Raw genomic sequence first — 115,343 nt, 5'->3', positions numbered from 1 at the left:
GCGCTGGCAGAACAAGATCCGCTATCTGCTGGTGGATGAATATCAGGATACCAACACCAGCCAGTACGAACTGGTAAAACTGCTGGTGGGCAAGCGCGCACGGTTTACGGTGGTAGGCGACGATGACCAGTCAATTTACTCCTGGCGCGGCGCGAGGCCGCAAAACCTGGTGTTACTGAGTCAGGATTTCCCGGCGTTGCAGGTCATTAAGCTGGAGCAGAACTACCGTTCTTCCGGGCGTATCCTGAAAGCGGCAAACATCCTGATCGCCAATAACCCACACGTGTTTGAAAAACGTCTGTTTTCGGAGCTCGGCTACGGTACGGAGCTGAAAGTCCTGAGCGCCAACCATGAGGAGCATGAAGCTGAGCGCGTGACCGGTGAGTTGATTGCCCATCACTTTGTGAATAAAACGCAGTATAAGGATTATGCCATCCTCTATCGCGGCAACCATCAGTCGCGGGTGTTTGAAAAATTCCTCATGCAGAACCGCATTCCGTACAAGATTTCTGGCGGCACCTCCTTTTTCTCGCGCCCGGAAATTAAAGATCTGTTGGCTTATCTGCGGGTGCTAACCAATACGGATGATGACAGCGCGTTTTTGCGCATTGTGAACACGCCGAAGCGTGAAATTGGTTCCGCCACGCTGCAAAAACTGGGGGAATGGGCAATGGTGCGCAATAAGAGCCTGTTTGCCGCCAGCTTTGACGTTGGGCTAAACCAGACGCTTACCGGGCGCGGTTATGAGTCTTTAACACGCTTTACCCGGTGGCTTGGCGATATACAGCGCCTGTCGGAGCGTGAGCCCATTGCTGCCGTGCGTGATCTCATTCACGGCATTGATTATGAATCCTGGTTATTCGAAACCTCGCCCAGCCCGAAGGCGGCGGAAATGCGTATGAAAAACGTCAATACGTTGTTTGGCTGGATGACCGAGATGCTCGAAGGTAATGAACTGGATGAGCCGATGACGCTGGATCAGGTAGTCACGCGTTTCACCCTGCGCGATATGATGGAGCGGGGTGAAAGCGACGATGAGTCCGACCAGGTACAACTGATGACACTGCATGCGTCTAAAGGCCTGGAGTTCCCTTATGTCTTTCTGGTCGGCATGGAAGAAGGCTTACTGCCGCATCAAAGCAGCATTGATGAAGATAACGTTGATGAGGAACGCCGTCTGGCTTACGTTGGCATAACGCGTGCGCAGAAAGAGCTGATTTTCACGTTGTGCAAAGAGCGTCGTCAGTACGGTGAACTGGTGCGCCCGGAGCCAAGCCGTTTTCTGCTGGAGTTACCGCAAGATGATCTGATCTGGGAGCAGGAGCGCAAGGTAGTCAGCCCGGAAGAGCGCATGCACAAAGGCCAGGCCAATGTGGCGAATATCCGGGCGATGCTGGCAAAAGCGAAAGGAAAATAAAAAAGCCCGGTACTACCGGGCCTTATCAACGCTTATTGGTTACCGGATTTCCAGCGCCCAGTGTACATAGCTCTGCCACTGGCTTTCCTGCTCGATCAACTCCGCACCCAGTGGATGGCCAGCCAGCCAGCCCTCAGGAAGTGTCAGTGTGAGTTTTTCACCCTGTGCGCTAACGGCAATGTCCGGCAACAGGTCGTCACGACGACGGTTGGCAAAGATAATCGCCAGACGCAGTAAACGGCACAGATGTTCCGCAACGCGTGGCGGTACGGCGTTTTGCTGATGCAATGACGAGAGATCAACCGCGTTGGTCTGGTTCAGCAGCAGTGTGGCAAGCAGTTTTTTCTGCGCTGGTGTAAAGCCAGGCAGGTCGAGATTTCGTACCAGCCAGGCGGCATGTAGCGGTGCCTGTTTGAACTCTATGCTGAGGCCGATTTCGTGAAGTTCGCAGGCAACTTTCAGGATATCGGTGCTGTAAGCATCAAGCTCCCATGCTTTTTCAACGCTCTGCGCAAAGCGTCCCGCCAGCGTGGAGACACGTCTTGACTGATCGGTGTCGATGATAAAACGGCGCTGAATATTGCGCAGCGTGCGGCTGCGAATATCCTGATCGACCGCCAGATGCAACATGCCGTAGACCAGACCTTCCCGCAATGCGCCACCGGCGAGCGTCATGCTTTCAATATTCATCTCAGTGAAAATGGCGATCAAGATCGCCAGGCCGCTTGGGAAAACCAGCGCACGCTCAAGCGTCAGGCCTTCAATCTCCAGTTCTTCAAGACGCCCGCACTGAATCGCGCGCTGCTTCAACTGCTGCAGTTTGGCGAGGGTGATGCGTTCATCCATCCCTTGCGCCATCATGATCTCTTGCAACGCCTGAACCGTGCCGGATGCGCCGACGCAGACTTTCCAGCCGTGGCGACGAAGCTCACCGGCGACCGGACGCAATACCTCGCGAGCCGCAAGCTCTGCCGCCTGGAAATTCTCCTGCCCGAGATTGCGATCGGTAAAAAAACGTTCTAGCCAGGTGACACAGCCCATCGAAAGGCTGAACAGCGATGTGGTTTGCGCGCCGGTGCCAGTCACCAGTTCGGTACTTGCGCCGCCAATATCCACGACAAGACGCTGATCGGCGCCGCCTGTTGTGTGGGCAACGCCTTGATATATCAGGCGCGCCTCTTCTTCACCGCTGATAACTTGCACCGGGCAGCCGAGGATCTCTTGCGCCTTATCGAGGAAAGTCCGGGCGTTAACCGCCAGACGCAGCGTGGCGGTTGCCACGACGCGGATTTGTTCTTGCGGGATATCCTGTAGTCGTTCAGAGAACAGCCGCAGACATTGCCAACCGCGCTCCATGGCTTCCTGAGAAAGATGATTTTCGCTGCTCAGGCCGGCGGCCAGGCGAACCTTGCGTTTAATGCGGGACAGCGTCTGGATACTGCCCGCCACCTCGCGTACAACCAGCATATGAAAACTGTTGGAACCGAGATCAATAGCTGCATAGAGCGAGGCGGAACCGAGCATATTTTTTTAACCTGAACGACGACGATTACGTGGTGCGCCACCACTGCGACGCGGGCCGTTGCCAGAGCGGGGGCGCGTCAGGCGTTTTGGCGGCGGCAGTTCGCTGAGCAGGGCATCCGGGTTGTATTTACTGACCGGAATGGAGTGGCCAATATAGGTTTCAATAGCGGGCAGGTTCAGCGCGTATTCTTCACAGGCCAGGCTGATGGAATTGCCGCTTGCGCCAGCGCGACCGGTACGACCGATACGGTGCACGTAATCTTCGCAATCGTCCGGCAGATCGTAGTTAAAAACATGTGTTACGGCAGGAATATGCAGACCACGAGCCGCCACATCTGTTGCTACCAGAATATCGAGATCGCCACGCGTGAATTCATCAAGAATGCGCAGGCGTTTTTTCTGCGCCACATCGCCCGTCAATAAACCAACACGGTGACCATCTGCGGCCAGGTGGCCCCAGATATCTTCACAACGGTGTTTAGTGTTGGCGAAGATGATTGCACGATCCGGCCACTCTTCTTCAATCAGCGTTTGCAGTAAACGCATTTTTTCATCATTGGACGGATAGAACAGCTCTTCTTTGATACGGTGGCCGGTTTTCTGTTCCGGTTCGACTTCCACGTATTCAGCGTTGTTCATTTGCTCGAACGCCAGTTCACGCACTCGGTAAGAGAGGGTCGCGGAGAACAGCATATTAAGACGCTGGTCGGTTGCCGGCATACGGCGGAACAACCAACGGATATCTTTTATAAAGCCCAGATCGTACATACGATCGGCTTCGTCCAGCACCACGACCTGGATCGCGCCCAGGTTAATATGGTTCTGTTTGGTGTAATCAATAAGGCGGCCAGTGGTGCCGATCAGAATATCGACGCCGCTTTCCAGTACTTTCAGCTGCTTGTCGTAGCCATCACCGCCGTAAGCCAGGCCCAGTTTCAGACCTGTCGCCTGCGCCAGGGGCTCCGCATCGGCGTGGATTTGCACCGCAAGTTCACGGGTCGGCGCCATAATAATTGCGCGCGGCTGGTTCACTTTGCGGTCTTCGATCGCCGGGTGAGAAAGGAGATAGTGGAACGTTGACGTTAAAAACGCCATCGTTTTGCCGGTACCGGTTTGCGCCTGACCTGCAACATCCCGGCCCGCCAGCGTCAGCGGAAGGGCCAGTGCCTGAATAGGCGTGCAATTATGAAACCCTTTATTTTCAAGGGCCTCAATCACTTTTGGGTGCAGGGCGAAGTCGGAAAACTTCTGTTCTGTTAAATGTGTTTTGCTCATAGTGTGGTAGAATATCAGCTTACTATTGCTTTACGAAAGCGTATCCGGTGAAATAAAGTCAACCTTTAGTTGGTTATTGTGGCATCAACACGTTGCTGTTTTATGCTACACCAACACGCCAGGCTTATTCCTGTGGAGTTATATATGAGCGATAAAATTATTCACCTGACTGACGATAGTTTTGACACGGATGTACTCAAAGCAAACGGGCTTGTTCTCGTCGATTTCTGGGCAGAGTGGTGTGGTCCGTGTAAAATGATCGCCCCGATTCTGGATGAAGTCGCTACTGAGTACGAAGGCAAACTGACCGTTGCCAAGCTGAACATTGACCAGAATCCAGGTACCGCACCGAAGTACGGTATTCGCGGGATTCCAACCCTTCTGCTGTTCAAAAACGGCGAAGTGGCGGCAACCAAAGTCGGTGCTTTGTCTAAAGGCCAACTGAAAGAGTTCCTGGACGCCAACCTGGCATAATCCGGGCTCAGCCGGCGCGCCAGCACTCCTATTTTATGTGGATCGCTGGACGCCCGGCTTCAGCCGTGCTAACTTTGTTTTGACTTCGTTTTGAACATACCTTAGTAGTTTGAATCTTGCATTACCCCGATACTTCCCGTAGAGCTGCATTGCCGCGAGAGAAGTAGACAGATTCCGGGCTTGTCACTCATTCCGTCTTATCGTTTCAGTTCTGCGTCCATTCCTGTGACCAGACGCCGATCGGACATGAGTTGATGGCCGTTAACAGGCATGGATGACCCTGCCATACCATTCACAACATTAAGTTCGAGATTTACCCCGAGTTTAAGAACCCACACCATTATGAATCTTACCGAATTAAAGAATACGCCGGTTTCTGAGCTGATCACTCTCGGCGAAAATATGGGGCTGGAAAACCTGGCCCGTATGCGCAAACAGGACATCATTTTTGCCATCCTGAAGCAGCACGCGAAGAGTGGCGAAGATATCTTTGGCGACGGTGTGCTGGAGATTCTGCAGGATGGATTTGGTTTCCTCCGCTCCGCAGACAGCTCCTACCTCGCCGGTCCTGACGACATCTACGTTTCTCCCAGCCAAATCCGCCGCTTCAACCTCCGCACCGGTGACACCATTTCAGGTAAGATTCGCCCACCTAAAGAAGGTGAACGTTACTTTGCACTGCTGAAAGTCAACGAGGTGAACTTCGATAAGCCGGAGAATGCGCGCAACAAGATTCTGTTCGAGAACCTGACGCCGCTGCATGCGAATTCGCGTCTGCGTATGGAACGCGGTAATGGCTCAACCGAAGACTTAACCGCCCGCGTTTTGGACCTGGCGTCACCCATCGGTCGCGGTCAGCGTGGTCTGATTGTTGCGCCGCCGAAAGCCGGTAAAACCATGCTGCTGCAGAATATCGCGCAGAGCATCGCGTACAACCATCCAGACTGTGTGTTGATGGTGTTACTGATTGACGAACGTCCGGAAGAAGTGACCGAGATGCAACGTCTGGTGAAAGGTGAAGTGGTTGCCTCCACCTTTGACGAACCAGCTTCCCGCCACGTGCAGGTTGCTGAGATGGTTATCGAAAAAGCCAAGCGCCTGGTTGAGCATAAGAAAGACGTGATCATTCTGCTGGACTCCATCACCCGTCTGGCGCGCGCTTACAACACCGTGGTGCCGGCATCCGGCAAAGTGTTAACCGGTGGTGTGGATGCAAACGCCCTGCATCGTCCGAAGCGTTTCTTCGGTGCAGCGCGTAACGTGGAAGAGGGTGGTAGCCTGACCATCATCGCAACGGCGCTGATCGATACCGGTTCGAAGATGGACGAAGTGATTTACGAAGAGTTTAAAGGCACCGGTAACATGGAGCTGCATCTCTCCCGTAAAATTGCTGAAAAACGCGTCTTCCCGGCCATTGATTACAACCGTTCCGGTACGCGTAAAGAAGAGCTGCTCACCACTCAGGAAGAGCTACAGAAAATGTGGATCCTGCGCAAAATCATTCACCCGATGGGTGAGATCGATGCGATGGAGTTCCTCATTAACAAGCTGGCGATGACGAAGACGAATGATGAGTTCTTCGACATGATGAAGCGCTCTTAGAACAAATAAACCCCAGATGCGCCACGTTTTTACGTGGCGTTTTTCATTTATGGGCTATACGCTATATGCACTGGGACAGGCATTGTCCGACACAGACCTCGTCAAAAGGATATATTCTTCGTATGAATTCCTCATTTGACTGAAAAACAAACAATAACGTCTGTGAATGACCTGCTTTCTCCTTTTATGGAGCGTGGCATCGTCGTTATACTGCCGGGATCAACATTCGCTGAGAGCATGCATTGTGAATTTACTCACTGCGTTTACTGAATTATTCAGTATCTTCTTGTTCACTACCGCCTTCTTGTTCTTCGCCAGGAAAATGGCGAAGTATGTGGGGTTGGTGGACAAACCTAACTACCGAAAACGGCATCAGGGACTGATTCCGCTGGTAGGGGGAATTTCAGTCTACGCTGGTATCTGCTTTACTTTTGCTATTACAAACGATTATATCCCTCACGCTGCGCTCTACCTGAGTTGTGCAGGGGTGCTGGTCTTTGTCGGCGCGCTGGACGATCGCTTTGATATTAGCGTTAAAATCCGTGCGGCTATCCAGGCCGGGATCGCAGTTGTAATGATGATGGTGGGCAAACTCTATCTGAGCAGCCTTGGTTTCATCTTCGGTTCCTGGGAGATGGTGCTAGGGCCATTTGGTTATCTGCTTACCTTGTTTGCAGTATGGGCCGCGATCAACGCCTTTAATATGGTGGACGGCATTGATGGCCTGCTGGGTGGGTTATCGTGTGTTTCCTTCGCCGCCATCGGCATCATTTTATGGTTTGATGGACAATTCAGCCTGGCGATTTGGTGCTTCGCAATGATTGCGGCGATTGTGCCTTATATTCTATTAAATCTCGGTGTCCTTGGCCGCCGCTACAAAGTTTTTATGGGTGATGCTGGCAGTACGTTGATCGGTTTTACTGTCATTTGGATTTTACTGGAAACCACCCAGGGTAAGACGCACCCCATCAGCCCGGTTACTGCGTTATGGATCATCGCCATTCCGCTGATGGATATGGTGGCGATTACCTATCGTCGGCTGCGTAAAGGCATGAGCCCTTTTTCACCGGACCGTCAACATATCCACCATTTGATCATGCGAGCAGGTTTCACTTCCCGTCAGGCGTTTGTGCTTATCACTCTTGCGGCTGCGCTGTTGGCGGCCATTGGCGTGGTGACGGAGTACCTTCATTTCATTCCAGAATGGGTAATGTTGGCATTATTTTTGCTGGCTTTCTTATTGTATGGCTACTGTATTAAGCGAGCCTGGAAAGTGGCGCGTTTTATCAAGCGGGTAAAACGCAGGATACGCCGTAACAAACACCAAAAATCAACACTAACCAAATAAAACCGGGAAAGCGATGATTCAACCAGCGTCGGAAGCAACTTCAACAGAAACGGAAAATGAACTGGATATCCGGGGCTTGTTTCGTACCCTTTGGGCGGGGAAATTGTGGATTGGAGGGGTAGCGCTGCTGTTTGCATTGTTCGCGTTAGCCTGGACATTTTTCGCGCCCCAGGAGTGGAGCGCCAATGCAATCACCGACAGGCCGACGGTCAATATGCTCGGCGGGTATTACTCTCAGCAGCAGTTTTTGCGCAATCTGGATGTCAAGGCCAACCTGGCATCAGCGGATCAACCGTCTGTCATGGATGAGGCGTATAAAGAGTTCATTATGCAACTTGCTTCCTGGGATACACGCCGCGATTTTTGGTCACAAACAGATTATTTCAGGCAGCGCCAGGTAGGGAATAGCAAAGAAGATGCAGCGATGCTGGATGAGCTGATAAACAATATCCAGTTCGCCCCTGGCGATGCGGCGCGTAACCTGAATGACAATGTGAAGCTTATTGCTGAAACTGCGCCGGATGCGAATAACTTGCTACGTCAGTATGTCGCTTTCGCCAGCCAGCGTGCTGCCAGCCATTTAAACGATGAGCTGAAAGGTGCGTGGGCGGCCCGGACTATCCAGATGAAAGCGCAGGTTAAACGCCAGGAAGAGGTGGCAAAAGCGATTTTTAACCGGCGCCTGCATAACGTTGAACAGGCGCTGAAAGTGGCTGAGCAGAATAATATCTCTCGCAATGAAACCGAGGTTCCGCCGGATGAGTTACCTGATTCGGAACTGTTTATGTTGGGCCGCCCAATGCTGAAGGCACGTCTGGAAAACCTGCAAGCAGTGGGGCCGCAATTCGATCTGGACTATGATCAAAACCGGGCCATGCTGAATACGCTGAATGTCGGCCCCACACTTGATCCTCGTTTTCAGACTTATCGTTATTTGCGCACGCCGGAAGAACCGGTAAAACGCGACAGCCCGCGTCGTGCCTTCATGATGATCATGTGGGGAATTGTTGGCGCGTTAACAGGAGCCGGGGTTGCATTAACGCGACGCCGTTCGGATTAAACGCCGTCTGCGATGAAGGCACCTTGCGCCTTCATCATCTACTCGAAGAGAATCGTTGTGAAAGTACTTACCGTATTTGGCACGCGACCAGAAGCCATCAAAATGGCTCCGCTGGTACATGCGCTGGCAAGGGATCCTGACTTTGAGGCGAGAGTTTGCGTCACTGCGCAGCATCGGGAGATGCTCGATCAGGTGTTGAACCTCTTCTCAATTGTCCCGGATTACGACCTGAATATTATGCGCCCTGGGCAGGGGCTAACCGAAATCACCTGCGGTATCCTCGAAGGACTGAAACCTATTCTTGAGTCTTTCCGTCCGGATGTGGTGCTGGTGCATGGCGACACCACGACCACTATCTCGGCGAGCCTTGCTGCATTTTACCAGCGTATCCCGGTTGGGCACGTGGAAGCCGGGCTGCGTACCGGTGATCTTTCATCCCCCTGGCCGGAAGAAGCCAATCGTACGTTGACTGGTCATCTGGCGATGTATCACTTTGCGCCGACGGAGAATTCTCGCCACAACCTGCTGCAAGAAAATATTGCCGATAACCGTATTTTCGTCACCGGTAATACGGTTATCGACGCGCTTTTCTGGGTGCGCGATAGCGTACTGAAAGACCTTTCGTTACATGGTGAGCTGGCGGCACGCTACCCGTTTCTCGACGAGAATAAAAAACTCATTTTGGTTACGGGTCATCGTCGCGAGAGTTTTGGTCGCGGATTTGAACAGATTTGCCACGCGCTGGCGGATATTGCAGCACAACATAACGATGTGCAGATCGTCTATCCGGTACACCTGAACCCGAATGTCAGCGAGCCGGTAAATCGTATCCTCAGCCAGGTTGAGAACGTCACGCTGATCGAACCGCAGGACTATCTACCGTTCTTGTGGTTGATGAATCATGCATGGCTGATCCTCACCGATTCGGGGGGGATTCAGGAAGAAGCGCCATCGCTGGGGAAACCGGTGCTGGTGATGAGGGATACCACGGAACGACCCGAAGCGGTCGAAGCCGGAACGGTGAAACTGGTCGGCACGGACCGCCAGCGCATTGTCGAAGAGGTTACGCGCCTGCTTCACGATAACGATGCCTGGCAGACCATGAGTCGTGCGCATAATCCGTATGGCGACGGGCAGGCTTGTCGTCGCATTTTGCACGCACTAAAAAACAATCGGGTAACACTATGAGCTTTACAACCATTTCCGTCATTGGCCTCGGATACATTGGCCTTCCTACCGCAGCGGCGTTTGCTTCCCGGAAAAAGCAGGTCATCGGGGTTGATATCAACGCACGCGCCGTGGAAACCATTAATCGCGGAGAGATCCATATTGTCGAGCCGGAACTGGATAACGTCGTAAAAGCCGCGGTAGAGGGCGGATATCTGCGCGCCAGCACCACGCCGGTCACAGCAGATGCCTACCTGATTGCCGTACCCACGCCCTTTAAAGGTGAACATGAGCCGGATATGGTTTATGTCGAAGCGGCGGCAAAATCCATTGCACCGGTGTTAAAAAAAGGCGCACTGGTGATTCTTGAGTCCACCTCGCCGGTCGGGGCGACTGAGCAAATGGCCGCCTGGCTTGCGGCCGCCCGCCCGGACCTTACCTTCCCACAGCAGGTCGGGGAAAAGGCCGACATCAATATCGCCTATTGCCCTGAGCGTGTGCTGCCGGGACAAGTTATGGTTGAACTGATTAAAAATGATCGAGTAATTGGCGGCATGACACCGGTGTGCTCGGCGCGCGCCAGCGAGCTGTACAACATTTTCCTTGAAGGTGAATGTGTGGTGACCAACTCCCGCACCGCAGAAATGTGCAAACTCACCGAAAACAGTTTTCGCGACGTCAACATCGCTTTTGCCAACGAGCTGTCGCTGATCTGTGCCGACCAGAACATTAACGTCTGGGAATTGATCCGTCTGGCAAATCGTCATCCGCGCGTGAATATTCTGCAACCAGGCCCTGGCGTGGGCGGTCACTGCATCGCTGTCGATCCGTGGTTTATTGTGGCGCAGAACCCGCAACAGGCGCGACTCATTCGTACCGCACGTGAGGTGAACGATCATAAGCCGCATTGGGTAGTGGATCAGGTAAAAGCCACCGTTGCCGACTGTCTGACCACAAGCGATAAGCGCGCGAGCGAACTGAAAATCGCCTGTTTTGGGCTGGCCTTTAAACCCAACATTGACGATCTGCGCGAAAGTCCGGCGATGGAAATTACACACAGTGTGGCGCAGTGGCACGGTGGCGAAACTCTGGTGGTTGAACCGAATATCCATCAGCTTCCTGCCTCGCTGACCGGTATCAGTAAACTGGTCAGCATGCAGGAGGCACTGGCACAGGCGGATGTGCTGATCATGCTGGTCGATCACAAAGAATTTAAAGCGCTGGATGGCCGCTGCATCACGCAGCGTCACATTGTGGACACCAAAGGCGTCTGGCGCTGATGCGCTAAGGAGACGAGATGGCTCTTCACGGCACTGTAGAAGAACTGGCATGGGAAAGCGCATTTTTTGGTATCCGCAGCGCTATCGTGCGTCTGCATCCTGAAGCGCCTGCGCTGAACGTCGCGGATTTCACTGGCTGGTCGCGTCTCCAGGTCAAATTGCCAGCGTCGCACACGCATACCCTCGATGCGCTGCAACAATTCGGTTTTCAACTGGTGGAAGGGGAAATCGACCTGTCATTAGCTGTGTCTGTTCAGGGATGCGATCCCCATGCAGAAGTGGCGAATGTGGACGATATCCCCGTGCTGCGGCAAATGGCATCGGAGACGTTTGTGCAGAGCCGTTTTCGCGCCCCGTGGTACCCGGCCGATGCCAGCGGGCGTTTCTACGCGCAGTGGATTGAAAACGCAGTAAAAGGTGTGTTTGACCATCAATGTCTGCTGTTTCGCCGCGAGGGCGGTGAAATCGCGGGCTTTGTCTCTTTGCGGCAGTTAAACGAGCATGAGGCGCGGATTGGCTTACTGGCTGGTCGTGGGATGGGCGAAAAATTAATGCAGGCTGCCAGCCACTGGGCACGGCAGCGGCAATTAACGCAGGTGCGAGTGGCAACCCAGCTTGGGAATACCGTCGCACTTAAACGCTATATTCAAAGCGGAGCGAATGTGGAAAGCACTGCTCTGTGGTTATACAGGTGACGTTATGATCCCCTTCAATGCACCCCCGGTCGTGGGGACGGAACTCGACTACATGCAGTCGGCGATGGGCAGCGGTAAATTATGCGGTGATGGCGGCTTTACCCGCCGCTGCCAGCAGTGGATGGAGCAGCGTTTTCACAGTGCCAAAGTGCTGCTGACGCCTTCCTGCACCGCCTCGCTGGAAATGGCGGCACTGTTGCTGAATATTCAGCCTGGCGATGAAGTGATCATGCCGAGTTATACCTTCGTCTCCACCGCCAACGCCTTTGTGCTGCGTGGGGCGAAAATTGTCTTTGTGGATATCCGCCCGGATACCCTGAATATTGATGAAACCTGTATTGAAGCGGCGATTACTGACAAAACCCGCGTGATTGTGCCGGTGCACTATGCCGGGGTGGCCTGCGAAATGGACACCATTATGGCGATTGCGAAACGCCATAATCTGTTTGTGGTGGAAGATGCTGCTCAAGGCGTGATGTCGACCTACAAAGGCCGGGCGCTGGGTACGATCGGGCATATTGGCTGTTTTAGTTTTCACGAAACGAAAAACTACACGGCAGGCGGTGAAGGTGGAGCAACGCTGATTAACGACCGCGCGCTGGTTGAACGTGCCGAGGTCATTCGCGAAAAAGGCACCAACCGCAGCCAGTTCTTCCGTGGGCAGGTGGATAAATACACCTGGCGGGATATTGGTTCGAGTTATCTGATGGCGGATCTACAAGCCGCGTACTTGTGGGCGCAACTTGAAGCGGCTGACCGCATCAATCAGCAGCGCCTGGCGCTGTGGCAGAACTATTACGATGCATTGGCGCCGCTGGCGCGAGCCGGACGTATTGCGTTGCCCTCGGTTCCGGCAGACTGTGGTCACAATGCGCATATGTTCTATATCAAACTGCGCGATGAGGCTGACCGCAGCAAGCTGATCGCTTTCCTGAAAGAAGCGGAGATCCTCGCCGTATTTCACTACATCCCGCTCCATGCTTCTCCGGCAGGAGAAAAGTTTGGCGAATTCCACGGCGAAGATCGCTATACCACGCAAGAAAGTGAGCGTTTGCTTCGCTTGCCGCTGTTCTACAATCTGTCGCCTGTTAACCAGCGCACGGTCATTAGCACACTTCTGAGCTATTTCAGCTGATATGTCACTGGCAAAAGCATCGGTATGGACGGCGGCCAGTACGCTGGTGAAAATTGGCGCGGGCTTGCTGGTGATCAAACTTCTTGCGGTGGCTTTTGGGCCATCCGGTGTTGGACAGGCAGGTAATTTTCGTCAACTCATCACGGTGCTCGGCGTTCTCGCGGGCGCCGGGATTTTTAATGGGGTGACGAAATGGGTGGCTCAGCACCATGATGACCCGGCGCGTCTGCGCGTGGTGGTCGGGACATCATCGGCGATGGTGCTCGGTTTCTCTACATTGTTGGCGCTGATCTTTTTGTTTGCCGCTGCGCCTGTCAGTCAGGGTTTGTTTGGTCATACTCATTACCAGGGATTGGTGCGTCTGGTGGCGCTAGTGCAATTGGGTATCGCATGGGCGAACCTGCTACTGGCGGTAATGAAAGGGTTCCGCGATGCGGTGAGTAATGCACTGTCATTAATTATCGGCAGCGTCATTGGTGTACTGGCATGGTATCTCTGCTTCAAATTGGGAGGGTACCAGGGCGCATTGCTGGGGCTGGCATTGGTGCCTGCGTTGGTGGTGATCCCGGCGTTAGCGTTGCTCATTCGGCGCGGTGCGGTTCCGCTGGGTTTTTTCAAACCTCAGTGGGATACGGCGCTGGCGGGACAGTTAAGCAAATTTACGCTGATGGCGTTGATCACGTCATTTACCATGCCGTTGGCTTACGTGATGATGCGAAACCAGCTGGCTGCGCATTATAGCTGGGACGAAGTGGGGATCTGGCAGGGGGTAAGCAGTATTTCCGATGCTTACCTGCAATTCATTACCGCGTCGTTTACGGTTTATTTGCTGCCGACATTATCGCGCCTGGCGACAAAGCAGGCGATCTCCCGCGAAATCGTAAAGTCGCTACGTTTCGTTTTACCTGCGGTGGCGGCTGTCAGCCTGGCCGTCTGGTTGCTACGCGATGTGGCTATCTGGTTGCTGTTTTCCAGTAAGTTTACCGCCATGCGCGACCTCTTTGCCTGGCAATTGATCGGCGATGTATTGAAAGTGGGCGCTTACGTCTTTGGTTATCTGGTGGTCGCCAAAGCCTCGTTACGTTTTTATATTCTGGCAGAAATAAGTCAGTTCACCCTGCTGACACTGTTTTCCCGCTGGTTAATTCCCGCGCACGGTGCCGCTGGTGCGGCGCAGGCCTATATGGCCACGTATGTTATTTATTTCGCCCTCTGTTGCGGCGTGTTTTTGATTTGGCGTAAGAAGTCATGACTACACTCATTCACGTACTGGGATCGGATATCCCACACCATAATCAGACTGTGCTGCGATTCTTTAATGATGTGCTCGCGGCGTCGGGTGCATATGCCCGTGAATTTATGATCGTCGGGCGTGACGAAGGTCAGGGTACGGAATATCCCGCCCTGACATTGCATTTTTATCCCGGAAAGAAGGCGCTGGCGCGGGCGGTGATCGCGAAAGCGAAAGCCCAACGTCAGCAGCGTTTCTTTTTTCATGGGCAGTTTAATTTCGACATATGGCTGGCTTTATTAACCGGCGCAATAAAGCGTGAGCAGTTCTACTGGCATGCCTGGGGTGCCGATCTTTACGAAGTTTCGCACAGCCTTAAGTTCCGCCTTTTTTATCCGCTGCGCCGGCTGGCGCAGCGCCGTGTTGGGACTATTTTTGCGACCCGTGGCGATCTGGCGTGGTTTGCTCAGCGTAATCCCGGCGTGCGCGGAGAGTTGCTCTATTTCCCGACGCGCATGGATCCGGCGCTCAATGCCATGGCGCATGAACTGCAGCATGAAGGTCCACTGACGATTCTGGTGGGCAATTCCGGTGATCCAAGCAATGAACATGTGGCAGTGCTGCATGCCATTCATCGCCAGTTTGGCGATACGGTGAAAATCATCGTGCCAATGGGGTATCCGGACAATAACGACGCTTATATTGAGACGGTGCGGCGTGCGGGGCTGGCCTTATTCAGCGCGGATAATCTGCGCGTCCTCAATGAGAAGATGGCCTTTGATGACTATCTGGCTCTGCTGGGGACGTGCGATCTCGGATACTTTATTTTTGCCCGTCAGCAAGGGATCGGTACGCTCTGCCTGCTGATTCAGGCGGGTGTACCCTGCGTGCTGAACAGGGAAAACCCGTTCTGGCGCGATATGGTGGCGGAAGATATTCCCGTGCTATTTACCACGGATAACCTGAATGAGGCGGTAGTCCGTGAAGCCCGGCGGCAATTGATGGCGGTGGATAAAAACGCCATTACCTTTTTCAGCCCGAATTTTATCGCGCCGTGGCATAAAGCACTGCGCATAGCTGCGGGGAGTGCCGGATGAGCCCACTTGAATTCTGCGGACTGTTTATCCTCTGGTTACTGGCATCGCTGTTTATCGCCACGTTAACCTGGTTTGAATTCCGTCGCGTGCGTTTTAACTTTAACGTCTTTTTTTCACTGCTCTTTTTGCTGACATTCTTCTTCGGCTTTCCGCTGACCAGCGTGCTGGTGTTCCGCTTTAACGTGGGGGTTGCGCCGCCTGGCGTGATGATGCAGTCGTTACTTGCAGCAACCTGTTTCTACGGAATTTACTATGTGACGTATAAAACGCGGCTGCGCAAACATACTGCGCCGGTATCGCGTCGACCGCTGTTCACCATTAACCGGGTTGAGGCGAATCTGACATGGGTGATGTTAATGGTCATCGCTCTGGTCAGCGTCAGCATCTTCTTTATGCATAACGGCTTTTTGCTGTTCCGCCTGCAATCCTATAGCCAGATCTTCTCCAGTGAAGTGTCCGGTGTGGCACTTAAGCGCTTCTTTTATTTCTTTATTCCCGCAATGCTGGTGGTCTACTTTTTGCGGCAGAGTGCGCAGGCATGGCTCTTCTTCCTCGTCAGCACGGTCGCTTTTGGTTTGCTGACCTATATGATTGTTGGCGGAACCCGCGCCAATATCATTATCGCGTTCGCGATCTTTTTGTTTATCGGCATTATTCGTGGGTGGATCTCGTTGTGGATGCTGGCCGCTGCAGGTGTGTTTGGCATCGTTGGTATGTTCTGGTTGGCGATCAAGCGTTACGGACTGAATGTCAGTGGCGATGAAGCGTTTTATACGTTCCTGTACCTGACCCGTGACACCTTTTCACCTTGGGAAAACTTGTCGCTGCTGCTGCAAAACTACGACAAAATTGCCTTTCAGGGGTTGGCGCCCATCGTGCGCGACTTCTATGTCTTTATTCCGTCCTGGCTGTGGCCAACGCGTCCGAATATTGTGTTGAATACGGCCAATTACTTTACCTGGGAAGTTCTGAACAACCACTCTGGCCTTGCTATCTCGCCAACGTTGATCGGCTCTCTGGTGGTGATGGGCGGTGTTGCCTTTATCCCGCTCGGTGCGGTGACGGTGGGGCTCATCATTAAATGGTTTGACTGGTTGTATACTCTGGGCAACCGGGAAACGAACCGCTATAAGGCCGCAATCCTGTACAGTTTCTGCTTTGGCGCGATTTTCAACATGATTGTGCTGGCTCGTGAAGGGCTGGATGCTTTCGTGTCTCGCGTGGTGTTTTTCCTCGTCATCTTCGGCTTCTGCTTGTTGCTGGCGAAGCTGCTGTACTGGCTGTTTGATAACGCGGGCCTGATACACAAACGCGGTGAACGCGCGGCAAAACCCCTTTCCCAGATGTAAAGGATAAACATGACGGACAAGACTGCAGCGCCGCTGTATGACCTGCGTGGTCTGAAATTGATTGGCTGGCGCGATATGCAACACGCGCTGGATTATCTGTATGCGAATGGCGAGATCAGGCAAGGTACGCTGGTCGCCATTAATGCGGAAAAGATGCTGACGCTGGAAGATGATGCTCAGGTGCGAGCGTTGATCGAAGCGGCTGAGTTTAAATACGCCGACGGCATCAGCGTCGTGCGCTCCTTGCGGAAGAAGTTCCCGCGCGCGCAAGTATCCCGTGTTGCCGGTGCCGATCTGTGGGAAAAACTGATGGCGCGGGCAGGCGAAAATGCGACGCCGGTATTTCTGGTGGGTGGCAAGCCCGATGTGCTGGCGCAGACGGAGCAGAAACTGCGTGCACAATGGCAGGTGAATATTGTGGGCAGCCAGGATGGGTATTTTAATCCGGAGCAGCAGCAAGCACTGTTTGAGCGCATCCGTGATAGCGGGGCGAAAATCATCACTGTGGCAATGGGATCGCCAAAGCAGGAGATCCTGATGCGCGACTGCCGCACTGTCTATCCTGATGCGTTATACATGGGGGTTGGCGGAACGTACGACGTCTTTACGGGCCATGTAAAGCGTGCGCCTAAACTCTGGCAGCATCTGGGGATGGAGTGGCTTTATCGGCTGCTGTCACAACCGAGCCGTTTAAAGCGTCAATTGCGTTTGCTGCGTTATCTGCGTTGGCACTACAGCGGAAAACTCTGAACAACGTTGGCGGCGCAGCGTGCTGCCTTTTTTTCTCCTTCTGCTGTTTTATTGTGCAATACACCGATTTTTTTTATACATCATTTGCCATTTCTTCTGTTTTAAGAAACCATTCGCTCACTCATTGCAGTGCCGTGGTGTTTTTGGCGACAACCTTTTCCGGGTTAGCGCCGAATGGCCTGTTATGAGATGAGGGAAACTCATAACAATAACCCGCAGATCGGGCAAAGAAAGAAGCAAACACAACAGAGGATTTATGGCTGAAAACAAACCAGAGCTTCAGCGTGGACTGGAGTCTCGACACATCGAATTAATCGCCCTGGGCGGTACCATTGGCGTGGGGCTCTTTATGGGCGCCGCCAGTACCCTGAAATGGGCCGGCCCGTCGGTACTGCTGGCATACATTATTGCGGGTCTCTTCGTCTTCTTTATTATGCGCTCAATGGGCGAGATGCTGTTCCTTGAGCCGGTAGCGGGGTCTTTTGCTGTTTACGCGCACCGCTATATGAGTCCTTTCTTCGGTTATCTCACCGCCTGGTCTTACTGGTTTATGTGGATGGCGGTGGGGATTTCTGAAATTACCGCGATTGGGGTGTACGTCCAGTTCTGGTTCCCCGATCTTGCCCAGTGGATACCCGCGCTTATTGCGGTGGGGCTGGTGGCGCTGGCGAACCTCGCGGCAGTGCGTCTGTACGGTGAAATCGAATTCTGGTTCGCGATGATCAAGGTGACCACCATCATTGTGATGATCGTGGTTGGCCTGGGCGTTATCTTCTTTGGTATCGGCAACGGCGGGCATTCGATTGGTTTTGGTAATCTGACCGAACATGGCGGTTTCTTTGCCGGCGGCTGGAAAGGCTTTCTGACTGCGCTCTGTATCGTTGTGGCGTCCTATCAGGGTGTTGAACTGATTGGTATTACCGCCGGTGAAGCGAAAAACCCACAGGTTACGCTGCGCAGTGCAGTAAGTAAGGTACTGTGGCGTATCCTGATTTTCTATGTGGGCGCGATTTTCGTTATTGTGACGATTTTCCCGTGGAACGAAATCGGTACGAACGGCAGCCCGTTTGTGCTGACCTTTGCGAAGATTGGCATTACGGCGGCAGCAGGAATTATTAACTTTGTGGTGCTGACGGCGGCGCTGTCCGGCTGTAACAGCGGCATGTATAGCTGTGGTCGTATGTTGTATGCGCTGGCGAAGAACCGCCAACTGCCTGCTGCGGTGGCGAAAGTGTCTAAAAGCGGCGTTCCGGCGGCGGGTGTGACAATTTCCATCATTATCCTGCTGATTGGTTCCTGTCTGAATTACATTATTCCGAACCCGCAACGCGTGTTTGTTTACGTCTATAGTGCCAGCGTATTGCCAGGCATGGTGCCGTGGTTTGTGATCCTGATTAGCCAGCTGCGTTTCCGTAAGGCGCATAAAGAAGCTATTGCCAGCCATCCCTTCCGCTCAATGTTGTTCCCGTGGGCGAACTGGCTAACGATGGCGTTTTTGATTTGCGTGCTGATTGGTATGGGATTCAACGACGATACGCGTATGTCGCTGTTTGTCGGTGTTATCTTCCTTGCTGCGGTAACAGTGGCGTATAAAGTATTTGGTCTTAACCGACACGCTGTTACGCAACGGGTGAGTGAATAAGAGGCAAAATGCGCAAAGCATAACCAAACGCGCATTTTCTTCAAAAAAGCACTAGACAGCCGCGCCCGAAGTCCGTACTATCCACCCCCGCAACGGCGCTACGCGCCCGTAGCTCAGCTGGATAGAGCGCTGCCCTCCGGAGGCAGAGGTCTCAGGTTCGAATCCTGTCGGGCGCGCCATTTAAACCCGGCGCTTGAGCTGCGGTGGTTCGTGAAGTATGACGATACCGCGTGAAAAGATTTACAGTGGTGGCTATAGCTCAGTTGGTAGAGCCCTGGATTGTGATTCCAGTTGTCGTGGGTTCGAGTCCCATTAGCCACCCCATTATTTAGCAGTAAAAGTTTCGTGGAATGCGAAGGTGGCGGAATTGGTAGACGCGCTAGCTTCAGGTGTTAGTGTCCTTACGGACGTGGGGGTTCAAGTCCCCCCCCTCGCACCACAACTTAGATTGAACAAAAAATTCAAAAAGCAGTATATCGGCGAGTAGCGCAGCTTGGTAGCGCAACTGGTTTGGGACCAGTGGGTCGGAGGTTCGAATCCTCTCTCGCCGACCAATTTTGAACCCCGCTTTAGCGGGGTTTTTTGTTTTCTGATCTCCTCTTTTTTCCATTTCTTTGTATTTTCTCTCTTTTTCACCGTTGTTGCTTACAGACGACAATCACGCCCTTTCTTGTCGCCCGATGGAGACATTTAACGCATTGATATTTATGGTGTAAGTTGATTGCTCAGGGAAGTGTCGTTATGCGGCGACAGTTATGCATGATAAGCGGCTAATTATCATAGGGGAAAAAGGGGAGAAGGCCTGAATTGACTGACTTCTTAAAAGGTTGCGCGGGTTAACATTAGTTAATGCAAACCTGGCACGCTATGTGCAATAATATCACTGTAGATGCTCATTCCATCTCTTATGTTCGCCTTCTGGCTTCATAAACTCAGGAATGATGCAGAGCCGTTTACGGTGCTTATCGTCCACTGACAGATGTCGCTTCGGCCTCATCAAACACCATGGACATAACGTTGAGTGAAGCACCCATTTAGTTGTCAACAGACCTGTTTTAACGCCTGCCTGAGTCTTCCGGCAGGCGTTTTTTTATGGGTGGAGGGATAGGGATGCAGGTGGCGTTATTACCTTCCTGCTCCCGAATGACGCTGAATCAATTACCTGACGGGTTGTTTTGCAGAGTCAGCAACAGGCCGTCACGACGCATGGTCGCGGCTTCTTCCGGCTGGTGCAGGCGATCGAGGCAATCAGCGAGCCATGCATAATCGAACGCTTCCGGGCGCTGCTTCAGCGCCGCGCGGAATGCCAACGTGGCCTCCTGCCATTCACCATGTTTCATCAACGACTGACCAAGCGTGCTCCATAACAGCGGACGATCGCCCTGGGTTTTGATCTGCTGGCGCAACACTTTCTCGATCTGTTGCGGATTATTGGTTTTCAGCCGTGGGATCACCAGCACCAGACGATCATCATACTGACGTTTAAGACCTTCAAGGATAATGTCCTGCGCAGTATCGTGATCGTCACATTCGATCAAATGCTCGGCCATTGCCACTTGCAATACCACCTGCTGACGGGTTTTGCGGCTCTGGTTTTTCCACCAACTCTTCAGGCCTTCGCTGCCCAGGTCGGCACGTGCCTGGTCCATGATGCCAATCCAGGCTTGTTGTTGCAGCGCGTCGCGGTGCTCATCGTCACCGACATTGGCTTTTGCCATCGACGGAATGATATCCAGCAGCGATGCCCATGCGCCGGTGCGAATATATGCCTGCTCTGCCAGACGCAACACTTCCGGATGACGCGGCGTGATTTCCAGCAATTTATCCACGCCATGGCGTGCAGCATGGTTCTCATTGCGCGCCAGTTGCAGGCGAACGCGCGTGATTTCTACCGGGATAGGATCTTTTTCAGACAGCTCCGCAGCGCGCTCCAGATGCTGGTTCGCACGGGTTTCATCACCGCGCTGCTGCGCTGCTTCCGCCGCCAGCAGGTAGTTGACCATCGGGTGTTCGGCATGGTCGGCGTTTTTCGACATCAGCTTCTCTACCTGCTGATAATCGCCTTCCGCCAGTTTTAGCAACGCTTGCTCAGTCTGTTTACGGGCGCGGCGGCGCTTACGTCCCACAAACCAGCCGCGCGTATGCGCGCTGGTACGGAAAAGACGACGCAACAGCCATTCAAGCGCAAACATCATCACCAGCGCCAGCACCAGAATAATCACTAACCCCGTGACACTCGTCTCGATGTTGTAATTATCCGTCTGGATGAGGACATAGCCCTGATGCCCGGCGAGCATAGGGCCAAGAACGATCCCGGCAATTAACAGTGCAAAGAGTAACAGTACTTTCAGCATGTTTATTCTCCTTGCACTGCGTTGGCAGCGGGCGCTTGCTCAGAGGCAACGGCAGGTTGTGCCAGCAGATTTCGCACCCGGGTTTGCATCAGTTTTTCCAGGATTGGCTGGCTTTGCAGCGATGCGGGTAGCGTCATTGCAATGGTCTGCTGGCTTAGTTTATCGACCTCTTCAAGGAAGGCTTTCGTGGCCGCATCGTCGGTATCGTAGTAAGCGCGCACCCAGGTGGAAACATTGTCCAGCGCCTGTTTGTAGGTTTCTTCCTGATGACGGGGAACGGCCTGAGCTGCAACCAGCAGACGCGAGCGGATATTTTCACGCAGATAGATATCCTGATTTGGTGCTAACAGCGGCACGGCGGTTTCATCACGACGACGAATAGTGATAAAGCTGTCCATAAAGTTTTGCCAGCTTTTCTGCAGGTTCACACGCCATTCACTGATCGAGCCCGACAACTCATTACTGTCGGTATCCATCGGTGAGTCATCATCGTTGTTATCTGCAAGGCGCAGGTTATCAATCTGGTTGGACAGCTGGTTCAGTTTGAGGATCGCACCGTCATAATCCACCTGCGTAATGGCGGCGAGGCTGGCGATATCGTCAGTAATTGCACGGCGAGCGGTGATCAGGCTCGGATCGTTCATATCCGCCAGACTGGCGTCCGCACTTTTCAGCAGCGCCGCTGCGGTGGTGACGTCCTGATCGCTCCAGAGTTTGCGTCCGGCCAGTTTAACGAGAAAATCCGCCTGCGCCAGTTGCCAGGTTTTGGCATCGGAACCGGAGATAGTCGCCACTTTCTGCTGCACTTCATCAAGCTGTTTGGTCAGCGCATCCTGATGACGTTTGGCCTCGTCAAGCTGCCCGGCCTGCTGTTTGATAATGCCTTCCAGCTCGGCGCGTTGTTTATCCTGCGCTTGCTGCAACGCAATAACCTGATTGGCGATTTCGCCGTTATTGGTGTTCAGGGTGGAAACCTGCTGTTTAACCCAGCCATAAAGCCCGACGCCCGAGGCCAGCGCAATAGCGATGGCGATCGCGCTTAGCGCAAGGCTGGTCCTGTTCGCGCGACGGGCCTTCTCTGTTTTGCCCGGCGGCGTTGCACCGTCAGCCGTTTTGGTTTCTTCAACCTCGGCGGGGGAGTGTTGTTGTTCCGTCATCATGGCTTCCCATTATGAGAGTTATTGTAATGCGCGAAGCAGCGCATCGTTGTCTGCAGTGTCAGCGACCTGAATATCCTGCCAGCCCAGTTCCCGGGCGAGGTGCGCCAGACGTTCGCTAACCACCAGTATGCGGCAGCGAAGTAACCAGTTTTCCCGATACCAGGGAGGAATAAGCGAAAACAACTGTTGTATCATTTCGCCGCTGGTGACAACCAGCGTCGTCACCCCACGCGTATGCCAGCGCATGGCCTCTTCGGCGCCATTGTAGAACTTCGCGCTACGTTGATAACATTCGCAAAATTCCACTTCCGCACCGCGCGCCGCCAGCGTTTCCGCCAGCACTTCACGCCCACCGTTACCACGTAAGATTAGCGCATGCTTACCCTGAACATTTTGTAATTCAGGTAATTGTAGCAACACTTCACTGGTTTCCCGATCCAACGGATAACGCACATCTATGCCGGTCACCGTATGTAATGCCAGCGCAGTGCTACGGCCAATCGCGAAATAATGCGGCTCTTCGGGAAAACGTAGGCCTGCCTGTTGTAAATGTGCATGGGCAAATGTTACCGCCTGCTGCGACAGGACAAAAACCAGGTCTTCGGCGGTTAATGCGGCGAGTCGCCCGGGTAACGAGGTGAGTTCACGACCCGGCGTAAACTCGATAAGTGGGAAGCTCCAGGCCACTAGCCCCAGTGTGCGCAAGCGGCTCACTAATTCTTCCCCGGCCGGGGAAGGGCGAGTGACCAGAATACTCATTCGGGGGCTTCTCCGTTGTAGACATCGGCCAGAATGGCGCGGGCGCCATTATTCAGTAACTCTTCGGCCAACGAGATACCTAACTGCTCGGCGTCCGCCGGGTTACCGCGGCGCTCACCGCGCACCATGGTGGAGCCGTCTGGCGCGCCCACTAACGCGCGCAGCCAGATTTCTCCGTCCACCCATTCAGCATAGCTGCCAATCGGTACCTGACACCCACCTTCAAGGCGCGTATTCATTGCGCGCTCGGCTTTGACGCGCACGGCAGTTTCTGCATGATTCAGCGGTTGCAATAGCGCGCGGGTATGCGCGTCGTCCAGGCGGCACTCAATGCCGACTGCGCCCTGGCCCACGGCTGGCAGCGAGGTTTCCGGCGATAGCGCAACGCGCACACGCTCACCAAGGCCAAGACGTTTAAGACCGGCGACGGCAAGAATGATGGCGTCATATTCGCCGTTATCCAGTTTGCTCAGGCGTGTACCGACGTTACCCCGTAAAGAGCGAATAACCAAGTCCGGACGTTGCGCTGCCAACTGGCATTGACGGCGTAAACTTGACGTACCAACGATGCTGCCGGCAGGTAATTCATCGAGCGAGTTATAGCGGTTTGACACAAACGCATCGCGGGGATCGTCACGCTCGCAAATGGTCACCAGGCCGAGCCCTTCAGGGAAATCGACCGGGACATCTTTCATTGAATGCACGGCGATATCGGCGCGGTTTTCAAGCAGTGCCAGCTCAAGTTCTTTTACAAACAGACCCTTACCACCGACTTTCGCCAGTGGCGTATCCAGGATCACGTCGCCGCGCGTGACCATAGGCACCAGTTCAACCGTGAGTCCGGGGTGGTTCGCCTCGAGGCGTTCCTTAACGTAGTGTGCCTGCCAAAGCGCAAGAGGGCTCTGCCGTGTGGCAATTCTTAAAACATTGTCTAACATGCTTGTTACCGTCATTATCGTCCGTCGACCATCCTAACATTGTTGCTTTAGGGTGTCAGTGTCCACAGAAGATCGCTGGAGGGAGAGAAAGGCGTCGCGCCGCAATACAGGCGCAGCCAGGACCGTAATTAGGAATTTACAGACAGCGTTTACTGCTACACTGGTATGTAGCGCATCTTTCTTTACGGTCAATGAGCAAGGTGTTAAATTGATCACGTTTTAGACCATTTTTTCGTCTGCCTCCCTGAAGGCAAGGTCGAAAAACCGGTAACGGCTATTTTGGATTTTCTGTAAACATCAGGCGATATGTCTTGTACCTCTATATTGAGACTCTGAAACAGAGACTGGATGCCATTAATCAACTGCGTGTGGATCGCGCGCTTGCTGCCATGGGCCCTGCTTTTCAGCAGGTTTACAGTCTGCTGCCGACATTGCTGCATTATCATCATCCGCTGATGCCGGGTTACCTCGATGGTAACGTTCCCCAGGGCATTTGCCTTTACACGCCTGATGAAAACCAACTTCATTACCTGAACGAACTTGAACTGCATCGTGGTCTCCCGCCGCAGGAGTCGCCGAAAGGCGAGCTGCCGATCACCGGGGTTTACTCCATGGGCAGTACTTCTTCGGTCGGGCAAAGCTGCTCCTCTGACCTGGATATCTGGGTCTGCCATCAATCCTGGCTCGATAACGAAGAGCGTCAATTGCTGCAGCGTAAATGCAGCCTGCTGGAAAGCTGGGCGGCGTCGTTGGGCGTGGAAGTGAGTTTCTTCCTGATTGATGAGAACCGCTTTCGTCATAACGAAAGCGGTAGCCTCGGCGGCGAGGACTGCGGCTCCACGCAGCATATTTTGTTGCTGGATGAGTTTTACCGTACTGCTGTGCGCCTTGCCGGTAAACGTATTCTGTGGAATATGGTGCCGGGCGATGAAGAAGAGCATTACGACGATTATGTGATGACGCTCTATGCTCAGGGCGTATTGACCCCGAACGAATGGCTGGATCTTGGCGGCTTAAGCACGCTTTCCGCAGAAGAGTATTTCGGTGCCAGCCTTTGGCAACTCTATAAAAGTATCGACTCTCCTTATAAAGCCGTATTGAAAACGCTGTTGCTGGAAGCCTATTCCTGGGAATATCCCAACACGCGTTTGCTGGCGAAAGATATTAAACAGCGCCTGCATGACGGTGAAATTGTATCGTTTGGCCTCGATCATTACTGCATGATGCTCGAGCGCGTAACGCAGTATCTGGTCGCTATTGACGACACCGCTCGCCTCGATCTGGCTCGTCGATGTTTTTACTTAAAAGTGTGCGAGAAACTGAGCCGCGAACGCGCCTGTGTTGGCTGGCGTCGCGAAGTGATCACGCAACTGGTAAAAGAGTGGGGCTGGGACGATGCACGCGTGGCGATGTTGGATAACCGCGCTAACTGGAAAATCGATCAGGTGCGCGAGGCGCATAACGAATTGCTTGATGCCATGATGCAGAGCTACCGTAACCTGATCCGCTTTGCCCGCCGTAATAATCTGAGCGTTTCCGCCAGCCCGCAGGATATCGGTGTATTAACCCGTAAACTGTACGCCGCGTTTGAAGCGTTGCCGGGCAAAGTAACGCTGGTAAACCCGCAAATTTCGCCGGATCTCTCTGAACCGAATTTAACCTTTATCCATGTGCCGCCGGGCCGGGCCAACCGTTCGGGGTGGTATCTGTACAACCGCGCGCCGAATATGGATTCCATCGTCAGCCATCAACCGCTGGAATATAACCGCTATCTGAATAAGCTGGTGGCATGGGCCTGGTTCAACGGTTTGCTGACGTCGCGTACGCATCTGTTTATTAAAGGCAACGGCATTGTCGATTTGGCAAAATTGCAGGAGATGGTGGCCGATGTGTCGCATCACTTCCCGCTGCGCCTGCCCGCGCCAACGCCGAAAGCGCTCTACAGTCCTTGCGAAATCCGTCATCTGGCGATCATTGTCAACCTGGAATATGACCCGACTGCGGCGTTTCGTAACCAGGTGGTGCATTTCGATTTCCGTAAGCTTGATGTGTTCAGTTTTGGCGAGCAGCAAAACTGCCTGGTCGGCAGTGTCGACCTGCTGTACCGCAACTCGTGGAATGAAGTGCGTACCCTGCATTTCAACGGCGAGCAGGCGATGATCGAAGCGCTGAAAACCATCCTTGGCAAAATGCATCAGGATGCCGCGCCGCCGGACAGCGTGGAAGTGTTCTGCTACAGCCAGCATTTGCGCGGCCTGATTCGGACGCGTGTGCAGCAACTGGTATCCGAATGCATTGAGTTGCGTCTTTCCAGCACCCGCCAGGAGACCGGGCGTTTCAAAGCGCTGCGCGTTGCCGGCCAGACCTGGGGACTGTTCTTTGAACGTCTCAATGTGTCGGTGCAGAAACTGGAAAACGCGATTGAGTTTTACGGGGCTATTTCTCACAACAAACTGCACGGGCTGTCAGTGCAGGTTGAAACCAATCACGTCCAGTTACCGGCCGTGGTGGATGGTTTCGCCAGTGAGGGCATTATTCAGTTCTTCTTTGAGGAGACGGGCGAAGAGGGCTTTAACATCTATATCCTGGATGAGAGCAATCGCGCGGAAGTCTACCACCACTGCGAAGGCAGCAAAGAGGAGCTGGTGCGCGATGTGAGCCGCTTCTATTCGTCATCTCACGATCGCTTTACCTACGGCTCCAGCTTTATCAACTTCAACCTGCCGCAGTTCTACCAGATTGTGAATGTTGAAGGGCGTGCGCAAGTGATACCGTTCCGCAACCAGGCGATCACCGCCGCCACGCCGGCAAATCAGGACAACGACGCACCGTTGTTGCAGCAGTATTTTTCTTAAAGGAAGCGCCCGGATAGCCCGGGCAACCTGGATTAGCGGAAACTGACCGTCTCACCCGCCTGCTGGCTTGCCGCCTGCTCAAGCAGATCCCAGAATGTTTCGCCACTGCGATCGCAGACCCATTCGTCGCCTTTCAGGTCGAAATGGTAGCCACCCTGTTTGGTGGCCAGCCAGACCTGATGCAGCGGCTCCTGACGGTTAATGATAATTTTGCTGCCGTTTTCAAAGCTGATGGTTAACACGCCGCCATTAATTTCACAGTCGATATCGCTATCGCCGTCCCAATCGTCAAGACGTTCTTCAATGGTCAGCCAGAGGCCGTCGGCGAGGCGATGAAATTCACTGTCGTTCATTCTGTTTTCCCGTTTTTTATGATGGCAGCAGTATAACGCGAAACATTTCCCGTTGCCCTAAACGCGCAAACTCTTGCTTTTGTGTCTTCTCCTGCGATGATAGAACGCAGAAAGAACGAACTTACAGGCAACCTATAATGAAAGATGTATTTCGCACGCTGGCCGTATTGCTGACACTGTTCAGCCTGACGGGCTGTGGTCTGAAGGGGCCACTCTATTTCCCGCCCGCAGATAAAACCGCGCCACCGCCGACAAAAAACCAGACCAGTACCATCCAGTCGACCACGCCGGATCGTAACGATCGCGGTGATAACGGCTCGCCGACTCAGGTGAATTACTGACGTCACCGTTCTGTATCCGCGTAAATGGAGTAGATGATGCAGTTCTCAAAAATGCATGGCCTTGGCAACGATTTTATGGTCGTCGACGCGGTGACGCAGAATGTCTTTTTCTCCCCTGAGCTGATCCGTCGCCTGGCGGATCGCCATCTGGGCGTGGGGTTTGATCAATTGCTGGTGGTTGAACCGCCCTACGATCCTGAGCTTGATTTCCACTACCGTATTTTTAACGCTGATGGCAGCGAAGTGTCGCAGTGCGGCAATGGCGCTCGCTGTTTCGCGCGTTTTGTTCGCCTGAAAGGCTTGACCAATAAACGTGACATCCGCGTCAGTACGGCAAACGGACGTATGTTATTGAGCGTAACGGACGACGACCTGGTGCGCGTCAATATGGGCGAACCCAACTTTGAACCATCCCTGGTGCCGTTTCGCGCTAACAAAGCGGAAAAGACCTATATTATGCGTGCGGCGGAACAAACCGTATTGTGCGGCGTCGTATCGATGGGCAACCCACACTGCGTGATTCAAGTGGATGACGTGGATACCGCACCGGTAGAGACGTTAGGGCCGGTGATGGAAAGCCATGAGCGCTTTCCGGAACGCGCCAATATCGGTTTTATGCAGGTGGTAAAACGCGATCACATCCGCTTGCGCGTCTATGAACGCGGTGCCGGTGAAACGCAGGCCTGTGGCAGCGGTGCGTGTGCAGCCGTGGCTGTTGGCATTGCACAGGATTTGCTGGCAGAAGAGGTGCGCGTGGAGTTACCAGGCGGTCGACTTGATATCGCATGGAAAGGTCCGGGCCAACCGTTGTTTATGACTGGCCCGGCGGCACATGTCTATGACGGGTTTATTCATCTATGAAGCAACCAGGGGAAGAATTACAGGAAACGCTGACGGAACTGGAAGATCAGGCCGTTGTTGATTATTTGCTGCGTCATCCTGATTTCTTTATCCGCAATGCACGACTGGTGGAACAGATGCGCGTGCCGCATGCCGTACGCGATACCGTTTCGCTGGTAGAATGGCACATGGCGCGCTCGCGCAATCACATCAATGTGCTGGAAGAGAACATGACGCTGTTGATGGAACAGGCCAGTGCGAATGAAGGTTTGTTCTATCGTCTCCTGCGTTTGCAGGGGCGGCTGGCCTCTGCTCACAGTCTGGAAGAGATGCTCAATCGCTTTCACCGTTGGGCGCGTGATTTAGGGTTGGCGGGGGCAACGATCCGCCTGTTTCCCGATCGCTGGCGGCTTGGTGCGCCTTCTGGCTTTACTCATCTTGCACTTTCTCGCCAGGCTTTCGAACCGTTACGCATCCAGCGTCTGGGTCATCAACACCATTATCTCGGCTCCTTAAACGGGCCGGAGTTACTGCTGCTGTTGCCGGAGGCGAAAGCGATTGGTTCAGTGGCGTTATCGCTGATGGGACCAGACGGCGATCTCGGCGTGGTGCTGTTTAGCAGCCGCGATGTTCATCATTACCAGCAAGGGCAAGGTACGCAGCTGTTACAGGAAATCGCGCAGATGCTGCCGGATCTCCTGGAGCGCTGGGTCGAGCGCATATGACAGATTCTCCGCTCTTTCCGGCCGTGGCGAAATTTTTGCGCTATCTTGGCGTTGAGCGCCAACTCAGTCCCATCACTCTGCTTAATTATCAGCGTCAGCTTGATGCCATTATCGCTTTGACCGGTGAGATCGGTCTGAAAAGCTGGCAACAATGTGATGCTGCCATGGTGCGCGCCATTGCGGTGCGCAGCCGGCGCAAAGGGCTGGGCGCAGCCAGCCTGGCGTTGCGTCTCTCTGCGTTGCGCAGTTTCTTTGACTGGATGGTGAGCCAGGGCCAGCTGGCGGCCAATCCGGCGAAAGGTATCTCTGCGCCGAAAGCGCCACGACATCTGCCGAAAAATATCGACGTGGATGATATGAACCGGCTGCTGGATATCGATCTTAACGATCCGCTGGCGGTGCGTGACCGGGCGATGCTGGAAGTGATGTATGGCGCGGGTCTGCGTCTTTCTGAACTGGTGAATCTGGATATTAAGCATCTGGATCTGGAAAGCGGCGAAGTGTGGGTGTTGGGTAAAGGTAGCAAAGAGCGCCGTTTACCCATTGGCCGCAATGCGGTTATCTGGATCGAACACTGGCTTGATTTACGCGGGTTGTTTGGTGCGGAAGACGAGGCGCTGTTCCTCTCAAAGCTCGGTAAACGTATCTCTGCGCGAAATGTGCAAAAACGGTTTGCTGAATGGGGGATTAAACAGGGCCTGAACAGCCATGTGCACCCCCATAAATTGCGTCACTCCTTCGCGACCCATATGCTGGAGTCGAGTGGTGACTTACGCGGTGTGCAGGAGTTGCTCGGTCACGCCAATTTATCCACCACACAAATCTATACCCATCTTGATTTTCAACACCTTGCATCGGTGTACGACGCTGCGCATCCGCGCGCCAAACGGGGGAAATAATGCGTTTTTACCGCCCATTAGGTCAGATCTCCGCGATCACCTTCGACCTGGATGACACCCTTTATGACAACCGCCTGGTGATCCAACGAACGGAGCAGGAAGCGCTGGCTTTTGTGCAGAATTACCATCCGGCGCTGAACAGCCTGGAAAATAAAGAGTTTCAGCGTTTACGCCAGTCGTTACGGGAAACCGAGCCGGACATTTACCACGATGTGACCGAGTGGCGGCGACGTGCCGTTGAACGTGCAATGTTGAACGCCGGTCTGACGCCAGAAGAAGCCGCTCTTGGCGCGGAGGCATCAATGGTGAACTTTGCGAAATGGCGCAGCCGCATTGATGTGCCACAGGAAACCCACGACACACTGGCAAAGCTGGCCGAAAAGTGGCCGCTGGTGGCCATTACCAACGGGAATGCGCAGCCTGAGCTGTTCGGGTTAAGCGAGTATTTTGAGTTTGTTTTGCGCGCCGGACCGGATGGGCGCTCCAAACCGTTCAGCGATATGTATCACCTGGCCGCCAGACGTCTCAATGTGGCGCCTGGCGACATTTTACATGTGGGTGATGACCTGATAACTGATGTGGCGGGTGCGATCCGTTGTGGTATGCAGGCATGCTGGATTAAACCGGAAGGTACCGATTTATTGCAGGCTCCTTATAGCCGTTTGTTACCCCACGTGGAAATTTCACGGTTGGCATCCCTCACTACGCTGATATAATCACCAACAGCTCTGTATAAATTTCCAGTAATTTTCGCGACGGTGCCCATGGACGTTTCTTATCTGCTCGACAGCCTCAATGACAAACAACGCGACGCCGTAGCCGCGACGCGCAGCAATATGCTGGTGCTGGCGGGCGCAGGGAGCGGTAAGACGCGTGTGCTGGTACACCGTATCGCCTGGTTGATGACCGTAGAAAATTGCTCGCCGTATTCGATTATGGCGGTCACGTTTACCAACAAAGCGGCAGCGGAAATGCGCCACCGTATCGGTCAACTGATGGGCACCTCTCAGGGTGGAATGTGGGTTGGCACATTCCACGGGCTGGCGCACCGCCTGTTGCGCGCGCACCATATGGACGCCAATCTGCCGCAGGACTTTCAGATCCTCGATAGCGAAGACCAGCTCAGGTTGCTTAAGCGTCTGATTAAGGCTATGAACCTTGATGAGAAGCAGTGGCCGCCGCGGCAGGCCATGTGGTACATCAACGGGCAGAAAGATGAAGGCATCCGCCCGCATCATATTCAAAGTTTCGGCAATCCGGTGGAGCAAACCTGGCAGAAAGTGTACCAGGCCTACCAGGAAGCCTGCGATCGCGCCGGGCTGGTGGATTTTGCCGAGCTGTTACTGCGTGCCCACGAGTTGTGGCTGAACAAGCCACACATTTTGCAGCACTATCGCGAGCGCTTTACCAACATCCTGGTGGACGAATTCCAGGATACCAACAACATTCAATATGCGTGGATCCGTCTGCTGGCGGGTGATACCGGTAAGGTGATGATCGTCGGTGATGATGACCAGTCCATTTACGGCTGGCGTGGCGCGCAGGTGGAAAACATCCAGCGTTTCCTGAAAGATTTCCCCGGTGCGGAAACCATCCGTCTGGAGCAAAACTACCGTTCCACCAGCAATATACTCAGTGCAGCTAACGCCCTGATTGAAAATAACAATGGGCGGCTGGGGAAAAAACTGTGGACCGATGGCGTTGACGGCGAGCCGATTTCCCTCTACTGCGCGTTCAACGAGCTGGATGAAGCCCGGTTTGTGGTTAACCGTATCAAAACCTGGCAGGACAACGGCGGGGCACTGGAAAAATGCGCCATTCTCTATCGCAGTAACGCCCAATCGCGTGTTCTGGAAGAGGCGCTGTTGCAGGCGAGTATGCCATATCGCATTTATGGCGGTATGCGCTTCTTCGAACGCCAGGAGATCAAAGATGCGCTCTCCTATCTGCGCCTGATCGCCAACCGTAATGACGATGCGGCTTTTGAGCGCGTAGTGAATACCCCAACACGCGGTATTGGCGACCGCACGCTGGATGTGGTGCGCCAGACCTCCCGTGACCGTCAGTTGACGCTGTGGCAGGCAACTCGTGAGCTGTTACAGGAAAAAGCGCTGGCCGGGCGTGCTGCCAGCGCCTTGCAACGTTTCCTCGAATTGATTGATGCACTGGCACAAGAGACGGCGGATCTGCCACTACATGTGCAAACTGACCGCGTGGTGAAAGACTCCGGTTTGCGCATGATGTACGAACAGGAAAAAGGCGAGAAAGGCCAGACGCGCATCGAGAACTTAGAGGAACTGGTCACGGCAACACGCCAGTTCAGCTACAACGAAGAAGACGAAGATTTAATGCCGCTGCAGGCTTTTCTCTCCCACGCGGCACTGGAAGCGGGCGAAGGGCAGGCGGATACCTGGCAGGATGCTGTGCAATTGATGACGCTGCATTCAGCAAAAGGTCTGGAGTTCCCGCAGGTGTTTATCGTTGGGATGGAAGAGGGTATGTTCCCGAGCCAGATGTCGCTGGATGAAGGTGGGCGTCTGGAGGAGGAACGTCGGCTTGCTTACGTGGGTGTGACCCGTGCGATGCAAAAGCTGACTTTAACCTACGCGGAAACCCGTCGTCTGTACGGCAAAGAGGTGTACCATCGTCCGTCGCGCTTTATTGGTGAACTGCCGGAAGAGTGTGTGGAAGAGGTGCGTCTGCGCGCCAGCATCAGCCGTCCGGTCAGCCATCAGCGTATGGGGACGCCGGTTGCGCAGAGCGACACGGGTTACAAACTAGGCCAGCGCGTGCGCCACGCCAAGTTTGGTGAAGGCACGGTGGTGAACATGGAAGGCAGCGGCGAGCACAGCCGTTTGCAGGTGGCTTTCCAGGGGCAGGGCATTAAATGGCTGGTCGCCGCTTATGCGAAGCTCGAAGCCGTGTAACTTTCAGAAAAATATCATTATTTTGCAATAATCTGCTAGCCTTATACGCTGAAGGGCAAATATTGCTCTTTCGCGTTTCGTTGCGTGTTGACGCTGCATTTTTGCTGGCGTAACATGCGCGCACGATCACGCTAAGAGGACATTCGCCTTGGACACACCCAGTAGATACTGGCTCAATTTCCTGTTCTTCAGGAACAACTCCTAAGGCTATCTCCTCATGCTGATAGCCTTAGAGGTTGTCAGCGACCCGCTTTGTCCCCGTCGCGCTGAGTCAGGCTGTTTAATGGTCTGAAACCCCTGTCGTTTCTGTGTGCCCTCCGAACTGTCCGATATTTTTTGCATTGGGAGTCCCGGCCATGCTGAGCGCATTTCAACTGGAAAACAATCGTTTAACCCGCCTTGAGGCTGACGAAATCAAACACCTCGCCAGCTCTGTTTGGGTTGATTTGGTCGAGCCGGACGATGAAGAACGTACCCGCGTGCAAACGGAATTGGGCCAGAACCTGGCCACCCGACCTGAACTGGAAGACATCGAGGCGTCGGCGCGTTTTTTTGAAGACGAAGACGGTCTGCACATCCACTCCTTCTTCTTTTTTGAAGATGCCGAAGATCATGCAGGTAACTCAACGGTAGCATTTACCATTCGCGAAGGTCGCCTGTTCACACTGCGTGAGCGGGAACTGCCGGCATTTCGCCTCTATCGTATGCGCGCCCGCAGCCAGGAAATGGTGGACGGCAACGCTTACGAACTGTTGCTGGATCTGTTCGAAACGAAAATTGAACAGCTGGCGGATGAAATCGAAAACATTTACAGCGATCTGGAAAAGCTGAGCCGGGTGATTATGGAAGGTCAGCAGGGCGACGAGTATGACGAGGCGCTTTCAACGCTGGCGGAGCAGGAAGATATTGGCTGGAAGGTTCGCCTCTGTTTGATGGATACCCAGCGCGCGCTGAACTTCCTGGTGCGCAAAGCGCGTTTGCCGGCGGGTCAACTGGAACAAGCGCGCGAGATCCTGCGCGATATCGAATCCCTGCTGCCGCACAACGAATCGCTGTTCCAGAAAGTGAACTTTCTGATGCAGGCGGCAATGGGGTTCATCAATATTGAGCAGAACCGCATCATTAAGATTTTCTCGGTGGTTTCCGTCGTATTCCTGCCGCCAACGCTGGTGGCCTCGAGTTACGGGATGAACTTCGAATTTATGCCGGAACTGCACTGGAGCTTTGGTTACCCAGGGGCGATTATCTTTATGATCCTCGCCGGGCTTGCGCCGTATCTCTACTTTAAACGCCGTAACTGGCTTTAACGATCAAAAAAGGTTCAGCCTGCGCTGAACCTTTTTTATTCAGATGCTCCAGTCCTGGATACCCTTCGTTTTATAATCGTAATACCAGATGTTTGTTCGCATAGCGACAATGGCGTTTACCAGATAGCCCAGAAAGCCGACACCGGAAATAACCGCGAGCACGAAGACCACAACGTTAAGCACGATGACCAGCAGTGCCTTTTTCCATAAGCCAAGAATAAAGAGATAAATAAACGGAAAGAAAAAGGCGAAGTAGTTCATGGACACTTTTCTCTTCTGACCGAAAGTCATCCCTTTAAAGGCTTCTTTCCACGCCGGGGAAAGCCCCCAGAATGCGGGATAACCGTGCTTTTCAAAGAATGCGAAGCGAAACTTCCACTTGTCATTCAGCGATGCGTCATTCTGATAATCATAATTGCTGATAGTACTCATTTTCCTCTCCTAAATAGAAATCCTGTCTATTGAATTAGTTTGTTTTTTTATCTGGGTAGGCGCCAACATTAAGAAAAAGAACACCAGGCCGTCGTAGGCGAAGTAAATTCTCACGCCCAGCAGCATGCAGTCGTCATCGCCAACGTATCCGAGGCCGGCGACAACCAATGAAGCGAAATAAACGAGGATGGACGAAATAACGATATAACGGGCTTTTCCGCCGCTATCACGACACCGTTGCGCATTGATGTTGATCTTCACCCAGGTATAAATCAGGATGCAGAGTAGCGGCACAACGGGTATGCCAACCAGGCTGAAGAACGCCAGTAAAAAGATAATATGCAGAAGCAAAAAGATAAGGATATACGGCCCACGCATAAGGCACGTTTTGCCTGAAGGCAAAAAAATCCTGCGGATCATTTCCAATTCATCCTGAATGGCGTATATGACAAAGGCCGGGAATATAGCATTTCGTCATTTACATGCGATTAAGATAAATCTTAACTATGAATATTTTGCGTATTTATAGATAACGGGCGGCTCTATTCCGCCCGTTTAATTGATTATACCTTTTTGCGAAAACCGCGTTGGGTATAAATGGCATCGATGACAAAGATAGCCAGCGCAACCCAGATAAAGCCAAAAGTCACCATTTTATCTGTGCCCGGATGCTCGCCATAGAACAATACTGCCAGCAGGAACATTAACGTCGGCCCGATATACTGGAAAAAGCCGAGCGTCGACAAACGCAGACGTGTTGCCGCGCCGGTAAAGCAGAGCAGCGGTACGGTAGTGACGACACCTGCGGCGATCAGCAGCAGATTAAGCGACAGGCTGTTTTGTCCCATGTGACTGGTCGGGCTGTCCGTAATGCCGAACAGCCATATTGCTGCCACAGGCAGTAGCCACAGCGTCTCTACCAGCATGCCGGTTTGCGCGTCGACGGCGATTTTTTTGCGCAGCAAGCCATAGAACGCGAAGCTAAACGCCAGACCCAGCGCGATGATGGGTAACGAACCGAAGGTCCACAGTTGCACCAGCACACCGATACCGGCCAGTAACACCGCTAACCATTGCATAGGGCGAAAACGCTCACCCAAAAACAGCATTCCCAGCAGGATATTCACCAGCGGGTTAATAAAGTAACCCAGGCTGGCTTCCAGCATATGGTTGTGGTTCACCGCCCAAATAAACAGCAGCCAGTTACCGCCGATCAGCACGGCGGAAAGCGCCAGCAACAGGATCTTTTTCGGGGTATGCAGCAGAGCTTTAACACTGTTCCACTGTCGGCTAACGCTGATTAACGCCAGCATAAAGAAGAAAGACCAGATAACGCGGTGCGTCAGGATTTCGTCGGCCGGGACGTACCAAATCACTTTGAAATAGGCCGGGGCGACACCCCAAATAAAATAGGCGGCCAGGGCGAGTAACACGCCCAGCCGCGTCTGTTTTGCATCCATCAGGAAAACTCTTGGCTGAAATGAACCCTAATGTTACCCGATTTTACCGTCTCACCCCACCATATAAGTGGCGGTAGCGCTGGCGATATAGAGCTGCTCTTCGTTATGCAGCTCCACGCGAGCAACCGCCACTTTGTTGCCTGCGCGCAGCAAACTACTGCTGGCGGTGAAGCGGTTACCGCGCCCCGGGCGCAGGTAATCGACGCGCAAATCAATGGTGCCCATTCGCGATAAACGCTGGCGCAGCTCCTCTTCGCTGATGGTTTCATGACGCGTCAACGTGCTGCCGACGCACACCAGACCGGCAGCGACATCCAGCGCCGAAGCGATAACGCCGCCATGTAAAATGCTCTGTGCCCAGTTACCCACCATCATAGGCTGATTGGTGAAACTCAGCTGTGCGTACTCTTTTTCATAACGCTCCAGCTCCAGCCCTAACGCGCGGTTAAAAGGCATGTGGTAAACAAAAATCTCACCTACCGTTTTCAGAACTTCTTCCGCTGTGAGAACACCTGACATAATTATCTGATCCGATGAGTTAAGAAAATGTTGATAATATGCTTATCGTTTGTTGATTTCCACTTTCGGAACCGATACATGAGCAGTTACTCAATAAATATGTAGAATACTTTCTGGGAAGAAATTCACGTCAACAATATGTTTTGGGAGCACCACACCAATGCGGACCTCTCTGGGTTGGTTTTTCGCAGTGCTTGCGCTGCCATTTACGGTATACGCACAGGAAGCAACGGTAAAAGAAGTTCATGATGCGCCCGCCGTGCGCGGCAGCATCATCGCCAATTTATTGCAGGAGCATGATAATCCCTTCACGCTCTATCCGTATGAATCCAACTACGTTATCTACACGGATACCAGCGATCTGAACAAAGAAGCGATCCGATCGTATAACTGGTCAGATAACGCGCGCAAAGATGAGGTCAAATTTCAGCTGAGCCTCGCATTCCCGTTATGGCGCGGGATCCTTGGGCCAAACTCCGTGTTTGGCGGCTCCTATACGCAAAAATCCTGGTGGCAGCTTTCGAACAGCTCTGAGTCTTCGCCGTTTCGCGAGACAAACTATGAGCCACAGTTGTTCCTGGGGTTTGCGACCGATTACGAACTGGCTGGTTGGACACTGCGTGACGTGGAGTTCGGTTTTAACCATGACTCGAATGGCCGCTCTGACCCAACGTCCCGTAGCTGGAACCGCCTTTATACGCGTCTGATGGCGCAACAGGGCAACTGGCTGGTCGAAGTGAAGCCGTGGTATGTGGTGGGTTCAACGGATGATAACCCGGACATCACCAAATATATGGGCTACTACCAGCTGAAAATCGGCTACCAATTGGGTGATGCGATCCTCAGCGCAAAAGGCCAATATAACTGGAACACCGGCTATGGCGGTGCAGAAATTGGTTTAAGCTATCCCGTCACCAAACACGTGCGCCTTTATACCCAAGTGTATAGCGGCTACGGCGAATCGCTGATTGACTATAACTTTAATCAAACCCGTGTGGGCGTAGGCGTGATGCTTAACGATCTGTTTTAAAGCATTGCAGTTTCCGGCGCAGGCACTGAAAATAGCGCCTGTTTTTATTTCAGGCAGATGGGGTCATTGTGGCGCAGGCGGAAGTATTGAATCAGGAATCGCTGGCTAAACAGGTTTTGCAGGAAACCTTTGGCTACCAGCAGTTCCGCCCGGGCCAACAGGACATCATCGATACGGTGCTTGGCGGTCGCGACTGCCTGGTGGTGATGCCGACAGGCGGCGGGAAATCGCTGTGCTATCAGATCCCGGCGCTGGTATTGGATGGCCTGACGGTGGTGGTATCGCCGCTGATCTCATTGATGAAAGACCAGGTCGATCAACTCCTTGCCAATGGCGTGGCGGCGGCGTGCCTGAATTCAACGCAAAGCCGCGAGCAGCAGCTTGAGGTACTCGCAGGGTGTCGCAACGGGCATATCCGGTTGTTGTATATCGCCCCCGAACGGCTGATGCTCGACAACTTCCTGGATCAGCTTCGCCAGTGGAACCCGGTATTGCTGGCGGTGGATGAAGCACACTGTATTTCCCAATGGGGGCACGATTTCCGCCCGGAATACGCTGCGCTGGGTCAGTTGCGCCAGATGCTCCCCGCCGTGCCGTTTATGGCACTGACCGCCACCGCAGACGACACGACCCGCCGCGATATTGTTAACCTTCTGGGGCTTAACAACCCGCTTATTCAGGTTAGCAGCTTCGATCGTCCTAACATCCGCTACATGCTGATGGAAAAATTCAAGCCGCTTGATCAACTCCTGCGCTATGTGCAGGAGCAACGCGGCAAATCCGGCATTATTTACTGCAACAGTCGCGCGAAAGTGGAAGACACCGCCGCGCGTCTGCAAAGCCGCGGTTTTAGCGCCGCAGCCTACCATGCGGGTCTGGAGAACGATGTGCGTGCACGCGTGCAGGAGCAGTTCCAGCGCGACGATCTGCAAATCGTGGTGGCGACGGTGGCGTTCGGGATGGGCATCAATAAACCCAACGTCCGTTTTGTGGTGCATTTCGACATTCCGCGAAATATCGAATCCTATTATCAGGAAACAGGCCGCGCCGGGCGAGACGGCCTGCCAGCGGAAGCGATGCTGTTTTACGATCCGGCGGATATGGCATGGCTGCGTCGCTGCCTGGAGGAGAAACCCGCCGGGCCGTTACAGGATATTGAACGGCATAAACTTAATGCGATGGGCGCGTTTGCTGAAGCGCAAACCTGCCGCCGTTTGGTGCTGCTGAATTACTTTGGCGAAGGGCGACAGGAGCCGTGCGGCAACTGTGATATTTGTCTCGACCCACCACGGCAGTATGACGGTTTGCAGGACGCGCAAAAAGCGCTGTCGGCGATTTATCGCGTGAACCAGCGCTTTGGGATGGGGTACGTGGTGGAAGTGCTGCGCGGCGCCAATAATCAGCGGATCCGCGAAATGGGGCACGACAAATTACCGGTTTACGGGATCGGGCGCGATCATAGCCATGAGCATTGGGTCAGCGTGATCCGCCAGTTGATCCATTTAGGCTTCGCCACGCAGAACATCGCCCAGCACTCCGCGCTGCAACTCACCGAGGCCGCGCGACCGATATTGCGCGCGGATGTACCGCTGATGCTGGCCGTGCCGCGTATGGCGGCGCTGAAGTCAAAAGTCATGCAAAAAGCGGCCGTGGGTAACTATGATCGCAAGCTGTTTGCCAAATTACGTAAACTGCGTAAGGCCATTGCCGACGAAGAGAATATTCCACCGTATGTCGTATTTAACGATGCTACGCTGATTGAAATGGCTGAGCAGATGCCGCTCTCGCCCGGGGAAATGCTCAGCGTGAACGGCGTGGGAACGCGTAAGCTCGAACGTTTCGGGCAGGAATTTATGGCGCTAATCCGTGCCCATGTCGACGGTGAAGAGGAGTAGTCAGCCCGCAGGAAAAGTGCGAGGATAATGACTCACTGAACTCTTTCCCCGCGAGTTATCTATGTTGATGCTATTTCTCACCGTTGCGCTTGTGCACATTGTTGCACTGATGAGCCCCGGTCCGGATTTCTTCTTCGTCTCTCAAACTGCCGTGAGCCGCTCGCGTAAAGAAGCGATGATGGGCGTACTCGGTATTACCACCGGTGTCATGGTCTGGGCTGGCGTGGCGCTGCTCGGGCTGAACCTGATCCTCGAAAAAATGGCCTGGCTGCATAACATCATTATGGTGGGCGGCGGCTTGTACCTGTGCTGGATGGGTTATCAGATGCTGCGTGGGGCGCTGAAAAAAGAACAGAAAAGCGGCGATGTGCCGCAGGTTGAGCTGGCGGCCAGCGGTCGCAGCTTTATGAAAGGCTTACTCACTAACCTCGCTAACCCGAAAGCGATCATCTATTTTGGTTCGGTGTTTTCGCTGTTTGTCGGTGACAGCGTAGGCGCGGGCGCGCGTTGGGGCATCTTTGTGCTGATTGCGCTGGAAACATTCGCCTGGTTTACTGTGGTGGCTAGTCTGTTCGCCTTGCCGAAGATCCGTCGTGGTTATCAGCGTCTGGCGAAGTGGATCGACGGTTTCGCCGGTGCGCTGTTCGCCGGTTTCGGCATTCATCTGATCATCTCTCGTTAAGCCCGTTTTGCCCGGTTAGCGTTGCGCCACCGGGCATCATGTTCAGGCGTGCCTTGCGGAGGCCAGCAGCGCGCCGACCAGCATAAACAGCGAACCAAATACCTTGTTCAGCGCTTTCATTTGATGCGGACCTTTGATCCATACCGCGATGCGCTGCGCCAGCGTGGCATAACCAATCATCACGATAATATCCACCACAATGGTTGTGACGCCGAGTACCACATACTGCATCACCTGTGGCTGGTTTGGCACAATAAACTGTGGGAACAGCGCGGCAAGAAATACGATGCTTTTCGGGTTGGTCAGGTTCACAAACACCGCCCGCTTAAACAGACGCCCGCGCGACTGGGTTTGCGCCAGCGTATTGAGGTCGATAGCGCCTGCGGCGCGCCATTGCTGGATCCCCAGCCAAATCAGGTACGCTGCGCCCGCCCATTTCAACACCTCGAACGCCAGCACTGAACGGGAGAACAGTGTTCCCAGCCCCACGCCAACCAGCACAATATGAATGCCTAAACCGGTTTGCAACCCGGCAATGGATGCTGCCGCGCCGCGATAGCCATGGTTGATGGAGGTGGTCATGGTATTGATTGCGCCAGAACCGGGGGACAGGCTCAGGATTAAAGATGTCAGCAGGTAGGCAAACCACCATTCGAAGGTCATGAGAAACTCCCTGGATGTCTGTTTTTATGCCACAATACGCTATTGTCAGCGGAATTTGCTATTGGTCACAAAAAAACGATTTTACATGGCTAACAGGGGCGAAATCCCAATGTTTCGGCAAAAAACAGCATGGGAAACCAGAGAAAAAGCGTTCGCGGCTTTTACCATGGGGCCACTGATGGACTTCTGGCGCTCGCGTGAAGAGGCGGAGTTTACCGGTGTGGATGATGTGCCGGTGCGTTTTGTCCGGTTTCGCGCGCAGGGCAACGATCGTTTGATTGTCGTTTGCCCTGGCCGTATAGAAAGTTATGTGAAGTATGCGGAACTGGCGTACGACCTGTTCCACCTCGGTTTTGATGTGCTGATTCTCGATCATCGCGGTCAGGGACGTTCTGGGCGAATGCTGGCGGATACGCACCGTGGCCATGTGGTTAATTTTAGCGATTATGTCGATGATTTGGCGGCCTTCTGGGATCAGGAAGTCGCCAGCGGGTCGTGGCGTAAACGCTATATTCTGGCGCACTCCATGGGCGGCGCGATTGCTGAACTCTTTTTACAGCGCTATCCACAGGCGTGTGACGCCATTGCGCTGTGTGCGCCCATGTTCGGCATTATCATTCATCTTCCTGACTGGATGGTGCGCCCCTTGCTCGACTGGGCGGAGAGTTACCGCAGTATCCGCGAGGGCTATGCCATCGGTACCGGGAGCTGGCGCGCGTTGCCCTTCGCCATTAACGTGCTGACGCACAGTCGTGAGCGCTACCGGCGTAACCTGCGTTTTTATGCCGATGAGCCGAAGCTCCGCGTGGGCGGGCCGACCTGGCACTGGGTGCGGGAAGGCATTCAGGCGGGTGAACAGGCGCTGGCGGGTGCGGAAAAAGATACCACCCCAACACTGATCGTTCAGGCAGAAGAGGAGCATGTGGTGGATAACCGCATGTTGCAACGCTTCTGCGACATTCGCGCCGCGGCAGGCCACCCCTGTGAAGGAGGCAAACCGCTTGTCATTCAAGGCGCGTACCATGAGATCCTTTTTGAAAAGGACGCTATGCGCTCGGTCGCGCTCAACGCCATCGTCGAATTTTTCGACCGGCATAACTGATGACTTATTGAGGTTAAATTTTCTTATGTACCAGGTTGTTGCGTCTGATTTAGATGGTACCTTGCTCTCCCCCGACCACACACTGTCGCCTTTCGCCAAAGAAACGTTAAAACTGCTGACCGCGCGTGGCGTCAATTTTGTTTTTGCTACCGGCCGCCATCATGTGGATGTCGGGCAAATCCGCGATAATCTGGGCATCAAAGCCTATATGATTACCTCTAACGGCGCGCGCGTGCATGATACCGACGGCCATCTGGTCTTTACCCACAATCTGGATCGCGATATTGCCGCCGACCTGTTTGGTGTGGTGCATAACGAACCGGATATTGTGACTAACGTCTATCGCGATGATGAGTGGTTTATGAACCGTCACCGCCCTGACGAGATGCGCTTTTTTAAAGAGGCGGTGTTCCAGTACTCCCTGTATGAACCCGGAATGCTGGAGACAGACGGTATCAGCAAAGTCTTTTTCACCTGCGAAAGCCATGAAAAATTGCTGCCGCTGGAGCAGGCGATTAACGCACGCTGGGGCGATCGCGTGAACGTCAGTTTCTCTACCCTGACCTGTCTGGAAGTGATGGCGGGCGGCGTTTCGAAGGGGCATGCCCTGGAAGCGGTGGCTGGTGCGCTGGGTTACAGCCTGAAAGAGTGCATCGCGTTTGGCGACGGCATGAACGATGCCGAGATGCTGTCCATGGCGGGCAAAGGCTGCATTATGGGCAATGCTCATCAGCGCCTGAAAGAGTTGCATCCGGAGCTTGAAGTGATCGGCACCAATGCCGACAACGCCGTCCCGAATTATCTGCGCAAGTTGTTCCTTGATTGATTAATATTGACGTGTGGTTGCTTATTAACCACACGTCAACTAAAAACTCAAACTTTGCACAACTGAGTTCGCTACAATGTGTGTTCACTCTTCTGCGAGATATTCATTGTGGCGTTACTGATTATCACCACGATCCTGTGGGCCTTTTCCTTTAGCCTGATTGGCGAATACCTGGCCGGCCATGTCGACAGCTACTTCTCCGTGCTGATGCGTGTGGGACTGGCGGCACTGGTATTTTTACCGTTCCTGCGCGCGCGTGGGCACAGCCTGAAAACCCTCGGGCTGTATATGCTGGTGGGGGCGTTGCAACTGGGCATTATGTATCTGTTCAGCTTCCAGGCGTATCTCTATCTGACCGTGTCTGAATTCCTGCTGTTTACGGTCTTTACGCCGCTGTATATCACCCTGATTTACGATCTGTTGAGCAAGCGCGGGCTGCGCTGGAGCTACGCACTGAGCGCCGGGCTGGCGGTGATTGGTGCGGCGATCATCCGCTACGACAAAGTGAGCGATCACTTCTGGGTGGGACTGATTCTGGTGCAACTGGCGAACATCAGCTTCGCCATCGGCATGGTGGGTTATAAACGCCTGATGGAGACGCGCCCGATGCCGCAGCATAACGCCTTTGCCTGGTTCTATCTCGGTGCGTTTGTGGTGGCGATTATCGCGTGGTTTGTACTGGGCAACCCGCAGAAATTGCCGACGACGACGTTGCAGTGGAGCGTACTGGTCTGGCTGGGAGTGGTGGCGTCCGGGCTGGGTTACTTTATGTGGAACTACGGCGCCACCCAGGTAGACGCCGGTACGCTCGGCATTATGAACAATGTGCATGTTCCCGCCGGGTTATTAGTGAATCTGGCTATCTGGCAGGAACAGCCGCACTGGCCGAGTTTTATTATGGGTGGTGCGGTGATAATGGCCTCGCTGTGGGTGCATCGGCGTTGGGTCGCTCCGCGCTCCGCACAAACGGCAGATGATCGCAAGCGTGGTTCCGCGCTGAGCGAATAAACGCTTCCGTAATCGGCTGACGCTGCTCGCCATCGCGTACGGCAGCGTACAACCGGCTCCACAATCCTTCACCCAGGGTTTTGGTCACCACCAGACCCTGGCGTTCAAAACTCTCCACGACCCAGTGCGGCAACGCTGCTATCCCCATGCGGGCGGCCACCATCTGAATCAGCAGTAATGTGTTATCCACGCTTTTGAGCGACGGACTGATGCCAGCCGGTTGCAGAAAATGACGCCAGATATCAAGGCGGCTGCGCTGCACCGGGTAGATCAACAGCGTTTCGCCAGCGATATCATCCGGCGTGATGCGCGCTTTCGCCGCCAGTGGATGATCCGGTGCCACTACCAATCGCACCTCAAAATCAAACATCGGCGAATAGTGTAGACCGCTGCGCGGCAGGATGTCTGACGTCATCACCAGATCCAATTCGCCCTGTTGCAGCGCAGGCTGCGGATCAAACGTCACACCGGATTTGAAATCCATCTCAACCTGCGGCCAGTGCTGGCGGAAGTTCTCAAGCGCTGGCGTAAGCCACTGGATACAGCTATGGCATTCAATCGCGATACGCAGCGTGGTTTGCTGCGGTTCATTGCAGGATTGCAGCGCGCGACTGATTTGCGGCAGCACCTGATTGGCCAGTTGCAGCAGGATCTCTCCCTGCGGCGTAAAGCGTAATGGCTGGCTTTTACGGACAAAGAGCCGGAAGCCAAGGCGTTGTTCCAGATCGCTGAACTGGTGGGAAAGGGCGGATTGCGTCTGGTGCAGCGTCGCCGCCGCCGCCGCAAGCGACCCGCTGTTCCGTAACGCCTGTAGCGTTTTCAGGTGTTTAATCTCGATCATGAAAGTCCTTCACTCCGGCATGAACAATTTGCGCTTGAGGAATATACAGTACTTGCGAATTATAGATGTGTAAACATCTGGACGTCCAAAATCCTTCGTCTTTCGAATTAATGGTGCGTTGGCTTCACTCACGTCCCCCAGTCACTTACTTGAGTAAGCTCCTGGGGCTCCCTGAGTTTGCCGCCTTCCCTTAATCCGAAATACTTTGGATTAACCTATTGAAGAGGCTAAAAATGACAATTCTTAATCACACCCTCGGTTTCCCTCGCGTTGGCCTGCGTCGCGAGTTGAAAAAAGCGCAAGAAAGCTACTGGGCGGGTAACGCCACCCGTGAAGAACTGCTGGCGGTAGGTCGCGAACTGCGCGCCCGTCACTGGGAGCAGCAAAAAGCCGCAGGCATCGATCTGCTGCCGGTAGGCGACTTTGCCTGGTACGACCATGTTCTGACCACCAGCCTGCTGTTAGGCAACGTGCCGGCTCGTCATCAGAACAACGACGGCTCTGTTGATATCGACACCCTGTTCCGCATTGGCCGCGGTCGCGCACCCACTGGCGAGCCAGCTGCGGCCGCCGAAATGACCAAATGGTTTAACACCAACTACCACTACATGGTGCCGGAATTCAGTAAAGGCCAGCAGTTTAAACTGACCTGGACTCAGTTACTGGATGAAGTCGATGAAGCGCTGGCGCTGGGCCACAAGATCAAACCTGTACTACTGGGGCCGGTCACGTATCTGTGGCTGGGCAAAGTCAAAGGTGAACAGTTTGACCGTCTGAGCCTGCTGGCAGACATTCTGCCGGTTTACAAACAGGTACTCGCGGAACTGGCGAAACGCGGTATTGAGTGGGTACAGATTGATGAGCCCGCACTGGTGCTGGAGTTGCCACAGGCGTGGCTGGACGCCTTCAAACCGGCTTACGACGTGCTGGCAGGTCAGGTGAAATTGCTGCTGACTACCTACTTTGAAGGCGTGACCCCGAACCTTGACGTCATCACCGCGCTGCCGGTGCAGGGTCTGCATGTCGATCTGGTGCACGGCAACGACAATGTTGCTGAACTGCACACACGTTTGCCGACCGACTGGTTGCTCTCCGCCGGTTTGGTGAATGGTCGTAACGTCTGGCGCGCCGATCTGACGGAAAAATACGCGCAAATTAAAGACATTGTCGGCCAGCGTGCGCTGTGGGTAGCGTCCTCTTGCTCGTTGCTGCACAGCCCGATCGATCTGAGCGTAGAGACGCGACTTGATGCGGAAGTGAAGAGCTGGTTTGCCTTTGCGCTGCAAAAATGCCAGGAGCTGGCGCTGCTGCGTGATGCGCTGAACAGCGGCAACACAGAACAATTGGATGAATGGAGCGCCCCGATCCAGGCGCGTCGCCACTCCACCCGTGTGCATAACCCGGCGGTGGCCAGGCGTCTGGCGGCGATCACCGCGCAGGACAGCCAGCGCGGCAACCCGTACGCCAGGCGTGCGCAGGCGCAGCGCCAGCGCTTTAACCTGCCTGCATGGCCGACCACGACTATCGGGTCATTCCCGCAGACGACCGAGATCCGCGGTCTGCGTCTGGATTTCAAACAGGGACGTTTGGATGCGGGCAACTACCGCACCGGCATTGCCGAACATATCAAACAGGCCATTGTGGAGCAGGAGCGTCTTGGTCTGGATGTACTGGTACACGGTGAAGCCGAGCGTAATGACATGGTGGAGTACTTTGGCGAGCATCTGGACGGTTTTGTCTTCACACAAAACGGCTGGGTACAGAGCTACGGCTCCCGCTGCGTCAAACCCCCTGTCGTGATCGGCGATGTGAGCCGCCCGGAAGCGATCACGGTGGAGTGGGCGAAGTATGCGCAGTCACTGACTGACAAACCGGTAAAAGGCATGCTGACCGGTCCGGTTACCATTCTCTGCTGGTCGTTCCCGCGTGAAGATGTGAGCCGCGAAACCATTGCCAAACAGATTGCCCTGGCGTTACGTGATGAAGTGGCGGATCTGGAAGCGGCGGGCATCGGCATCATTCAAATCGACGAACCGGCACTGCGTGAAGGTTTGCCGTTGCGCCGCAGCGACTGGGATGCGTATCTGGCCTGGGGCGTAGAAGCGTTTCGTATCAACGCCGCAGTGGCGAAAGATGACACGCAGATCCACACCCACATGTGTTACTGCGAGTTCAATGACATCATGGATTCTATCGCGGCGCTGGATGCGGACGTAATCACCATTGAAACCTCGCGTTCTGATATGGAGTTGCTGGAGTCGTTCGAAGAGTTCGAATACCCGAACGAAATCGGACCGGGCGTGTATGACATTCACTCGCCAAATGTGCCAAGTGTAGAGTGGATTGAAGCGCTGTTGCAGAAAGCGGCGCAGCGCATTCCGGCGGAGCGTCTGTGGGTGAACCCGGATTGCGGTCTGAAAACCCGTGGCTGGCCGGAAACGCGCAGTGCGCTGGCAAACATGGTGAAAGCGGCGCAGAACCTGCGCCAGGCCTAAGCCTTCCCGCGTCGCCTGTTGTAAAACCGGCGACGCGTTATTTCCGTCGTGCATTAACATCCCGTCAGTAACATTTCTGTCAAATTCCCTTGTTTTAATCGTCGCAACGAAAACAAAGGGGATGAACCATGAGTAAAAAAAAGGCGTTAACGGCACTGTTGTTGGCGATCATGAGCACATCGGCTTTTGCGAAATCCACGTTGACCCTCTACACCAGCCAACCGACGGAAGATGCGCAGGTTACCGTCAGCGCTTTCGAAAAAGCGCACCCGGACATGGAAGTGAAATGGATCCGCGATGGAACCAGCAAACTCATTGCCCGCCTGCAAGCAGAACTCGCTGCCGGAGGCGCTGCGCCGGATGTGCTGTTGATTGCCGACAGTGTCACCATGGAGTCCCTGAAACAACAACACTTGCTGGCCCCTTATTCTTCGCCGCAGGCTGCGCGATTCGCTGCGCAACTCTATGATAAAGAAGGTTATTACTACGGCACAAAACTGATCACCACCGGCATTGCGTATCACAGCAAAGCCCCGGTCAAACCGACCTCCTGGCAGGATTTGCTCAAACCTGAACTAAAAAACATGACCACCTTGCCCAGCCCGCTTTACTCCGGCGCGGCGCAAATTCATCAGGCGACGCTGATGACGGATCCTGCGTTGGGTTGGGGCTACTACGAAAAGCTGAAAGAAAATGGCGCTATGCCGCAGAACGGTAACGGCGCAGTGATGAGCGCCATCACTTCCGGCAGCAAAGCGTATGGCGTACTGGTGGATTACATGGCAATCCGCGAAAAAGCCAAAGGTGCGCCAATTGAGTTTGTGTTCCCGAAAGAGGGCGTCAGTATCGTCACTGAGCCAGTAGCGATGCTGAAAGGCGCGAAAAACCCTGAGGGAGCAAAAGCGTTTATCGACTTTGTGCTCTCTGACGAGGGGCAAAAACTGGTGCTGCAACAGGGATATCTACCTGCTGATGCCGCACTGCCGGTACCCGCCGGTTTCCCGCCACGAGACAGCATCAAATTAATGCCTTTCGATGCGGTAAAAGCGCTGGCGGATACAGAAGCCAACAAAAAACGCTTTGCCGACTTGTTTGGAAATCGCTAACGGATGACCAGTATGACGCTGCGCCAGAACGCGGGTAGCGGCCCGGGTAAGGGGCTGATATGGCTATTATTATGCCTTGTCGCCTTGCTCAGCGTATTGCCGAGTCTGCGCTTGTTGCTCTCTGCGCTGCTTGACTGGCGACAGGGCAGCGACAGCAGTTTATGGCGCGTGCTAAGCAACCCGGCAACCTGGGCTGCGCTCTGGCACAGCGTCTATACCAGCGGGCTGGGTACGCTGCTTTCTCTGCTGCTGGGCGGCCTGTTCGCCTTTTGCCTGGCGTTGACCGACATCCGTATTAAACAGTTGTGGGTATTTCTGTTTATGCTGCCGATGATGATCCCCCCGCAGGTCACCGCCCTGAGCTGGCTACAACTGTTTGGGCCGGGGAGCATTTTGCTCAATAGCCTCGGGTGGGCGCCTGGTTTTGGCAGTGCCAATCCGCTCTACTCGGCTGAAGGGATTGCGCTCCTGCTTGGTATTCAGCACGCGCCGCTGGTATTTCTGGCGCTGCGCACGCAGTTACAGTCGCTGCCGAAAGAGCATATTGAAGCTGCACGCTTACACGGCGCGTCGCTGTGGCGGGTCTTTTTCGATATGGTATTGCCCTTGTGCCGCACTGCACTGTGGGCCGGTGCGGCGATTGCATTTGTCTCTGCGCTTGGGAATTTTGGCATTCCGGCGATGCTGGGGATCCCCATCTCGTATTTTGTGCTGCCTGTGCATATCTACCAGACGCTTTCCAGTTTTGGCCCCTCCATGCTCAATGATGTCGCCGCGCTGTCGGTGCTGATGGGGGGTGTAGCAATAGGGATTGTCACCCTGCAAGGGCATATGCAGCGGCGTTATGCCTTGCCGCTGATCGGCATGGCCGGACGGGCGCTCGGTTTTACGCTGGGTAAATGGCGGCTGGCCACGGAAGCTCTGCTGGCGGGAGTATTGTGCGCCATTCTGCTCGCGCCGCTGTTGGCGTTGATCGTCACGTCGTTGGTCCCCACGCTGGGCGTGCCGCTGAATCGCGATACGATCACCTTCGCGGCCTGGCGCGGTATTTTCGATGTGCAGAGTGCCACCTGGCGGGCACTGACCAACAGTCTTTTTTTGTCTGTTTCCGCCGCCGTTATGTTGATGCTGCTGAGCTTGCCGCTGGCATGGCTGCTGGTGCGCTATCCCAACCGTGCGCTGCGCTGGCTGCACAGTCTGATCGACATTCCCTATACGCTTCCTGGTGTGGTACTGGCGATTGCCTGCATTTTACTGTTCACCCGCCCATTACCGCTGCTGGATATCAGCCTGAGCGGGACGCTGACGATTATCCTGTTTGCGTATCTTGCACGTTTTCTGACGGTATGCCTGAAACCTGTGCACAGCAGTATGTTGCAACTGGATCCGGCCATGGAAGAGGCCGCCAGTCTGGCGGGGGCGAACTTCTCTCAACGGCTACGCCATATTGTGCTGCCGTTGCTGGCACCTGCGGCGTTTGCCGGGGCGTTGCTGGTCTTTTTGACCGCCGTAAATGAACTGACCGTGTCGGCGTTGTTATGGAGTGCCGGGAAAGAGACGCTCGGCGTGGTGATTTTTAACCTTGATGAAAGCGGCAATAAGGTGCTGGCCTCCGCGATTTCTGTATTGGTCGTGGCGCTGATCGCCATAGTGATGCTGTTGTTGAGCGCGCTTGGTCGCTACTTCCCCAAAGGAGTGATCCCATGGCAGAACTGAGACTGGAGCGCTTAAGTAAAGTCTTCGGCGGGCAAACCGTGGTGCGGGAATTAACGCTTACCCTTCCTCAAGGGGCGTTTACTGCGCTACTGGGACCGAGCGGTTGCGGCAAAACCACTACGTTGCGCATTCTCGCCGGGCTGGAGCAACTCAGTGCAGGGCGTTTGCTGTTAGGGGAGCGCTTGTTAGCGGATACCCGTACCCATGTGCCCCCGGAGCAGCGCGACATGGCGATGGTGTTTCAGTCCTATGCCCTGTGGCCTCATATGACAGTGGCGGAGAATGTTGGCTATCCGTTGAAGCTGCGTAAAGTACAAGGCGCTGCGCGGCAGAAACAGGTCATGGCGGCGCTGGAGGTGGTTGAGCTTGGCGCGTATGCCGCGCGTTCGCCGCAGGAACTGAGCGGCGGCCAACGGCAACGGGTGGCGCTGGCGCGTTGCCTCGTTTCTGAACCACAGATAGTGTTGCTGGATGAGCCATTGGCTAACCTCGATCGCCATTTGCGAGCCACCATGGAACAGACGTTCCGTGAGTTTCATCGTCGTACCGGCGCGACCTTTGTCTATGTCACGCACGATCAGGCAGAAGCCATGGCGTTAGCCAGCCATATCGCGGTGATGCATCAGGGTGAACTTAAGCAGTGGGGCGCGCCGCAGGCGCTGTATCAGCATCCTCACAATGCCTGGGTTGCCCGCTTTATCGGCAAGGGCAGTGTACTCTCACTCGCCACGCCTGCGGGCGTCAGGCAACTGGATAGCGCACTGTTACATGAGGGCTTTGGCGTGGGCGAGCGGCAGCAAGTCCTGATCCGTCCGGAGCATGTGCAGGTGGCTGATAACGGGTTGCGCGCGGAGGTGGAGAGTTGTGTCTACCAGGGTGAGCGGTACATGCTGGATTTGCGCTTGCACGATGGGCAAACACTGAGTGCGTTTCATCATTCGCCACTGCCGTTGCAACAGACGGTATCCGTTCGTCTGACCCAAGGCTGGCGTCTGGAGGCGGCGTAATGTGTCACCTCCAGCGCGATAACCTTATTTTTTTCCGTATTGCGCGAACCACACCAGCATCCGCTGCCAGCCATCTTTTGCTGACTCTTCGTGATAACTCGGGCGGTAATCGGCATTAAAGGCATGCCCTGCCTCGGGGTAAACCACGATTTCCGCATTGGCGTTGGCGGCGCGCAGGGCCTGGCGCATGGTTTCCACGGTGTCGACAGGGATCCCGGTATCCTGCGCACCATACAGACCCAGTACGGGTGCGCTGAGCCCGGTCGCGATATCCACCGGATGGTTCGGCGAGTTCAGCGATTTCTCCCCCACCAGTTTGCCATACCAGGCGACAGCCGCTTTCAGTTGCGGGTTATGCGCCGCGTACAGCCAGGCAATGCGCCCGCCCCAGCAAAAGCCAGTGACCATCAACTGGTGAGCATTCCCGCCGTTGCGCGCGGCCCAACTGGCGACATGATCGAGATCGGCCAGCACCTGCGCATCCGGCACTTTACTGACCAGACCGCTGAGCAGCGTCGGCACATCGGGAAAATCATTGGCGTCACCCTGGCGGAAATAGAGTTCCGGCGCAATGGCGAGGTAGCCTTCCAGCGCGAGCCGGCGGCAGATATCACGAATATGTTCATGCACGCCAAAGATCTCCTGCACCACAATCACGATGGGCAAGGGTGCGTCGGCATGTTTTGGACGTGCGTGAAAAGCGGGCATATTTTCGCCCTGGGACGGAATTGACGTTTCGCCTGCGATTAAGGCATCTTCCGGCGTATGTACAATAGTTGAAGCGTGAGGTGAAGCTGCAGGTGCAAAGCCCGGCTGTTTATCCGTTGTCATGGCATTCTCCATACCCTTTATTAGCGCTTCAATAACTATAGTCGGGAAGGCCTGTCGCGCGCGCAAATCACCCCGCTATAGACTATCTTTGCTGCTGAGTTGTCAGATGTAACATGTTAATGTGATTAACATCACTTTTTCATGGAAAACATGTGCAAACATTTTCATTCACGGTGATGCCAGTCACGAAATCAGGCGTATGCCTTCTGTAAAGTATCTTTTTACCTCTTCCGATAAAACCGACCACAGAGGAGTCTGTTATGTCCAAGTCTGATGTTTTTCATCTCGGCCTCACCAAAAACGATTTACAAGGGGCTACGCTGGCTATCGTCCCTGGCGATCCGGAGCGTGTGGAAAAGATCGCCGCGCTGATGGAAAAGCCGGTCAAACTGGCATCGCATCGCGAATTTACCAGCTGGCGCGCTGAGCTCGACGGCAAGCCGGTTATCGTGTGCTCTACCGGTATTGGCGGTCCGTCAACCTCTATCGCCGTGGAAGAACTGGCGCAGCTTGGTATCCGTACTTTCTTACGTGTGGGCACAACGGGCGCTATTCAGCCGCATATCAACGTGGGCGATGTGCTGATTACCACCGCTTCCGTGCGTCTTGATGGCGCCAGCCTGCACTTTGCGCCAATGGAGTACCCGGCAGTTGCTGACTTCTCCTGTACTACCGCTCTGGTAGCTGCGGCAGAGGCTATTGGCGCGACCAAACACATCGGTGTGACCGCCTCTTCCGACACGTTCTACCCCGGCCAGGAGCGTTATGACACGTTCTCTGGTCGCGTAGTGAGCCGTTTTAAAGGTTCGATGGAAGAGTGGCAGTCAATGGGCGTGATGAACTATGAAATGGAATCCGCCACGCTGCTGACCATGTGCTCCAGCCAGGGACTGCGCGCCGGGATGGTTGCCGGGGTGATCGTTAACCGCACCCAGCAGGAGATCCCGAATGCTGAAACCATGAAGCAAACGGAAAGCCACGCGGTGAAAATCGTTGTCGAAGCGGCACGCCGTCTTCTGTAACTCTCCCTTGTGATTTGACAGGCCGACGCGTTCGGCCTTTTCTTTTTGCGTACCTCCTCGCAGGAAAAGCCCTTCCAAACTGGACGTTTATACAGCACAATCCCCGATTGTATTGATGCGTAATCAGGGGGCGTGGTGGAGATTTCAATCATCGTTATGGTGGCGTTGGCGCTGGTGGGCCTGGTGGTCGGCTGGCTGGCGGCGAGCTGGCGCGGAGCGCAACAGCAGGCGGAGCTCCTCGCCGGGCAGCGCGATCTTTTTGGCGAACTCAGTGCCGCGCGGCAGCAGGTCGCTCAAAGCGAGCACTGGCGCAACGAGTGTGAACTGCTGAATAACGAGCTACGTAGCCTGCAACACATCAACAGTTCGCTGGAGGCTGACCTGCGCGAAGTTACCACCCGACTGGAATCGACCCAACTGCATGCGGAAGAGAAACTGCGTCAGATGCACAGCAGCGAGCAGCGCCTGACCGAACAGTTTGAAAACCTCGCCAACCGTATTTTTGAGCAGAGCAACCGCCGCGTGGATGAACAGAACCGGCAGAGTCTCAACGGCCTGCTGACACCGCTGCGGGAGCAGCTTGACGGTTTTCGTCGCCAGGTGCAGGAGAGCTTTGGCCAGGAAGCGCGGGAACGCCACACGCTGGCCCACGAAATTCGCAATCTTCAGCAACTCAACGCGCAAATGGCGCAGGAAGCCATCAACCTGACCCGGGCCTTAAAAGGCGATAACAAAACGCAGGGAAACTGGGGCGAAGTGGTGTTGACGCGGGTGCTGGAGGCTTCCGGTCTGCGGGAGGGTTATGAATACCAAACGCAGGTCAGCATTGAAAATGACAGCCGGGCGCGTATGCAACCGGATGTGATTGTCCGTTTACCGCAGGGTAAAGATGTGGTGATAGACGCCAAAATGACGCTGGTGGCCTATGAGCGTTATTTCAATGCTGACGATGAATTTACCCGCGAAGGCGCACTGCAGGAGCATATTGCGTCGGTGCGTAATCATATTCGCTTGCTGGGGCGTAAAGATTATCAGCAGCTACCCGGCCTGCGCAGCCTCGACTACGTGCTGATGTTTATTCCGGTTGAGCCCGCATTTCTGATTGCGCTCGACAGACAGCCCGAACTGATTACCGAGGCGTTGAAAAATAACATTATGCTGGTTAGCCCGACCACGCTGCTGGTGGCGCTGCGCACTGTCGCCAATCTGTGGCGTTATGAGCATCAGAGCCGCAATGCGCAACAGATTGCCGAGCGGGCGAGCCGTCTGTATGACAAAATGCGTCTGTTCGTTGATGACATGTCCTCGATTGGTCAGAGCCTGGATAAAGCGCAGGATAACTACCGTCAGGCGATGAAAAAACTCAGCGGTGGGCGCGGCAATCTGTTGGCTCAGGCTGAAGCTTTTCGTGGCCTGGGGGTGGAGATCAAACGCGAGATTAATCCGGAATTAGCGGCAGAAGCGCAAGCGCAGGATGAGGAATCCCGGCTGCGAGCGGGCCAGGACGCGTTAAACGATCATAATGAAGACAACACATTAGAGGCGGCGATAGCGGGCGACGCACCAGCCAGCAGCACATCGTCGGGTGGTTGAATCGTAGGGCAATCGCGCCCAATCTGTTACACTTCACGAACAAATTCTTTAATAGCAGGCACTGAGATGGTGGAAGATTCAAAAGAGACGACGCACTTTGGTTTTCAGACCGTCGCCAAAGAGAATAAAGCCGAGATGGTGGCGCATGTTTTCCATTCGGTGGCGTCAAAATATGACGTAATGAACGATTTGATGTCGATGGGCATTCATCGTTTATGGAAGCGTTTCACGATTGATTGCAGCGGCGTTCGCCGTGGGCAAAAAGTCCTCGACCTGGCTGGTGGTACGGGCGACCTGACTGCTAAATTCTCCCGTCTGGTGGGGGAAACGGGGCAGGTTATCCTGGCGGATATCAACGACTCAATGCTGAAAATGGGGCGCGAAAAACTGCGCAACATCGGTGTGATCGGTAACGTTGACTATGTGCAGGCGAATGCCGAAGCGCTGCCGTTCCCGGATAACACCTTTGACTGCATCACCATCTCTTTCGGTCTGCGTAACGTGACCGAAAAAGAAAAAGCGCTGCGCTCTATGTTTCGCGTGCTTAAGCCTGGCGGGCGTCTGCTGGTGCTGGAGTTTTCCAAACCGATTATTGAGCCGCTGAGCAAAGCCTACGACGCCTACTCCTTCCATGTGCTGCCGCGTATTGGCCAGCTTGTTGCCAGCGACGCTGATAGTTACCGCTACCTTGCTGAATCTATCCGTATGCATCCCGATCAGGAGACCCTGAAAGCGATGATGCAGGATGCTGGGTTCGAGAACGTCGATTATTACAATATGACCGCCGGTATCGTTGCTTTGCACCGTGGCTACAAATTCTGACAGGAGCGCGTATGCCTTTTAAGCCCATGGTGAACGCAGGCATTGAGCGTGCGCTGAATACGTTTCTCTACCGTGAAGGCGCGCTGAAACCAGCGCGTCAGCGTTTGCACGGCAAAGTATTGCGTATTGTGGTGCAGGAGTTCTCCTCGCCGTTTGTGCTGGTGTTCAGCGAACGGCAGGTGGATGTCCTGGGCGAGTGGGAAGGCGAAGCTGACTGCGCTGTTATCACGCAATTGCGTGTTCTGCCAAAGTTGCGTAACCGCCAGCAACTGACTGCGCTTATCCGCAGCGGCGAGCTGGAAGTGCAGGGCGATATCCAGGTCGTGCAAAACCTGGTGTCGCTGCTGGATCTTGCCGAATTTGATCCTGCTGAAGTGCTGGCACCGTGGACAGGTGATATTGCCGCAGAGGGTATCGGTAAAATTCTGCGCGGCGGTGCGCGTTTCCTTCGTCAGGGTTTTCAGCGCCAGCAGCGCTATGTCTCAGAAGTGCTTACGGAAGAGTGGCGTGTCGCGCCAGGTGCGCTGGAAGTCGCCTGGTTTGCGGAAGAGACGTCGGCCACCGAACGTGCGGTGGATGCGTTGACGAAACGCCTGGATAAACTGGAGGGCAAATGACGCCAGGAGAACTACGGCGCCTCTATTTCATCATCCAGACCTTTTTAAGTTACGGGCTTGATGAGCTTATCCCCAAAATGCGCATTACCCTGCCGTTGCGACTCTGGCGACGAATGCTGTTCTGGATGCCGAACCGGCACAAAGAGAAAGCCCTTGGGGAACGCCTGCGTCTGGCTTTGCAGGAGTTGGGTCCGGTATGGATTAAATTCGGGCAAATGTTATCTACCCGCCGCGATTTATTTCCTCCGCTGATTGCCGACCAACTGGCGATGTTGCAGGATCGCGTTGCGCCTTTTGATGGTCATCTCGCAAAACGCCAGATAGAGCAGTCAATGGGCGGTGTGCCGATTGAAACCTGGTTTGACGATTTTGAGATCACGCCGCTGGCATCTGCGTCGATTGCGCAAGTGCACACCGCGCGCCTGAAAGCGAGCGGTAAAGAGGTGGTGATCAAAGTTATCCGCCCGGATATCCTGCCGGTGATCAAAGCCGATCTGAAACTGATCTATCGCCTGGCGGGTTGGGTTCCTCGTTTATTGCCGGATGGTCGTCGTCTGCGCCCGCGCGAAGTGGTGCGTGAGTACGAAAAGACGTTGATCGATGAGCTGGATCTGCTGCGTGAAGCGGCGAACACTATCCAGTTGCGGCGTAATTTTGAAAACAGCCCGATGCTCTATGTGCCGGAAATTTATTCTGATTATTGCAGCCAGAATATGCTGGTGATGGAGCGCATCTACGGTATACCGGTGTCCGATGTTGCGGCGCTGGAAAAGAACGGCACTAATCTCAAATTGCTGGCGGAGCGTGGTGTTCAGGTGTTTTTCACCCAGGTGTTCCGTGACAGCTTCTTCCATGCAGACATGCACCCCGGCAATATTTTCGTCAGCTACGCGCACCCGGAAGATCCGCAATACATTGGTATTGACTGCGGTATTGTGGGTTCGCTGAATAAAGAAGATAAGCGCTATCTGGCGGAGAACTTTATCGCCTTCTTCAATCGTGATTACCGCAAAGTCGCCGAATTGCATGTGGATTCCGGTTGGGTGCCGCCAGAAACCAACGTTGAAGAGTTCGAGTTTGCGATTCGTACTGTTTGTGAACCTATCTTCGAAAAGCCGCTGGCGGAAATCTCGTTCGGTCACGTGTTGCTTAATCTGTTTAATACTGCCCGGCGTTTTAATATGGAAGTGCAGCCGCAACTGGTGCTGCTGCAGAAGACGCTGCTTTATGTGGAAGGTGTAGGGCGTCAACTCTACCCGCAGCTGGATCTGTGGAAGACAGCGAAACCTTTCCTCGAATCGTGGATCAAAGATCAGGTAGGCATTCCTGCCTTGATCAGAGCCTTTAAAGAAAAAGGACCGTTCTGGATCGAGAAAATGCCGGAACTGCCTGAACTGATCTACAACGGTTTGCAGCATGGTAAGCATTTGCAGCGCAGCGTTGATAAAATCGCCAGCGAACTGCAAACAAACCATATCAGGCAGGGGCAGTCACGCTATCTGTTCGCGATTGGCGCGACACTGCTGTTAAGTGGAACGCTGTTGCTGATTAATCGACCAGACTGGGGACTTCATCCTTTATGGTTAATGGCGGGCGGTATAGCCGCCTGGCTGTTGGGCTGGCGCAAAACGCGCTGACGGTGACGGCGCTCGCGAGAGGCAGGGTATACACATGCAGCCCAGGGGATAATGTGTATACTGGGGCCTGTTTTTAACATCATCTCTTACAGAGGACTGTGTATGGGTGGTATCAGTATTGGGCAGTTATTGATTATTGCGGTCATCGTTGTACTGCTGTTTGGTACGAAAAAGCTCGGTTCCATCGGTTCTGATCTTGGCAAATCGATTAAAGGCTTTAAAAAAGCCATGAGCGACGATGACAAAGACGATAAGCAGGATCCATCCGCACAGGATGCTGATTTCACGGCGAAGTCTCTCTCTGAAAAGCCAGAGGACGCCAAAAAAGACGAAAAACGTCACGACAAAGAGCAGGTGTAACCCGTGTTCGATATAGGTTTTGGCGAACTGTTACTCGTATTTATAGTCGGCCTGGTGGTGCTGGGACCGCAGAGATTGCCTGTGGCGGTGCGTACGGTAGCAAGCTGGATCCGCACATTACGCTCGTTGGCGACTACCGTGCAGAACGAACTGACGCAAGAACTGAAGCTGCAGGAATTCCAGGAAAGCCTGAAAAAGGTGGAGAAAGCGAGCCTGGAAAACCTGACGCCTGAGTTAAAAGAATCCATGGATGAACTGCGTCAGGCGGCAGAATCGATGAAGCGCTCTTATAGCGTCAACGATCCTGAAAAAGCAAGTGACGAAGCGCATACTATTCATAATCCGGTTGTGAAAGATAATACTGCGCAGCATGAAGGCGTAACGCCTGCCGTCGCTGAACATCAGGCCAGTTCTCCGCAGCAAGCGCCCGACGAGCAGGACGTGCAAAAAGCGTCGGTGGCGAAAACGGCGGTGAAAGAGGTTGCGCCGGTTTCTGACTCTCCTTCTTCTTCAAGTGATAAAACCTGAACATGGCTGTAGATGATACCCAACCGCTGATCGCCCATCTTATTGAGCTGCGTAAGCGCCTGTTGAACTGCATTATTGCCGTTATTGTGATTTTCCTCGCGCTGGTTTACTTCGCGAATGATATCTATCAACTGGTTTCTGCGCCGCTGATCAAACAGATGCCGATGGGCGCGACCATGATCGCCACCGATGTGGCATCGCCTTTTTTTACGCCGATCAAACTGACGTTTATGGTCTCTTTGATCCTTTCTGCACCGGTGATTCTGTATCAGGTCTGGGCGTTTGTTGCGCCTGCACTGTATAAGCATGAACGCCGGCTGATCGTGCCGTTGCTGATCTCCAGCTCGCTGCTGTTTTACATTGGCATGGCATTCGCCTATTTCGTGGTTTTTCCACTGGCGTTTGGCTTCCTCACGCACACGGCACCGGAAGGCGTATTAGTTTCGACTGACATTGCAAGTTACCTCAATTTCGTCATGGCGCTGTTTATGGCGTTCGGCGTGTCGTTTGAAGTGCCGGTTGCCATTGTGTTGCTGTGCTGGATGGGAGTTACGACCCCGGCCGATCTACGGCAAAAACGCCCGTACGTGCTGGTCGGCGCGTTTGTCGTGGGGATGCTGCTGACTCCACCGGACGTTTTCTCGCAAACACTGCTGGCGATACCGATGTACTGTCTGTTTGAAGTGGGGGTCTTTTTTGCTCGCTTCTATGTCGGTAAGCGACGCATACCTGATGAAGAAAGCGAAACAGAAACCAGTGAAGAGTAATTACCAGCCGCCCATCAGGGCGGTTGTTGTATGGGGAAATGCATGTTCGACATTGGAGTGAACCTGACCAGTTCACAATTTGCCAAAGACCGGGATGAGACCGTAGCGCGCGCACAGGCGGCTGGGCTGGCGGGAATGCTGATCACCGGCACCAACCTGCATGAAAGTCAGCAGGCGCAACAACTGGCGCAGCGTTACCGTCACTGCTGGTCCACTGCCGGAGTGCATCCGCATGACAGCAGTGGCTGGACAGCGGAAACGGCCGATGCCATTCGTCAGCTTGCGGCATTACCTGAGGTGGTTGCTATTGGCGAATGTGGGCTGGATTTTAACCGCAATTTTTCCACGCAGCAGGAGCAGGAACTCGCTTTTACTGCGCAGCTTGCACTGGCCGCCGAACTGGCGATGCCGGTGTTTTTGCATTGTCGCGATGCACATCAACGCTTCCTGACGCTGCTGGAACCGTGGCTCGACAAGCTGCCTGGCGCGGTGTTGCACTGTTTTACTGGTACGGCACTGGAAGCGCAGGATTGTCTGGCGCGTGGGATGTACCTGGGCATTACCGGCTGGGTGTGTGATGAGCGTCGTGGGCTTGAGTTGCGCGATGTATTGCCGTTGATCCCCGCCGATCGACTGTTTATTGAAACCGATGCACCGTATTTGCTGCCGCGGGACCTCAAACCGAAACCGGCGTCACGGCGTAATGAACCCGCTATGCTGGGGCATATTCTTTCCACCGTGGCCGGGCTGCGCGGTGAAGATATTCACTGGCTGGAGGCGGTGACGGATAACAATGTGAAGCGGCTTTTTGGCGTTGATTTTTAGGCCGGTGTCAGGCTTTGCGAAAGTCTGTGTTTTTAACGCTTTGCAGCACCTGCTTGTTGAGCAGATGCAGTAGCAGCATCGAACGGGCCTCGCCGTCCGGCTCTTTAAAGATTGCCTGTAAACCTTCGAGTGCGCCTTCGGTGATGACCACATCATCGCCGGGGTACGGCGTATCCGGGTCAGTTACCCCTTCAGGCTGATAGACGGAAAGCTGATGGATCACCGACGAAGGCACTTTTGCCGGGTTCATACCGAAGCGGACAAAGTGGCTGACGCCGCGTGTGGCGTTGATGGTCGTGGTATGGATCACTTCTGGATCAAATTCCACAAACAAATAGTTGGGGAACAGGGGTTCATTGACCATCGTCCGCTTGCCGCGAACGATTTTTTCCAGCGCGATCATTGGCGTCAGGCAACCCACCGCCTGACGTTCAAGATGTTCCTGGGCGCGCTGAAGCTGGCCTCGTTTGCAATACAGTAAATACCAGGATCGCATAATGATTCTTTTCCTTAAGTTCGGGCGCAAGAATACCAAAACAGCGGCCTGATGGCTAAGGTGATTATAACGTGTGGCATAAAACGTCGTTATAATTCACGCCGATTTAACAAAAATACAGCAACCACCTGGCGAACACCGTATAATGGAGCGCTGATCTGGAGGCGATAATACACCGCATGAAATACCACGACCTACGCGACTTTCTGACATTGCTCGAACAGCAGGGCGAACTGAAGCGCATTACGCTTCCGGTTGATCCTTACCTTGAAATGACCGAAATTGCCGATCGCACGCTGCGTGCCGGTGGGCCTGCATTGCTGTTTGAAAACCCGAAAGGTTATACGATGCCGGTGTTATGCAACCTGTTTGGTACACCGCGTCGTGTTGCGTTGGGTATGGGACAGGAGGAGGTCAGCGCGCTGCGGGAAGTTGGCAAACTGCTGGCGTTTCTGAAAGAGCCTGAGCCGCCAAAAGGTTTCCGCGATCTCTTCGATAAGCTTCCCCAGTTCAAACAAGTCCTGAATATGCCCACTAAGCGCCTGCGTGGCGCGCCCTGTCAGCAAAAAGTATTGCAGGGTGACGAAGTCGACCTGACAAAAATCCCGATTATGCAATGCTGGCCGGAAGATGCCGCACCGCTGATTACCTGGGGGCTGACGGTGACGCGCGGGCCGCACAAAGATCGGCAAAACCTGGGCATTTATCGTCAGCAGTTAATCGGTAAAAACAAACTGATCATGCGCTGGCTCTCCCACCGCGGTGGCGCGCTTGATTTTCAGGAGTGGCAAGCTGCGCACCCGGGTGAGCGTTTCCCGGTTGCTGTGGCGCTGGGCGCCGATCCGGCAACCATTCTCGGCGCGGTAACGCCCGTGCCGGATACGCTGTCTGAATATGCTTTTGCCGGGTTGTTGCGCGGTACAAAGACCGAAGTTGTAAAATGCATCTCGAACGAGCTTGAAGTGCCCGCCAGTGCGGAAATTGTGCTGGAAGGGTATATTGAGCCTGGTGAGATGGCGGCGGAAGGCCCCTATGGCGATCACACCGGTTATTACAATGAAGTGGATAACTTCCCGGTATTTACGGTTACGCATATTACCCGCCGCGAAGATGCGATTTATCACTCTACTTATACCGGGCGGCCACCGGATGAGCCTGCCGTACTGGGCGTGGCGCTGAACGAAGTGTTCGTGCCGATCCTGCAAAAACAGTTCCCGGAAATCGTTGATTTTTATCTGCCGCCGGAAGGGTGTTCATACCGCCTGGCGGTGGTCACCATGAAGAAGCAGTACGCGGGCCATGCGAAACGCGTCATGATGGGTGTCTGGTCATTCTTGCGCCAGTTTATGTACACCAAGTTTGTGATTGTGTGCGATGACGATGTTAACGCGCGCGACTGGAATGATGTTATCTGGGCGATTACCACCCGTATGGATCCCGCACGGGATACTGTGCTGGTTGAAAACACGCCAATCGACTACCTGGATTTTGCCTCGCCGGTTTCCGGCCTTGGCTCAAAAATGGGACTGGATGCCACCAATAAATGGCCCGGAGAAACCCAACGCGAATGGGGACATCCTATCAAGAAGGACCCCGACGTGACGGCGAGAATCGACGCCATTTGGGATGAACTAGCCATACTAAATGCCGAAAAATAGACCCGACAGAGAGAGCGCATGACAACCTTAAGCTGTAAAGTGACCTCGGTAGATGCCATCACTGATACCGTATATCGCGTCCGTTTAGTGCCGGAAGCGGCGTTTTCTTTCCGCGCTGGCCAGTACTTGATGGTAGTGATGGATGAGCGAGATAAGCGCCCCTTCTCGATGGCCTCCACACCGGATCAGCATGATTTTATCGAACTGCATATTGGCGCGTCTGAGTTAAATCTTTATGCCATGGCGGTAATGGATCGCATCCTGAAGGACCGCCAAATCGTGATCGATATTCCGCACGGCGATGCCTGGCTGCGTGATGACGAAGATCGTCCGATGGTTCTGATCGCAGGCGGCACCGGGTTCTCTTATGTCCGTTCTATTTTACTGACGTCACTGGCGAAAAACCCGAACCGCGACATCACCATTTACTGGGGGGGCCGCGAAGAAAAACACCTCTACGATTTGGCTGAGCTGGAAGCGTTAACCGTGACACATCCGAATCTGCGCGTGGTGCCGGTCGTTGAACAACCGCCTGAGGCATGGCGCGGCCGTTCCGGAACGGTATTGGCGGCAGTACTGCAGGATTTTGGCTCGCTTGCAGAGCACGATATCTATATTGCCGGACGTTTTGAGATGGCGAAAATCGCCCGTGATCTGTTCTGCAATGAGCGCGGTGCGCGTGAAGATCGCCTGTTTGGCGATGCATTTGCCTTTATCTGATCTGTATTCGTCGTTGTCGCCGGAACGGCGTTGGCTGTTTTGCGGGTAACGGTAATAAAAAACCCGCCCCTGACAGGCGGGAAGAACGGCAACTAAATTTTCTTTGCATTCACCATGCCGGATAAGAGGCTTGCGCCGCCTTCCGGCATGGTCGCGATGACGAGAATCTGCTGTTATACGCGTTCAAACACAGTCGCGATCCCCTGACCCAGACCGATACACATCGTCGCCAGACCAAATTGGGCGTCTTTGCGTTCCATCAGGTTCAGCAATGTTGTGCTGATGCGTGTACCCGAGCAGCCCAGCGGGTGTCCGAGTGCGATAGCACCGCCGTTGAGGTTAATCTTCTCGTCGATCTGTTCCATGAGTCCCAGATCTTTAATGCACGGCAGGATCTGCGCAGCAAAGGCTTCGTTCATTTCAAACAGGTCGATATCGCTGGTTGCCAGCCCGGCCTTTTTCAACGCCAGTTTTGAAGCCGGAACCGGGCCATAACCCATAATCGATGGATCGCAGCCAACCACCGCCATTGAGCGTATGCGGGCGCGTGGAGCCAGCCCCAGTTCACGGGCGCGGCTTTCGCTCATTACCAGCATCGCCGAGGCCCCATCCGATAGCGCAGAAGAGGTACCGGCGGTTACCGTACCGCTCACCGGATCAAAGGCCGGGCGTAATGTAGAAAGGGCTTCAACGGTGGTTTCCGGTCGGATCACTTCGTCATAGTTAAACTGCTTCAGCACGCCATCTGCATCATGGCCTCCGGTCGGGATGATCTCCGTTCTGAACGCCCCGGATTGCGTGGCAGCCCAGGCGCGGGCATGGGAACGGGCGGCGAACGCATCCTGCATTTCACGGCTGATACCGTGCATACGAGACAGCATTTCGGCGGTCAGCCCCATCATGCCTGCGGCTTTCGCCACGTTACGGCTCATGCCCGGATGGAAATCCACACCGTGGCTCATCGGGACGTGACCCATATGTTCGACACCGCCAACCAGGCACACCTGCGCATCGCCCGTCATGATCATGCGTGCGGCATCATGTAACGCCTGCATCGATGATCCACAGAGCCGGTTAACGGTGACGGCCGGAACCGAATGCGGGATTTCCGCCAGCAGCGCGGCATTACGGGCAATATTGAAACCCTGCTCCAACGTTTGTTGCACGCAGCCCCAGTAAATATCGTCAATAGCTGTGGCATCCAGCGCCGGGTTACGCGCCAGCAGGCTACGCATCAAGTGGGCGGAGAGATCTTCTGCGCGTACATTGCGGAATGCGCCGCCTTTTGAACGGCCCATTGGGGTACGAATCGCATCGACAATGACAACCTGTTCCATTGTGACTCCTTAAGCCGTCTTCAGCTCGCCCACCGGGCGCGCAGGTTCAACTTCGGGGTAATAAGGCTCGTTATGGCGTGCTTTTTCACGCAGCCCTGCCGGGACCTCATACAACGGCCCGAGGTGCTGATACTGCTGCGCCATGTCGAGATATTTTGCGCTGCCGATCGTATCCAGCCAGCGGAACGCGCCACCATGGAACGGCGGGAAACCAAGCCCATACACCAGCGCCATGTCGGCTTCGGCAGGGCTGGCGATAATGCCCTCTTCGAGGCAGCGCACCACTTCATTCACCATCGGGATCATCATGCGGGCGATAGTGTCGTCGTCGCTGAAATCCTGTCGGCCTTTGCTGATCTCCGCCAGCAGGTTATCCACTGCGGCATCTTCTTCTTTCTTCGGCTTGCCTTTGCTGTCTTCTTTATAGCGCCAGAAGCCGATGCCGTTTTTCTGCCCGTAGCGGTTGGCGTCAAACAGCGCATCGATCGCATCGCGGTAATCTTTCTGCATACGCTGCGGGAAACCGGCCGCCATCACCGCCTGGGCGTGATGCGCGGTATCAATACCCACAACGTCTAGCAGATAGGCCGGGCCCATCGGCCAGCCGAACTGTTTTTCCATCACTTTGTCGACTTTGCGGAAGTCCGCGCCGTCGCGCAGCAACTGGCTAAAACCGGCGAAATAGGGGAACAGCACACGGTTAACAAAGAAACCGGGGCAGTCATTGACCACAATCGGGGTTTTGCCCATTTTACTGGCCCATGCCACCACTTTTGCGATGGTCTCATCGGAGGTTTTTTCACCGCGGATCACCTCGACCAGCGGCATGCGGTGCACCGGGTTAAAGAAGTGCATACCGCAGAAGTTTTCCGGGCGTTTTAGCACACTTGCCAGTTCACTGATGGGAATAGTGGAGGTGTTTGACGCCAGCACGGTATCCGGGCGCACCTGGTCTTCAGTTTCTGCTAATACCGCTTTTTTCACTTTCGGGTTTTCAACAACCGCTTCCACCACCACATCGGCACGCTCAAAACCAGCATAGGCCAGCGTGGGCTGGATGGTGGAAATCACACCGGCCAGCTTCAGACCGTCGATCTTGCCGCGCTCAAGCTGTTTATTCAGCAATTTACCCGCCTCGCTCATGCCGAGCGCGAGCGACTTCTCATTGATATCTTTCATCAACACCGGCACGCCTTTCCACGCGGACTGATAGGCAATGCCACCGCCCATGATGCCTGCACCAAGTACCGCAGCCTGTTTGGGCGTTTCTACATTTTTGGTCAGTTTCTTCGCCTGCCCTTTAACGTATTGGTCATTAAGGAAAATACCGACCAGTGCACGGGCTTCGTTGGTATGGGCCAGCGGAACGAAGCTCTGATTTTCCAGCTTCAGAGCCTCATCACGACCGAATTTTGCAGCGGCTTCAATGGTTTTTACCGCCGTAATGGGTGCCGGATAGTGTTTGCCAGCGGTTTGCATCACCATGCCTTTGGCAATGGTAAAGCTCATGGCGGCTTCAATTTTGCTGAGTTTCAGCGGTTCCAGCTTCGGCTGACGTTTGGCTCGCCAGTCGAGATCGCCCTTCATCGCCTGGCGCAGGATGGCTACTGCACCATCACGCAGTTTTTCCGGCTTCACAATGCCATCTACCAGGCCAATTTTCAGTGCCTCTTCGGCACCGACATCTTTCCCGGCAGCAATAATTTCTAATGCGCTATCTGCACCAAGCAGGCGCGGCATACGCACGGAACCGCCAAAGCCCGGCATGATACCCAGTTTGGTTTCCGGCAGCCCGATGCGCAGGTCCGGCGTCGCCAGGCGATAGTCAGTCGCCAGCACGCATTCGCAGCCGCCGCCCAACGCATAGCCATTGACGGCAGAAAGCGTAGGTACCGGCAAATCTTCCAGTCGGTTAAAGACGCTGTTTGCAAAATGTAGCCACTGGCTCAATTGCTCTGCCGGCACCAGAAACAGCGAAAGGAATTCGGTGATATCCGCGCCAACGATAAAGGCCGCTTTTTCGGAACGCAGCAGCAGCCCTTTTAAATCTGATTGCTTTTCCAACACGTCCAGCGCCTCACCGAGGCTGGCGACGGTAGCAGTATCAAGCTTATTCACTGAACCGGGAGCATCGAACACCAGTTCGGCGATGCCATCTTCCAGCCAGTTGAGGTACAGGTTATTGCCTTTGTAGAGCATGTCAGTCTCCTGAATCCAGCAAGGGATCTGGTCATACCAGATGAAACGGAGTGTGGTTTTTATGTTAATGAAATGCAAATGACTCATTAAATAATTGCTGGCGTGATCACGCTCGGTGGAAATCACCCAGCCGGAAGCAGGTGTGCTAAGATGCGAACACTTGAGGTCATAAAAAACAGAAGGAATAACGATGGACTCACTGGCGGCACTTTATAAAAATCATATTGTTACGCTACAGGAACGCACCCGTGATGTACTGGCGCGCTTCAAGCTTGATGCGTTGCTTATTCACTCCGGCGAGCTGTTTAACGTCTTTCTCGACGACCATCCTTATCCGTTTAAAGTGAATCCCCAGTTCAAGGCCTGGGTGCCGGTAACACAGGTGCCGAACTGCTGGCTATTGGTCGATGGCGTGAATAAACCGAAGCTGTGGTTCTATCTGCCGGTGGATTACTGGCATAACGTGGAACCCTTGCCGACCTCCTTCTGGACCGAAGAAGTCGATGTGATTGCGCTGCCGAAAGCAGATGGCATCGGTAGCTTGCTGCCTGCGGCCCGCGGCAACATTGCTTACATCGGGCCTGTGGCGGAGCGTGCACTGGGTCTGGATATCGCAGCCAGCAACATCAACCCGAAAGGGGTGATTGATTACCTGCATTATTACCGCGCCTACAAAACCGATTATGAGCTGGCATGTATGCGTGAAGCGCAGAAGACTGCTGTTATTGGTCACCGTGCTGCGCATGAAGCCTTCCAGTCCGGGATGAGCGAGTTCGATATCAACCTCGCATATCTGACCGCTACCGGTCATCGCGACACTGATGTGCCGTACAGCAATATTGTGGCGCTGAACGAACACGCCGCCGTGCTGCATTACACAAGGCTCGACCACCGCGCACCGGCGGAAATGCGCAGCTTCCTGCTGGATGCCGGCGCAGAGTACAACGGCTACGCTGCTGATTTAACGCGTACCTGGGCGGCGAACAGCGACACGGAGTATGCACAACTGGTCAAAGACGTTAACGACGAGCAATTGGCACTGATTGCCACCATGAAAGCGGGCGTTAATTACGCCGACTACCATGTTCAGTTCCATCAGCGCATCGCCAAATTGCTGCGCCGTCATCAAATTATCGTGGATATCAGCGAAGAAGCGATGGTGGAGCAGGACATCACCGGGCCGTTTATGCCTCATGGTATCGGCCATCCGCTTGGTTTACAGGTGCATGATGTCGCAGGCTTTATGCAGGATGACACCGGCACGCATTTGGCTGCGCCGTCGAAGTATCCCTATCTGCGCTGCACCCGCGTGATGCAGCCACGTATGGTGGTGACGATTGAACCGGGTCTCTACTTTATTGAATCTCTGCTGGCGCCATGGCGTGAAGGCCCGCTCAGCAAACATTTTAACTGGCAAAAAATCGATGCGCTGAAGCCGTTTGGCGGTATTCGTATCGAAGATAATGTGGTTATCCACGAAAATAACATCGAAAACATGACGCGGGATCTGAAGCTGGCGTAATGGAGAGCTGGCTGATACCGGCTGCGCCGGTCACCTTTAGCGAGGAGATCAAAAAAAGCCGTTTTATTACGCTGTTGGCGCATACCGATGGTGTTGAGGCGGCGAAGGCGTTTGTCGATGCTGTCCGGGCGCAGCACCCGGACGCGCGTCACCACTGTGTGGCATGGGTTGCGGGGCCGCCGGATGATTCACAGCAGTTAGGTTTTTCTGACGATGGTGAACCGGCGGGTACGGCTGGTAAACCGATGCTCGCCCAGTTAATGGGGAGCGGCGTCGGTGAAATCACTGCGGTGGTGGTACGTTATTATGGCGGTGTTTTGCTGGGGACCGGTGGTCTGGTAAAAGCATATGGTGGTGGTGTGCAACAGGCACTGAACCAGCTTACGACTCTCCGCAAGATGCCGTTAACCGAATATACTTTGTGGTGTGATTACGCACAGCTGGCCGGCGTCGAAACGCTGCTTGGGCAATTTGAGGGGAAAATTGTCGCAAGCGAGTATCAGGCTTCCGTGCATCTGCGGGTGGCGCTTCCTCACAGCAGACTGGAGGCGTTTTCGGCAAGGCTTGCTGATTTTAGCCGTGGTGCATTGCAATTGTTAAAAACTGAAGAATAATCCCCTCCTGATTTTCTGAACACCTAAGGAAGCGGCAGAGATGCATTTTCGCGCCATAACCCGAATCGTTGGACTGCTGGTCATCCTCTTTTCCGGAACGATGATCTTACCTGGACTGGTAGCCCTTATTTACCGCGACGGTGCGGGGCGAGCATTTACCCAGACCTTTTTTGTCGCGTTGATGATTGGTTCCATACTGTGGTGGCCCAATCGTCGCCAGAAAGGGGAACTGAAATCCCGTGAAGGCTTCCTTATCGTCGTGCTGTTCTGGACGGTGTTGGGCAGCGTGGGGGCGTTGCCGTTTATCTTTTCAGAAAGCCCCAGTTTGACGGTAACAGATGCGTTTTTTGAGTCCTTCTCTGGCCTGACGACCACAGGAGCAACAACGCTGATCGGGCTGGATTCGCTGCCGCATGCCATCCTCTTTTATCGCCAGATGTTGCAGTGGTTTGGTGGGATGGGGATCATCGTGTTAGCCGTTGCGATACTGCCGATCCTTGGCGTTGGCGGAATGCAGCTCTATCGCGCGGAAATGCCCGGGCCATTGAAAGACAATAAAATGCGCCCGCGTATTGCCGAAACGGCTAAGACCCTGTGGCTTATCTATGTCTTGCTGACGATTGCCTGCGCAGTGGCGCTGTGGTTTGCCGGGATGCCGGCCTTCGATGCTATCGGGCATAGCTTTGCAACGATTGCCATTGGCGGTTTCTCCACACACGATGCCAGCGTTGGCTATTTTAACAGTCCCACCATCAACACCATCATTGCCATTTTCTTACTGATCTCTGGTTGTAACTACGGCCTGCATTTCTCTTTGCTCAGTGGGCGCAGCCTGAAAGTTTACTGGCGCGATCCCGAATTCAGGATGTTTATCGGCGTACAGTTGACGTTGGTGGTGATTTGCACGGTGGTGCTGTGGTTCCACGATGTTTATAACTCGGCGGTGACCACCCTTAATCAGGCCTTTTTCCAGGTCGTTTCAATGGCGACCACCGCAGGATTTACCACCGACAGCATTGCGCGTTGGCCATTATTTTTGCCGGTGTTATTGCTGTGCTCGGCATTTATCGGCGGTTGTGCCGGTTCGACGGGGGGCGGGTTGAAGGTGATCCGTATCCTGTTGCTGTTTAAACAGGGGAACCGTGAGTTGAAGCGCCTGGTGCACCCGAATGCGGTTTACAGCATTAAGCTCGGCAATCGCGCGTTGCCGGAGCGTATTCTGGAAGCCGTGTGGGGGTTTTTCTCTGCCTATGCGCTGGTGTTTATTGTCAGCATGCTGGCGATCATTGCCACCGGGGTGGATGATTTCTCTGCTTTCGCTTCGGTCGTCGCAACACTGAATAACCTTGGGCCAGGGCTGGGGGTTGTCGCGGATAACTTTGCCAGTATGAATCCGGTGGCGAAGTGGATCCTGATTGCGAATATGCTATTTGGTCGTCTGGAGGTCTTCACGCTGTTAGTGCTGTTTACCCCCACTTTCTGGCGTGAGTAAGGAGCCTTACGTGAAAACATTGATTCTCTTTTCCACCCGGGATGGGCAAACCCGGGAAATCGCCTCTTATATTGCTTCCGAGTTGCAAGAGATCGGTACCGATACCGATGTAGTGAATTTGAATCGCGCGGAAGAGATAGACTGGGACCAGTATGAGCGGGTAGTGATTGGCGCATCGATTCGTTATGGACGTTATCATCCGGCGCTGGAACGTTTCGTGAAAAAACATCTGCAGAGACTGAACTCACTGCCGAGCGCGTTCTATTCCGTTAACCTGGTCGCCCGCAAACCCGAGAAGAGCTCGCCGCAGACCAATAGCTACGCCCGCAAGTTTTTACTCGCGTCGCCATGGCAACCGGATGAGTGCGCCGTGTTTGCCGGTGCGCTACGTTATCCACGTTATCGTTGGTATGACCGTCTGATGATTCAGTTAATTATGAAGATGACAGGCGGCGAAACTAATCCAACGAAAGAAGTGGTGTATACGGACTGGCAGCAAGTCGCGAGTTTTGCCCGCGAAATCGCTCACTTAAGCCGCAAATCGGCTGTTTAACCGGCGTTGCGGCGGAAAAATAAGCGAACGAAAACTTTTTTGAAATTTATGCTTGTCAGCCGGAATTAACTCCCTATAATGCGCCACCACTGACACGGCACAACGGCAAACACACCGGCCTGTCAGGTGAAGAAATCTGAAAATATTCAGTTGACTTCGCAGCGGGAAAGCGTAATATGCACACCCCGCGCCGCAGCGAAAACACAGCGGCACTGCTCTTTAACAATTTATCAGACAATCTGTGTGGGCACTCAAAGTGACATGGATTCTTGACGTCCACGGACGCTAAATGAATACCAAGTCTCACGAGTGAACACGTAATTCATTACGAAGTTTAATTCGATGAGCATCAAACTTTTAAATTGAAGAGTTTGATCATGGCTCAGATTGAACGCTGGCGGCAGGCCTAACACATGCAAGTCGAACGGTAGCACAGAGGAGCTTGCTCCTCGGGTGACGAGTGGCGGACGGGTGAGTAATGTCTGGGAAACTGCCTGATGGAGGGGGATAACTACTGGAAACGGTAGCTAATACCGCATAACGTCGCAAGACCAAAGAGGGGGGACCTTCGGGCCTCTTGCCATCAGATGTGCCCAGATGGGATTAGCTAGTAGGTGGGGTAACGGCTCACCTAGGCGACGATCCCTAGCTGGTCTGAGAGGATGACCAGCCACACTGGAACTGAGACACGGTCCAGACTCCTACGGGAGGCAGCAGTGGGGAATATTGCACAATGGGCGCAAGCCTGATGCAGCCATGCCGCGTGTATGAAGAAGGCCTTCGGGTTGTAAAGTACTTTCAGCGGGGAGGAAGGTGTTGTGGTTAATAACCACAGCAATTGACGTTACCCGCAGAAGAAGCACCGGCTAACTCCGTGCCAGCAGCCGCGGTAATACGGAGGGTGCAAGCGTTAATCGGAATTACTGGGCGTAAAGCGCACGCAGGCGGTCTGTCAAGTCGGATGTGAAATCCCCGGGCTCAACCTGGGAACTGCATTCGAAACTGGCAGGCTGGAGTCTCGTAGAGGGAGGTAGAATTCCAGGTGTAGCGGTGAAATGCGTAGAGATCTGGAGGAATACCGGTGGCGAAGGCGGCCTCCTGGACGAAGACTGACGCTCAGGTGCGAAAGCGTGGGGAGCAAACAGGATTAGATACCCTGGTAGTCCACGCTGTAAACGATGTCGATTTGGAGGTTGTGCCCTTGAGGCGTGGCTTCCGGAGCTAACGCGTTAAATCGACCGCCTGGGGAGTACGGCCGCAAGGTTAAAACTCAAATGAATTGACGGGGGCCCGCACAAGCGGTGGAGCATGTGGTTTAATTCGATGCAACGCGAAGAACCTTACCTGGTCTTGACATCCACAGAACTTGGCAGAGATGCCTTGGTGCCTTCGGGAACTGTGAGACAGGTGCTGCATGGCTGTCGTCAGCTCGTGTTGTGAAATGTTGGGTTAAGTCCCGCAACGAGCGCAACCCTTATCCTTTGTTGCCAGCGGTCCGGCCGGGAACTCAAAGGAGACTGCCAGTGATAAACTGGAGGAAGGTGGGGATGACGTCAAGTCATCATGGCCCTTACGACCAGGGCTACACACGTGCTACAATGGCGCATACAAAGAGAAGCGACCTCGCGAGAGCAAGCGGACCTCATAAAGTGCGTCGTAGTCCGGATTGGAGTCTGCAACTCGACTCCATGAAGTCGGAATCGCTAGTAATCGTGGATCAGAATGCCACGGTGAATACGTTCCCGGGCCTTGTACACACCGCCCGTCACACCATGGGAGTGGGTTGCAAAAGAAGTAGGTAGCTTAACCTTCGGGAGGGCGCTTACCACTTTGTGATTCATGACTGGGGTGAAGTCGTAACAAGGTAACCGTAGGGGAACCTGCGGTTGGATCACCTCCTTACCTTAAAGAACCTGCCTTTGCAGTGCTCACACAGATTGTCTGATGAAAAACGAGCAGTAAAGAATCTCTGCAGGCTTGTAGCTCAGGTGGTTAGAGCGCACCCCTGATAAGGGTGAGGTCGGTGGTTCAAGTCCACTCAGGCCTACCAAATTTCAGCTGATACTGCGTTGCGGCGACACTCACATACTTCAGTATGCTTCGTGTCACCCCGCCTTGTCTCAGCTGAAATTAAGGTTACAGAGACCACGATGGGGCTATAGCTCAGCTGGGAGAGCGCCTGCTTTGCACGCAGGAGGTCTGCGGTTCGATCCCGCATAGCTCCACCATCCTTTACTGTCCGGCTCAAAAAAAACTTCAGAGTGCACATTCTGTGTGTACTGCGAAGTTTTGCTCTTTAAAAATCTGGATCAAGCTGAAAATTGAAACACAGAACAGTGCGAACTGTTCTGCGAGTCTCTCAAATTTTCGCAACTGAGGATGTTTCACGAAACATCTTCGGGTTGTGAGGTTAAGCGACCAAGCGTACACGGTGGATGCCCTGGCAGTCAGAGGCGATGAAGGACGTGCTAATCTGCGAAAAGCGCCGGTAAGGTGATATGAACCGTTATAACCGGCGATGTCCGAATGGGGAAACCCAGTGTGACTCGTCACACTATCATTAACTGAATCCATAGGTTAATGAGGCGAACCGGGGGAACTGAAACATCTAAGTACCCCGAGGAAAAGAAATCAACCGAGATTCCCCCAGTAGCGGCGAGCGAACGGGGAGGAGCCCAGAGCCAGAATCAGCTTGTGTGTTAGTGGAAGCGTCTGGAAAGTCGCGCGATACAGGGTGACAGCCCCGTACACAAAAACGCACAGGTTGTGAGCTCGATGAGTAGGGCGGGACACGTGGTATCCTGTCTGAATATGGGGGGACCATCCTCCAAGGCTAAATACTCCTGACTGACCGATAGTGAACCAGTACCGTGAGGGAAAGGCGAAAAGAACCCCGGCGAGGGGAGTGAAAAAGAACCTGAAACCGTGTACGTACAAGCAGTGGGAGCACCCTCTGGGGTGTGACTGCGTACCTTTTGTATAATGGGTCAGCGACTTATATTCTGTAGCAAGGTTAACCGAATAGGGGAGCCGAAGGGAAACCGAGTCTTAACTGGGCGTTAAGTTGCAGGGTATAGACCCGAAACCCGGTGATCTAGCCATGGGCAGGTTGAAGGTTGGGTAACACTAACTGGAGGACCGAACCGACTAATGTTGAAAAATTAGCGGATGACTTGTGGCTGGGGGTGAAAGGCCAATCAAACCGGGAGATAGCTGGTTCTCCCCGAAAGCTATTTAGGTAGCGCCTCGTGAATTCATCTCCGGGGGTAGAGCACTGTTTCGGCTAGGGGGCCATCCCGGCTTACCAACCCGATGCAAACTGCGAATACCGGAGAATGTTATCACGGGAGACACACGGCGGGTGCTAACGTCCGTCGTGAAGAGGGAAACAACCCAGACCGCCAGCTAAGGTCCCAAAGTCATGGTTAAGTGGGAAACGATGTGGGAAGGCCCAGACAGCCAGGATGTTGGCTTAGAAGCAGCCATCATTTAAAGAAAGCGTAATAGCTCACTGGTCGAGTCGGCCTGCGCGGAAGATGTAACGGGGCTAAACCATGCACCGAAGCTGCGGCAGCGACACGAATGTGTTGTTGGGTAGGGGAGCGTTCTGTAAGCCTGCGAAGGTGTGCTGTGAGGCATGCTGGAGGTATCAGAAGTGCGAATGCTGACATAAGTAACGATAAAGCGGGTGAAAAGCCCGCTCGCCGGAAGACCAAGGGTTCCTGTCCAACGTTAATCGGGGCAGGGTGAGTCGACCCCTAAGGCGAGGCCGAAAGGCGTAGTCGATGGGAAACAGGTTAATATTCCTGTACTTGGTGTTACTGCGAAGGGGGGACGGAGAAGGCTATGTCATCCGGGCGACGGTTGTCCCGGTTTAAGCGTGCAGGTGTGTGTTCCAGGTAAATCCGGTTCACTTTAACACTGAGGCGTGATGACGAGGCACTACGGTGCTGAAGTGACAAATGCCCTGCTTCCAGGAAAAGCCTCTAAGCTCCAGGTAACACGAAATCGTACCCCAAACCGACACAGGTGGTCAGGTAGAGAATACCAAGGCGCTTGAGAGAACTCGGGTGAAGGAACTAGGCAAAATGGTGCCGTAACTTCGGGAGAAGGCACGCTGATATGTAGGTGAAGCGGTTTACCCGTGGAGCTGAAATCAGTCGAAGATACCAGCTGGCTGCAACTGTTTATTAAAAACACAGCACTGTGCAAACACGAAAGTGGACGTATACGGTGTGACGCCTGCCCGGTGCCGGAAGGTTAATTGATGGGGTTATCCGTAAGGAGAAGCTCTTGATCGAAGCCCCGGTAAACGGCGGCCGTAACTATAACGGTCCTAAGGTAGCGAAATTCCTTGTCGGGTAAGTTCCGACCTGCACGAATGGCGTAATGATGGCCAGGCTGTCTCCACCCGAGACTCAGTGAAATTGAACTCGCTGTGAAGATGCAGTGTACCCGCGGCAAGACGGAAAGACCCCGTGAACCTTTACTATAGCTTGACACTGAACATTGAGCCTTGATGTGTAGGATAGGTGGGAGGCTTTGAAGCGTGGACGCCAGTCTGCGTGGAGCCAACCTTGAAATACCACCCTTTAATGTTTGATGTTCTAACGTGGACCCGTGAACCGGGTTGCGGACAGTGTCTGGTGGGTAGTTTGACTGGGGCGGTCTCCTCCTAAAGCGTAACGGAGGAGCACGAAGGTCAGCTAATCCTGGTCGGACATCAGGAGGTTAGTGCAATGGCATAAGCTGGCTTGACTGCGAGCGTGACGGCGCGAGCAGGTGCGAAAGCAGGTCATAGTGATCCGGTGGTTCTGAATGGAAGGGCCATCGCTCAACGGATAAAAGGTACTCCGGGGATAACAGGCTGATACCGCCCAAGAGTTCATATCGACGGCGGTGTTTGGCACCTCGATGTCGGCTCATCACATCCTGGGGCTGAAGTAGGTCCCAAGGGTATGGCTGTTCGCCATTTAAAGGTACGCGAGCTGGGTTTAGAACGTCGTGAGACAGTTCGGTCCCTATCTGCCGTGGGCGCTGGAGAATTGAGGGGGGCTGCTCCTAGTACGAGAGGACCGGAGTGGACGCATCACTGGTGTTCGGGTTGTCATGCCAATGGCACTGCCCGGTAGCTAAATGCGGAAGAGATAAGTGCTGAAAGCATCTAAGCACGAAACTTGCCCCGAGATGAGTTCTCCCTGAGACTTTGAGTCTCCTGAAGGAACGTTGAAGACGACGACGTTGATAGGCCGGGTGTGTAAGCGCAGCGATGCGTTGAGCTAACCGGTACTAATGAACCGTGAGGCTTAACCTTACAACGCCGAAGATGTTTTGGCGGAAGAGAGACAATAATCAGCCTGATACAGATTATATTGACAGACCGGAAGGTGTGTTGATGACAGAATTTGCCTGGCGGCACTAGCGCGGTGGTCCCACCTGACCCCATGCCGAACTCAGAAGTGAAACGCCGTAGCGCCGATGGTAGTGTGGGGTCTCCCCATGCGAGAGTAGGGAACTGCCAGGCATCAAATAAAGCAGAAGGCCCAGTCGGAAGACTGGGCCTTTTTGCGTTTGGGCTTTCCAAACACCACAAGCGCTTACCCTCCGGATACGGTAAACTAACTGTGTTTTTGCATCAGGATAGCGCCAATGAACCACTCCCTTAAGCCCTGGAATACCTTCGGTATTGATCGTAATGCCCAGCAGATCGTTTGCGTCGAAAATACACAGCAATTGCTGGAAGCCTGGCAAGCCGCCGTACAGAACCAGCAACCCGTATTGATCCTGGGTGAAGGTAGCAATGTGCTGTTTCTACAAGATTTTGCAGGAACGGTCATTATCAACCGCATTCGTGGAATCGATGTCGATGAAGAGGACGATGCATGGCTGCTTCATGTCGGTGCCGGGGAGAACTGGCATCACCTCGTGCAATTTACTCTCAACAACGGGATGCCTGGTCTGGAGAATTTGGCGCTGATCCCTGGCTGTGCAGGCTCATCACCAATCCAGAATATTGGCGCATATGGCGTTGAGCTACAGCGAGTCTGCAACTATGTTGATTGCATCAACCTCAGCAGCGGCGAGTCGCAGCGTTTGAGTGCACAAGCGTGCCGTTTTGGTTACCGTGACAGTATCTTTAAACACGAGTATCAGGATGGTTACGCCATTACTGCTGTGGGGCTGCGTTTATCAAAAAACTGGCAACCTGTGCTGACCTACGGCGACTTAACTCGTCTTGATCCTGCAACTGTAACGGCACAACAAGTTTTCGATGCGGTATGTCATATGCGCATGAGTAAACTGCCCGATCCGAAAGTGCACGGTAATGCTGGCAGTTTCTTTAAAAACCCGGTGGTGTCGCCGGAGCAAGCCAATAACTTATTAGAGGCGTTCCCGAATGCCCCCCATTATCCTCAAGCTGATGGCTCCGTAAAACTAGCCGCAGGATGGCTTATTGACCAATGCCAGTTGAAGGGGACTGCCGTGAAAGGGGCGGCGGTCCATCATTTGCAGGCGCTGGTGCTGATCAATACCGGTCTCGCAACCAGTGAGGATGTCATCCAGCTTGCGCACCTGGTACGTCAACGTGTAGGAGACAAATTCAACGTCTGGCTGGAACCAGAGGTCCGCTTTATTGGCTGTGCCGGTGAAGTGAATGCAGTGGAGGCGATTGCGTGAAGGACAATACGATCCCATTAACATTGATCTCTATTTTAGCGGATGGTGAATTCCATTCGGGTGAACAACTCGGCGAACGTCTGGGCATGAGCCGCGCAGCGATTAATAAACATGTTCAGACGCTACGTGACTGGGGAATTGATGTTTTTACTGTCCCAGGTAAAGGCTATAGCCTTCCGGAGCCTATCCAGCTACTGGATGAAACCATGATCAGCAGCCAAATTAAGCAGGGTAAAGTTGCTGTTCTGCCAGTAATTGATTCAACAAACCAGTATTTGTTAGATCGCCTCAGTGAACTTGATTCCGGTGATGCTTGTGTGGCGGAGTACCAACAGGCCGGACGAGGGCGCCGTGGTCGAAAATGGGTCTCTCCCTTCGGTGCAAATCTCTATATATCGATGTACTGGCGATTAGAGCAGGGACCGGCAGCTGCAATCGGCTTAAGCCTTGTGATCGGGATTGTGATGGCTGAGGTTTTACACGATCTGGGTGCTGATCAGGTGCGCGTTAAATGGCCTAACGACCTTTATCTTCAGGATCGTAAACTTGCGGGTATCCTCGTCGAACTGACAGGGAAAACCGGTGATGCTGCGCAAATTGTCATTGGCGCTGGTGTCAACCTGGTGATGCGTAAAGTACAAGCTGAAGACATCAGCCAGGGCTGGATTAATCTGCAAGAAGCTGGTGTGAGAATTGATCGTAACAAGCTTGCTGCACGTTTAATTACAGAACTGCGTACTGCATTGCAAACGTTTGAGCAAGAAGGGCTGTCTCCTTTTCTCTCGCGCTGGGAGAAACTGGATAATTTTATTCATCGGCCGGTGAAATTGATTATCGGTGAGAAAGAGATCTACGGTATTTCGCGTGGAATTGATGTGCAGGGTGCCCTGCTGCTTGAACAAGAGGGCGTAATTAAACCCTGGATGGGGGGAGAAATATCACTGCGCAGTGCGGAATAATAATCAAAGGGGAGCGTTGATGCTCCCCTTAGTGTTTATTTTCGCAGGCGCACTTGTTCAACAGCGTGATTGGCACTCTTGGTCATAATCAGACTGGCGCGTTCGCGCGTAGGCAGGATGTTTTCTTTAAGATTTAAGCCGTTAATCTCTTTCCACAGCGACATCGCAACTTCTATTGCTTCAGCTTCAGATAACTTCGCATAGTTATGGAAATAAGAATCCGGGTTAGTAAAAGCGCCTTCGCGGAACTTCAGGAAACGGTTAATATACCAGGTCTGTAAAAGATCCTCCGGCGCATCAACATAAATAGAAAAATCTACGAAGTCTGAAACAAACACATGGTGCGGATCATGAGGATAATCCATACCACTTTGTAAAACATTTAACCCTTCAAGAATAAGAATATCAGGATGCGTGACCGTTTTGTCACCATCCGGGATCACATCATAAATCAGGTGCGAATAAACCGGGGCGGTAACATTGGTCACCCCCGATTTAATATCGGAAACGAACTGCACCAGGCGATGCATATCATAGGATTGCGGAAACCCTTTTTTCTTCATTAACCCGCGATCTTTCAATACCTGGTTGGGATGCAGAAAGCCATCGGTGGTAATTAACTCTACCCGACGATGTTCAGGCCAGCGGCTGAGTAACGCCTGTAATACACGGGCGGTGGTACTTTTCCCTACCGCAACGCTACCCGCGATGCTGATGATATAGGGAATGCGCTGACCGTTCGTGCCCAGAAATTGTTCCAGCACGGCTTGTCGACGCAGGTTTGAACTAATGTAGAAATTGAGTAAACGGGACAGCGGAAGATAAATTTCGGCCACTTCTTCCAGAGAAAGGTCTTCATTAATGCCTTTTAACCTTGCGATTTCGCCCTCAGTCAATGTCATTGGCACGGAATCACGAAGTGCAGCCCACTGGCTGCGATTAAACTGTAAGTAAGGCGTCATTAACGTTTGCTCTTTTTTACTCATAAGCTTTTATCTGCCCACATTACCACTGACACGTATGCTTCCGACGCGCCGCGAGAGAGCGTCTCTTAAGGTAATGTGATGGCTCGACGTTATTGAAATAAGTTGGATCAATGGGCAGGAGGTTAACACCAGATGACAGGGAATAATATGAAAAATCGCGTCTGCGTGATGCTTTACGCGGAAAGCATCACGCTATTCACATTAGCTGGCAATAGATCGAACTGGCTGATTTACCGTAAATAAGCGTTTAAAATAAATCGCAGCAGGGTGGTAGTACCCGTCGGCGGAGCAGAGGTAATCCGGCATTTCTCCGAGGCAGCGGTATCCCTGTGAGCGGTAAAACGTTTCGGCCCCAGAGCCAGCCCGCACTTCAAGGGATAATATCCCACGCTGACGAGCACAAGCGCTTTTCTCAAGCTCAGCAAGCAACTTTTTGCCAATACCTTTACGCCTGGCACGGCGGTGAACCAGCAGCAATTTGATAGTGCCGCGATTAAGCGCTTCAGGCTGCATGTTTAGCGCCAGGCTGATACACCCCGCAACGCCTTGCTCATCTCTGGCTATCCAGATTAAGCGTTCGCCTCTTTGAATCTCGTCGCGCAGACGATAAAAGCTACTTTCTGCTTCATGGCGGCTGGTCGCACGCTGATATCCCACAGAGGCACCACCTTGCAACGTATCAAGCAGCAAGTCCGCAAGTTCAGGGCAATAGACCGGCAAGGTGGCTGCGTTTAACAGAACAATTTTCATCATTGTGCCTCCATTGAGGATGATATCCAGGAGATGCAATAAGTGATCCAATTCACATTTTCACGTCTGGCTTTGTCGGAACGACTGAAATGCACTACTTATCTGCACTACAACAACGCAATTGCACCCCTGTAAGGCAAGAAAAGAGAGTGATGCAAGGGGTAAGAAAAGAGGGATACCTATGAACAGACGGTTAAAAACGGTGGGTTTTTCTACTGGGTTGCATGAATTTACAGCATTTTGTTGAATGGTCGTGCAAAATGTGAGCGATAGAACGGTTTGTGCAATTTTTTTGTTGCATCAATCCCTCTGTCTCCCTAGAATGCGCGCTACTTGATGCCGACTTAGCTCAGTAGGTAGAGCAACTGACTTGTAATCAGTAGGTCACCAGTTCGATTCCGGTAGTCGGCACCATCAAGTCCGGTGGGGTTCCCGAGCGGCCAAAGGGAGCAGACTGTAAATCTGCCGTCACAGACTTCGAAGGTTCGAATCCTTCCCCCACCACCATTTTCGGTTACGCTAAAACGTAACCTGAGTTGGTGTCAGTAAGCGAATCAACTCAAAGGGAGAGTTTCTTCTCCCGACAATACAGAAAGCACTGGGTAGCCGAGTTTCAGGATGCGGGCATCGTATAATGGCTATTACCTCAGCCTTCCAAGCTGATGATGCGGGTTCGATTCCCGCTGCCCGCTCCAGACGTGCTGATATGGCTCAGTTGGTAGAGCGCACCCTTGGTAAGGGTGAGGTCCCCAGTTCGACTCTGGGTATCAGCACCACTTCACTTCTCCTCCCTGGTTTCTCTTCTGTTATTTAGCATTCAACAAGTCGGGCATGTTGCCTGGTTGATGTGGTGATATCACCGATTTATCCGTGTCTTAGAGGGACAATCGATGTCTAAAGAAAAGTTTGAACGTACAAAACCGCACGTTAACGTCGGTACTATCGGCCACGTTGACCATGGTAAAACAACGCTGACTGCTGCCATCACTACCGTTCTGGCAAAAACCTACGGTGGTAACGCTCGCGCATTCGATCAGATCGATAACGCGCCGGAAGAAAAAGCTCGTGGTATCACCATCAACACCTCTCACGTTGAATATGACACCCCGACTCGCCACTACGCGCACGTAGACTGCCCGGGCCACGCCGACTATGTTAAAAACATGATCACCGGTGCTGCTCAGATGGACGGCGCGATCCTGGTAGTAGCTGCGACTGACGGCCCGATGCCGCAGACTCGTGAGCACATCCTGCTGGGTCGTCAGGTAGGCGTTCCGTACATCATCGTGTTCCTGAACAAATGTGACATGGTTGATGACGAAGAGCTGCTGGAACTGGTTGAGATGGAAGTTCGTGAACTGCTGTCTCAGTACGATTTCCCGGGCGACGACACTCCGATCGTTCGTGGTTCTGCACTGAAAGCGCTGGAAGGCGAAGCAGAGTGGGAAGCGAAAATCATCGAACTGGCTGGCCACCTGGATTCTTACATCCCGGAACCAGAACGTGCGATTGACAAGCCGTTCCTGCTGCCGATCGAAGACGTATTCTCCATCTCCGGTCGTGGTACCGTTGTTACCGGTCGTGTAGAGCGCGGTATCATCAAAGTAGGTGAAGAAGTTGAAATCGTTGGTATCAAAGACACCGCGAAATCCACCTGTACTGGCGTTGAAATGTTCCGCAAACTGCTGGACGAAGGCCGTGCTGGTGAGAACGTAGGCGTTCTGCTGCGTGGTATCAAACGTGAAGAAATCGAACGTGGTCAGGTACTGGCTAAGCCGGGTTCAATCAAGCCGCACACCAAATTCGAATCTGAAGTTTATATCCTGTCCAAAGATGAAGGCGGCCGTCATACTCCGTTCTTCAAAGGCTACCGTCCGCAGTTCTACTTCCGTACAACTGACGTGACTGGCACCATCGAACTGCCGGAAGGCGTAGAGATGGTAATGCCGGGCGACAACATCAAAATGGTTGTTACCCTGATTCACCCGATTGCGATGGACGATGGTCTGCGTTTCGCAATCCGTGAAGGCGGCCGTACCGTTGGCGCGGGCGTTGTAGCAAAAGTTCTCAGCTAATCGCTGATAACATTTGACGCAATGCGCAATAAGAGGGCATCATTTGATGCCCTTTTTGTACGCTTTCGAACCAGAACCTGGCTCATCAGTGATTTTTTTTGTCATAATCATTGCTGAGACAGGCTCTGAAGAGGGCGTTAGTCCGAATCTCGCCAGAGCATTTCGGTTTGGTTGCCTCGCCTATGCGGGGCAAAAATGTTTGTCTGAATTCTTGTGACAGGTTGGTTTATGAGTGCGAATACCGAAGCTCAAGGGAGCGGGCGCGGCCTGGAAGCGATGAAGTGGGTTGTTGTTGCAGTACTGCTGCTCGTGGCTATCGTTGGCAACTATCTTTATCGTGACATGATGCTGCCGCTCCGCGCGCTGGCAGTTGTTATTCTGATTGCTGCAGCAGGTGGTGTCGCGCTGTTGACGACGAAGGGTAAAGCAACCGTTGCTTTTGCCCGTGAAGCGAGAACCGAAGTACGTAAAGTGATTTGGCCTACTCGTCAGGAAACGTTGCACACCACATTGATCGTGGCTGCGGTAACCGCAGTCATGTCACTGATCCTGTGGGGACTGGATGGTATTCTGGTTCGTCTGGTTTCCTTTATCACTGGCCTGAGGTTCTGAGATGTCTGAAGCTCCTAAAAAGCGCTGGTACGTCGTTCAGGCGTTTTCCGGTTTTGAAGGCCGCGTAGCTACATCGCTGCGTGAGCATATCAAATTACACAACATGGAAGAGTTATTTGGCGAAGTTATGGTACCGACCGAAGAAGTGGTTGAGATCCGTGGCGGCCAGCGTCGCAAAAGCGAACGTAAATTCTTCCCCGGCTACGTACTTGTCCAGATGGTGATGAACGACGCCAGCTGGCACCTGGTGCGCAGCGTCCCGCGCGTGATGGGCTTCATCGGTGGAACGTCCGATCGTCCAGCGCCGATTAGCGATAAAGAAGTCGATGCGATCATGAACCGCCTGCAGCAGGTAGGTGATAAGCCGCGTCCGAAAACGCTGTTTGAGCCGGGCGAGATGGTCCGCGTTAATGACGGTCCGTTTGCTGACTTTAACGGTGTGGTTGAAGAAGTGGACTACGAAAAGTCCCGCCTGAAAGTTTCTGTTTCTATCTTTGGTCGTGCGACCCCGGTAGAGCTGGATTTCGGTCAGGTCGAAAAAGCCTAAATATTCGGCGATCAAACGTTGCACAAGGCGCGAAATTGACATACAATTTCGCGCCTTTTGTTTTTATGGATTCCCTATCCGTAAAACGTATTTAAACATGGGGAGCCTTTCGGGGCGCTATACCCAAACGAGGAAATTGCAATGGCTAAGAAAGTCCAGGCCTACGTCAAGCTGCAGGTTGCAGCTGGCATGGCAAACCCGAGCCCGCCGGTCGGTCCGGCTCTGGGTCAGCAGGGTGTTAACATCATGGAATTCTGTAAAGCGTTCAACGCCAAAACTGATTCCATCGAAAAAGGTCTGCCAATTCCGGTAGTTATTACCGTTTACGCTGACCGTTCCTTCACTTTCGTTACCAAAACGCCTCCGGCAGCAGTTCTGCTGAAAAAAGCGGCTGGTATCAAGTCTGGTTCCGGCAAGCCGAACAAAGACAAAGTGGGCAAAGTGACTCGCGCTCAGGTGCAGGAAATTGCTCAGACTAAAGCCGCGGACATGACTGGTGCTGACATTGAAGCGATGACTCGCTCGATCGAAGGTACTGCTCGTTCCATGGGCCTGGTAGTGGAGGACTAAGAAATGGCTAAACTGACCAAGCGCATGCGCGTGATCCGTGACAAAGTTGATGCGACCAAACAGTACGACATCAACGAAGCCATTGCTCTGCTGAAAGAGCTGGCCACCGCTAAATTCGTAGAAAGCGTAGACGTTGCTATTAACCTTGGCATCGATGCGCGTAAATCTGACCAGAACGTACGTGGTGCAACTGTACTGCCGCACGGTACTGGCCGTTCTGTTCGCGTTGCCGTATTTACCCAGGGCCCGAACGCTGAAGCTGCTAAAGCAGCTGGCGCAGAGCTGGTAGGTATGGAAGATCTGGCTGAGCAGATCAAGAAAGGCGAAATGAACTTTGACGTTGTTATTGCTTCTCCGGATGCAATGCGCGTTGTTGGCCAGCTGGGCCAGGTTCTGGGTCCGCGTGGCCTGATGCCAAACCCGAAAGTTGGTACTGTAACGCCGAACGTTGCCGAAGCGGTTAAAAACGCTAAAGCCGGTCAGATTCGTTACCGTAACGACAAAAACGGCATCATCCACACCACCATCGGTAAAGTGGACTTCGACGCTGACAAACTGAAAGAAAACCTGGAAGCCCTGCTGGTTGCGCTGAAAAAAGCAAAACCGACTCAGGCGAAAGGCGTGTACATCAAGAAAGTTAGCATCTCCACCACCATGGGTGCGGGTGTTGCGGTCGACCAGGCTGGTCTGAGCGCAGTAGCGAACTAATATTCGCCTTTACGTGGGTGGTGGATTTGTCTACAATCTTCCCCCCATGTTTTACTAACGCGAGTTGGTAAAAAAACAGATTTGTTCGTTGGAGCCTGGCCTATCCAGGCCTCCGTCGAAGACCGCAGGTGTTTCGTTAGAAGCTTAATTCCCTGCGTAGACGGTGACAGAACCTGAAGAATATTTTTTAAGTACTCTTTGGCTTGTTTCTGCTCACCGTATTAAGACGCTCTTTTCTTTGAGAAGAGTGAAGTGAGTTCCAGGGCATGAGCCCTGGCAAACATCCAGGAGCAAAGCTAATGGCTTTAAATCTTCAAGACAAACAAGCGATTGTTGCTGAAGTCAGCGAAGTAGCCAAAGGCGCGCTGTCTGCGGTTGTTGCGGATTCCCGTGGCGTTACCGTAGATAAAATGACCGAACTGCGTAAAGCAGGTCGCGAAGCTGGCGTTTACATGCGTGTTGTTCGTAACACCCTGCTGCGCCGTGCTGTTGAAGGTACTGCTTTTGAGTGCCTGAAAGACGCGTTCGTTGGTCCGACCCTGATTGCATACTCTATGGAACACCCGGGCGCAGCTGCTCGTCTGTTCAAAGAGTTCGCGAAAGCGAATGCAAAATTTGAGGTCAAAGCCGCTGCCTTTGAAGGTGAGTTGATCCCGGCGTCGCAGATCGATCGCCTGGCAACCCTGCCGACCTACGAAGAAGCAATTGCACGCCTGATGGCAACCATGAAAGAAGCCTCTGCTGGCAAACTGGTTCGTACTCTGGCTGCTGTACGCGATGCGAAAGAAGCTGCTTAATCGCAGTATTCTTTGTAACGCATTCGCTTACGTATAAACTTATTCTGATATTCAGGAACAATTTAAATGTCTATCACTAAAGATCAAATCATTGAAGCAGTTGCCGCTATGTCCGTAATGGACGTTGTAGAACTGATCTCTGCAATGGAAGAAAAATTCGGTGTTTCTGCTGCTGCCGCTGTAGCTGTTGCTGCTGGCCCGGCTGCTGAAGCTGCTGAAGAAAAAACTGAGTTCGACGTAATTCTGAAAGCCGCTGGCGCTAACAAAGTTGCTGTTATCAAAGCAGTACGTGGCGCAACTGGCCTGGGTCTGAAAGAAGCTAAAGACCTGGTAGAATCTGCTCCGGCCGCTCTGAAAGAAGGCGTGAGCAAAGATGACGCTGAAGCTCTGAAAAAATCTCTGGAAGAAGCTGGCGCTGAAGTTGAAGTTAAATAAGCCAACCCTTCCGGTTGCAGCCTGAGAAATCAGGCTGATGGCTGGTGACTTTTTGGTCACCAGCCTTTTTGCGCTGTAAGGTGCCGGCAGCGTTTCACACTGTTTGACTGCCAGTAACCTTTACAATGCTTGTTTCTATCGACGACTTAATATACTGCGGCAGAAGAGATCTTCTGTGTAAACCGCAATGAAATGATTTAAGCGTGATAGCAACAAGCATTGCGGAAAGTGCTCCACTTTCCGGTCCAACAAAATAGTGTTGCATAAACTGTCCTACCGACGGACAGAGTGGGTCGACTTGTCAGCGAGCTGAGGAACCCTATGGTTTACTCCTATACCGAGAAAAAACGTATTCGTAAGGATTTTGGTAAACGTCCACAAGTTCTGGATGTCCCATATCTCCTTTCTATCCAGCTTGACTCGTTCCAGAAGTTTATCGAGCAAGATCCTGAAGGGCAGTACGGTCTGGAAGCGGCTTTCCGCTCCGTGTTCCCGATTAAAAGCTACAGCGGCAATTCGGAACTGCAATACGTCAGCTACCGTCTTGGCGAACCTGTTTTTGATGTTAAAGAATGTCAGATCCGTGGCGTAACATACTCTGCTCCGCTGCGCGTAAAACTGCGTCTGGTGATCTACGAGCGCGAAGCGCCGGAAGGCACTGTTAAAGACATCAAAGAGCAAGAAGTGTACATGGGCGAAATCCCGCTCATGACCGACAACGGTACCTTTGTTATCAACGGTACTGAACGCGTTATTGTTTCTCAGCTGCACCGTAGCCCTGGTGTCTTCTTTGACAGCGATAAGGGTAAAACCCACTCATCTGGTAAGGTGCTTTATAACGCACGTATCATTCCTTACCGTGGGTCATGGCTGGACTTTGAGTTCGATCCGAAAGACAACCTGTTCGTTCGTATCGACCGCCGTCGTAAGCTGCCGGCCACTATCATTCTGCGTGCGCTGAACTACACCACTGAACAGATTCTCGATCTGTTCTTTGAAAAAGTTGTCTTTGAGATTCGTGACAACAAGCTGCAGATGGAACTGGTGCCGGAACGCCTGCGTGGCGAAACTGCTTCTTTCGACATTGAAGCGAACGGCAAAATGTATGTTGAAAAAGGCCGCCGCATCACCGCGCGCCATATCCGTCAGTTGGAAAAAGACGAGATTCAGCATATTGAAGTACCGGTTGAATACATCGCAGGCAAAGTTGCTGCGAAAGATTACATTGATGAATCCACTGGCGAGCTGATTTGCCCGGCGAACATGGAGCTGTCGCTCGATCTGCTGGCAAAACTGAGCCAGTCTGGTCATAAACGTATCGAAACCCTGTTCACCAACGATCTGGACCACGGTCCGTACATTTCTGAAACTGTACGTGTCGACCCGACCAACGATCGTCTGAGCGCGCTGGTAGAAATCTACCGCATGATGCGCCCGGGTGAACCGCCGACGCGCGAAGCGGCTGAAAGCCTGTTTGAGAACCTGTTCTTCTCTGAAGACCGCTACGATCTGTCTGCCGTCGGTCGCATGAAGTTCAACCGTTCTCTGCTGCGCGACAGCATTGAAGGTTCCGGTATCCTGAGCAACGACGACATCATCGAAGTGATGAAAAAACTCATCGGTATCCGTAATGGTATCGGTGAAGTGGATGATATCGACCATCTCGGCAACCGTCGTATCCGTTCCGTGGGCGAAATGGCGGAAAACCAGTTCCGCGTTGGCCTGGTGCGTGTAGAACGTGCGGTGAAAGAGCGTCTGTCTCTCGGCGATCTGGATACCCTGATGCCGCAGGATATGATCAACGCCAAGCCGATCTCCGCTGCAGTGAAAGAGTTCTTTGGTTCCAGCCAACTGTCTCAGTTTATGGACCAGAACAACCCGCTGTCTGAGATCACGCACAAACGTCGTATCTCTGCACTCGGCCCAGGTGGTCTGACCCGCGAACGCGCAGGCTTTGAAGTTCGAGACGTACACCCAACTCACTATGGTCGTGTATGTCCTATCGAAACGCCTGAAGGTCCGAACATCGGTCTGATCAACTCCCTGTCCGTGTACGCGCAGACTAACGAATACGGTTTCCTCGAAACCCCGTATCGTAAAGTGACCGACGGTGTTGTAACTGACGAGATTCATTACCTTTCTGCAATTGAAGAAGGTAACTACGTTATCGCTCAGGCGAACACCAACCTGACGGAAGAAGGTCGTTTCGCAGAAGATCTGGTTACCTGCCGTAGTAAAGGCGAATCGAGCCTGTTCAGCGCAGACCAGGTTGACTATATGGACGTTTCCACCCAGCAGGTGGTTTCCGTCGGTGCATCCCTGATCCCGTTCCTGGAACACGATGACGCCAACCGTGCATTGATGGGTGCGAACATGCAACGTCAGGCGGTTCCGACTCTGCGCTCTGATAAGCCGCTGGTTGGTACCGGTATGGAACGTGCTGTTGCCGTTGACTCCGGTGTTACCGCCGTTGCTAAACGTGGCGGTACCGTTCAGTACGTGGATGCGTCCCGTATCGTTATCAAAGTTAACGAAGACGAGATGTACCCGGGCGAAGCGGGTATCGACATCTACAACCTGACCAAATACACCCGTTCTAACCAGAACACCTGTATCAACCAGATGCCGTGTGTCTCTCTGGGTGAGCCAATTGAGCGCGGCGACGTGCTGGCTGACGGTCCGTCCACCGACCTCGGTGAACTGGCGCTCGGTCAGAACATGCGCGTAGCGTTCATGCCGTGGAACGGTTACAACTTCGAAGACTCCATCCTCGTCTCCGAGCGTGTGGTCCAGGAAGATCGCTTTACAACTATTCACATCCAGGAACTGGCTTGCGTGTCCCGTGACACCAAACTGGGGCCGGAAGAGATCACTGCCGACATCCCGAATGTGGGTGAAGCTGCGCTCTCCAAACTGGATGAATCAGGTATCGTTTACATCGGTGCGGAAGTGACCGGCGGCGACATTCTGGTTGGTAAGGTAACGCCGAAAGGTGAAACCCAACTGACGCCAGAAGAGAAACTGCTGCGCGCGATCTTCGGCGAGAAAGCGTCTGACGTTAAAGACTCTTCTCTGCGCGTACCAAACGGTGTCTCCGGTACTGTTATCGACGTTCAGGTCTTTACCCGTGATGGCGTGGAAAAAGACAAACGTGCGCTGGAAATCGAAGAAATGCAGCTTAAGCAGGCCAAAAAAGACCTGTCTGAAGAACTGCAGATCCTCGAAGCTGGCCTGTTTAGCCGTATCCACAGCGTGCTGGTTTCCGGCGGTGTTGAAGCTGATAAGCTCGACAAACTGCCGCGCGACCGCTGGTTGGAACTGGGCCTGACCGACGAAGAGAAACAAAATCAGCTGGAACAACTGGCTGAGCAGTATGACGAACTGAAACACGAGTTCGAGAAAAAACTTGAAGCGAAACGCCGCAAAATCACTCAGGGCGACGATCTGGCACCGGGCGTGCTGAAGATTGTTAAGGTGTATCTGGCCGTTAAACGTCAGATCCAGCCGGGTGATAAAATGGCAGGTCGTCACGGTAACAAAGGTGTTATCTCCAAGATCAACCCGATCGAAGATATGCCTTACGATGAAAACGGCACGCCGGTAGATATCGTACTGAACCCGCTGGGCGTACCGTCTCGTATGAACATCGGTCAGATCCTGGAAACTCACCTGGGTATGGCTGCTAAAGGTATTGGCGATAAGATCAACGCCATGCTGAAGCAGCAGCAAGAAGTCGCCAAACTGCGCGAATTCATCCAGCGTGCCTACGATCTGGGCGCTGACGTTCGCCAGAAAGTTGACCTGAACACCTTCAGCGATGATGAGGTTCTGCGTCTGGCAGAAAACCTGCGTAAAGGCATGCCGATCGCAACGCCGGTCTTCGACGGTGCGAAAGAGTCTGAAATCAAGGAACTGTTACAGTTGGGTGGCCTGCCGACTTCCGGTCAGATCACACTGTTCGACGGTCGTACCGGTGAGCAATTCGAGCGCCAGGTTACCGTCGGCTACATGTACATGCTGAAACTGAACCACCTGGTTGATGACAAGATGCATGCGCGTTCCACCGGTTCTTACAGCCTGGTTACTCAGCAGCCGCTGGGTGGTAAGGCGCAGTTCGGTGGTCAGCGCTTCGGGGAGATGGAAGTGTGGGCGCTGGAAGCTTACGGCGCAGCATACACCCTGCAAGAAATGCTTACCGTTAAGTCTGATGACGTGAACGGTCGTACCAAGATGTATAAAAACATCGTGGACGGCAACCATCAGATGGAACCGGGTATGCCAGAGTCCTTCAACGTACTGTTGAAAGAGATTCGTTCGCTGGGTATCAACATCGAACTGGAAGACGAGTAATTCTCGCTCAAACAGGTCACTGCTGCCGGGGTAAAACCCGGCAGCGGAATGTGCTAACTCCGACGGGAGCAAATCCGTGAAAGACTTATTAAAGTTTCTGAAAGCGCAAACTAAAACCGAAGAGTTTGATGCGATCAAAATTGCTCTGGCCTCGCCAGACATGATCCGTTCATGGTCTTTTGGTGAAGTTAAGAAGCCGGAAACCATCAACTACCGTACGTTCAAGCCTGAGCGTGACGGCCTTTTCTGTGCGCGTATTTTCGGGCCAGTAAAAGACTACGAGTGCCTGTGCGGTAAGTACAAGCGCTTGAAACACCGTGGTGTGATCTGTGAGAAGTGCGGCGTTGAAGTGACCCAGACTAAAGTGCGCCGTGAGCGCATGGGCCACATCGAGCTGGCGTCTCCGACCGCCCACATTTGGTTCCTGAAATCTCTGCCGTCCCGTATCGGTTTGCTGCTGGATATGCCGCTGCGTGATATCGAGCGCGTTCTGTACTTCGAATCCTATGTGGTTATCGAAGGCGGTATGACCAATCTGGAACGTAACCAGATCCTGACCGAAGAACAGTACCTGGACGCGCTGGAAGAGTTCGGTGACGAATTCGACGCGAAAATGGGCGCCGAAGCTATTCAGGCCCTGCTGAAAAGCATGGATCTGGAGCAGGAATGCGAACAACTGCGCGAAGAGCTGAACGAAACTAACTCCGAAACCAAACGTAAGAAGCTGACCAAGCGTATCAAACTGCTGGAAGCGTTCGTACAGTCTGGTAACAAACCGGAGTGGATGATCCTGACTGTTCTGCCAGTGCTGCCGCCGGACCTGCGTCCGCTGGTTCCGCTGGACGGTGGTCGTTTCGCAACGTCGGATCTGAACGATCTGTACCGTCGCGTGATCAACCGTAACAACCGTCTGAAACGCCTGTTGGATCTGGCGGCGCCGGACATCATCGTACGCAACGAAAAACGTATGCTGCAGGAAGCGGTTGACGCCCTGCTGGATAACGGCCGCCGCGGTCGTGCGATCACCGGTTCCAACAAACGTCCTCTGAAATCTTTGGCCGATATGATCAAAGGTAAACAGGGTCGTTTCCGTCAGAACCTGCTCGGTAAGCGTGTTGACTACTCCGGTCGTTCTGTTATCACCGTAGGTCCGTACCTGCGTCTGCATCAGTGCGGTCTGCCGAAGAAAATGGCGCTGGAGCTGTTCAAACCGTTCATTTACGGCAAGCTGGAACTGCGTGGCCTCGCCACCACCATCAAAGCCGCGAAGAAAATGGTTGAGCGTGAAGAAGCTGTCGTTTGGGATATCCTGGATGAAGTTATCCGCGAACACCCGGTACTGCTGAACCGTGCACCAACCCTGCACCGTTTGGGTATTCAGGCGTTTGAACCGGTTCTGATCGAAGGTAAAGCTATTCAGCTGCACCCGCTGGTTTGTGCAGCATATAACGCCGACTTCGATGGTGACCAGATGGCTGTTCACGTACCGCTGACGCTGGAAGCCCAGTTGGAAGCGCGTGCGCTGATGATGTCCACCAACAACATTCTGTCTCCGGCGAACGGCGAACCTATCATCGTTCCGTCTCAGGACGTTGTACTGGGTCTGTACTACATGACCCGTGACTGTGTTAACGCCAAAGGCGAAGGCATGGTGCTGACTGGCCCGAAAGAAGCTGAGCGTATCTATCGCGCTGGCCTGGCCTCTCTGCATGCGCGCGTTAAAGTGCGTATCACTGAATACGAAAAAGATGCTAACGGCGAATTCGTTGCGAAAACCAGCCTGAAAGACACGACCGTTGGTCGTGCGATTCTGTGGATGATCGTGCCGAAAGGTCTGCCTTTCTCCATCGTCAACCAGGCGCTGGGCAAGAAAGCCATCTCCAAAATGCTGAACACCTGTTACCGCATTCTGGGCCTGAAACCGACCGTTATTTTTGCTGACCAGACGATGTACACCGGCTTTGCTTATGCAGCGCGTTCAGGTGCATCCGTTGGTATCGATGACATGGTCATCCCGGCGAAAAAACACGAGATCATCAGCGAAGCGGAAGCTGAAGTTGCTGAGATCCAGGAGCAGTTCCAGTCTGGTCTGGTAACTGCTGGCGAACGCTATAACAAAGTCATCGATATTTGGGCTGCGGCGAACGATCGCGTATCCAAAGCGATGATGGACAACCTGCAGACTGAAACCGTGATTAACCGTGACGGTGTTGAAGAGCAGCAGGTTTCCTTTAACAGCATCTACATGATGGCCGACTCCGGTGCGCGTGGTTCTGCAGCCCAGATTCGTCAGCTTGCTGGTATGCGTGGTTTGATGGCGAAGCCGGATGGCTCCATCATCGAAACGCCGATCACCGCGAACTTCCGTGAAGGTCTGAACGTACTCCAGTACTTCATCTCCACACACGGTGCGCGTAAAGGTCTGGCGGATACCGCACTGAAAACCGCGAACTCCGGTTACCTGACTCGTCGTCTGGTAGACGTTGCGCAGGACCTGGTTGTAACCGAAGACGATTGTGGCACCCTCGAAGGTATCACCATGACGCCGGTTATCGAAGGTGGCGACGTTAAAGAGCCGCTGCGCGATCGCGTTCTGGGTCGTGTGACAGCTGAAGACATTCTGAAACCGGGTACGGCAGACATTCTGGTTCCGCGCAACACGCTGCTGCACGAGCAGTGGTGTGACCTGCTGGAAGCGAACTCCGTCGACTCCGTTAAAGTGCGTTCCGTTGTATCTTGTGACACCGACTTTGGTGTATGTGCACACTGCTACGGTCGTGACCTGGCGCGTGGCCACATCATCAACAAAGGTGAAGCAATCGGCGTTATCGCGGCGCAGTCCATCGGTGAGCCGGGTACACAGCTGACGATGCGTACGTTCCACATCGGTGGTGCGGCATCTCGTGCGGCTGCTGAATCCAGCATCCAGGTGAAAAACAAAGGTAGCATCCGCCTGAGCAACGCGAAGACGGTTGTTAACTCCAGCGGTAAACTGGTTATCACCTCCCGTAACACTGAGCTGAAATTGATCGACGAATTTGGTCGTACCAAAGAAAGCTACAAAGTGCCTTACGGCTCCGTGATGGCGAAAGGTGATGGTGAGCAGGTTGCCGGCGGTGAAACCGTTGCAAACTGGGATCCGCATACCATGCCGGTTATCACTGAAGTGGCTGGTTTCATCCGCTTCACTGACATGATCGACGGCCAGACCATTACACGTCAGACCGACGAACTGACCGGTCTGTCTTCACTGGTGGTTCTGGACTCCGCAGAGCGTACCTCTGGTGGTAAAGACCTGCGTCCGGCGCTGAAAATCGTTGACGCTAACGGCAATGATGTTCTGATTCCGGGCACCGACATGCCGGCGCAGTACTTCCTGCCAGGTAAAGCGATCGTTCAGTTGGAAGATGGCGTTCAGATCAGCTCTGGTGACACCCTGGCGCGTATTCCGCAGGAATCCGGCGGTACCAAGGATATTACCGGTGGTCTGCCGCGCGTTGCGGACCTGTTCGAAGCACGTCGTCCGAAAGAGCCGGCAATTCTGGCTGAAATCAGCGGTATTATTTCCTTCGGTAAAGAGACCAAAGGTAAACGCCGTCTGGTGATCACGCCGGTTGACGGTAGCGAGCCGTACGAAGAGATGATTCCGAAATGGCGTCAGCTCAACGTGTTTGAAGGTGAACGTGTAGAACGTGGTGACGTGGTTTCCGACGGTCCGGAAGCGCCGCACGACATTCTGCGTCTTCGTGGTGTACACGCGGTAACGCGTTATATCACCAACGAAGTACAGGACGTTTACCGTCTGCAGGGCGTTAAGATCAACGATAAGCATATCGAAGTTATCGTTCGTCAGATGCTGCGTAAAGCCACCATCGTGAACGCGGGCAGCTCCGAGTTCCTCGAAGGTGAGCAGGTTGAATACTCTCGCGTTAAGATCGCTAACCGCGAACTGGAAGCGAACGGCAAAATCGGTGCAACGTATGCACGCGATCTGCTGGGTATCACCAAAGCGTCTCTGGCTACCGAGTCCTTCATCTCCGCGGCATCGTTCCAGGAGACCACGCGTGTGCTTACCGAAGCAGCCGTTGCGGGCAAACGCGACGAACTGCGCGGTCTGAAAGAGAACGTGATCGTGGGTCGTCTGATCCCGGCCGGTACTGGTTATGCGTACCACCAGGATCGTATGCGCCGTCGCGCCGCTGGCGAACTGCCGGCAGCACCGCAGGTAACTGCGGAAGATGCAAGCGCGAGCCTGGCAGAACTGCTGAACGCAGGTCTGGGTGGCTCAGACAACGAGTAATCGTTCCTGTAATAAAAAACCCGCTTCGGCGGGTTTTTTTATGTCTGCATTTCATGAAAACGCCGTTAAAAGAGTTCTCGATCGCGTTCCAGGACGCATACCGCAGGCATGTGTGACCAGAATAGGCCCGTGTTAATTAACCTGGTACTCAATATGTCACGCCTTTTTGTTCTGTTTCTTACGGTTATGCTCAGCAGTGCTGCCTGGAGCGAAACTGCTTTTCGCCAGTTGCGTATGGATGAGGAGAGTTCCCGTCCCCTTGAGGTTGCGCTCTGGTATCCCACTCTGCAACATGGTGCATTACAAACGATAGGGGACAATATCGCGTTCAGCGGCACACGAGCACTGCGCGATGCCGAACCCACATCGGGCGAGCATCCTCTTTTGCTGATCTCTCATGGCTATGGTGGCAACTGGCGTAACCTTAACTGGCTGGCGCAACGGATGGCCTTGCAAGGGTACATTGTGGCCGCAGTTGATCATCCCGGCACGACTACACGTAACCAGCATCCGCAGGATGCTCAGCAACTGTGGCTACGCCCGCAGGATCTGCTGCACGTAATGAATAAGGTGATCGCCACTCCCGCTCTTGCCGGGCGGGTGGATAGCCGACGTATTGCGGCGATAGGGCATTCGCTCGGGGGCTGGACGGTGCTGGAACTGGCGGGAGCCCGTTTTGATGCGCAGCGCTTTATCACGGATTGTCAGCAACATCCGATCCTGTCGGGGTGTAAATTGACAGCAAAACTGGGGATCGACCAGCCTCTGGCTGCCAGCAAGCTGGTGGCGGATGCACGTGAATCCCGCATTAAAGCAGTGGTTTCGCTGGATCTTGGGCTGGCGCGGGGTTTCCGTCCGGATAGCCTCCGGCAGATAACGGTTCCCGTTTTGATTATGGCTGCGCAGGCGGATAGCGACGCCCTGCCCGCCAGCCTGGAATCGGGGTATCTGGCTACGTATATTCCTGCTGACCGCCAGCGCTATCGCCGCGTTGAAGGCGCGACGCACTTTAGTTTTATGCAGATGTGTAAACCAGGGGCGGCAGCGCTGATTGAGCAAGAAGCACCTGGTGAGGGGATTGTCTGCGAAGATGGCGGTACGCTCAGCCGTAACGCGATTCACCTCCACCTGCTCAAAGAGATCAGCTCCTTTCTGAATCAGGCCCTGGATTACCAACCGCCGCGCGCCGGTAATCCGTTGGCGTCATCCCACTAATACGGGTGAACTCACGGTTGAAATTGGATTTCGTCGCAAACCCGGCGTCCAGCATGATATCCGTGACCGGGGCCGGGCTCTCCCGCAGTAAGCGCTGAGCATAATGGATGCGAAAGCGGTTGATCCATTGTGATACGTTGCAGCCGCGCACCTGGTTGACGGCTTGTGAGATTTGCCGCGCAGGGATGCCCAGTTTTCGCGCCAGTGCATTGAGTGTGAGATCGGTTTGCAGAAACCACTTTTCTTCATTAATGCGTGCTTCGATACGCTGGCAGAGATGTTCGGCCTCCTCATCACAAGGGCGATCTTCCTCGACAGGTTCTGCGATGTGGGGGGGAACAGGCGGTACTTTTTCCCAACTGTAGACGATGGCCAGACAGATAAAGGGCAGCAAAATCGCCTGGGAAAGTGCCACCAACTGCGGTGCTTGTTGCCCTTGATAAACGCCATAATCTACGGCGATAACTAAATCAGTCAGACCGGAAAAACAGAGAAAACAGCCAGCAATAAACGTCATTAATGAGGCGGGTCCGGCATCCTGTAAACGGGTGAAGATAAAGGCATCGGCCCCTTGTCGCGCGGTTCTAATCAATGCGCCGCCGTAGCCAATGAACAGCAGCATCAGTATGGCATCCGTCATCATTGGGGCGACGAGGTTGAGCAGCAACGCGATCAGGGGAGCAATCAGGTAGCGGGGGTTTTTTTGCAGCCTGTTTTGCGTGGTCAGACGTGCAAAGCAGCGCCACGCCAACGGCGGCAGCGCAATGGCAACAATCGACTGAAGCTGACGCAGAATAGCGGCATCGAACTGCCAGCGTAGCGCAGACATGAACACCAACAGCGCACAGCCGCTAATAAATATTGCCGCGCTGCGGTATCCCGATGTGCGTTGCAGGCAGACCTTCAGCAGCAAAATTATCAGAATAGAGAAGGTGTAAAAAGGAAACGGTACGGCGGGCATAGAAGACCTGTACGGGATGGCGTAAAAACGTAATGCTATGTTGTGCCATAAATTCACACGTAAAACACGTCACCACTTTTGGCAGCAACAAAAATGCCCGCGGCGCAGGCATTTTCATAAAGAGAGAGGATCAGTCGCGCAGTGGCAACCGACGGAACAATTCGATCATATCGCCAGCCAGATCCTGAATCACCATCGCGTTCATCAGGTGATCCTGCGAATGGACGGTGATCAGGTTGACCGGTAGTTTGCCGCTGCCCTCATCCAATCCGATCAGTTGCGTTTGTATTTTATGCGCAGTCTTCACATACTCTCGCGACTCTTCCATCGCTTGTTCCGCGCCGTCAAAATCACCTTTACGCGCCAGTTGCAGAGCCGTCAGCGCCTGGCTGCGCGCGGCTCCGGCATTAACCAGCAACTCCATAATGATGGTTTCTAACTCTTCCATGCGTTTACTCCAGTAATTTAAGGGCTTTTTCCAGTACGACATCACCCTTCATCATGCCGTAATCCATCATATCGATAACCGCAACTTTTTTACCCAGCGGTTCCGCCTGCGCCTGCAGCTTTGCCTGCTCGTATTTCACTTGCGGCCCCAGCAACACGATATCTGCCGTTGCAATCTCGTCCTTAAATTCTGCGACAGGAACCGCCTTAATAGAAACGTCGACGCCTTTTTTCTGCGCTGCGTCTTTCATGCGTTGCACCAACATGCTGGTGGACATACCCGCAGCACAACATAAAACGATGTTTTTCATAGTCAGCCTCGGTGTTGATGGGATAAGTGATAATGATCCTGCATCGCCGGGTTCAACAACCGCTTTACCATGATTGTGTGTATGGCATCACAAAGAATCCCTGATTTTCGTGAAACCGGTTACAGCTGTGGCGACATTCGTGGCATTAACCGCTATTTACTTGCAGGATCCGATTTTTACCTTGCTGTTTCGCTTTATAAAGCGCCTCGTCGACGCTGACGATAAGTTGCTCTAGTGGCTCCATATGCCACTCACCAATCCCGGCGCTGAAAGTGACGGTCAATCCTTCTTCACGCCAGCTCCGGCCTTCTACATTTTTGCGCCATTGTTCCAGCAAAGCAGTCGCATCCGTGAGTGATGTGTGTGGGAAAAGAACCGCGAACTCCTCGCCGCCGTAGCGATAAACCGAAAGGGTGTGCGGTTGCATCACCTGAATCCCTTCCCGCGCGACGTTACGCAGCACGATATCGCCGTTTAGATGGCCCCAGATATCGTTAATGGATTTGAAATTATCAATATCCACGAGTGCCAGGGAAAATGGCTGGTGATCATTCATCAGCGCAGCAATATCACCATCGAACGCACGGCGGTTTTTACAGTTAGTTAGCGCATCTATGGTTGCCTGTCGCACCCAGGACTGCTCGCGCTCTTTATTGCTGAGGATGGCTTTACTGAGCATGGCCTCAAGCTTTGGTGCCCGTTTTACATCACCGGTGTTTATCGAATTAATAATATTCATCAGTACCGTACGTGAGGCGTGGCGCAAATACAGACCAAACAGGATGATCAGGACGGCGGCAGTGCCAAATCCCCAGCTAACAATCAGCGTGGAGTGCCGGGTCAGGCTATCAAGCGTGGCGGTGGAAACCTTATAAATGGCGAACCAGTCCGGGTTGGTAAAGGAGTAGTAGTAATACCATGTCGCCGTTTTTTCGTCGTAGACCATCCCTTCACCACTGGTCATCGCTGACAGTAATTCCGGTCTGACGAAGGTTTTGAACAGCGCGCCACTGTCCGGATGCAGCATCGCTTTGCCTTCACGGTCAACAATAAAAAATTCGCCGGGCATCGGCGATTGGGTGGTACGCAGCGTAAAGCTCATTGAGGCGACGTCGAGGTGAAAAGCCAGCGTACCTTTAAGCTTGCCATCCGGCGTGATCACCGGCTTATAAATGCTGACTGTCGGATTGTGGGTAAAGTAATCCTCATAGGCGCTGGTGTAGTGGTTAAACATGCTGGCTTCCGCCTGATGCATAAACCACGGACGTGTTCTGGCATCAAACTGGTCGCTCTCGGCATTGGCGATCACCTGCGGAGCACGGAGGTGATCGCCACGCGAATCAGCCAGTGAAATCGAAGAGACTGATGGCATCAGCGCCAGCAATTGCATCAGTAATTTGAGCCCGTGTTCCCGATCGCCCGTTACCGTGGTGTCCAATTGATCGTCCTGGGCGAAGAAGGTGGCGGCGCGGTTCAGGATGTAGTCATTCTCGCGAAGGATCGACTGTGTGTAATTTAATGCCAGGTTATGGGTAAAGTTACGATTTATATCGTGGTATCTCTCCAGCATTTCCTTTTGCTGACTGAAGGTCACCAAAAAAGCGATGACGATAAAACTCACAAAAATCCCGGCGAAGCTCAACAGAATCGGGGTTGTGAACGAGAGTTGTCGACTGTGAATTTTCATATCCTTGATCATTCATCATTGAGGTGGCAGGTAAAGTATAAGGGGTTAGAGGAAAGATGAGGGTTACATCAACATCGAACATGCATGCCGTACCGGCATTTATTATGCGGTGATTATAACGCCTGCTAAATCGGTCATGACGAAATATTGTGCTCTTTCGCGACGTACCGGTTTTACCGGTGATGAAAAGGAATAATGAAAAGCGGAGCGGCCATGAGGGGATTTAGCCGCTCCGGTCAGTCTGATAACCTGACGCAAGAATAATGCCGGAGCGGGAGCGCTGGCGCGACTGCCCGATCCGGGTTTTACGCGATGTACCGTAAAATTTTACCCCGTTATCAGCGTGTTGCTGTTTTTTTGCGGCGCGCGTCCCAACCAGCTATCCCAATCTTTCCATACCGGTTGCAACCCGCGCGCCATCAACGCGCTGGCGACGTCTTGCGGTCGCCGACCATCGTGCGGGGAGAATTGTTCCAGCTCCGGGTGATTATCCGCATAGCCTCCGGGTTGAGTTTTGGAAAACGCGCTGACGTTATTGATAGCCAGCGGGATAACGTGATCGCGAAAATGGGGGGATTCGCGGGTCGAGAGTGACAGTTCGACATCCGGTGCCAGCAGGCGGAAGGCGCAGATGGTTTGTACCAGTTGGCGTTCATCCATGATCGATGCCGGCTCAATACCGCCAGTGCAGGGCCGTAAACGGGGAAATGAAATGGAATAGCGACTCTGCCAGTAGTGTTGCTGTAACCACAGCAGGTGTTCCGCCACCATATAACAGTCCACCCGCCAGCTGTCGCTCAGACCAATTAATGCCCCCAGACCGATTTTATCGATCCCCGCACGCCCCAGTCGATCCGGTGTTTCCAGCCGCCAGATAAAATCCTGCTTTTTACCCCGCAGATGATGTTTTGCGTACATGCTCTGGTGATAGGTTTCCTGATAGACCATGACGCCATCCAGACCGAGGGTTTTCAGCTCGGCATATTCTTCCTGAGCGAGAGGCTGAACTTCCATCTGTAATGAAGCGAACTGGCGGCGAATGGAAGGGAAATGGCGGCGAAAATAATCCATCCCCACTTTTCCCTGATGTTCACCGGTGACCAATAACAGATGCTCAAACCCCAGCTCACGTAGCGCGGCGCACTCGCGGGCAATCTCGTTCTCATCCAGCGTCTTGCGTTTCAGGTGATTGCTCATTGAGAAACCACAATAGGTGCAATCATTTGCGCAGAGATTGGAAAGATATAACGGCACATAGAAGCTTACCGTGTTGCCAAAACGCTGGCGGGTAAGTTTTTGCGCCTGCTGCGCCATCGGTTCAAGAAAGTCGCTGGCGGCGGGGGAGAGCAGCGCCATCAAATCTTCTCGCGTGATATGTGGTGCGTGGAGCGCCCGCTCGACATCCGCCGTAGTTTTGCTGTGGATCCGCAGACGAGTATCGTCCCAATTCAGTTGTCGCCAACGTTCGGTAAAGGTGGTCATAAGGCACTCTCCAGGAAACCGGTGAGCGGGCTGGTGGCGGTCGCGTAACGCTGCCGTGCGCCGGGTACGGCATCGCGCGCCAACGAACCGGCTTCTACCGCCAGGCGGAAAGCGCGTGCCATGGCGACCGGGTCGTCGGCCACGGCGATGGCGGTATTCACCAGCACCGCATCGGCCCCCATTTCCAATGCCAGGGCGGCATGGCTGGGCGCGCCGATGCCCGCATCGACCACCACCGGTACGCTGGCCTGTTCGATGATAATCTCCAGCATTGCGCGCGTTTCCAGCCCCTGGTTTGATCCTATCGGTGCGCCAAGCGGCATCACCGCTGCGCAGCCCACCTCCTCCAGCCGCTTACACAGGACCGGATCGGCACCGCAATAGGGCAGCACGACAAAACCCATTTGCACCAGTTTCTCTGCGGCGCGCAGGGTTTCTATCGGATCGGGCAGCAGCCAGCGTGCATCCGGGTGAATCTCCAGTTTTAACCAGTGGGTGCCGAGTGCTTCCCGCGCCAGTTGTGCGGCAAAGATAGCCTCTTCCGCATTTTTTGCCCCCGAGGTGTTGGGCAATAGCGTCACGCCCGCTTCACGCAGCGGCTGCAAAATACCGTCGCTGTGCTGGCGCAGATCGACCCGTTTCATCGCCAGCGTCACCAGTTCGCTGCCGGATGCGCGAATCGCCTCGATCATAAGTTGTGGCGCGGCGAATTTACCCGTACCGGTAAACAGTCGTGAAGAAAACGTTTTATCTGCAATACGTAACATCTCAACCCCCTGCAATAACCTGAAATAGCAGGATCCGATCGCCGTCCTGCACAAGATGGTCTTCCCACTGCTCGCGCGGCAGGATCTGTTCGTTTAACGCCAGTGCGACGCCCGGTTTTAACTGGTTGAGCTGGTTAAGCAGCGTGGCAATGGAAAGCCCGGAAGTGCAGCGCATCGGTTCGTCATTGAAGCGTATTTGCATCTTGCCCTCCGCAAACCGGACAATTGCTGGCGCGATGTAGTGCCAGGGTTCGCCAGAGATTGGTTCGGGCATCAAACAGGCGCAGTTCGCCGCTGGTGGTGTGCATGCCGCTCAACAATTTGACGGTTTCCAGTGCCTGCATTGCACCCATGATCCCCACAACCGGACCCACAATCCCTGCCGTGCGGCAGTTGCGTTCCGGTTCGCTTTCGTCCGGCCACAGGCAGCGATAGCAACCATGCTGCCAGGGCGGTGTCAGTACCATGAGCTGGCCGCCAAAACCGACAGCGCTGGCAGTAACCAGCGGGGTTTCCAGCGCGACGCAAGCTGCGTTAACGGCCTGTCGTGTGATCATATTGTCACTGCAATCCAGCACTACATCTGCCTGAGCAACTTGCTGGTGCAGCGCCTCGCCGTGTAAGCGTTGTTGCAGGGGAATCAGCGCAATATCGGGGTTGAGTTGCTGCAACCGCTGTGCGGTAACCAGGGTTTTTGGCTGATTGATATCGTCGGTGGTAAAGAGGATCTGCCGCTGAAGGTTGCTCAGATGCACAGCATCGTCATCCGCCAGCACCAGCGTGCCGATACCTGCACCGGCAAGGTACACCGCTGCAGGGGCGCCGAGGCCGCCAAGGCCGACAACCAGCACCCGGCTGGCAAGCAGCTTTTGCTGGCCGACAATGGCAATATCTTCCAGCAGGATCTGGCGGCTGTAGCGCATAAAATCGCGATCATTCATCGCCCACCCCCGCAAGTGTCAGCAACTGTTCCGTGGCCTGCCGCCAGTCTGCGGCCTGGGTGATGGCGCTGACCACCGCTATGCTGCCGACGCCTGTCGCCAGCACATCTGCTGCGCGCGAAAGGCTGATCCCGCCAATGGCGACCGTAGGGTAATCTCCCAGTCGCGCAACATGGCGCGCCAGTTGTTCCAGCCCTTGTGGCGCGGAGGGCATCTGCTTGGTCTGCGTCGGGAAAACATGGCCGAGTGCGATATACGAAGGGCGTGCCGCCAGCGCGATATCCATCTCCATATCGTCATGCGTGGAGACGCCCAGGCGCAGACCCGCCGCGCGAATGGCGCTTAGGTCGGCGGTTTCCAGGTCTTCCTGGCCAAGATGTACGCCGTACGCCTGGTGTTTTATGGCCAGCCGCCAGTAGTCATTGATAAATAACCGCGCGTTGTAACGGCGTCCCAGTGCGATGGCGGCAGCGACATCGTCTTCGACCTCAGGGTCGCGTTTGTCTTTGATACGCAGTTGCAGGGTGCGCACGCCCGCTTCCAGCAAGCGGGCGATCCACTCAACGCTGTCGACAACCGGGTAGAGCCCGAGGCGAAACGGTACCGGAGGAAAGGCGGGTTGGTACATCAGGCTTCCTCCTTTTTCAGGTAGATTTCCCCGCCGCGGGCGCGGAAGTCGTTCGACTTATCATGCATCCCGACTTCGATGGCCTGCGCCGCCGCGTAATCGCGCACTTCCTGCGAGATTTTCATCGAGCAGAATTTCGGCCCGCACATTGAGCAGAAGTGAGCGATTTTGCCGGACTCCTGCGGTAGGGTTTCATCATGGTAAGCACGGGCGGTAAAGGGATCCAGCGCAAGATTAAACTGATCTTCCCAGCGGAACTCAAAACGGGCTTTCGACATGGCGTTATCGCGGATCTGCGCGCCAGGGTGGCCTTTTGCCAGGTCAGCAGCATGGGCGGCGATCTTGTAGGTGATCAACCCCTGTTTAACATCCTCTTTGTTTGGCAGGCCCAGGTGTTCTTTGGGTGTGACATAACAGAGCATGGCACAGCCAAACCAGCCAATCATTGCCGCGCCAATACCGGAGGTGAAGTGGTCATAACCTGGCGCGATATCGGTGGTCAGTGGTCCGAGCGTGTAGAATGGCGCTTCGTGACAATGCTCCAGTTCTTCGGTCATATTGCGGCGGATCATCTGCATCGGCACATGCCCCGGACCTTCAATCATGACCTGCACATCATACTCCCAGGCGATTTTGGTCAGTTCACCCAGCGTATGCAGTTCGGCAAACTGCGCTTCGTCGTTGGCATCCTGGATCGAACCCGGACGCAGGCCATCGCCGAGAGACAGCGAAACATCGTATGCGGCGCAGATTTCACAAATTTCCCGGAAGTGAGTGTAAAGGAAGTTTTCTTGATGATGGGAGAGGCACCACTTCGCCATAATCGACCCGCCACGCGAAACAATGCCGGTCAGGCGCTGCGCGGTCATCGGGACGTAACGCAGCAATACGCCTGCGTGGATAGTGAAATAATCCACCCCTTGTTCCGCCTGTTCGAGCAGCGTATCGCGGAATGCCTGCCAGTTTAGATCTTCGGCGATCCCGTTCACCTTCTCCAGCGCCTGGTAGATCGGTACCGTACCGATTGGCACCGGGCTGTTACGCAGGATCCATTCGCGGGTTTCGTGAATATAGCGCCCGGTAGAGAGATCCATCACCGTGTCTGCGCCCCAGCGGGTTGACCACACCAGTTTTTCTACTTCCTCTTCGATGGACGAGGTCACGGCTGAGTTACCGATGTTGGCGTTCACTTTTACCAGAAAGTTACGCCCAATGATCATCGGTTCCGACTCCGGGTGGTTGATGTTGGCTGGAATGATCGCGCGGCCAGCGGCGACTTCATCGCGCACAAACTCTGGCGTGATATTTTTCGGCAGGCGGGCGCCAAAAGCTTCACCCGGATGCTGTCTGCGCAGCACTTCGCTACGAATACGTTCGCGGCCCATATTTTCGCGAATGGCGATAAACTCCATCTCCGGCGTGATGATCCCTTTGCGGGCGTAGTGTAGCTGGGTAACACGTTGACCAGCTTTGGCGCGGCGCGGGGTCAATAGCCCGTTGAAGCGCAGCTCATCAAGGCCTTCGTCCGCCAGACGTGCATTGGTATAAGCTGAACTGCGTTCATCAAGCGTTTCACTGTCATCACGCGCGGCGATCCAGGGGGCGCGTAACTTCGCGAGACCTTGCTGCACATCGATGGCGATTGCCGGATCGCCATACGGGCCGGAGGTGTCGTAAACCGGTACTGCTTCGTTCTCTTCAAACTGAGGGTGCTCTTTTGTACCGCCAGTCAGCGTTGGGCTGAGCTGGATTTCCCGCATTGGGATACGGATATCAGGTCGTGAACCGGTGACGTAAATACGGTGTGAATTGGGGAAAGCGGTGCCTTCCAGCGTGTCGATAAAGTGTTGCGCCTGGGCGCGTTGTTCACGGCGTGTAAGTTTTGCAGACATAGCTCATTCCAGAATTAAAAGGAGATGGCTTGTCAGACGACGGATGGAGTAATGGCAACAAACCGCCCGTAAGGGTGGTTGATGTGAATGGATTACTCTTGTTCCCTTCGCAGGTCTTAACCCGATCAGGTTCCGCGGATCCCGAATTAACGGTCTCAGCCTTTTCCACTTCATCTTTCGCGCCGCTTCGCGGCATTGCGAATTCTGTAGTGGAGAGATAGGCACTCCGACAAGAAAAACCCCCGCCCTCAGACGGGGAACTGCTTTTTAAACTACGCGTTACTTTTTAAGAATTCAAGCAGGGCGCGCCATGCCGGTTTCGTCATTGGCGCTCTCTTTGAGATTGTTATCAAAGGCCAGCACAATCAGTTTGTCTTCCAGTCTGAAGCGGGCCTCCAGCGCTTCGCCGATGTCGGAAAGCGCCTGTTGGAATTCCAGACAGTTATCATCGTCAATGGCGTTTTCCAGGCTGGTATCGTAATAATTCATGATTTCGATGGTGTTGGCTTCCAGCAGTGGATAGAGCTGGTTAGCGATTAAAAGTGGACTGCTCCCTTCCATTTCGCGAATGACGCGTTCATAAATACTGAAGTGACCTGCGGAGAGGTACTCCACCAGGTTGTGACAGAAATCGTCCAGCGCTTTTTCATTAAGCTGCATGAACGATCCTTTGCCAGGCTTAATGCCAACCAGATTGTAGTAAGAAACGAGAAGTTGCTTACGTACTAGCAGCCAATGGTCGACAAGTGTGTTACTTCCTCCAACGCGCTCTGTCAGGCTTTCTAACTGGTTTAGCATAATTGGCTCCGCAATATGTAAGTGAAAAAATGCTCACCCAAATGTAATAATAATGTTAACAAAATGCCAGTGAAGCTAAGGTAGTGCACCAAATGGTACGTATTATTGACGCACGGGATCATGGCTGGTGGATCGTAAGCCATGAACAAAAATTATGGTTGCCCGGTGGAGAATTACCACATGGGCAGGCAGGAAATTTCGATCTTGTGGGGCAGAGCGCGCTTCACATCGGCGAATGGCAGGGCGAACCGGTATGGATGATCCGCCAGAATCGCCGCCAGGAAATGGGATCCGTACGGCAGGTAATTGATCAGGACGTCGGGCTGTTCCAACTGGCCGGGCGCGGTGTGCAACTGGCGGAGTTTTACCGCTCACATCAGTTCTGCGGTTACTGTGGGCACACCATGCATCCGAGCAAAACCGAGTGGGCAATGCTGTGTGATCACTGCCGCGAGCGCTACTATCCGCAAATTGCCCCCTGCATTATCGTCGCCATCCGCCGTGATGACGCTATTCTTCTGGCGCAGCATACGCGTCATCGTAACGGGATTTACACTGTGCTGGCCGGGTTTGTTGAAGTGGGCGAAACCCTGGAGCAGGCAGTGGCCCGCGAAGTGATGGAAGAGAGCGGCATTAAAGTTAAAAATTTGCGTTATGTCACTTCCCAACCATGGCCTTTTCCTCAATCACTGATGACCGCGTTTATGGCGGAATATGACAGCGGTGATATTCATATCGACCCGAAAGAGCTGTTGGATGCGGGCTGGTATCGTTATGACGATTTACCCCTGTTGCCGCCGCCGGGCACCGTTGCGCGCCGTCTGATCGAAGATACGGTGGCGATGTGCCGCGCAGAGTATGAGTAAGGCGTATATACTGGCGACCTGACGCTTAAGGAACTGACAATGACCGAACTGAAAAACGATCGTTACCTGCGCGCGCTTCAGCGCCAGCCAGTAGACATGACGCCGGTATGGATGATGCGCCAGGCGGGCCGCTATTTACCGGAATATAAAGCGACGCGCGCGCAAGCTGGCGACTTTATGTCGCTGTGTAAAAATGCGGATCTTGCTTGTGAAGTGACGCTACAACCGCTGCGTCGCTATCCGCTTGATGCGGCGATCCTCTTCTCGGACATTCTCACCGTACCGGACGCGATGGGCCTTGGGCTCTATTTCGAAGCGGGTGAAGGGCCGCGGTTTACTTCCCCCATCACCTCAAAAGCGGATGTTGAGAAACTCCCGGTGCCGGACCCGGAAAGCGAACTGGGTTATGTGATGAACGCGGTGCGCACCATCCGTCGCGAACTGAAAGGCGAGGTGCCGCTGATTGGCTTCTCGGGTAGCCCCTGGACGCTGGCGACCTACATGGTGGAAGGTGGCAGCAGCAAAGCCTTTACCGTGATCAAAAAAATGATGTACGCCGAACCGAAGACGCTGCATCTGCTGTTGGATAAGCTGGCGCAAAGCGTCACGCTGTACCTTAATGCGCAGATCCGCGCCGGGGCGCAGTCGGTGATGATTTTTGACACCTGGGGCGGTGTTCTCACGGGGCGCGATTACCAACAGTTCTCGCTTTATTACATGCATAAAATCGTTGATGGCCTGTTGCGTGAAAATGCAGGTCGCCGCGTGCCGGTCACGCTGTTTACCAAAGGGGGGGGACAGTGGCTGGAAGCGATGGCCGAGACCGGTTGTGATGCGTTGGGGCTGGACTGGACAACGGATATCGCCGATGCGCGACGTCGTGTAGGACATAAAGTCGCCCTGCAAGGGAATATGGATCCGTCCATGCTCTATGCACCGCCTGCGCGTATTGAAGAAGAAGTGGCTTCCATTCTGGCGGGTTTCGGCAAAGGCGAGGGTCATGTGTTTAACCTTGGGCACGGCATTCATCAGGATGTTCCACCGGAACATGCCGGCGCATTTGTGGAGGCGGTGCACCGTCTGTCGGCCTCCTGGCATCAGTAAGGAGAGAATATGGATCTCGCGTCACTACGCGAACAACAACGTGAACTGGCTTCATCGGTGATTCATGAGGATCGCCTTGTGAACGATCCGCCGACGGTGATCGGCGGTGCGGATGTAGGTTTCGAGCAGGGTGGTGAAGTGACGCGAGCGGCCATGGTGCTGCTTTCGTACCCGTCGTTGGCGCTTATCGAGTACCAGGTGGCGCGTATTCCCACCACAATGCCTTACATTCCAGGTTTCCTTTCGTTTCGCGAATATCCGGCGTTGCTGGCGGCGTGGGAACAGCTTTCGCAAAAGCCGGATCTGCTTTTTGTTGATGGTCACGGCATCTCTCACCCGCGCCGCCTTGGCGTTGCCAGCCATTTTGGTCTGCTGGTCGATGTTCCGACTATTGGTGTGGCGAAGAAACGGTTGTGCGGCAAGTTTGAGCCGCTTGCCGACGAACCTGGTGCGCTCTCGCCGCTGATGGATAAAGGTGAGAAGCTGGCATGGGTGTGGCGCAGTAAAGCGCGCTGTAATCCGTTGTTTATCACGACCGGGCACCGGGTGAGCCAGGATAGTGCTCTGGCGTGGGTGCAGCGCTGTATGAAAGGCTACCGCCTGCCTGAGCCGACGCGTTGGGCAGATGCAGTGGCATCCGGTCGTCCGGCGTTTACGCGTTGGCAGGCAATTCAGCGTGATATCAGGTAAACTGCGCCTAATACCGACTTTGAGAAGCGATCATGTTACAAAACCCGATTCACCTGCGTCTGGAAAAGCTGGAAAGCTGGCAGCACGTTGTCTTTATGGCCTGTCTGTGCGAACGCATGTACCCCAATTACGCCATGTTTTGTCAGCAAACGGAGTTTGGCGATGCGCAGCTCTACCGCCGTATTCTTGACCTCGTGTGGGAAACGCAGGTGGTAAAAGACGCCAAGGTGAATTTCGACAGCCAGCTTGAGAAGCTGGAAGAGGCGATCCCTGCGGCTGATGATTACGATCTCTATGGCGTCTACCCGGCGATCGATGCCTGCGTGGCGTTAAGCGAGTTGATTCACTCACGCCTGAGCGGCGAAACGCTCGAACATGCCATCGAGGTCAGCAAGACCTCTATCACCACCGTCGCGATGCTGGAAATGACCCAGGCGGGTCGTGAAATGACCGATGAAGAACTACGACTGAACCCCGCTGTAGAGCAGGAATGGGACATTCAGTGGGAGATTTTCCGCCTTCTGGCTGACTGCGAAGAACGCGACATTGAGTTGATCAAAGGGCTACGCGCAGACTTGCGTGAGGCCGGTGACAGCAATATCGGTATAAATTTGCAGCAATGAGACAATAAAACGTGATTTAACGCCTGTTTTGTCGTGCCATAAGGCTTCCCTTCGCACCCCCGTCTGGTCTACATTTGGGGGGCGAAAATAAGTGGCTATCGGTGCGTGTATGCAGGAGAGTGCTTTTGAGGCATTTCCGTCGCACTCGATGCTTAGCAAGCGATAAACACATTGAAAGGATAACTTATGAACAAGACTCAACTGATTGATGTAATTGCAGACAAGGCTGATCTGTCTAAAGCGCAAGCGAAAGCTGCACTGGAATCCACCCTGGCTGCTATTACTGAGTCTCTGAAAGAAGGTGATGCTGTACAACTGGTTGGTTTCGGTACCTTCAAAGTGAACCACCGCGCTGAGCGTACTGGCCGCAACCCGCAGACCGGTAAAGAAATCAAAATCGCCGCAGCTAACGTGCCGGCATTTGTTTCTGGTAAAGCACTGAAAGACTCTGTTAAGTAAGACAGCGTGGCAGTGAACAGTTTTGTCGAAGGGGCGGTCTCGCCCCTTTTGTCATTCTGGCGTCGCCCGTTGATGCTGGCTGGCGCGCTGTTGCTGGCTGCCTGCAGCCATGATTCCTCCCTGCCGCCATTCACCGCCAGCGGTTTTGCCGGTGATCAGGGCGCAGTGCGTATCTGGCGCAAAGATTCCGGTGGAGAGACACACCTGCTTTCCGCTTTTAGCCCGTGGCATCACGGGAACACAACGTTGGCTGAGTATCGCTGGCAAGGCGACGCGTTGACCCTCGTCGAACTCAATATCTACGGCACTCCCCCTGAACATATTCGCGCCCGGTTTGACGATCGTGGTGAGTTGAGCTTTATGCAGCGGGAAGTTGATGGTCAGAAGCAGCAACTCTCCAGTGACCAGATTGCACTCTACCGCTATCGAGCAGAGCAAATCCGCCAGACCAGCGATGCGTTGCGTCAGGGGCGTGTGGTGCTGCGTCAGGGACGCTGGCAGGCGAATCGCACGGTGCAGACCTGTGAAGGTGAGACGGTGAAGCCAGATCTGGATGTGTATGCGTTAGAGCGCATAGAACGCCGTCAGAACCACTCCTCAGCAGCGGTCAGCGTGGCGTGGTTGGAAGCGCCGGAAGGCGCACAGCTGTTGCTGGTGGCGAATGAGGACTTCTGCCGCTGGCAACCGACAGAGAAACATTTCTGATGCATCGTCAGGGTAAGCGCAGCGCCAGCCGCTGAACTGCTGGATGGCGGCTACGCTCCTTACAAGCCTACTGGACGGTTTCCTCTCTCCGTGAGAGAGAGGAAATCATTATTTGCCCTGCTCGCGTGCTATCGCACGGTAACCAATATCCCGGCGGCTGAAGCTGCCATCCCAGTGAATATCGTTCATCAATGCGTAAGCGCGCTGCTGTGCTTCCGCAACGGTATGACCCAATGCCGTCACGCACAATACGCGCCCGCCATTGGTCAGCACCCGGTCATCAGCGTCGAGTTTGGTACCCGCGTGGAACACTTTACCGTCCGCAGCTTCTTCCAGCGGCAGACCGTGGATCACATCCCCATTGCGATAATTGCCCGGATACCCGCCGGCAGCGATGACCACGCCCAGTGAGGCCCGTGGATCCCATTCAGACGTTTTCTCATCCAGCTTACCTTCGCAGGCTGCCAGGCAAAGCTCCACCAGGTCGGATTGCATACGCAGCATGATCGGTTGCGTTTCCGGGTCGCCAAAGCGGCAGTTGAACTCGATCACTTTGGGATTGCCGAGCTTGTCGATCATCAGACCGGCATACAGGAAACCGGTGTAGGTATTGCCTTCCGCCGCCATCCCGCGCACGGTTGGCCAGATGACGCGTTCCATGGTGCGCTGATGCACTTCATCGGTAACTACCGGGGCAGGCGAGTAAGCGCCCATACCGCCGGTGTTCGGGCCTGTGTCGCCATCGCCCACGCGTTTGTGATCCTGGCTGGTGGCCATCGGCAGGACATGCTCACCGTCAACCATGACGATAAAGCTGGCTTCTTCGCCATCGAGAAACTCTTCAATAACGATACGGTGACCTGCATCGCCAAAAGCATTGCCCGCCAGCATGTCGTTAACGGCAGCTTCAGCTTCTTCAAGCGTCATGGCAACGATCACGCCTTTGCCTGCGGCCAGACCGTCGGCTTTGATCACGATGGGCGCGCCTTTTTCACGCAGGTAAGCCAGCGCGGGTTCAACTTCGGTGAAATTCTGGTACTCCGCTGTTGGAATGTTGTGGCGGGCCAGGAAATCTTTGGTGAACGCCTTGGAGCCTTCCAGTTGCGCCGCGCCCTGCGTAGGGCCAAAAATCTTCAGGCCTGCAGCGCGGAATGCATCCACCACGCCAATCACCAGCGGGGCTTCCGGGCCAACGATGGTCAAATCAATTTTTTCGTTCTGCGCGAAATTTAACAACGCGGAGATATCGGTGGCGCTGATAGCGACGTTTTGCAGCGCAGGTTCAAGCGCGGTACCGGCATTGCCCGGAGCAACATACACGGTTTCAACCAGCGGTGACTGTGCTGCTTTCCAGGCTAGAGCGTGCTCGCGCCCGCCGTTACCAATCACTAATACTTTCATTGTTTGCTCCGTAGATTAATGGCGGAAGTGGCGCATGTCGGTAAAGATCATTGCAATGCCATGTTCATCAGCGGCGGCAATTACTTCGTCATCACGAATGGAACCACCCGGCTGGATAACACAGGTCACACCGACTGCCGCGGCGGCATCAATACCATCACGGAACGGGAAGAAGGCATCAGAAGCCATGGCGGAGCCTTTCACTTCCAGCCCTTCGTCACCGGCTTTGATCCCGGCGATCTTCGCAGAGTAGACACGGCTCATCTGGCCTGCGCCAATACCGATAGTCATGTTCTCTTTTGCGTAAACAATGGCGTTGGATTTGACGAACTTCGCCACTTTCCAACAGAACAATGCATCACGCAATTCTTGTTCTGTTGGTTGACGTTTGCTGACCACGCGCAGCTCATTTTCGGTCACCATACCCAGATCGCGATCCTGAACCAGCAGACCACCGTTGACGCGTTTGAAATCCAGACCAGCGACACGCTGCGCCCATTGGCCGCACACCAGAACACGCACGTTCTGTTTGGCTGCGGTGACGTTCAACGCTTCTTCGGTGGCAGAGGGAGCAATGATCACTTCGACAAACTGGCGGGAGATAATCGCCTGTGCAGTTTGAGCATCCAGCTCGCGGTTAAAAGCGATAATGCCGCCGAATGCAGAAGTCGGGTCGGTTTTATATGCGCGCTCGTAGGCATCCAGAATCGAACTGCCAACGGCGACGCCACATGGGTTGGCGTGTTTCACAATCACACAGGCAGCTTCGTTGAACTCTTTTACACACTCCAGCGCGGCGTCGGTATCGGCAATGTTGTTATAGGAGAGCGCCTTGCCTTGCAGTTGTTGCGCGGTGGCGACGGAGGCTTCCTTCACCTCTTCTTCTATATAGAAGGCGGCTTGCTGGTGGCTGTTCTCGCCATAACGCATATCCTGCTTTTTAATGAAGTTCAGGTTCAACGTGCGCGGGAAGCGACCAGCAGGCTCTTTGCTCTCACCGTGATAGGCGGGTACCAGACTACCGAAGTAGTTAGCGATCATGCTGTCGTAAGCGGCAGTATGTTCAAAGGCTTTGATCGCCAGATCAAAACGGGTGTCCAGCGTCAGCGATCCTTCATTGGCATCCATCTCATTAATGATGGCGTTGTAATCGCTGCTCTTGACAACAATGGCGACATCTTTGTGGTTCTTCGCTGCGGAGCGCACCATGGTCGGGCCTCCGATATCGATATTCTCTACCGCGTCTTCCAGCGAGCAACCTTCACGGGCTACGGTCTGGGCGAACGGATAAAGGTTAACAACGACCATATCGATCGGCGCGATCGCATGTTGCGCCATGATGGCATCATCCTGGCCTCGACGGCCAAGGATGCCGCCGTGCACTTTCGGGTGCAGGGTTTTTACACGTCCATCCATCATTTCCGGAAAACCGGTGTAGTCGGAGACTTCGGTCACTGGCAGACCGTTATCTGCCAGCAGACGAGCGGTGCCGCCCGTAGAGAGCAGTTCTACGCCACGCTGAGAGAGCGCCTGTGCGAATTCGACAATACCGGCCTTGTCAGAAACACTGAGCAAAGCGCGGCGGACTGGACGACGTTGTTGCATGGTAAATCCCCTGGATTTGACTTTAACAGAGAGTGTTAGGTGAATTTTAGGATCCTTATTGATCCAAAAACTCAGCTAACACCCCAGAAGGGGTGCGTTATTTTTGCGCGGGCATTGTAACGAAAACGTTTGCGCAACGCTCGCGAATTTTTGTCCTTTTACCGGATTGTGGATAACTCTGTGTGTAAATGGGTATAAAGGTGGGTTTTGCTGTGGAATGCAGCAGTCAGTCATTTTTATGTCATTTTTCTATTGCGGGGGACTGAGAACTCCCTATAATGCGCCTCCATCGACACGGCGGATGTGAATCACTTCACACAAACAGCCGGTTCGGTTGAAGAGAAAAATCCTGAAATTCAGGGTTGACTCTGAAAGAGGAAAGCGTAATATACGCCACCTCGTGACAGCGCTCCAGAGCGCGTCACAACTGCTCTTTAACAATTTATCAGACAATCTGTGTGGGCACTCAAAGTGACATGGATTCTTGACGTCCACGGACGCTAAATGAATACCAAGTCTCACGAGTGAACACGTAATTCATTACGAAGTTTAATTCGATGAGCATCAAACTTTTAAATTGAAGAGTTTGATCATGGCTCAGATTGAACGCTGGCGGCAGGCCTAACACATGCAAGTCGAACGGTAGCACAGAGGAGCTTGCTTCTCGGGTGACGAGTGGCGGACGGGTGAGTAATGTCTGGGAAACTGCCTGATGGAGGGGGATAACTACTGGAAACGGTAGCTAATACCGCATAACGTCGCAAGACCAAAGAGGGGGACCTTCGGGCCTCTTGCCATCAGATGTGCCCAGATGGGATTAGCTAGTAGGTGGGGTAACGGCTCACCTAGGCGACGATCCCTAGCTGGTCTGAGAGGATGACCAGCCACACTGGAACTGAGACACGGTCCAGACTCCTACGGGAGGCAGCAGTGGGGAATATTGCACAATGGGCGCAAGCCTGATGCAGCCATGCCGCGTGTATGAAGAAGGCCTTCGGGTTGTAAAGTACTTTCAGCGGGGAGGAAGGTGTTGTGGTTAATAACCGCAGCAATTGACGTTACCCGCAGAAGAAGCACCGGCTAACTCCGTGCCAGCAGCCGCGGTAATACGGAGGGTGCAAGCGTTAATCGGAATTACTGGGCGTAAAGCGCACGCAGGCGGTCTGTCAAGTCGGATGTGAAATCCCCGGGCTCAACCTGGGAACTGCATTCGAAACTGGCAGGCTGGAGTCTCGTAGAGGGAGGTAGAATTCCAGGTGTAGCGGTGAAATGCGTAGAGATCTGGAGGAATACCGGTGGCGAAGGCGGCCTCCTGGACGAAGACTGACGCTCAGGTGCGAAAGCGTGGGGAGCAAACAGGATTAGATACCCTGGTAGTCCACGCTGTAAACGATGTCGATTTGGAGGTTGTGCCCTTGAGGCGTGGCTTCCGGAGCTAACGCGTTAAATCGACCGCCTGGGGAGTACGGCCGCAAGGTTAAAACTCAAATGAATTGACGGGGGCCCGCACAAGCGGTGGAGCATGTGGTTTAATTCGATGCAACGCGAAGAACCTTACCTGGTCTTGACATCCACAGAACTTGGCAGAGATGCCTTGGTGCCTTCGGGAACTGTGAGACAGGTGCTGCATGGCTGTCGTCAGCTCGTGTTGTGAAATGTTGGGTTAAGTCCCGCAACGAGCGCAACCCTTATCCTTTGTTGCCAGCGGTCCGGCCGGGAACTCAAAGGAGACTGCCAGTGATAAACTGGAGGAAGGTGGGGATGACGTCAAGTCATCATGGCCCTTACGACCAGGGCTACACACGTGCTACAATGGCGCATACAAAGAGAAGCGACCTCGCGAGAGCAAGCGGACCTCATAAAGTGCGTCGTAGTCCGGATTGGAGTCTGCAACTCGACTCCATGAAGTCGGAATCGCTAGTAATCGTGGATCAGAATGCCACGGTGAATACGTTCCCGGGCCTTGTACACACCGCCCGTCACACCATGGGAGTGGGTTGCAAAAGAAGTAGGTAGCTTAACCTTCGGGAGGGCGCTTACCACTTTGTGATTCATGACTGGGGTGAAGTCGTAACAAGGTAACCGTAGGGGAACCTGCGGTTGGATCACCTCCTT

The 115,343-nt window shown here is 53.9% G+C and carries 98 protein-coding genes, 10 tRNA genes, 4 rRNA genes and 1 riboswitch (2 of these 113 only partly in view); of the genes, 80 read left to right on the top strand and 32 right to left on the bottom strand.

From position 1 onward, the window contains the following. Window positions 1-1,417, top strand: partial view of a DNA helicase Rep gene (gene rep, locus O9K67_RS23760; protein ID WP_061499220.1) — the 3' portion only. 605 nt of this gene lie to the left of the window's left edge; the window shows 1,417 of its 2,022 coding nt (coding positions 606-2,022); its start codon lies beyond the left edge, outside the window; its stop codon occupies window positions 1,415-1,417. Window positions 1,418-1,456: 39 nt separating this feature from the next. Here the strand turns inward: rep and gppA are convergent, their stop codons facing one another. Both gppA and rhlB read right to left on the bottom strand, forming a co-directional pair. Then, window positions 1,457-2,941, bottom strand: coding sequence for a guanosine-5'-triphosphate,3'-diphosphate diphosphatase (gene gppA / locus O9K67_RS23755; RefSeq protein WP_061499216.1), 1,485 nt, complete (start codon window positions 2,939-2,941; stop codon window positions 1,457-1,459). A 6-nt stretch (window positions 2,942-2,947) separates the two neighbouring features. Next, a complete protein-coding gene (rhlB, locus tag O9K67_RS23750; RefSeq protein WP_061499212.1) occupies window positions 2,948-4,216 on the bottom strand; it encodes an ATP-dependent RNA helicase RhlB in 1,269 nt (422 codons plus the stop codon). Between the two features lie 144 nt (window positions 4,217-4,360). Between rhlB and trxA the strand changes: the two genes are divergently transcribed. From trxA to O9K67_RS23665, 17 genes are all read left to right on the top strand, one after another. Next, complete coding sequence (gene trxA, locus O9K67_RS23745; RefSeq protein WP_061499209.1) at window positions 4,361-4,690, top strand: thioredoxin TrxA; 330 nt, start codon at window positions 4,361-4,363, stop codon at window positions 4,688-4,690. A 342-nt stretch (window positions 4,691-5,032) separates the two neighbouring features. Then, on the top strand, window positions 5,033-6,292 hold the full coding sequence (rho, locus tag O9K67_RS23740; protein WP_004386383.1) for a transcription termination factor Rho: 1,260 nt from the start codon (window positions 5,033-5,035) through the stop codon (window positions 6,290-6,292). A gap of 244 nt (window positions 6,293-6,536) precedes the next feature. Beyond that, on the top strand, window positions 6,537-7,640 hold the full coding sequence (gene wecA, locus O9K67_RS23735) for a UDP-N-acetylglucosamine--undecaprenyl-phosphate N-acetylglucosaminephosphotransferase (protein ID WP_061499206.1): 1,104 nt from the start codon (window positions 6,537-6,539) through the stop codon (window positions 7,638-7,640). Between the two features lie 13 nt (window positions 7,641-7,653). Then, complete coding sequence (gene wzzE / locus O9K67_RS23730) at window positions 7,654-8,700, top strand: ECA polysaccharide chain length modulation protein (protein WP_061499203.1); 1,047 nt, start codon at window positions 7,654-7,656, stop codon at window positions 8,698-8,700. A gap of 57 nt (window positions 8,701-8,757) precedes the next feature. Further along, window positions 8,758-9,888 (top strand): non-hydrolyzing UDP-N-acetylglucosamine 2-epimerase, encoded by a 1,131-nt coding sequence (wecB, locus tag O9K67_RS23725; protein WP_061499201.1) that lies wholly within the window; start codon window positions 8,758-8,760, stop codon window positions 9,886-9,888. Next, the gene (wecC, locus tag O9K67_RS23720; protein WP_061499198.1) at window positions 9,885-11,147 is read left to right on the top strand and encodes a UDP-N-acetyl-D-mannosamine dehydrogenase; all 1,263 of its coding nucleotides are present in this window, start codon (window positions 9,885-9,887) and stop codon (window positions 11,145-11,147) included. The genes wecB and wecC overlap by 4 nt, the downstream gene beginning before the upstream one ends. Before the next feature lie 17 nt (window positions 11,148-11,164). Continuing rightward, on the top strand, window positions 11,165-11,842 hold the full coding sequence (gene rffC / locus O9K67_RS23715) for a dTDP-4-amino-4,6-dideoxy-D-galactose acyltransferase (protein ID WP_061499194.1): 678 nt from the start codon (window positions 11,165-11,167) through the stop codon (window positions 11,840-11,842). A 4-nt stretch (window positions 11,843-11,846) separates the two neighbouring features. Beyond that, the gene (rffA, locus tag O9K67_RS23710; protein WP_061499192.1) at window positions 11,847-12,977 is read left to right on the top strand and encodes a dTDP-4-amino-4,6-dideoxygalactose transaminase; all 1,131 of its coding nucleotides are present in this window, start codon (window positions 11,847-11,849) and stop codon (window positions 12,975-12,977) included. A gap of 1 nt (window position 12,978) precedes the next feature. Then, complete coding sequence (gene wzxE, locus O9K67_RS23705) at window positions 12,979-14,229, top strand: lipid III flippase WzxE (RefSeq protein ID WP_061499189.1); 1,251 nt, start codon at window positions 12,979-12,981, stop codon at window positions 14,227-14,229. After that, entirely contained in the window at window positions 14,226-15,305 is a 1,080-nt protein-coding gene (locus tag O9K67_RS23700; RefSeq protein ID WP_061499187.1) for a TDP-N-acetylfucosamine:lipid II N-acetylfucosaminyltransferase, read from the top strand. The genes wzxE and O9K67_RS23700 overlap by 4 nt, the downstream gene beginning before the upstream one ends. Next, on the top strand, window positions 15,302-16,654 hold the full coding sequence (gene wzyE / locus O9K67_RS23695; protein ID WP_061499184.1) for an ECA oligosaccharide polymerase: 1,353 nt from the start codon (window positions 15,302-15,304) through the stop codon (window positions 16,652-16,654). Before O9K67_RS23700 ends, wzyE begins: the two co-directional genes overlap by 4 nt. 9 nt (window positions 16,655-16,663) lie before the next feature. Next, the gene (gene wecG / locus O9K67_RS23690; protein WP_061499182.1) at window positions 16,664-17,404 is read left to right on the top strand and encodes a lipopolysaccharide N-acetylmannosaminouronosyltransferase; all 741 of its coding nucleotides are present in this window, start codon (window positions 16,664-16,666) and stop codon (window positions 17,402-17,404) included. 256 nt (window positions 17,405-17,660) lie between these two features. Beyond that, the gene (gene thrP / locus O9K67_RS23685; RefSeq protein ID WP_061499178.1) at window positions 17,661-19,046 is read left to right on the top strand and encodes a bifunctional threonine/serine APC transporter ThrP; all 1,386 of its coding nucleotides are present in this window, start codon (window positions 17,661-17,663) and stop codon (window positions 19,044-19,046) included. A gap of 102 nt (window positions 19,047-19,148) precedes the next feature. Beyond that, a tRNA-Arg gene (locus tag O9K67_RS23680) sits at window positions 19,149-19,225 on the top strand. 69 nt (window positions 19,226-19,294) lie between these two features. Then, window positions 19,295-19,370: transfer RNA gene (locus O9K67_RS23675), tRNA-His, on the top strand. A 28-nt stretch (window positions 19,371-19,398) separates the two neighbouring features. Beyond that, window positions 19,399-19,485 (top strand) — tRNA-Leu (locus O9K67_RS23670). A 38-nt stretch (window positions 19,486-19,523) separates the two neighbouring features. Then, window positions 19,524-19,600, top strand: a tRNA-Pro gene (locus O9K67_RS23665). Window positions 19,601-20,200: 600 nt separating this feature from the next. Here O9K67_RS23665 and hemY read toward each other — a convergent pair. The 4 genes from hemY to hemC are packed head-to-tail and all read right to left on the bottom strand — an operon-like array spanning window position 20,201 to window position 24,257. After that, window positions 20,201-21,400 carry a protoheme IX biogenesis protein HemY gene (gene hemY / locus O9K67_RS23660; protein ID WP_061499175.1) on the bottom strand — a complete coding sequence of 400 codons (1,200 nt, stop codon included), beginning with the start codon at window positions 21,398-21,400 and terminating at the stop codon, window positions 20,201-20,203. Between the two features lie 2 nt (window positions 21,401-21,402). Then, window positions 21,403-22,557 (bottom strand): uroporphyrinogen-III C-methyltransferase, encoded by a 1,155-nt coding sequence (gene hemX / locus O9K67_RS23655; RefSeq protein ID WP_061500253.1) that lies wholly within the window; start codon window positions 22,555-22,557, stop codon window positions 21,403-21,405. A gap of 21 nt (window positions 22,558-22,578) precedes the next feature. Continuing rightward, window positions 22,579-23,319, bottom strand: a complete 741-nt coding sequence (gene hemD / locus O9K67_RS23650) for a uroporphyrinogen-III synthase (protein WP_061499172.1) — start codon at window positions 23,317-23,319, stop codon at window positions 22,579-22,581. Beyond that, the gene (gene hemC / locus O9K67_RS23645) at window positions 23,316-24,257 is read right to left on the bottom strand and encodes a hydroxymethylbilane synthase (protein WP_061499168.1); all 942 of its coding nucleotides are present in this window, start codon (window positions 24,255-24,257) and stop codon (window positions 23,316-23,318) included. Before hemC ends, hemD begins: the two co-directional genes overlap by 4 nt. A 311-nt stretch (window positions 24,258-24,568) precedes the next feature. Here hemC and cyaA point away from each other — a divergent pair, with 311 nt between their 5' ends. Further along, the gene (cyaA, locus tag O9K67_RS23640; protein ID WP_061499165.1) at window positions 24,569-27,112 is read left to right on the top strand and encodes a class I adenylate cyclase; all 2,544 of its coding nucleotides are present in this window, start codon (window positions 24,569-24,571) and stop codon (window positions 27,110-27,112) included. A gap of 32 nt (window positions 27,113-27,144) precedes the next feature. Here the strand turns inward: cyaA and cyaY are convergent, their stop codons facing one another. Then, entirely contained in the window at window positions 27,145-27,465 is a 321-nt protein-coding gene (cyaY, locus tag O9K67_RS23635; protein WP_017459730.1) for an iron donor protein CyaY, read from the bottom strand. Window positions 27,466-27,602: 137 nt separating this feature from the next. On the opposite strand from cyaY, the gene lptM reads away from it, so the two are divergent. From lptM to corA, 8 genes are all read left to right on the top strand, one after another. Further along, window positions 27,603-27,806 (top strand): LPS translocon maturation chaperone LptM, encoded by a 204-nt coding sequence (lptM, locus tag O9K67_RS23630; RefSeq protein ID WP_061499162.1) that lies wholly within the window; start codon window positions 27,603-27,605, stop codon window positions 27,804-27,806. A gap of 36 nt (window positions 27,807-27,842) precedes the next feature. Continuing rightward, window positions 27,843-28,667: a diaminopimelate epimerase gene (dapF, locus tag O9K67_RS23625; RefSeq protein ID WP_061499159.1), complete on the top strand. Its 825-nt coding sequence runs from the start codon at window positions 27,843-27,845 to the stop codon at window positions 28,665-28,667. Continuing rightward, window positions 28,664-29,371 carry a DUF484 domain-containing protein gene (locus O9K67_RS23620; protein WP_061499155.1) on the top strand — a complete coding sequence of 236 codons (708 nt, stop codon included), beginning with the start codon at window positions 28,664-28,666 and terminating at the stop codon, window positions 29,369-29,371. The genes dapF and O9K67_RS23620 overlap by 4 nt, the downstream gene beginning before the upstream one ends. After that, window positions 29,368-30,270 carry a tyrosine recombinase XerC gene (gene xerC, locus O9K67_RS23615; protein WP_061499152.1) on the top strand — a complete coding sequence of 301 codons (903 nt, stop codon included), beginning with the start codon at window positions 29,368-29,370 and terminating at the stop codon, window positions 30,268-30,270. Before O9K67_RS23620 ends, xerC begins: the two co-directional genes overlap by 4 nt. Beyond that, entirely contained in the window at window positions 30,270-30,986 is a 717-nt protein-coding gene (yigB, locus tag O9K67_RS23610) for a 5-amino-6-(5-phospho-D-ribitylamino)uracil phosphatase YigB (RefSeq protein WP_061499149.1), read from the top strand. The genes xerC and yigB overlap by 1 nt, the downstream gene beginning before the upstream one ends. A gap of 48 nt (window positions 30,987-31,034) precedes the next feature. Then, the gene (gene uvrD / locus O9K67_RS23605) at window positions 31,035-33,197 is read left to right on the top strand and encodes a DNA helicase II (protein WP_061499146.1); all 2,163 of its coding nucleotides are present in this window, start codon (window positions 31,035-31,037) and stop codon (window positions 33,195-33,197) included. A gap of 148 nt (window positions 33,198-33,345) precedes the next feature. After that, window positions 33,346-33,402 carry a YsgD/CorL family protein gene (ysgD, locus tag O9K67_RS24800; RefSeq protein WP_369407361.1) on the top strand — a complete coding sequence of 19 codons (57 nt, stop codon included), beginning with the start codon at window positions 33,346-33,348 and terminating at the stop codon, window positions 33,400-33,402. 151 nt (window positions 33,403-33,553) lie between these two features. Beyond that, entirely contained in the window at window positions 33,554-34,504 is a 951-nt protein-coding gene (gene corA / locus O9K67_RS23600; RefSeq protein ID WP_039055048.1) for a magnesium/cobalt transporter CorA, read from the top strand. 39 nt (window positions 34,505-34,543) lie between these two features. Here the strand turns inward: corA and O9K67_RS23595 are convergent, their stop codons facing one another. From O9K67_RS23595 to yigI, 4 genes are all read right to left on the bottom strand, one after another. After that, entirely contained in the window at window positions 34,544-34,936 is a 393-nt protein-coding gene (locus O9K67_RS23595; protein WP_061499145.1) for a DUF2628 domain-containing protein, read from the bottom strand. Window positions 34,937-34,945: 9 nt separating this feature from the next. Next, window positions 34,946-35,362: a hypothetical protein gene (locus O9K67_RS23590; RefSeq protein ID WP_408612830.1), complete on the bottom strand. Its 417-nt coding sequence runs from the start codon at window positions 35,360-35,362 to the stop codon at window positions 34,946-34,948. Window positions 35,363-35,499: 137 nt separating this feature from the next. Next, the gene (gene rarD / locus O9K67_RS23585) at window positions 35,500-36,396 is read right to left on the bottom strand and encodes an EamA family transporter RarD (protein WP_061499139.1); all 897 of its coding nucleotides are present in this window, start codon (window positions 36,394-36,396) and stop codon (window positions 35,500-35,502) included. 51 nt (window positions 36,397-36,447) lie between these two features. Beyond that, a complete protein-coding gene (gene yigI / locus O9K67_RS23580) occupies window positions 36,448-36,915 on the bottom strand; it encodes an acyl-CoA thioesterase YigI (protein WP_061499135.1) in 468 nt (155 codons plus the stop codon). A 160-nt stretch (window positions 36,916-37,075) separates the two neighbouring features. Here yigI and pldA point away from each other — a divergent pair, with 160 nt between their 5' ends. From pldA to rhtC, 3 genes are all read left to right on the top strand, one after another. Then, window positions 37,076-37,945 (top strand): phospholipase A, encoded by an 870-nt coding sequence (gene pldA, locus O9K67_RS23575; protein WP_061499131.1) that lies wholly within the window; start codon window positions 37,076-37,078, stop codon window positions 37,943-37,945. A gap of 68 nt (window positions 37,946-38,013) precedes the next feature. After that, complete coding sequence (gene recQ / locus O9K67_RS23570) at window positions 38,014-39,840, top strand: ATP-dependent DNA helicase RecQ (protein WP_061499127.1); 1,827 nt, start codon at window positions 38,014-38,016, stop codon at window positions 39,838-39,840. 61 nt (window positions 39,841-39,901) lie between these two features. Next, window positions 39,902-40,522 (top strand): threonine export protein RhtC, encoded by a 621-nt coding sequence (gene rhtC, locus O9K67_RS23565; RefSeq protein ID WP_061499123.1) that lies wholly within the window; start codon window positions 39,902-39,904, stop codon window positions 40,520-40,522. Window positions 40,523-40,564: 42 nt separating this feature from the next. On the opposite strand, the gene rhtB is transcribed toward rhtC, so the two are convergent. Beyond that, window positions 40,565-41,185, bottom strand: a complete 621-nt coding sequence (gene rhtB, locus O9K67_RS23560; RefSeq protein WP_061499120.1) for a homoserine/homoserine lactone efflux protein — start codon at window positions 41,183-41,185, stop codon at window positions 40,565-40,567. A 109-nt stretch (window positions 41,186-41,294) separates the two neighbouring features. On the opposite strand from rhtB, the gene pldB reads away from it, so the two are divergent. The 3 genes from pldB (at window position 41,295) to O9K67_RS23545 (ending at window position 44,121) form a co-directional block, all read left to right on the top strand. Beyond that, a complete protein-coding gene (gene pldB / locus O9K67_RS23555) occupies window positions 41,295-42,287 on the top strand; it encodes a lysophospholipase L2 (protein WP_061499118.1) in 993 nt (330 codons plus the stop codon). 25 nt (window positions 42,288-42,312) lie between these two features. Continuing rightward, window positions 42,313-43,113: a sugar/pyridoxal phosphate phosphatase YigL gene (gene yigL / locus O9K67_RS23550; RefSeq protein WP_061499114.1), complete on the top strand. Its 801-nt coding sequence runs from the start codon at window positions 42,313-42,315 to the stop codon at window positions 43,111-43,113. Window positions 43,114-43,221: 108 nt separating this feature from the next. Next, window positions 43,222-44,121: a carboxylate/amino acid/amine transporter gene (locus tag O9K67_RS23545; protein ID WP_061499111.1), complete on the top strand. Its 900-nt coding sequence runs from the start codon at window positions 43,222-43,224 to the stop codon at window positions 44,119-44,121. Here O9K67_RS23545 and metR read toward each other — a convergent pair. After that, window positions 44,009-44,962 carry an HTH-type transcriptional regulator MetR gene (gene metR / locus O9K67_RS23540; protein WP_071890644.1) on the bottom strand — a complete coding sequence of 318 codons (954 nt, stop codon included), beginning with the start codon at window positions 44,960-44,962 and terminating at the stop codon, window positions 44,009-44,011. The two genes, O9K67_RS23545 and metR, sit on opposite strands and share 113 nt — an antisense overlap. Window positions 44,963-45,195: 233 nt before the next feature. Between metR and metE the strand changes: the two genes are divergently transcribed. From metE to O9K67_RS23520, 4 genes are all read left to right on the top strand, one after another. Beyond that, window positions 45,196-47,457, top strand: coding sequence for a 5-methyltetrahydropteroyltriglutamate--homocysteine S-methyltransferase (metE, locus tag O9K67_RS23535; RefSeq protein ID WP_061499104.1), 2,262 nt, complete (start codon window positions 45,196-45,198; stop codon window positions 47,455-47,457). A gap of 128 nt (window positions 47,458-47,585) precedes the next feature. Beyond that, a complete protein-coding gene (locus O9K67_RS23530; RefSeq protein ID WP_061499101.1) occupies window positions 47,586-48,563 on the top strand; it encodes an ABC transporter substrate-binding protein in 978 nt (325 codons plus the stop codon). 12 nt (window positions 48,564-48,575) lie between these two features. Further along, window positions 48,576-50,279 (top strand): ABC transporter permease, encoded by a 1,704-nt coding sequence (locus tag O9K67_RS23525; RefSeq protein ID WP_061499099.1) that lies wholly within the window; start codon window positions 48,576-48,578, stop codon window positions 50,277-50,279. Further along, window positions 50,267-51,286 carry an ABC transporter ATP-binding protein gene (locus tag O9K67_RS23520; RefSeq protein WP_061499096.1) on the top strand — a complete coding sequence of 340 codons (1,020 nt, stop codon included), beginning with the start codon at window positions 50,267-50,269 and terminating at the stop codon, window positions 51,284-51,286. The genes O9K67_RS23525 and O9K67_RS23520 overlap by 13 nt, the downstream gene beginning before the upstream one ends. Before the next feature lie 24 nt (window positions 51,287-51,310). Here the strand turns inward: O9K67_RS23520 and O9K67_RS23515 are convergent, their stop codons facing one another. Beyond that, window positions 51,311-52,117, bottom strand: coding sequence for a dienelactone hydrolase family protein (locus O9K67_RS23515; protein ID WP_061499093.1), 807 nt, complete (start codon window positions 52,115-52,117; stop codon window positions 51,311-51,313). A 260-nt stretch (window positions 52,118-52,377) separates the two neighbouring features. Here O9K67_RS23515 and udp point away from each other — a divergent pair, with 260 nt between their 5' ends. From udp to tatD, 9 genes are all read left to right on the top strand, one after another. Continuing rightward, window positions 52,378-53,139 carry a uridine phosphorylase gene (gene udp / locus O9K67_RS23510; RefSeq protein WP_061499091.1) on the top strand — a complete coding sequence of 254 codons (762 nt, stop codon included), beginning with the start codon at window positions 52,378-52,380 and terminating at the stop codon, window positions 53,137-53,139. A gap of 156 nt (window positions 53,140-53,295) precedes the next feature. Then, the gene (gene rmuC / locus O9K67_RS23505; protein WP_408612879.1) at window positions 53,296-54,732 is read left to right on the top strand and encodes a DNA recombination protein RmuC; all 1,437 of its coding nucleotides are present in this window, start codon (window positions 53,296-53,298) and stop codon (window positions 54,730-54,732) included. 66 nt (window positions 54,733-54,798) lie between these two features. Then, entirely contained in the window at window positions 54,799-55,554 is a 756-nt protein-coding gene (gene ubiE, locus O9K67_RS23500; protein ID WP_061499084.1) for a bifunctional demethylmenaquinone methyltransferase/2-methoxy-6-polyprenyl-1,4-benzoquinol methylase UbiE, read from the top strand. 11 nt (window positions 55,555-55,565) lie between these two features. Next, entirely contained in the window at window positions 55,566-56,171 is a 606-nt protein-coding gene (ubiJ, locus tag O9K67_RS23495; protein WP_061499081.1) for a ubiquinone biosynthesis protein UbiJ, read from the top strand. After that, window positions 56,168-57,808, top strand: coding sequence for a ubiquinone biosynthesis regulatory protein kinase UbiB (gene ubiB / locus O9K67_RS23490; RefSeq protein WP_061499078.1), 1,641 nt, complete (start codon window positions 56,168-56,170; stop codon window positions 57,806-57,808). The genes ubiJ and ubiB overlap by 4 nt, the downstream gene beginning before the upstream one ends. A gap of 102 nt (window positions 57,809-57,910) precedes the next feature. Continuing rightward, entirely contained in the window at window positions 57,911-58,168 is a 258-nt protein-coding gene (gene tatA, locus O9K67_RS23485; protein WP_061499075.1) for a Sec-independent protein translocase subunit TatA, read from the top strand. Window positions 58,169-58,171: 3 nt separating this feature from the next. Then, a complete protein-coding gene (tatB, locus tag O9K67_RS23480; protein ID WP_061499072.1) occupies window positions 58,172-58,696 on the top strand; it encodes a Sec-independent protein translocase protein TatB in 525 nt (174 codons plus the stop codon). A gap of 2 nt (window positions 58,697-58,698) precedes the next feature. Beyond that, on the top strand, window positions 58,699-59,463 hold the full coding sequence (gene tatC / locus O9K67_RS23475; protein WP_061499066.1) for a Sec-independent protein translocase subunit TatC: 765 nt from the start codon (window positions 58,699-58,701) through the stop codon (window positions 59,461-59,463). Window positions 59,464-59,505: 42 nt separating this feature from the next. Then, a complete protein-coding gene (gene tatD, locus O9K67_RS23470; RefSeq protein WP_170933841.1) occupies window positions 59,506-60,288 on the top strand; it encodes a 3'-5' ssDNA/RNA exonuclease TatD in 783 nt (260 codons plus the stop codon). Between the two features lie 7 nt (window positions 60,289-60,295). Here the strand turns inward: tatD and rfaH are convergent, their stop codons facing one another. After that, window positions 60,296-60,784 carry a transcription/translation regulatory transformer protein RfaH gene (rfaH, locus tag O9K67_RS23465; protein WP_061499058.1) on the bottom strand — a complete coding sequence of 163 codons (489 nt, stop codon included), beginning with the start codon at window positions 60,782-60,784 and terminating at the stop codon, window positions 60,296-60,298. Between the two features lie 167 nt (window positions 60,785-60,951). Between rfaH and ubiD the strand changes: the two genes are divergently transcribed. Together ubiD and fre are read left to right on the top strand one after the other, a co-directional pair. Beyond that, window positions 60,952-62,442, top strand: coding sequence for a 4-hydroxy-3-polyprenylbenzoate decarboxylase (gene ubiD, locus O9K67_RS23460; RefSeq protein ID WP_061499055.1), 1,491 nt, complete (start codon window positions 60,952-60,954; stop codon window positions 62,440-62,442). An 18-nt stretch (window positions 62,443-62,460) separates the two neighbouring features. Next, window positions 62,461-63,162, top strand: a complete 702-nt coding sequence (gene fre, locus O9K67_RS23455; RefSeq protein ID WP_061499051.1) for an NAD(P)H-flavin reductase — start codon at window positions 62,461-62,463, stop codon at window positions 63,160-63,162. A gap of 173 nt (window positions 63,163-63,335) precedes the next feature. Here fre and fadA read toward each other — a convergent pair whose 3' ends face one another. Together fadA and fadB are read right to left on the bottom strand one after the other, a co-directional pair. After that, a complete protein-coding gene (gene fadA, locus O9K67_RS23450; protein ID WP_061499048.1) occupies window positions 63,336-64,499 on the bottom strand; it encodes an acetyl-CoA C-acyltransferase FadA in 1,164 nt (387 codons plus the stop codon). A gap of 9 nt (window positions 64,500-64,508) precedes the next feature. Further along, window positions 64,509-66,698 carry a fatty acid oxidation complex subunit alpha FadB gene (gene fadB, locus O9K67_RS23445; RefSeq protein ID WP_061499045.1) on the bottom strand — a complete coding sequence of 730 codons (2,190 nt, stop codon included), beginning with the start codon at window positions 66,696-66,698 and terminating at the stop codon, window positions 64,509-64,511. A gap of 190 nt (window positions 66,699-66,888) precedes the next feature. Here fadB and pepQ point away from each other — a divergent pair, with 190 nt between their 5' ends. The 11 genes from pepQ to birA all read left to right on the top strand — a co-directional run bounded on the left by pepQ (window position 66,889) and on the right by birA (window position 78,516). Beyond that, entirely contained in the window at window positions 66,889-68,220 is a 1,332-nt protein-coding gene (pepQ, locus tag O9K67_RS23440; RefSeq protein WP_061499043.1) for a Xaa-Pro dipeptidase, read from the top strand. Continuing rightward, complete coding sequence (locus O9K67_RS23435) at window positions 68,220-68,834, top strand: IMPACT family protein (protein WP_061499038.1); 615 nt, start codon at window positions 68,220-68,222, stop codon at window positions 68,832-68,834. Before pepQ ends, O9K67_RS23435 begins: the two co-directional genes overlap by 1 nt. A 40-nt stretch (window positions 68,835-68,874) precedes the next feature. Continuing rightward, window positions 68,875-70,326 carry a Trk system potassium transporter TrkH gene (gene trkH / locus O9K67_RS23430; protein WP_061499037.1) on the top strand — a complete coding sequence of 484 codons (1,452 nt, stop codon included), beginning with the start codon at window positions 68,875-68,877 and terminating at the stop codon, window positions 70,324-70,326. 10 nt (window positions 70,327-70,336) lie between these two features. Next, window positions 70,337-70,879 carry a menaquinone-dependent protoporphyrinogen IX dehydrogenase gene (gene hemG / locus O9K67_RS23425; RefSeq protein WP_061499034.1) on the top strand — a complete coding sequence of 181 codons (543 nt, stop codon included), beginning with the start codon at window positions 70,337-70,339 and terminating at the stop codon, window positions 70,877-70,879. A gap of 359 nt (window positions 70,880-71,238) precedes the next feature. After that, window positions 71,239-72,781 (top strand): 16S ribosomal RNA (locus tag O9K67_RS23420). A gap of 71 nt (window positions 72,782-72,852) precedes the next feature. Beyond that, a tRNA-Ile gene (locus O9K67_RS23415) sits at window positions 72,853-72,929 on the top strand. 102 nt (window positions 72,930-73,031) lie between these two features. Continuing rightward, window positions 73,032-73,107: transfer RNA gene (locus tag O9K67_RS23410), tRNA-Ala, on the top strand. 180 nt (window positions 73,108-73,287) lie between these two features. Further along, window positions 73,288-76,193, top strand: a 23S ribosomal RNA gene (locus O9K67_RS23405). 94 nt (window positions 76,194-76,287) lie between these two features. Continuing rightward, window positions 76,288-76,403, top strand: a 5S ribosomal RNA gene (gene rrf, locus O9K67_RS23400). The 16S, 23S and 5S rRNA genes sit together here with 2 tRNA genes alongside, the layout of an rRNA operon. Before the next feature lie 125 nt (window positions 76,404-76,528). Beyond that, on the top strand, window positions 76,529-77,557 hold the full coding sequence (murB, locus tag O9K67_RS23395) for a UDP-N-acetylmuramate dehydrogenase (RefSeq protein WP_061499031.1): 1,029 nt from the start codon (window positions 76,529-76,531) through the stop codon (window positions 77,555-77,557). Next, window positions 77,554-78,516: a bifunctional biotin--[acetyl-CoA-carboxylase] ligase/biotin operon repressor BirA gene (birA, locus tag O9K67_RS23390; RefSeq protein ID WP_061499028.1), complete on the top strand. Its 963-nt coding sequence runs from the start codon at window positions 77,554-77,556 to the stop codon at window positions 78,514-78,516. The genes murB and birA overlap by 4 nt, the downstream gene beginning before the upstream one ends. Before the next feature lie 35 nt (window positions 78,517-78,551). Here birA and coaA read toward each other — a convergent pair whose 3' ends face one another. Continuing rightward, complete coding sequence (gene coaA, locus O9K67_RS23385) at window positions 78,552-79,502, bottom strand: type I pantothenate kinase (protein ID WP_061499025.1); 951 nt, start codon at window positions 79,500-79,502, stop codon at window positions 78,552-78,554. A 201-nt stretch (window positions 79,503-79,703) separates the two neighbouring features. Then, complete coding sequence (locus O9K67_RS23380; protein ID WP_061500251.1) at window positions 79,704-80,252, bottom strand: GNAT family N-acetyltransferase; 549 nt, start codon at window positions 80,250-80,252, stop codon at window positions 79,704-79,706. A gap of 338 nt (window positions 80,253-80,590) precedes the next feature. On the opposite strand from O9K67_RS23380, the gene O9K67_RS23375 reads away from it, so the two are divergent. The 14 genes from O9K67_RS23375 (at window position 80,591) to O9K67_RS23310 (ending at window position 95,861) form a co-directional block, all read left to right on the top strand. Beyond that, window positions 80,591-80,666 (top strand) — tRNA-Thr (locus O9K67_RS23375). Between the two features lie 8 nt (window positions 80,667-80,674). Then, a tRNA-Tyr gene (locus tag O9K67_RS23370) sits at window positions 80,675-80,759 on the top strand. Window positions 80,760-80,872: 113 nt separating this feature from the next. Beyond that, window positions 80,873-80,947 (top strand) — tRNA-Gly (locus tag O9K67_RS23365). Between the two features lie 5 nt (window positions 80,948-80,952). Further along, window positions 80,953-81,028: transfer RNA gene (locus tag O9K67_RS23360), tRNA-Thr, on the top strand. Window positions 81,029-81,142: 114 nt separating this feature from the next. After that, window positions 81,143-82,327: an elongation factor Tu gene (gene tuf, locus O9K67_RS23355; protein ID WP_263098500.1), complete on the top strand. Its 1,185-nt coding sequence runs from the start codon at window positions 81,143-81,145 to the stop codon at window positions 82,325-82,327. A 228-nt stretch (window positions 82,328-82,555) separates the two neighbouring features. Further along, window positions 82,556-82,939 (top strand): preprotein translocase subunit SecE, encoded by a 384-nt coding sequence (gene secE / locus O9K67_RS23350; RefSeq protein WP_003033128.1) that lies wholly within the window; start codon window positions 82,556-82,558, stop codon window positions 82,937-82,939. A gap of 1 nt (window position 82,940) precedes the next feature. Beyond that, window positions 82,941-83,486, top strand: a complete 546-nt coding sequence (nusG, locus tag O9K67_RS23345; RefSeq protein ID WP_007665882.1) for a transcription termination/antitermination protein NusG — start codon at window positions 82,941-82,943, stop codon at window positions 83,484-83,486. A gap of 141 nt (window positions 83,487-83,627) precedes the next feature. Further along, window positions 83,628-84,056 carry a 50S ribosomal protein L11 gene (gene rplK / locus O9K67_RS23340; RefSeq protein WP_002438627.1) on the top strand — a complete coding sequence of 143 codons (429 nt, stop codon included), beginning with the start codon at window positions 83,628-83,630 and terminating at the stop codon, window positions 84,054-84,056. A gap of 3 nt (window positions 84,057-84,059) precedes the next feature. After that, the gene (rplA, locus tag O9K67_RS23335; RefSeq protein ID WP_061499020.1) at window positions 84,060-84,764 is read left to right on the top strand and encodes a 50S ribosomal protein L1; all 705 of its coding nucleotides are present in this window, start codon (window positions 84,060-84,062) and stop codon (window positions 84,762-84,764) included. A gap of 299 nt (window positions 84,765-85,063) precedes the next feature. Beyond that, on the top strand, window positions 85,064-85,561 hold the full coding sequence (gene rplJ, locus O9K67_RS23330) for a 50S ribosomal protein L10 (protein ID WP_038865708.1): 498 nt from the start codon (window positions 85,064-85,066) through the stop codon (window positions 85,559-85,561). A gap of 66 nt (window positions 85,562-85,627) precedes the next feature. Next, entirely contained in the window at window positions 85,628-85,996 is a 369-nt protein-coding gene (gene rplL, locus O9K67_RS23325; protein WP_035890291.1) for a 50S ribosomal protein L7/L12, read from the top strand. Between the two features lie 321 nt (window positions 85,997-86,317). Beyond that, window positions 86,318-90,346 carry a DNA-directed RNA polymerase subunit beta gene (gene rpoB / locus O9K67_RS23320; RefSeq protein WP_061499017.1) on the top strand — a complete coding sequence of 1,343 codons (4,029 nt, stop codon included), beginning with the start codon at window positions 86,318-86,320 and terminating at the stop codon, window positions 90,344-90,346. A 76-nt stretch (window positions 90,347-90,422) separates the two neighbouring features. Next, window positions 90,423-94,646 carry a DNA-directed RNA polymerase subunit beta' gene (gene rpoC, locus O9K67_RS23315; protein WP_061499014.1) on the top strand — a complete coding sequence of 1,408 codons (4,224 nt, stop codon included), beginning with the start codon at window positions 90,423-90,425 and terminating at the stop codon, window positions 94,644-94,646. A 153-nt stretch (window positions 94,647-94,799) separates the two neighbouring features. Then, window positions 94,800-95,861 carry an alpha/beta hydrolase family protein gene (locus tag O9K67_RS23310; RefSeq protein ID WP_061499011.1) on the top strand — a complete coding sequence of 354 codons (1,062 nt, stop codon included), beginning with the start codon at window positions 94,800-94,802 and terminating at the stop codon, window positions 95,859-95,861. Here the strand turns inward: O9K67_RS23310 and O9K67_RS23305 are convergent. The 11 genes from O9K67_RS23305 to O9K67_RS23255 form a co-directional block, all read right to left on the bottom strand. Beyond that, a complete protein-coding gene (locus O9K67_RS23305; protein WP_061499009.1) occupies window positions 95,788-96,822 on the bottom strand; it encodes a helix-turn-helix domain-containing protein in 1,035 nt (344 codons plus the stop codon). The genes O9K67_RS23310 and O9K67_RS23305 overlap by 74 nt on opposite strands. 130 nt (window positions 96,823-96,952) lie before the next feature. Continuing rightward, a complete protein-coding gene (locus tag O9K67_RS23300; RefSeq protein ID WP_061499006.1) occupies window positions 96,953-97,270 on the bottom strand; it encodes a PTS lactose/cellobiose transporter subunit IIA in 318 nt (105 codons plus the stop codon). Window positions 97,271-97,274: 4 nt separating this feature from the next. Further along, window positions 97,275-97,580 carry a PTS sugar transporter subunit IIB gene (locus O9K67_RS23295; RefSeq protein WP_061499003.1) on the bottom strand — a complete coding sequence of 102 codons (306 nt, stop codon included), beginning with the start codon at window positions 97,578-97,580 and terminating at the stop codon, window positions 97,275-97,277. Between the two features lie 145 nt (window positions 97,581-97,725). Then, window positions 97,726-99,267, bottom strand: a complete 1,542-nt coding sequence (locus tag O9K67_RS23290) for a sensor domain-containing diguanylate cyclase (protein ID WP_061499000.1) — start codon at window positions 99,265-99,267, stop codon at window positions 97,726-97,728. Between the two features lie 327 nt (window positions 99,268-99,594). Continuing rightward, window positions 99,595-100,749 (bottom strand): 2-iminoacetate synthase ThiH, encoded by a 1,155-nt coding sequence (gene thiH / locus O9K67_RS23285; protein ID WP_061498996.1) that lies wholly within the window; start codon window positions 100,747-100,749, stop codon window positions 99,595-99,597. Then, window positions 100,746-101,516 carry a thiazole synthase gene (thiG, locus tag O9K67_RS23280; protein WP_061498994.1) on the bottom strand — a complete coding sequence of 257 codons (771 nt, stop codon included), beginning with the start codon at window positions 101,514-101,516 and terminating at the stop codon, window positions 100,746-100,748. The genes thiH and thiG overlap by 4 nt, the downstream gene beginning before the upstream one ends. 1 nt (window position 101,517) lies before the next feature. Continuing rightward, window positions 101,518-101,718 carry a sulfur carrier protein ThiS gene (thiS, locus tag O9K67_RS23275; RefSeq protein WP_061498992.1) on the bottom strand — a complete coding sequence of 67 codons (201 nt, stop codon included), beginning with the start codon at window positions 101,716-101,718 and terminating at the stop codon, window positions 101,518-101,520. After that, complete coding sequence (locus O9K67_RS23270) at window positions 101,699-102,457, bottom strand: HesA/MoeB/ThiF family protein (RefSeq protein WP_061498989.1); 759 nt, start codon at window positions 102,455-102,457, stop codon at window positions 101,699-101,701. Before O9K67_RS23270 ends, thiS begins: the two co-directional genes overlap by 20 nt. Then, window positions 102,450-103,085 (bottom strand): thiamine phosphate synthase, encoded by a 636-nt coding sequence (thiE, locus tag O9K67_RS23265; RefSeq protein WP_061498984.1) that lies wholly within the window; start codon window positions 103,083-103,085, stop codon window positions 102,450-102,452. Before thiE ends, O9K67_RS23270 begins: the two co-directional genes overlap by 8 nt. After that, window positions 103,085-104,977 (bottom strand): phosphomethylpyrimidine synthase ThiC, encoded by a 1,893-nt coding sequence (gene thiC, locus O9K67_RS23260; RefSeq protein WP_061498981.1) that lies wholly within the window; start codon window positions 104,975-104,977, stop codon window positions 103,085-103,087. Before thiC ends, thiE begins: the two co-directional genes overlap by 1 nt. An 85-nt stretch (window positions 104,978-105,062) precedes the next feature. After that, window positions 105,063-105,216, bottom strand: a riboswitch (TPP riboswitch). Window positions 105,217-105,271: 55 nt separating this feature from the next. Next, complete coding sequence (locus O9K67_RS23255) at window positions 105,272-105,775, bottom strand: Rsd/AlgQ family anti-sigma factor (RefSeq protein WP_061498978.1); 504 nt, start codon at window positions 105,773-105,775, stop codon at window positions 105,272-105,274. Window positions 105,776-105,867: 92 nt separating this feature from the next. Between O9K67_RS23255 and nudC the strand changes: the two genes are divergently transcribed. From nudC to O9K67_RS23225, 6 genes are all read left to right on the top strand, one after another. Beyond that, window positions 105,868-106,641 carry an NAD(+) diphosphatase gene (gene nudC, locus O9K67_RS23250; protein ID WP_061498975.1) on the top strand — a complete coding sequence of 258 codons (774 nt, stop codon included), beginning with the start codon at window positions 105,868-105,870 and terminating at the stop codon, window positions 106,639-106,641. Between the two features lie 39 nt (window positions 106,642-106,680). Beyond that, entirely contained in the window at window positions 106,681-107,745 is a 1,065-nt protein-coding gene (gene hemE, locus O9K67_RS23245; protein ID WP_061498974.1) for a uroporphyrinogen decarboxylase, read from the top strand. 9 nt (window positions 107,746-107,754) lie between these two features. Continuing rightward, window positions 107,755-108,435: a deoxyribonuclease V gene (gene nfi, locus O9K67_RS23240; protein WP_061498971.1), complete on the top strand. Its 681-nt coding sequence runs from the start codon at window positions 107,755-107,757 to the stop codon at window positions 108,433-108,435. Between the two features lie 32 nt (window positions 108,436-108,467). Beyond that, the gene (locus O9K67_RS23235; protein WP_061498966.1) at window positions 108,468-109,058 is read left to right on the top strand and encodes a YjaG family protein; all 591 of its coding nucleotides are present in this window, start codon (window positions 108,468-108,470) and stop codon (window positions 109,056-109,058) included. Window positions 109,059-109,244: 186 nt separating this feature from the next. Continuing rightward, window positions 109,245-109,517, top strand: coding sequence for a nucleoid-associated protein HU-alpha (hupA, locus tag O9K67_RS23230; protein WP_035890328.1), 273 nt, complete (start codon window positions 109,245-109,247; stop codon window positions 109,515-109,517). Window positions 109,518-109,529: 12 nt separating this feature from the next. Beyond that, on the top strand, window positions 109,530-110,222 hold the full coding sequence (locus O9K67_RS23225) for a DUF1481 domain-containing protein (protein WP_061500248.1): 693 nt from the start codon (window positions 109,530-109,532) through the stop codon (window positions 110,220-110,222). Window positions 110,223-110,330: 108 nt separating this feature from the next. Here the strand turns inward: O9K67_RS23225 and purD are convergent, their stop codons facing one another. Both purD and purH read right to left on the bottom strand, forming a co-directional pair. After that, window positions 110,331-111,623 carry a phosphoribosylamine--glycine ligase gene (gene purD / locus O9K67_RS23220; RefSeq protein ID WP_061498962.1) on the bottom strand — a complete coding sequence of 431 codons (1,293 nt, stop codon included), beginning with the start codon at window positions 111,621-111,623 and terminating at the stop codon, window positions 110,331-110,333. A gap of 15 nt (window positions 111,624-111,638) precedes the next feature. Then, window positions 111,639-113,228, bottom strand: a complete 1,590-nt coding sequence (purH, locus tag O9K67_RS23215) for a bifunctional phosphoribosylaminoimidazolecarboxamide formyltransferase/IMP cyclohydrolase (RefSeq protein WP_061498959.1) — start codon at window positions 113,226-113,228, stop codon at window positions 111,639-111,641. Between the two features lie 574 nt (window positions 113,229-113,802). On the opposite strand from purH, the gene O9K67_RS23210 reads away from it, so the two are divergent. After that, window positions 113,803-115,343: ribosomal RNA gene (locus O9K67_RS23210) — 16S ribosomal RNA — on the top strand; it runs 1 nt beyond the window's last position.

Origin of the sequence: Kosakonia oryzendophytica (genome assembly GCF_027886705.1) — a bacterium.
GTDB lineage: Bacteria > Pseudomonadota > Gammaproteobacteria > Enterobacterales > Enterobacteriaceae > Kosakonia > Kosakonia oryzendophytica.
Note: the sequence above shows the minus strand (reverse complement) of the source record. Positions and strands in the feature narration are given on the sequence as shown.

Bases quoted from the DNA above. Each gene is read 5' to 3' on its own strand.
- purH (WP_061498959.1), bottom strand. From the start codon at position 113,228: ATGCAACAACGTCGTCCAGTCCGCCGCGCTTTGCTCAGTGTTTCTGAC.
- rffC (WP_061499194.1), top strand. From the start codon at position 11,165: ATGGCTCTTCACGGCACTGTAGAAGAACTGGCATGGGAAAGCGCATTT.
- yigL (WP_061499114.1), top strand. From the start codon at position 42,313: ATGTACCAGGTTGTTGCGTCTGATTTAGATGGTACCTTGCTCTCCCCC.
- tatC (WP_061499066.1), top strand. From the start codon at position 58,699: ATGGCTGTAGATGATACCCAACCGCTGATCGCCCATCTTATTGAGCTG.
- cyaY (WP_017459730.1), bottom strand. From the start codon at position 27,465: ATGAACGACAGTGAATTTCATCGCCTCGCCGACGGCCTCTGGCTGACC.
- ubiE (WP_061499084.1), top strand. From the start codon at position 54,799: ATGGTGGAAGATTCAAAAGAGACGACGCACTTTGGTTTTCAGACCGTC.
- dapF (WP_061499159.1), top strand. From the start codon at position 27,843: ATGCAGTTCTCAAAAATGCATGGCCTTGGCAACGATTTTATGGTCGTC.
- trkH (WP_061499037.1), top strand. From the start codon at position 68,875: ATGCATTTTCGCGCCATAACCCGAATCGTTGGACTGCTGGTCATCCTC.
- corA (WP_039055048.1), top strand. From the start codon at position 33,554: ATGCTGAGCGCATTTCAACTGGAAAACAATCGTTTAACCCGCCTTGAG.
- nusG (WP_007665882.1), top strand. From the start codon at position 82,941: ATGTCTGAAGCTCCTAAAAAGCGCTGGTACGTCGTTCAGGCGTTTTCC.
- lptM (WP_061499162.1), top strand. From the start codon at position 27,603: ATGAAAGATGTATTTCGCACGCTGGCCGTATTGCTGACACTGTTCAGC.
- O9K67_RS23620 (WP_061499155.1), top strand. From the start codon at position 28,664: ATGAAGCAACCAGGGGAAGAATTACAGGAAACGCTGACGGAACTGGAA.
- O9K67_RS23295 (WP_061499003.1), bottom strand. From the start codon at position 97,580: ATGAAAAACATCGTTTTATGTTGTGCTGCGGGTATGTCCACCAGCATG.
- coaA (WP_061499025.1), bottom strand. From the start codon at position 79,502: ATGAGTAAAAAAGAGCAAACGTTAATGACGCCTTACTTACAGTTTAAT.
- yigB (WP_061499149.1), top strand. From the start codon at position 30,270: ATGCGTTTTTACCGCCCATTAGGTCAGATCTCCGCGATCACCTTCGAC.
- tatD (WP_170933841.1), top strand. From the start codon at position 59,506: ATGTTCGACATTGGAGTGAACCTGACCAGTTCACAATTTGCCAAAGAC.
- nfi (WP_061498971.1), top strand. From the start codon at position 107,755: ATGGATCTCGCGTCACTACGCGAACAACAACGTGAACTGGCTTCATCG.
- rfaH (WP_061499058.1), bottom strand. From the start codon at position 60,784: ATGCGATCCTGGTATTTACTGTATTGCAAACGAGGCCAGCTTCAGCGC.
- rplL (WP_035890291.1), top strand. From the start codon at position 85,628: ATGTCTATCACTAAAGATCAAATCATTGAAGCAGTTGCCGCTATGTCC.
- thrP (WP_061499178.1), top strand. From the start codon at position 17,661: ATGGCTGAAAACAAACCAGAGCTTCAGCGTGGACTGGAGTCTCGACAC.
- gppA (WP_061499216.1), bottom strand. From the start codon at position 2,941: ATGCTCGGTTCCGCCTCGCTCTATGCAGCTATTGATCTCGGTTCCAAC.
- hupA (WP_035890328.1), top strand. From the start codon at position 109,245: ATGAACAAGACTCAACTGATTGATGTAATTGCAGACAAGGCTGATCTG.
- wzxE (WP_061499189.1), top strand. From the start codon at position 12,979: ATGTCACTGGCAAAAGCATCGGTATGGACGGCGGCCAGTACGCTGGTG.
- wzyE (WP_061499184.1), top strand. From the start codon at position 15,302: ATGAGCCCACTTGAATTCTGCGGACTGTTTATCCTCTGGTTACTGGCA.
- rarD (WP_061499139.1), bottom strand. From the start codon at position 36,396: ATGGATGCAAAACAGACGCGGCTGGGCGTGTTACTCGCCCTGGCCGCC.
- rmuC (WP_408612879.1), top strand. From the start codon at position 53,296: ATGGTGGCGTTGGCGCTGGTGGGCCTGGTGGTCGGCTGGCTGGCGGCG.
- O9K67_RS23530 (WP_061499101.1), top strand. From the start codon at position 47,586: ATGAGTAAAAAAAAGGCGTTAACGGCACTGTTGTTGGCGATCATGAGC.
- thiH (WP_061498996.1), bottom strand. From the start codon at position 100,749: ATGACCACCTTTACCGAACGTTGGCGACAACTGAATTGGGACGATACT.
- O9K67_RS23520 (WP_061499096.1), top strand. From the start codon at position 50,267: ATGGCAGAACTGAGACTGGAGCGCTTAAGTAAAGTCTTCGGCGGGCAA.
- O9K67_RS23235 (WP_061498966.1), top strand. From the start codon at position 108,468: ATGTTACAAAACCCGATTCACCTGCGTCTGGAAAAGCTGGAAAGCTGG.
- hemD (WP_061499172.1), bottom strand. From the start codon at position 23,319: ATGAGTATTCTGGTCACTCGCCCTTCCCCGGCCGGGGAAGAATTAGTG.
- rplK (WP_002438627.1), top strand. From the start codon at position 83,628: ATGGCTAAGAAAGTCCAGGCCTACGTCAAGCTGCAGGTTGCAGCTGGC.
- thiS (WP_061498992.1), bottom strand. From the start codon at position 101,718: ATGCAAATACGCTTCAATGACGAACCGATGCGCTGCACTTCCGGGCTT.
- hemE (WP_061498974.1), top strand. From the start codon at position 106,681: ATGACCGAACTGAAAAACGATCGTTACCTGCGCGCGCTTCAGCGCCAG.
- O9K67_RS23305 (WP_061499009.1), bottom strand. From the start codon at position 96,822: ATGCCCGCCGTACCGTTTCCTTTTTACACCTTCTCTATTCTGATAATT.
- thiE (WP_061498984.1), bottom strand. From the start codon at position 103,085: ATGTACCAACCCGCCTTTCCTCCGGTACCGTTTCGCCTCGGGCTCTAC.
- pldA (WP_061499131.1), top strand. From the start codon at position 37,076: ATGCGGACCTCTCTGGGTTGGTTTTTCGCAGTGCTTGCGCTGCCATTT.
- udp (WP_061499091.1), top strand. From the start codon at position 52,378: ATGTCCAAGTCTGATGTTTTTCATCTCGGCCTCACCAAAAACGATTTA.
- thiG (WP_061498994.1), bottom strand. From the start codon at position 101,516: ATGTTACGTATTGCAGATAAAACGTTTTCTTCACGACTGTTTACCGGT.
- thiC (WP_061498981.1), bottom strand. From the start codon at position 104,977: ATGTCTGCAAAACTTACACGCCGTGAACAACGCGCCCAGGCGCAACAC.
- wzzE (WP_061499203.1), top strand. From the start codon at position 7,654: ATGATTCAACCAGCGTCGGAAGCAACTTCAACAGAAACGGAAAATGAA.
- murB (WP_061499031.1), top strand. From the start codon at position 76,529: ATGAACCACTCCCTTAAGCCCTGGAATACCTTCGGTATTGATCGTAAT.
- xerC (WP_061499152.1), top strand. From the start codon at position 29,368: ATGACAGATTCTCCGCTCTTTCCGGCCGTGGCGAAATTTTTGCGCTAT.
- O9K67_RS23595 (WP_061499145.1), bottom strand. From the start codon at position 34,936: ATGAGTACTATCAGCAATTATGATTATCAGAATGACGCATCGCTGAAT.
- rhlB (WP_061499212.1), bottom strand. From the start codon at position 4,216: ATGAGCAAAACACATTTAACAGAACAGAAGTTTTCCGACTTCGCCCTG.
- O9K67_RS23270 (WP_061498989.1), bottom strand. From the start codon at position 102,457: ATGAATGATCGCGATTTTATGCGCTACAGCCGCCAGATCCTGCTGGAA.
- pldB (WP_061499118.1), top strand. From the start codon at position 41,295: ATGTTTCGGCAAAAAACAGCATGGGAAACCAGAGAAAAAGCGTTCGCG.
- uvrD (WP_061499146.1), top strand. From the start codon at position 31,035: ATGGACGTTTCTTATCTGCTCGACAGCCTCAATGACAAACAACGCGAC.
- fre (WP_061499051.1), top strand. From the start codon at position 62,461: ATGACAACCTTAAGCTGTAAAGTGACCTCGGTAGATGCCATCACTGAT.
- rplJ (WP_038865708.1), top strand. From the start codon at position 85,064: ATGGCTTTAAATCTTCAAGACAAACAAGCGATTGTTGCTGAAGTCAGC.
- purD (WP_061498962.1), bottom strand. From the start codon at position 111,623: ATGAAAGTATTAGTGATTGGTAACGGCGGGCGCGAGCACGCTCTAGCC.
- metR (WP_071890644.1), bottom strand. From the start codon at position 44,962: ATGATCGAGATTAAACACCTGAAAACGCTACAGGCGTTACGGAACAGC.
- ubiJ (WP_061499081.1), top strand. From the start codon at position 55,566: ATGCCTTTTAAGCCCATGGTGAACGCAGGCATTGAGCGTGCGCTGAAT.
- tatA (WP_061499075.1), top strand. From the start codon at position 57,911: ATGGGTGGTATCAGTATTGGGCAGTTATTGATTATTGCGGTCATCGTT.
- O9K67_RS23700 (WP_061499187.1), top strand. From the start codon at position 14,226: ATGACTACACTCATTCACGTACTGGGATCGGATATCCCACACCATAAT.
- fadA (WP_061499048.1), bottom strand. From the start codon at position 64,499: ATGGAACAGGTTGTCATTGTCGATGCGATTCGTACCCCAATGGGCCGT.
- rhtC (WP_061499123.1), top strand. From the start codon at position 39,902: ATGTTGATGCTATTTCTCACCGTTGCGCTTGTGCACATTGTTGCACTG.
- wecC (WP_061499198.1), top strand. From the start codon at position 9,885: ATGAGCTTTACAACCATTTCCGTCATTGGCCTCGGATACATTGGCCTT.
- O9K67_RS23300 (WP_061499006.1), bottom strand. From the start codon at position 97,270: ATGGAAGAGTTAGAAACCATCATTATGGAGTTGCTGGTTAATGCCGGA.
- metE (WP_061499104.1), top strand. From the start codon at position 45,196: ATGACAATTCTTAATCACACCCTCGGTTTCCCTCGCGTTGGCCTGCGT.
- O9K67_RS23515 (WP_061499093.1), bottom strand. From the start codon at position 52,117: ATGACAACGGATAAACAGCCGGGCTTTGCACCTGCAGCTTCACCTCAC.
- pepQ (WP_061499043.1), top strand. From the start codon at position 66,889: ATGGACTCACTGGCGGCACTTTATAAAAATCATATTGTTACGCTACAG.
- yigI (WP_061499135.1), bottom strand. From the start codon at position 36,915: ATGTCAGGTGTTCTCACAGCGGAAGAAGTTCTGAAAACGGTAGGTGAG.
- O9K67_RS23310 (WP_061499011.1), top strand. From the start codon at position 94,800: ATGTCACGCCTTTTTGTTCTGTTTCTTACGGTTATGCTCAGCAGTGCT.
- rffA (WP_061499192.1), top strand. From the start codon at position 11,847: ATGATCCCCTTCAATGCACCCCCGGTCGTGGGGACGGAACTCGACTAC.
- tuf (WP_263098500.1), top strand. From the start codon at position 81,143: ATGTCTAAAGAAAAGTTTGAACGTACAAAACCGCACGTTAACGTCGGT.
- wecG (WP_061499182.1), top strand. From the start codon at position 16,664: ATGACGGACAAGACTGCAGCGCCGCTGTATGACCTGCGTGGTCTGAAA.
- rho (WP_004386383.1), top strand. From the start codon at position 5,033: ATGAATCTTACCGAATTAAAGAATACGCCGGTTTCTGAGCTGATCACT.
- O9K67_RS23380 (WP_061500251.1), bottom strand. From the start codon at position 80,252: ATGAAAATTGTTCTGTTAAACGCAGCCACCTTGCCGGTCTATTGCCCT.
- ubiB (WP_061499078.1), top strand. From the start codon at position 56,168: ATGACGCCAGGAGAACTACGGCGCCTCTATTTCATCATCCAGACCTTT.
- rpoB (WP_061499017.1), top strand. From the start codon at position 86,318: ATGGTTTACTCCTATACCGAGAAAAAACGTATTCGTAAGGATTTTGGT.
- O9K67_RS23525 (WP_061499099.1), top strand. From the start codon at position 48,576: ATGACGCTGCGCCAGAACGCGGGTAGCGGCCCGGGTAAGGGGCTGATA.
- O9K67_RS23255 (WP_061498978.1), bottom strand. From the start codon at position 105,775: ATGCTAAACCAGTTAGAAAGCCTGACAGAGCGCGTTGGAGGAAGTAAC.
- rplA (WP_061499020.1), top strand. From the start codon at position 84,060: ATGGCTAAACTGACCAAGCGCATGCGCGTGATCCGTGACAAAGTTGAT.
- secE (WP_003033128.1), top strand. From the start codon at position 82,556: ATGAGTGCGAATACCGAAGCTCAAGGGAGCGGGCGCGGCCTGGAAGCG.
- nudC (WP_061498975.1), top strand. From the start codon at position 105,868: ATGGTACGTATTATTGACGCACGGGATCATGGCTGGTGGATCGTAAGC.
- fadB (WP_061499045.1), bottom strand. From the start codon at position 66,698: ATGCTCTACAAAGGCAATAACCTGTACCTCAACTGGCTGGAAGATGGC.
- rhtB (WP_061499120.1), bottom strand. From the start codon at position 41,185: ATGACCTTCGAATGGTGGTTTGCCTACCTGCTGACATCTTTAATCCTG.
- O9K67_RS23435 (WP_061499038.1), top strand. From the start codon at position 68,220: ATGGAGAGCTGGCTGATACCGGCTGCGCCGGTCACCTTTAGCGAGGAG.
- hemY (WP_061499175.1), bottom strand. From the start codon at position 21,400: ATGCTGAAAGTACTGTTACTCTTTGCACTGTTAATTGCCGGGATCGTT.
- trxA (WP_061499209.1), top strand. From the start codon at position 4,361: ATGAGCGATAAAATTATTCACCTGACTGACGATAGTTTTGACACGGAT.
- O9K67_RS23290 (WP_061499000.1), bottom strand. From the start codon at position 99,267: ATGAAAATTCACAGTCGACAACTCTCGTTCACAACCCCGATTCTGTTG.
- hemX (WP_061500253.1), bottom strand. From the start codon at position 22,557: ATGACGGAACAACAACACTCCCCCGCCGAGGTTGAAGAAACCAAAACG.
- hemC (WP_061499168.1), bottom strand. From the start codon at position 24,257: ATGTTAGACAATGTTTTAAGAATTGCCACACGGCAGAGCCCTCTTGCG.